We start from the raw sequence: 111,969 nt of genomic DNA, 5'->3' as shown, positions 1-111,969 counted from the left end.
AGCCGAGCTCGCGGGCGCGGTGCGTCGCGACGGAGACGACCCGGTCCTTGAAGGAGTGGGTCGGGTTCGCGGCGTCGTTCTTCACCCAGACCTCCTTGAGGCCGAGCTCGGCGGCGAGCCGGTCCGCGCGGATGAGCGGGGTGCAGCCGGCCGGGAGACCGGAGCGCGAGGCCCCGCGGGTCGACGCGCCGGGCGAGCCGCCCTGGAGCGGGAGGAAGTCCGAGTAGCGCCAGATGTTCTGCGGCCCGGCCTGGATGCGGCGCCGGGTCTGGGCGGGGTCGGCACCGAGGGCCGAGAAGTCGTAGGCGACCTCGAGGGGACCGAAGCAGTTGCTGCAGACGAAATGCGCCTCGAGCGGATACTCCGCTTTGCACTCTCGACACTTCAGGGCTGTGGCCGGCATGAAAAACCTCCGCGGATGATTCGTGGCGGAGGTTCGGTGCGGCAAGGCGTTGAACTCCGGCCACATCTGTCAGGAATTGGCACCTTTCCCGCTGCTCCGCGTCACTCGTGACGCTTCGCCTGCGGTTGGTTGCCGGGGTTTCATCGGGCCAGTCCCTCCACCCCTCTGGATGTGTCCAGCTATGTACGGCCAGTGTACACACTCGATCGACCACCCGGCGCGGGCCTTGACGGGTCGTTCACGCGGCGTTCACGCACGCCGGGATGCGGCGCGCGGCGCCCGAGCCGGTAGAATCCCGCCCGACGCGCGACGCCCAGCGACCCGTCACATCATGCCCCTGACCGACGAGCCCCGAAGTCCCCGTGCCGAGCCTTCCCAAGCCCCGCTTGCGGAGGACGACGCGCGGCCGTAGCGCCGTCGCGACCCGTCCACCCGAGGACGACACCCCCAGCGTCGAGATCGTCGAGTTCGACGGGCTCCGCTGGATCAACATCGAACGGCCCCGCCAGAGCGACCGCGGCTGGCTCGAGGAGCACTTCGACTTCCACCCCCTCGACTACGAGGACGTCTTCTCGCGCAACCAGCGCCCGAAGGTCGACGAGTACCCCGAGTACCTCTTCGTCGTGCTGCACTTCGCCGCCTTCGACAAGAACGTCGGCCGGCTGAACGCCGCGGAGCTCGACATCTTCGTCGGCCCCGACTACGTCATCACGCTGCCGAACGAGCCGCTCGCCCCGGTCGAGTACCTCTTCGAGCGCGCCCGCTCGCGCGAGGACTTCCGCGAGCAGCTCTTCTCCAAGGGCGCCGGCTACCTCCTCTACAAGATCGTCGACGACTGCGTCGACGCCTCGTTCCCGATGCTGCGGAAGATCGGCAACAAGCTCGAGCACCTCGAGGAGGACATCTTCGAGGGCCGCTCCAAGGAGGTCGTGAAGGACATCTCCAACACGAAGCAGGAGATCATCAACTTCCGCAAGATCGTGCGGCCGCAGCGCGCCGCCCTCGGTGACCTCGAGCGCACGAAGCGCTACATCCCCGAGGACCTCGACATCTACTTCGACGACATCAACGATGCGTCCGAGCGGATCTGGGACATGCTCGAGAACTTCAAGGAGGTCTCGGAGGGCCTCGAGTCCACCAACGAGTCGGTCCTCTCCCACCAGCTCAACGACATCCTGCGCGTGCTCACCGCGGTGAGCGTCGTGCTCCTCCCGCTGACCCTCGTCGCGAGCATCTTCGGCATGAACACCCGCGTGCCGGGCGAGCAGTCGATCGTCGGCTTCTGGGTCGTCATCGGCTCGATGGTCGTCCTGCTCGGCGGGATGATCTACGCCTTCCGCCGCCGCGGCTGGCTGTAGCGCCCGCGCGTCCCGGGCCACGCCGCGTCCTCGGCGCAAAAGCCCGTTGCGCCCGCCGTGCGGCGGGCGTAGCGTCTTCACCGGGGACGCCGGAACACCCACGAGGAGAGGACCGTAGATGTACGCCAGCCTCAGGACCTATCGGACCGATGCGAGCTCCGTGGACGCGGTCATGCACCGCGTGGACCGGGACCTCGCGGAGGCGCTCACCCGCGAGGACGGGTTCGTCGCCTACCAGTGCATCGACCTCGGCGGCGGCAAGGTCTGCGCGCTGAGCGTCTTCCAGCAGCGCGAGCAGGCCGAGGCCTCGAACGCGCTGGCCGCGGACTGGGTCGCCGACGAGCTCGCCGACTTCGGGATCGAGCGGATGGGCGTGATGGGCGGCGAGGTGATGGTCAGCCGCGCGATGGCCGAGATGACGGAGCCGGCGCACCACTAGCCGGCGTTTCGCGGCAGCGTGCGGTCCGGTAGGGGCATATCCCCCACGAGACCGCACGCCGCCCCGGTGGGGGCGCGGCTCAGAGGACGAGGGTGCGCGCCTGGATGCTGCCGCGCACCGTGTGGGCGACCGCCCACGCGTCGGCGACGGCGCGCAGCGCCGCGGTCTCGCGGCCCTCGCGCGTCCAGTCGGCCCGGGCCTGCGCCGCCCACGGGAGCGCGCCGAGGAGCACCGGCGCCCGCGTCCCGGTCACGAGCCCTGCGAGGACCCCGGCCGCGGCGGCGCACACCGCGGCGTCCCGCCGGTGGAGGAAGACCCGCCCCCACAGGAGCGTGTCGCGCAGCTCCGGCACCGCCCGCACGAGGTGCGCGAAGAGCGCGCGGCGCTCGAGCTCGGCGAGGTAGCCGCGGTGGTCGCGCGGGAAGACCCAGTGGCGCACGCGCGCCTCCGGGACGAACGCGGTGGCCAGGCCCTGCCGGCGCAGCGCCCAGCCGAGCAGCACGTCCTCGCCGAACGGGGCGTGCCCGGGCGCCTCGAGCCCGTCGCCGAAGCCGCCGGCCGCCTCGAACGGGCCGCGGGCGACGAAGAGGTTCGCGGTCTCGAAGAGGCCGAGCGCGGCGCCGACCCGGAGGGTGCGGTCCCACGGGCCGGGCGCGACGCCCTCCGGCGGGCCGGTCCAGCCCTGCGCGAGGACGGCGCCGCCGCGGATGGCCGCCGCGCCCGCGGCGAGCCACCCCGGCTCGGGCGCGCAGTCGGCGTCCGTGAAGGCGAGGACGTCGTGCCGGGCGGCGGCGACACCGGCCATCCGCGCGGGCCCGGGGCCGCGGCCGGGGCCGGGGACGACGCGTACGCCCTCCGCCGCCGCGGCGATCCGGCCCGTCCCGTCCGTCGAGCCGTTGTCCACGACGATGACCTCGAAGGGCTCGTCGCAGCGCTGCGCCGCGAGCGCGGCGAGGGTCGCGGGCAGGGTCAGGGCCGCGTCACGGGCGGGGACGATCACGCTCACGGCCATGCGCGGCGCAGGCTACCGGCGACGTGCCCGGCGCGCGGGTAACACGCCGCCGGATCGGGTGTAATCCGACGTGATGCCGCCGATCGACACGCTCGAACGCCTTGGCGAGACCTTCGCGCTCGACGCTCCCACCGATCGCAAGCGGATGCTCGTGATCGTCAACCCGTACGCGACGACGGTCTCCGACCGCCTGAAGAACCTCGTCGTCTACGCCCTCCAGGGCCGCTACGAGGTCGACGCGATCGACACGAAGGGCAAGAACGACGCCACCGCCCTCGCCCGCGAGGCGGCGCTCGAGGGCTACGACGTCGTCGTCGCCTTCGGCGGCGACGGGACGGTCAACGAGGCGGCCAACGGCCTGCACGGCTCGGACACGCCGCTCTCCTGCCTGCCCGGCGGCGCGACGAACGTGTACGCCCGCATGCTCGGCATCCCGAACGACATCGTCGACGCGACCGAGCACCTCCTCCGCGTCGCCGACGACTTCCGGCCGCGGAAGGTCGACCTCGTCCAGGTCAACGACCGCGTCTTCACCTTCTGCGCCGGCCTCGGCCTCGACGCCGCGGTCACCGAGCGCGTCGACCGCCACCCCCGCCTGAAGCGCCGCTTCGGCGCCTACTACTTCATGTACGCGGGCCTGGAGATCTTCACGACCCGCTACATCGCGCGGCCGCCCCACATGGAGGTCGAGCTGCCGGACGGCACGACCTTCGCGGGCGTCACGACGCTCGTCCAGAACGCGGACCCGTACTCGTACTTCAAGACGATCCCGCTGCACCTCGCCGAGGGCGCCGCCCTCGACAGCGGCAACGTCTCCGGTGTCGTCCTGCGCCGCTCGACCCCGACGATCATGCCGGGCGTCATCTTCCGGATGCTCGCCCCGAACGCGCGCCTCGCGAAGCACCGCGCGGTCGATCAGTTCGGCGGGATCGACGGCCTCGTCGTCCGCAGCACCGACGGCCGCGAGATCCCGCTGCAGGTCGACGGCGACCACATCGGGGACGTCACCGAGGCGCGGTTCTCGATCCTGCCCCAGGCGCTGACGGTCGTCAGCTGACGGGACCGTAGGGCTCCCCGAAGCCCGCGAGGTTCGCCCCCGGGGCGAACTCGCCAAGCTGATCGACGCAGTCGATCAGCCCGGTTCGGGCGCCGTCCGCGGCGGCAGGGACGGCTCGACGCGCAGGAGCTTCGCCGGGCCGGCGGGCAGCACCCAGTTCCACCGGCCGAAGAGCGACACGACCGCGGGCACGAGCAGCGCGCGGATGACGGTCGCGTCCAGGAGGATGCCGGCCGCGAGCCCGGTCGCCAGGACCTTGATGTCCGTCTCCGGCCCCGAGGCCATGGAGATGAAGGCCATGAAGAGGATGAGCGCGGCGCTCGTCACGAGGCGGCCGGTCCGGCCGATCCCGCGCACGACGGCGAGGTCGGTGTCCCCGGTCGCGTCGTACTCCTCCCGCATCCGGGCGAGGATGAAGACCTCGTAGTCCATCGACAGGCCGAAGAGGAACGCGAACACCATCAGCGGGATCCACGCGGTGATCGAGCCGGTCGCCGCGATCCCGAAGATCTCGTCCGAGCCGTGGCCGGACTGCCAGACGAGCTGCAGGACGCCCCAGGCGGCCGCCACCGAGATGACGTTCAGCAGGACGGCCTTCGCGGGCAGCAGGAGCGAGCGGAAGGCCCGCGCGAGGAGGATGAAGGTGATGATCGCGATGAGGGCGATCATGAGCGGGAAGGAGCCGTAGACCGCCTTGATGAAGTCGCGGTTCTGCGCGACCTCGCCGCCGAGCCGGGCCTGCGGGTCGGCGCTGCGGGCGGCCTCGCGGACCGGGACGACGAGGTCGCGGGCCGCCTTCCGCGAGCCGTCCTTCACGGGGAAGGCGATGGCGACGGCGGTGCCGCCGGCCCGCCAGGCGTCCGGGGCGACCGCGCCGTGGATGCCGCCGACCTTCGCGACCGCCGCCGCGACGGCCGCGGCCTTGCCCCGCGAGGTGAGGATCTCGTGCGGGAGCAGCGCGCCCGAGCCGATGCCGGAACGCTCGAGGGCGAGCAGCCCGGTCTTCGCGGCGCCGCCCTTCGCGAGCGTGTCGGGGTTCGAGACGCCCGGCTGCAGCTTCGACGCGGCGCCGACGAGCAGCCCGAGCACGACGAGCGCGAGGGCCGCCGCGGCCCAGCGGCGCTTGACGACGGCCTCGGCCCAGCGGGTCCAGCGGGTCGAGGCCTTGTCGTCCGTGCGGCGGTGCGGCCAGTCGAGCTTCGGCCCCCACGAGTGGAGGATGACCGGCAGCAGCGAGAGCGAGACCGCCACGGAGAGGAGCGGGATGACCATGCCGCCGATGCCGACGCTGCGCAGGAACGGCAGGGGCAGGACGATGAGCGCGAGCAGGCCGACGGCAACGGTCGTGCCCGAGAAGACGACGGCGCGGCCGGCGGTCGACATGGCGGTGATGATCGCCTCGTCGCCGCCGCGGCCGTGCGCGAGCTCCTCGCGCCAGCGGACGACGACGAGCAGCGAGTAGTCGATCGCCACCCCGAGCCCGATGAGCGCGATGAGGAACTGGACGATCGGGGAGACGCCGGTGATCGTCGTGAGCCCGTACACGGTGAGGAACGAGGTCATGATCGCCGGGACCGCCATGAGGATCGGCACGAAGGCGAGGAGCGAGCCGAAGACGAAGGCGAGGACGAGCAGCGCGCCGAGCCCGCCGACGAGCGCCTCGACGAGGACGCCGGGACCGTTGGAGGCGCTGCTCTGCGCGGTCAGGGCGTCCAGCCCGCTCAGGCGCACGGGGCTGCCCGCGACCGTCGCGCCGACGAGGGCGGCGTGGAGCTTCTTCTCCGCCTTCGGGTTGTCGCCGAAGGGCTGATCGGGGTCCGGCGTCGGGTAGGCGATGACGAACGTCGTGCGGCCGTCGGCGGAGACGAACGCCCTGTCGCCCGTCGAGGCGTAGCCGGCGACGCGGCTGCCCGGGAGCGCGGCGGTGACCTTCCGCTCGACGCCGGCGAGGTCCCGGCGGACGGCGGGGTCGGTCACCGTCGTCTCGGCGGGGAGGCTCACGACGGGGACGAGCGGCGCGGCGTTGCCGCCGGTCCCGTGGTAGAGGTGGGCGATCGCCTTGTTCGTCTCCCAGCCCTCCTTCCCCGGCACGGAGAACTTCTGGTCCATCGCCTTGGTCGCCGAGCTCGCCGTGGCGATGCCCGCCACCGTCAGGAGGATCCAGAACCCGGCGACGAGCCGCCGGTGGGCGAGGATCCAGCGGGTGAAGGTCTCCATAAGGTCGTTTGTAGCACAAACGATCGATGGTGCGTAAAGTTCGTGTGACGATGCTCTTCGGCGGCGCCACCCCTCCGGAGCCGATGGGTCACCTCACCGGATTCCTCCTCAACGTCGTGGCCGCGCGGTCGCGGGAGGCGTTCGCGAACGGGCTCGCCGACCTCGGGCTGCGTCCGCCCCAGTTCGCCCTCCTGACGATGATCGAGGCCTCCCCGGGCCTCGCGCAGCAGGACCTCGTCGCCGCGACCGGGATCGACCCCTCGTCGATGGTGGCGATGCTCGACGCCCTCGAGCACGCGGGCCTCGCCGAGCGCCGCCCGCATCCCGAGGACCGGCGCAAACGGGCGCTACACCTCACCGAGGCCGGTGCCGCGCGCCTGGCCGAGGCGCGCGAGGTCGTCGCGGCCATCCGCCCGTCGGTCTTCGGCGCCCTCGACGACACCGAGTTCGCCGAGCTTCACCGGCTCGTGCGCAAGCTCACCGGCTACGCCGACTGACCCTCGGAGCCGGCGAGCGGCCGGCGACGCCGATCAGCCGGCGCCCGGCGTCACGCGATAGGCGTCGAAGACGCCTTCGATGTTCCGCAGGCGGTTGACCGTCGCCTTGAGCGCGCGGGTGTCCCCCACCTCGACGACGAAGCGGTTCTGCACCATCGGCGAGTTCACGATGCAGCGCGCCTCGACGATGTTGATGCCGGCCTCCGAGAACGTCCGGCTGAGGTCCTCCAGGAGGCGGTGGCGGTCCCAGCCGTCGACCTGGAGCTCGACCTTGAAGGACGTGACGTGGTCGCCCTCCCAGTGGACGCGGACGAAGCGCTCGGGGTCCTTGCGCAGCGCAGCGGCGTTCGGGCAGTCGTCGCGGTGGATCGTGATGCCGCGGCCCAGCGAGACGTAGCCGACGATCGGGTCGCCGGGGACCGGGCGGCAGCACTTGGCCATCCGCAGCAGGACGTCCTCGACGCCCTCGACGACGATTCCGTACTGGTTCGAGGACCCCGTCGGCTGGCGGCGCTCGCGCTTGGTGGAGACGAGCGACTCGATCGTCGTCGTCTGCTCCTCGGCGGCCTCGCCCTGCTTGAGCCGCTGCAGGACCTTGTTGACGACGACCTTCGGGGAGATCTTCGCGCCGCCGAGCGCGATGTAGAAGTCGTCGGCCTTCTTGAAGCCCATCTCGCGGATGACGTCCGCGAGCAGGGGCGAGCCGGCGATCTTCTGCGGCGGCAGGCCGGCCTTGCCGAGGTGCTCCTGGAGCAGCGCCCGCCCGGTGTGCTCGGTGTCGTCGCGTGACTCGGCCTTGAACCACGCCTTGATCTTGTTGCGGGCGCGCGTCGTCTTCACGACGGCGATCCAGTCGCGGGACGGGCCACGCTCGCGGTTGGCCGTCAGGACCTCGACGATGTCGCCGCTCTTCAGCTCGTAGTGGAGCGGCACGATCTTGCCGTTCACGCGCGCGCCGACGCAGCGGTGGCCGATCTCGGTGTGGACCTCGTAGGCGAAGTCCAGCGGCGTGGCCCCGGCGGCGAGCGACTTCACCTCGCCCTTCGGGGTGAAGACGAAGACCTCCTCGTCGAACAGGTCGACCTTGAGGTTCTCCATGAACTCCTCGGGGTCGGAGAGCTCCTTCTGCCAGTCGAGCATCGACCGCAGCCACTTGAGCTTCGCCTCCCCGTCGAGCCCGGCCGCGCCGACCGCCTTGCCGCCCGACCCCTTCTTGTTCGGGTCCTGCTTGTAGATCCAGTGCGCGGCCACGCCGTACTCGGCCTGGTCGTGCATCTCGCGCGTGCGGATCTGGATCTCGAGCGGCTGGCCCTCGGGCCCGATGACCGTCGTGTGGAGCGACTGGTACATGTTGAACTTCGGCATGGCCACGAAGTCCTTGAAGCGTCCCGGGAGCGGCTTCCACAGCGAGTGGATGACGCCGACGGCGCCGTAGCAGTCCTTCACGGACTCGACGATCACGCGCATGGCCGTGAGGTCGTAGATCTCGTTGAACTCGCGACCCTTCTTGGTCATCTTCGAGTAGATCGAGTAGAAGTGCTTCGCCCGGCCGAGGATCTCCGCCTTGATGCCGAGCGCCTCGAGCTCGCGTGCGAGGTAATCGCCGGCGTGGTCGACGTAGACCTCGCGCTCCTCGCGCTGCTGGTTCACCAGGCCCTTGATCTCCTGGTACTTGCGCGGGTGCAGCGCCGCGAACGCGAGGTCCTCGAGCTCCCACTTGATCGCGTGGATGCCGAGCCGGTGCGCGATCGGCGCGTAGATCTCCAGCGTCTCCTTCGCCTTGTCGATCTGCTTCTGCTTCGGCATCGCGCCGATCGTCCGCATGTTGTGCAGGCGGTCGGCGAGCTTGATGAGGATGACCCGGATGTCCGAGGCCATCGCGACCATCATCTTGCGGTAGTTCTCGGCCTGTGCCTCGTCGCGCGACTGGAAGGTGATGCCGGTGAGCTTCGTGACGCCGTCGACGAGCGACGCGACCTCGTCGCCGAAGCGCTCGGTCACCTCGTCGAGCGACGCGGTCGTGTCCTCGACGGTGTCGTGCAGGAGCGCCGCGACGATCGTCTCGGTGTCCAGGCGCATCCCGGCGCAGATCTTCGCGACGCCCACCGGGTGGGTGATGAAGTCCTCGCCGGACTGGCGGCGCTGGTCGGCGTGGTGCTCGCAGGCGAAGAGGAAGGCGTCGCGGACGCGCTCGCGGTCGACCTGGAGCGCGGCGTCGTGCGCGTGCTCGGCGATGATCGCGAAGAGGTCGCCGAGGAGCGTCCGCTCGCTCGGGGTGAGGTCCTTGCCCGCGAGCAGGTCGGCGGCCGGCGGCTCGACGGTGGCGGCGACGCCGCTCGTGATGACGACGTCGATCGGGACCCGGTCGGCCGGGGAGCTGGCGGCCGTCAGGCCGCCCTCTGCCTCGCGCTGCTCAGCCATCGCTCCCCCTGACGGAGGCGATCGGTGCAGGCGCGGTACGTCGCCGAGCGCTCGAGGTCCACGCGGCCGTCGACGGGCAGGAGGACCGCGCCGAGCGTCGCGGCGTCGACCGTCGCGAGGCCCGCCTCGGCGAGGACACGGAGCAGGCGGCCGGCGAGGACGGGGTCACGCGGGCGCTCACGGTCCCCCCGGAGCGCCGCGGGCGCAGCGGTGCCGTCGCGCAGGGCGCGGTACACCGCGGCGAGCGGCTCGCGGAGGGTGTGACGGGCGGCGTGGACATGCAGGGAGAAGCCTAGCTCCTCAGCCCCCCACGCCAGATGGGCCATCGTGTCGGGGCAGGCCGCGGTGACGGCCGCCAGCAGGGCCGGGTGCGGCGGCGGGTCGAGGACGACGATGTGGCCGAAGGACCGGGCGAGGGCCGGGTCGGCCTCGAGGGCGTCCCATGCGACGACGTGCCCGGCGAGAGGAGCGAGCGCGGGAGCGCGGACGGCGGCGTCCGCGACCGCGACGAGGACGGTGTCGCCGGAGGCGCGCAGCGCGCCGAGCGTCCCGGCGACGCCGTGGTGGCGCCGGTCGGCGCCGGGGCGGCCGCCCGCGGCAGCGGCGGCGGGCCACGGGTCGGCGCCGGCCTGCACCGGCGGGAGGGTCGTCACCTCGGCCGCGGCGGCCGCGCGGACGAGCGCGTCCCACCCGGCGTCGACGGCACCGACGACCGTCGCGGCGGGCGCGGGCGGGGCGCCGGTGGCCTCCTCGGCGCCGGCGGGCGGCGTGAGGATCCGGCGCAGGACCAGGCGCGGCTCGACGCTGCCCTGCCACTCGTTGCGCTCCAGGCGGAAGGTCGCCTCGACCCCGGCCTCGCTGCCCGGCGGGAGGGCCGGCATCCCGAACGCGACCGCGCGGGCCTGGACGCCGCCCGCCTTCACGGTGAAGCGGACGTGCTTGCCCTCCCCCATCGGCCGTGCGTCGACGAGCTGCGCGCCGGGCACGAGGAGGTTCGGCGTCGGGTTGCCCATGCCGAACGGCGCGAGCGCCAGCAGCTCGTCCGCGAGCTCGAGGCCGAGCTCGTCCCCGCTGACGACGGCGTCGATCCGCTCGCGCGGGACGAGCATCTCCGGCGTGAGCGTCGCCTCGGCGTGCGCGACGAAGGCGGCCCGGAACGCGTCGACGTCGGTCGCGGCGAGCGTCGCCCCGGCCGCGGCCCGGTGCCCGCCGTGACGTTGCAGGTGCGCGGCCGAAGCGTCGAGCGCGGCGAGCAGGTCGAAGCCCGGGATCGAGCGGCCGGAGCCCGTCCCCTCCTCGCCGTCGAGCGCGACGACGACGACCGGCCGGTGATGGCGCTCGGCGATGCGGCTGGCGACGATGCCGATGACCCCGGGGTGCCACTCCTCGCCCGCGAGGACGAACGCGGCGGGCACGCCGTCCGCGCTCGCGGCGGCGACCTGGGCCTCGGCGGAGAAGAGGATGCGCGTCTCGGTGTGGCGGCGCTCGGCGTTCAGGCGGTCGAGCTCGTCGGCGACGTCGGTCGCGCGGGCGTCGTCCTCGGTGAGGAGCAGCTCGAGCGCGGCGTCGGCGCGGAGCATCCGGCCGGCGGCGTTCAGGCGCGGGGCGAGGCGGAAGCCGATCGCGGTCGCGTCGAGGGACCCGGGATCGGCCTTCGCCACCCGCATGAGGGCCCGCAGCCCGGGGCGCGTCGTCCGCTTCAGCGCGGCGAGGCCGGCCCGCACGAGGCGCCGGTTCTCCCCGACGAGCGGGACGAGGTCGGCGACGGTCGCGAGCGCGACGAGGTCGAGCTCGTCGTCGGCGCGGGCGGCGTCCTGCCCGGCGGCGGCGAAGAGCGCGCCGGCGAGCTTGTAGGAGACCGCGCCGGCGCAGAGCTCGGGGCACGGGTAGCCGCAGACCGCCGGGTGCACGATCGGCGCGTCGGGAAGCCGGCCGTCGGCCCGCGGGCTGTGATGGTCGGTGACGATGACCTCCATCCCCGCGGCGACGGCCTGGGCGACCTCCTCGACGGCGGTGATCCCGCAGTCGACGGTGACGAGCAGCCGCGTGCCGCGCGCGGCGAGCCGCTCGACCGTCGCGGGGCGTAGACCGTACCCGTCCTCGGCGCGGCCGGGCAGGTACCAGTCGACGTCGGCGCCGAGGCGGCGCAGGGTCCGCACGAGGATCGCCGTCGAGCAGACGCCGTCGACGTCGTAGTCGCCGTGGATCGTGATCCGCGTCCCGGCCCGGACGTGGCGCAGGACCGTCGCGACCGCGACGCCGATCCCGGCGAAGGCACTCGCGTCGGGGGCGACGTCGGCGGCGAGCCACGTGCGGGCCGCGGCGGCGTCGCCGAGGCCGCGGCGGGTGAGGATCTGGGCGACCGGGAAGCTCACCCCGAGCTCGCGCTGGAGGTCGAGGGCCGCCCGGACGTCGAACGGCGCGATGTCCGGGCGGACGTCCATGACGCCAGACGGTACGCGGGGGAGCGGACGGGACGGGCCCGCGATGCCGCAACCTGCGCGGTTTCCGCGCAGGGTCGTCGCAGGGGCCCGGCCCGCGCGGGTCAGGCCTACGCGACGAGCGTCTCCGGGGGCGCGTGCTTCTCGCGGCGGACGCCCTCGAAGTACACGGCGGCGATGCCGATGAGCGCGCCGGGGATGCCCTCCAGGGCGGTGAGCAGGTGGACGTCGTGGCGTCCGGGGATCGTGAACCCGCTGAGCAGGAGCGCGACGAGGAAGGAGCCGAACAGCGCCCCGCAGAACGCCCCGACGATCCCGCCCCAGAAGCGATCCGGCAGGAAGATCGTGAAGTGCCAGATGGCGAGACCCATCATGACCCAGGCCATGGCGCCCATCAGCGCTTCCTCCCGTGGTTGCGGTTCCGCGGCTTCGAGCCCTTGGGCTTCTTCGGCCGGTCCTTCATGACGAGGTCCTCCGGGCGCGCGTCGGCGGACGGATCGAGCTCCGGCTCCGCGGGGGCGGCCGGCGCATCGGCGTGCAGCTCCTCGACGAGCTGCTTGAACTCGCTCGGCGAGACGCCCTGCGCCGGGTCGTCCGGCGCCGTGATCCGGCGCTTGGCCGTCTTCTTCGGCTTGACCTCGACGAGCTGCCCGGCGGCGCCGGTCGCGTAGGCCGGGACGACGCCGCCGTTCTCGGTGCGGATGCGGGCGGCGCGGCGGGCGTAGACCGGCTCGCGCTCCTTCCAGTGCTGGAAGACGGGCGCGGCGATGAAGATCGACGAGTACGCGCCGGAGAGCGTGCCGATGAGCAGCGCGAACGCGAAGTCCTTCAGCGTATCCCCGCCGAAGATGAGCAGCGCGAAGATCGGCAGGGCGGTCGAGAACGAGGTCGCCAGCGACCGGGTCAGGACCTCGCCCATCGAGCGGTTGACGATCTGCGAGAACGCGGCCCGCGGCATGCGCGGGATGTTCTCCCGGATGCGGTCGAACACGATGATCGTGTCGTAGAGCGAGTAACCGAGGATGGTGAGGAGCGCCGCGACGGTCGACGTGGTCACCTCCCGGCCGGTCAGCGAGTACACGCCGGAGACGATGAGGATGTCGTGCATGAGCGCGATGAGCACGGGCACGGCGTACTTCCACTCGAATCTGATCGCGATGTACGCGCTGATGACGAGCAGCGAGACGACGATGGCGATGATCGCGCCCTTGGCGACGGTGTTGCCGAACGTCGGCCCGATCGAAGTCGTGTCGGGTGACCCCTTGATCGTGTAGGCCTTGTCCAAGGCGCTCGTGACCTTGTTCGCGTTGGCCGGCTTGAGCTGCGACGTGGAGATCTGGAACGCGTTCGGCCCGAGGTCCTTGTCGTTGACGCGCTGGATCTTCGAGCCGCTGTCCGCACCGGCGGCGACGATCGTGTCGCGGATCTGGTTCTCCGTCGTGGGCTTCACGAAGGCGGCCTTGATCCGGGTGCCGGAGTCGAAGTCGATGCCGAAGTGCAGGCCCTTCCCGCCGATCGCGAGCGCCCCGATGAGGAGGATGCAGCCCGAGGCGGAGAAGAACCACCTCGACGCGCCCATGAAGTCGAAGCCGCGCCACGGGAGGTGGTCCTTGTCGAGGTTGCGGTCGGCGGCGCCGAGGGCGCTCGCCGAGTTCACGAGGCTGCTCTTGGACAGCAGGGCGAGGATCGCCTGCGTCAGGAGGACGGCCGTGAAGAGCGAGACGAGCGTGCCGATGCCGAGCACGAGGGCGAAGCCCTTGACGCCCGCCGTCGCGAGAACGAAGAGGATGAACGCCGTCATGAACGTCACGACGTTCGCGTCGATGATCGCGGCGAGACCCTTCTTGTAGCCGGCCGCGACGCCCGCGGCGATCGATCTGCCGCCGCGGATCTCCTCCTTCACGCGTTCGAAGATGACGATGTTCGCGTCGGCGGCGACGCCGATCGTGAGGATGAGGCCGGCGATGCCCGGCAGCGTCAGCGTGATCGGGATGAGCTTGATCAGCGCGAAGAAGTAGATCGAGTAGACGACGAGCGCGACGACCGCGATGGCGCCGAGCACGCGGTAGAAGAAGAGGAGGAACAGCGCGACGATGAGGAAGCCCGCCGCGCCGGCCGCGAGGCCCTGGTTGAGGGCGGCCTTGCCGAGCGTCGCCGAGACCTGGGACTGCGAGATGAGGTCGAGCTTCACCGGCAGCGCGCCGTACTTCAGCTCGTTCGCGAGGCGCTGGGCCGAGTCGATCGTGAAGCCGCCCGAGATCTCCGACCCGTTGGAGCCGTCGATGCCGTCGCCGTTCTGCTGGTAGTCGATGTACGGCACCGACACGAGCTGGTTGTCGAGCACGATCGCGAAGTGCTGGAACTTCTGCTGCGGATCGGTCAGCGGCGTGCCGTCCGCCGTCGCGATGAGGCCCGCGCCGCGCTGGGCGATCTCGCGGGTGACCTTCTGCCACTTCTTCCGCCCCGAGCTCGTGAAGTCGAAGGTGACGTTCGGCGCCTGGGTGTTCTGGTCGAAGTTCTGCTCCGGGTTCTTGATGTCGGTGCCGCGGAGCGCGTAGGAGTCGTTGAGGACGTAGTAGCAGTCGGGGCCGTTGCCGCCGTTCTCCTTGGCCGTCGTGGCGGTCGTCTCCTGCTGGACGAGAAGCGTCCCCTCGTTGACGTGCTTCGGGGCGAGCGTCGCCTGCGGGTGCTTCTTCAGGTAGGTGAGGACGCCCTCGTTGGAGCGGAGGTCCTTGACGGTGTCGCCGGGGCCCGCAACGACCGTGCGGGTCTTGTTGTTGACGAGGTACCAGCGCCCGAGGGACGAGGCGGTCGTCGCGTTCTGGGGCGGGCGCCGGGCGGCGCGGGCGAGGGCGTCGTACTCCGGGAAGCAGCCGGTCGTGCCGGCCTGCGGGCCGCCGGTGACGTTGAAGTCGTTCGGGATCGGCCTGCCGTTGGGCCCGACGACGTTCTTCTCCCAGTCGTAGAAGAAGAGCTGGGCCGTCGTGCCGACCTGCTGCTCGGCGTCCTTCGCGTTCTTGACGTCCGGCAGGGAGACGGTGATCTGGTCCGAGCCCGAGCGCTGGATCTCCGGCTCGGAGACGCCGAGCGCGTCGACGCGCTTGCGCATGATGTCGATCGCGCGGTTGATCGCCTCGCCGTTCAGCGCGACGCCCTTGGTCGGCTTCGCCTGGTAGGTCAGCTCGACGCCGCCCTTCAGGTCGAGGCCGAGGCGGGTCTTCTTCGCGACGATGGCGCCGATCGACCCGAGGAGGAGGAGGACGACGAGTCCGAGGATGAGGGAATTGCGGCGACGGTCGGTCATGAGATGGCCTGCTCGGTGCTCGGGCGGAGACGCCTAGTTGATCGGGGTGAGGACGAGCAGGAGCCCGCCGTCGTCGTCGTAGGCCGGGAAGATGTCGGCGGTCGCACGGGCCGGGAGATCGCCCTCGGCGTTGACCTGCACCGCCTTGGACAGCTGACGCACGCCCCACTCCAGCGCGGTCTGGACGGGATCGTCGCCGGCGTCGAACCTCAGGCCCAGCACCGCCGACACGTGGCGACCGATGACCGCCTGGTCGTCCAGGCCGGTGAGCTGGAAGGACCCGCGGCCGCAGGCGATGACGTTCCCCTCCTGGTTGCAGGCGAAGAACGCGGCGTTCGGGGCCGGGTAGTAGTCGTCCAGCAGCTCGAAGAGGAAGCCGAAGCCGCACTTCGCGCAGCCCTTGGGCTGGGCTCGGAAGCCTGCGGTGCGATCGTTGGCGGCGGTGCGGTTGCCGCAGTTGGGACAGATGAAGAAGTGGGCCATCGGAGGTATCGAGCGGAGCGCAGACCCTAACGGCCCCTCCGTCGCTCCGGACAGGGTACGCGGTGGGCGGACGACGAGCGTCCCCACCGGCTGGTAGACCACCCGCAGCATGCCGGACTCCCCGCCGCCGCCCGTCTCCCTCGCCGACGCCGAGATCGCCCAGCGGATCGCCGCGAGCGCGCGCGACGGACGCCCCGTCGACCGCCGGCCGACGGCGGAGCAGCTGCTGGCGGCCTTCGGCGAGGGCCCGGAGGCCGGCCCGGCGGCACGGGCCCGCGTCCAGCGGGCGCTCCAGATCGCCGGGGTGACGGTCGACCCGGCGCTCACGGACGCCTCCCCCGGCGCCCGCGTGACCCTCGACCCGGGCCGCGGCCCGGCGGGCGGCCGCGGCCGGACCCTCGTCCTGGGCGTCGTCGCCCTCGCGGCCGTCATCGGCGGGGTCGCGGCGGCCGCCTCGCTCAGCGGCTCGGGCGGCGGGGACCGCGCGTCGTCGCTCCCGGCGGGGACGACGACCGCCGCGACCGCGAGCGTCCCCGCGACGACGGCGACCGCCCCCACGACGGCGAGCACCCCGACGACGGCGGGGACCGCCCCGGCCGCGACGACGACGACGCCGGCCACCACGACGACGCCGGCGACCACCCCGAAGACGGACGCGGCCGCCGTCGCCCGGGCCCGTCGCCGCCGGGCCGCGGAGCAGCGCCGCCGGCGGGCCGCGGCCGCCCGTGCCGCTGCCCGCCGGCGCGCCGCCCGTCGTCGGGTCGTCGTCTCGCTCACGGCGTCCGTCCCCAGCTACCTCTGCGTCGACGACGGCGCCGGCCACCGGCTGTTCGGGGGCACCCTGACCGGGACGCGCACCTTCCGCGGCCCGCGGATCCGGGTGAACGTCGGCCTGGACTCGGTCGTCATGCGGGTGAACGGCACGCGCGTCCCGCTGAACGGCAGCCCGACGGGCTACCTCCTGCAGGCCGGCAAGGCGCCGCAGTACCTGCCGCTCGGGCAGCGCCCCTCCTGCTGATTCAAGCTCGAGCTGCCCCGGGCCGATGCACAGGTCGTGCCCTCATGGCTCGATGCCCTTCCTGCGGAAGGGGACATGGTCAACCGCCTCCGCACCGCCGACTGGTCCCGCACCCCGCTCGGCGACGTGGAGCACTGGCCCGAGACCCTCCGGGTCGCCGTCACCATGGTTCACGGGTCGCGGTTCCCCATGCTCATCTGCTGGGGTCCCGAGCTCATCCAGATCTACAACGACGCGTTCATCCCGATCTACGGGGGCAAGCACCCGCAGCTCGGATGCCGGATGCAGGACACGTGGGCCGAGGTCTGGCCGATCCTCGAGCCGATGCTCGGCGGCGTCATGGCGACCGGGGTCGCGACGTGGTCGGAGAACGTCCTGCTGTGGGTCGAGCGTGGCGCGGCCCGCGACGACGTCACCGTCGAGGATGCGTACTTCAGCTGGTCCTACAGCCGGATCCAGGGGCCGGACGGCTCGGGCGCCGGGATCTACGTCGCCGCGACCGAGGCCACCCAGCAGGTCCTGGAGGACCGCCGCGGACGGGCCCTCGCCGCGATCACGACCGGGTACGCGGCCACGCGGGAGGAGGCGGCGCACCAGGTCGTGGCGGCGATGGCGCGGCATCCGGACGACGTGCCGTTCGCCCACGTCTACCTCCCCGGCGAGGACGGCCGCGGGTACGCGCCGGTGGCCGGGCCCGGCCTCGGCGGCCTGCCGGCTGCGCGGGATGCCGCGTGGCCGCCCGCGCCGGCCGGCGCGGACCCCGAGATCGTCGCGCTGCCCCCCGGCTTCCCGGCGGTGACCCACGCCCAGTCCGGCCTGCCCGTCACGCACGCCGGCGTCGTCGCCCTCGGCGGACACGGACTGCTCGTGTGCGGGCTGAGCCCGTCGCGCCCCCGCGACGAGGCCCACCTGCGGTTCCTCACGGCGCTCGGGACCCGCGTCGGGGCCGCGCTCGGCGCCGGCCAGGCGTTCGCCGACGAGCGGATGCGCTCCGAGCAGCGCCTGGCCCTCGCGCGGGCGACGATCGAGCGGGAGGAGGCCGAGCGCAGCCTCGCGATCGCCGAGCGCTTCCGCTTCGCCTGTCGCGCGGCGAACGTCGGCGCCTGGACCCTCGACCTCCGGACGGGCCGCACGGAACTCGACGAGAACGTGGAGCTCATGTTCGGGCTCAGCCCGGGCACGCTCGACGGCAGCCTCGACGACATCATGTGGCGCATCGACGACGAGGACCGCGACCGCGTCGCCGACGCGATCGCCGTCGTCACCCGTGACGGTGGCGAGTACGTCGTGGAGTACCGGATGACCCGCCCGGACGGCAGCCGGCGCGCCTTCCAGGCCCGCGGGATGGCGACGCCCGGCGCGGACGGGCGCCCCGCCCTGCTGCACGGCGTGCTGTGGGACGCGACCGAGCTCATCGCGGCGCAGACCGCGAGCCGCGAGTCCGAGGAACGCCTGCGGACCGCACTCGAGGCGGCCACCTGGGGCAGCGCGATCATCCACCCCGACGGGCGCATCGCCCAGGTCAACCAGGCCCTGTGCGACCTCGTCGGCTACGACCGCGACGCGATCGTCGGCATGTGCTGCCAGCAGCTCGTCCACCCGGACGAGGAGCGCGTCCCGAACCCGGGGGGGCGGCAGCACCGAGGCCCGCGAGCTGCGGCTCGCCACGGCCGACGGCCGCGAGATCTGGGTCACGCTGAGCTCGGCGCCGGTCCTGGCCGCCGACAGCACCGTGCTCCACCACGTCGTCCACGTCCACGACGCGACGGAGCGCAAGAGCTTCGAGGCCGAGCTGCAGCAGCTCGCCGACCACGACGCCCTCACGGGGCTGCTGAACCGCCGCCGCTTCGGCGAGGAGCTGCAGCGCGTCGTCGGGGGACGGCCGGACCCCCGGGGCGGCGGGCGCGGTCATCATGCTCGACCTCGACGGCCTGAAGGCCGTGAACGACACGCTCGGGCACGCGGTCGGCGACGCGCTCATCGTCACCGTCGCCGACATCCTGCGCGAGCGGCTGCGCGAGACCGACGTCGCGGCGCGGCTCGGTGGCGACGAGTTCGCGATCCTCGTCCCCGGCGCCGATGCCTCGGCGGCGCTCGCCGTCGCGACCGACCTCCTCCGCCGGCTCCGGGAGGGCGCCCCGCTCGCGTCGGCCCACGGCGCGCCCACGGCCAGCGCGTGCGTCGGGATCGCGCTCTACGGCCCGGGCCGCGCGCTGACCGACGAGGAGCTCATGACGCGCGCCGACCTCGCGCTCTACGACGCCAAGGACGCCGGGCGCGGCTGCGCACGGGTGTTCTCGTCGCCCGAGCGGGATCCCGTGTTCCGCCAGGCGGAACGGTGGAGCGACCGCATCCGGTCGGCGCTCGCCGAGGACCGCTTCGTCCTCCTCGGCCAGCCGATCCGCTCGCTGCACGGCGACCCGGTGGAGCGGCAGGAGCTGCTGCTGCGGATGATCGGCGAGAACGGCGAGCTGCTCCTCCCCTCCGCGTTCCTCCTCGCCGCCGAGCGCTCCTCGCTCATCCAGGCGATCGACCGCTGGGTCGTCCGGCGGGCGGCGACCGAGCTCGCGGCGCACCAGGCCGCCGGCAGCCCGGTGAGCTTCGCGGTGAACCTGTCGGCGAAGTCGATGACCGACCCGGCCATGGCGGCGTACGTCCGGGAGGCCATCGCCGACGCGGGCGCCGACGGCAGCGGCCTCGTCTTCGAGATCACCGAGACCGCCGCGGTCGTGAACGTCAGCCGGGCCCGGAGCTTCGCCCAGGCCCTCACCGCCAGCGGCTGCGAGCTCGCCCTCGACGACTTCGGCGCCGGCTTCACGTCCTTCCGCTACCTCAAGCACCTCGACTTCGACTACGTCAAGCTCGACGGCACGTTCGTGCGCGACCTCTCGACGAGCCATACGAGCCAGTGCCTCGTGCAGGCGCTCGCGGAGATGGCCGGCAACCTCGGCAAGCGGACGATCGCCGAGCACGTCTGCGACGAGGCGACGGAGGAGTGGCTGCGGGCCCACGGCATCGACTACGTGCAGGGCTTCCACGTCGGGGCGCCGGCGCCGCTCCGGACGCCGGTCCCTCAGAAGAGCGCGGGATCCGTCGCGGGCGGCTCCAGCCCGAGGTGGGCGTAGGCCCGGAAGGTCGCGACGCGCCCGCGCGGCGTGCGCTTGATGAGGCCGCACTGCAGGAGGTAGGGCTCGTAGACGTCCTCGAGCGTGTCGGTCTCCTCCTGGACGGCGACGGCGAGCGTCGAGAGGCCGACGGGCCCGCCCTCGAACTTCTCGCAGATCGCGCCGAGGATCTCGCGGTCGAGGCGGTCGAGGCCGAGGCGGTCGACCTCCATGAGGCCGAGCGCGGCGTCCGCGACCGGGGCCGTGACGACGCCGCCGGCCCGCACCTCCGCGTAGTCACGCACCCGCTTGAGCAGCCGGTTCGCGACGCGCGGCGTGCCGCGGGACCGGGCGGCGATCGCCTCCGCCCCGTCCGGGGCGAGCTCGATGCCGAGGATGCCCGCGCTGCGCTGCACGATGAGGCCGAGGTCCGCGACGCCGTAGGGCTCGAGGCGATGCTGGATGCCGAAGCGGTCCCGGAGCGGGGTCGTCAGGCGGCCCGCGCGCGTCGTCGCGCCGACGAGCGTGAACGGCGGCAGGTCGAGCGTCATGACCCGCGCGCCCGCCCCCTGCCCGACGGTGATCGGCAGCTTGCCGTCCTCCATGGCGGGGTAGAACGTCTCCTCCAGCGCGCGCGGCAGCCGGTGGATCTCGTCGACGAAGAAGACGCTGCGGGGCTCCAGCGCGGTGAGGAACGCGGCGACGTCGCCCTTGCGCTCGAGGGCGGGCGCGGCGGTGGAGACGCACGGGACGCCGAGCTCCTCGGCGAGGATCTGGGCGAGCGACGTCTTGCCGAGGCCGGGCGGGCCGGCGAAGAGGACGTGGTCGAGCGCCTCGCCGCGGGCGCGGGCGGCCTCGACGGACACCGCGAGCTGCTCACGGAGCCCCTCCTGGCCGACGAAGTCGCGCAGCCGGCGCGGGCGGAGCGTGACCGCGACGGCGTCGTCCTCGTCGAGGATGCCGGGCGTGTGGATCCGGGGGATGTCGCTCATCGCCGGGCCGCCTGCTTGAGCGCGTGGCCGATGAGCGCCTCCGCGGAGAGGCCGGGCTCGGCGCCGGCGAGCAGGCGGTCGGCCTCGACGAGGTCGTACCCGAGCTCCAGGAGGCCGTCGCGGGCGAGCAGGCGCGGGTCGTCCCCGCGCGACGCGGTGACGTCGCCGAGCGCGGGCACCATGTCGGCCGGCACGCCGACCTTCTCGCGCAGCTCGACGATGATCCGCTCGGCCGTCCGCTTGCCGATGCCCGGCACGGCCTGGAAGCGGGCGGCGTCGCCGGCGGCCAGGGCGGTCACGAGCTCCCGCGGGGAGCCGCCCGAGAGCACGGCCAGGGCCATCTTCGGCCCGACCGACTGGACGCCGAGCAGCATGGTGAAGAGGTCCTGCTCCTCCTCGGTCGCGAAGCCGTAGAGCGCCATGCTGTCCTCGCGGACGATGAGCTCCGTGTGGAGGCTGACGGCCCCGCCGACCGCGGGGACGTGCTCGAGCGTCGACGCCGAGACGGCGACGCGGTAGCCGACGCCGCCCGCGGTCTCGACGATGACGTGGTCGGCGCGGCGGGCGACGACCTCGCCGGCGATCCGGGCGATCACGCCGAGGCCCCCGCGAGGGCGGCCGCGCGCTGCAGCGGGGCGTGGTTCGCGTGGCAGAGCGCGACGGCGAGCGCGTCCGCGGCGTGGTCGGGACGCGGGGGCTCGGGCAGGCTCAGGAGCGTCTGGACCATGCGGGCGACCTGGTCCTTCGCGGCCCGGCCACTGCCGCAGACCGCCGACTTCACCTGCTGCGGGGTGTAGTCGTGGCAGCCGAGACCGCGCTGTCCGGCGGCGAGCAGGACGACGCCGCGCGCCTGCCCGACCGCCATGGCGCTGCCGACGTTCGCGCCGAAGTAGAGGTTCTCGAGGGCGACGGCGTCGGGCTCATGGGAGGCGATGAGCTCGGTGACGGCGTCGAAGATCCGCTTGAGCCGCAGCTCGCCCGCCATCGCGGAGGCCGTCGTGATGACCCCGCCGTCGAGCGCCACGAGGCGCCCGCGACGGCGCGCGACCACGCCGAAGCCGGTGTTCGCGAGGCCGGGGTCGATGCCGAGCACGATCATGTGTTCGTGATTCTGCGGGGCGGGCCGGATGCCTTCCGCCCCGGCGCCGCGCATTCCTGGCCGAATGGCCACTAAAGAAGCATGCGGCGCTGTCGATACGAACCCCGTGATGCGCCGCCGCGCCGCGACACCCGACCCCGAGCTCGCGTTCCTCCGGGAGCAGCTCGCCGCGGCCCAGGAGCGCGTGCGCTCGCTCGAACGCGAGCGGCTCGCCGCCGCCGGCCGCGACGCCCGCACGCAGCTCCTGACGCTCGAGGCCTTCCGCGAGGCCGCCGCCCGCGAGCTCGAGCGCACCCGGCGCAGCGGCAACTCGGTGAGCCTCGCGCTCATCGACATCGACGGCTTCCGCGAGCTCAACGCGACGCGCGGCGCCGCCGGCGGCGACATCGCCCTCGCCGTCCTCGCCGACCATCTCCGCGACGTCACCCGGACGACCGACATCTGCGGCCGCACCGGCGCCGACGAGCTCGCCGTCCTCCTCCCCGACACCGCGCTCGACGGCGCCGTGAGCTGCGCCCAGCGGATGGTCGAGCGGGTCGAGGACGCCGAGGTCGACGGCGTCGGCCCGCTCACGATCTCCGCCGGCGCCGCGCAGCACGTCCGCGGCGGCACGGTCGAGGCGCTGCTCGGCCGGGCGTCCTTCGGCCTGGACCGCGCCCGCCGCGCGGGCGGTGGCCGGGTCGACGCGGGGCTGCAGACCGCCGGCCCCGGGGACGACGGCGAGGCGCCGCTCCACAACCCCCACACCGACGTCATCGAGGCGCTCGCCGTCACCCTGCTCGAGCGCGACCGCTACACCGGCGAGCACTCCGAGTCCGTCGTGGACATGGCGCGCTCGGTCGGGCGCTCGCTCGGCCTCCACCTGCCTGACGTCGAGCGGCTCGGCACCGCGGCGCTGCTGCACGACATCGGCAAGGTCGCGATCCCCGACCACGTCCTCAACAAGCCGGCGCGCCTGGACCCCGAGGAGTGGGAGCTCATGCGCGAGCACCCCGTCATCGGCTGGCGGATCCTGCAGGCGATCCCGGGCCTGGGGACGGTCGCCCGGATCGTCCGCCACGAGCACGAGTCCTTCGACGGCTCGGGCTACCCGGACGGGCTGGCCGGGGAGGCGATCCCGCTCGGCAGCCGCATCATCCTCGCCTGCGACACGTACCACGCGATGACCTCCGACCGGCCCTACCGCGCCCGGATGCCGCACGCCGACGCCGTCCACGAGCTCGCGCGCTGCGCGGGCACCCAGTTCGACCCGCGGGTCACCGAGGCGCTCATCGGGCACCTCCATGCGCTGCGCCAGTCGGGCTCCCCCCTCGTCGCCTGAGCCGCGCGCCGCGGCTACGCTGGCGCCCGATGAGCGACGCCCCCCGTCCTGACGCCGGCCCGCCGACCGACGAGGAGCTCGTGGCGGCGGGGCTCCTCGACGGGCTCGAGGGCGACGCGCGCGAGGAGCGCCTGGAGCTGCTGCGCTGGCTCGCCACCGACGAGGGCCGGACGCTCACCGAGCTGCGGCGGGCGACCGACACGCAGACGCTCGTCCTCCTCCCCTCCGAGCGCGTCATCACCGGCACCGCCCGCTTCAGCGAGGAGGAGGTCGCCGAGCGGGCCGACGTCGGCCTCGCCTTCCTCCGCGCGCTGCAGAGCGCGAGCGGCGTGCAGGCCGACACCGACGAGGACGGGGGCGCGCTGTTCACCGACCTCGACGTCGACGCCGCCCGGATCGCCCGGACCTACGTCGACGCGGGCCTCAGCGAGGACCAGGTGCTGACCGTCTCGCGGATGCTCTCGCGGGCGTTCGCGCAGATCGCCGAGCTGCTGCGGCAGGTGACCTTCGAGGTCGTCCTGCGGCCGGGCGCGACCGAGCTCGAGCTCGCCCGCAACTACCAGGAGGCGTCGGCGCTGCTCGCGCCGTCCCTCGGCCCGCTGCTGGAGACCATCCTGCGGATCCACCTGCGGCAGGCGGTCGCGACGGAGATCGTGACGGCGCAGGAGCGGGCCGGCGGCGACCTGCCGGGCGCGCGCGAGGTCGTCGTCGCGTTCGCCGACCTCGTCGGTTTCACCCGGATGGGCGAGCAGGTCCCGCCCGAGGTGCTCGGGGCCGTCGCCGGGCGCCTGGAGGCCCTCGCGGAGGACGCGGTGCAGGCCCCCGTCCGCGTCGTGAAGACGATCGGCGACGCCGTGCTGCTCGTGAGCCCGGACGCGCCCGCGATGGTCGAGGCGGCGCTGCGGCTCGTCGAGGTCGCCGAGCAGGAGGGCGAGGACTTCCCCCAGCTCCGCGTCGGGATCGCGTCGGGGCCGGCCGTGAGCCGGGCGGGCGACTGGTTCGGCGCCCCCGTCAACCTCGCGAGCCGCATCACCGGCGTCGCCCGGGCGGGCTCGGTGCTCGCGACGAACGAGGTCGCCGACCAGGTCCCCGACGGCGTGCACTGGTCGCTCGCCGGGGCCAAGCGCCTGAAGAACGTCGGCGGTGAGATCAGGGTGCAGCGGGCACGGCGTCCAAAGCCCGCAGCGCCCGAACCGCCGGAAGCGCCATCAGGACGAGGGCGAAGGGGACGGCGATGAGCGTCATCGCGTGGAGCGTCGCGTGGAGCCCGAAGGCGGCCTCCGCCGGCCCCGCGAGCGCGAGCCCGACGGGCATCAGGCCGCCCGACGCGAGGTAGTCGTAGCTCGACACGCGGGAGATCGCGGCGGGCGGGATGTGCTGCTGGAGCGAGAGCTCCCAGAGCGTGAAGTACAGGGAGACGGCCACGCCGGTGACCCCGTCCAGGACGGCGATGACCGCGACGGGGAAGCCGCTGCCGACGATGAGCGCCTGGCAGGAGGCGACCGCGAGCCCGCAGCAGGAGACGAGCATCGGCCGGCTGAGGCGCAGCCGGATGACGACGAGGTCCCCGACGATCGCGCCGACGCCGAACCCGACGGTGATGACGGCCCAGCTCGAGGCTCCGTCGAGCTCGCGATCGGCGAGCACGGGGCCGAGCACGAAGATCGAGGGCAGGACGACGTGGTAGACGGCGATGCCGACGAGGCCCGCCCAGACCCAGGTCCGCGATCGGACCTCGGCGAAGCCGGCGCGGAGCTGGGCGAGGAAGCCCGGGTCGGTGCCGTCCGCGTCCTCCGGGTCGGGGACGCGGGGCCGCAGCCCGGCGAGCGCGGCTGCGCTCACGGCGTACGTCGCGGCGTCGACCGCGAGCGCATAGCCCGGGCCCGCCGTCGCGATGAGCACGCCGGCGACCGCCGGGCCCGTGACCATGCCGGTCGAGAGGACGAGCGAGCGCAGCCCGTTCGCGGCCTGCAGGTGCTCCGGGCCGACGGTGAGCGGGATGAGCCCGGTGATGGCCGGCCCGAAGAACGCCTCCGCCGTCCCGAAGACGACGAACAGGACCGCCAGGAGACCTCGGCGTGCCCGGAGATGAGCAGCGCCGCGGCGATCGTCTGCGTCACGAGCCGGACGAGGTCGGTGACCATCATCAGGCGGTGGCGCCGGACGCGGTCGGCGATGACGCCGCCGGCGAGGGTGAAGACGAGGAACGGGATCGTCGCGGCCGCGCTGACGAGACCGACGTCGGCCGCCCCGCCGCCGATCGACAGCACGGCGAACGGCAGCGCGACGAACGTCATGCGGTCGCCGAAGGCCGACAGCGACAGCCCGGTGAAGAGCCGCCGGAACTGCGGCTCCTCCCGCAGCACGGGTGGAACGAGGCGGGCCATGGCGTTCAGTGCCCACCGGCAGGCGTGTTGGGAGCCCCCTGGGCGAGCAACCGCCGGCGGCATCCGAGCCGCCAGGCGAGGATGTCGCGCTCAGCCCGCGAGCTTCTCCATCACGGCGTCGTCGACCTCGTAGTTGCCGTGGACCTCGCCGACGTCGTCGTTCTCGTCGAGCTTCTCGAGCAGGCGGAAGAGCTTGCCCGCGGTCTCCTCGTCGACCTCGGTGCGGACCTGCGGGCGCCACAGGACCTCGCTCGAGGCGATCGTGATACCGGCCTCGTCGATGGCCTTGCGGACGGCCTGGAAGTCGGACGGCTCGGCGATGACCTCGAAGTGGTCGCCGTTGTCGACGATGTCCTCCGCGCCGGCGTCGATCGCGACCATGAGGTCGTCCTCGGAGGCGTGCTCCGACTCGACGACGACGACGCCCTTCTTGTCGAAGAGGTAGGACACCGAGCCGGGCTCGCCGAGGGCGCAGCCGGCCTTCGTGAAGATGTTCCGCACGTCCGCGCCGGTGCGGTTGCGGTTGTCGGTCAGGGCCTCGATGAGGAGCGCGACGCCGCCGGGCCCGTACCCCTCGTACATGACCTCCTCGAAGGACTCCGCGTCCGCGCCGGCGCCGGTGCCCTTGTCGATCGCGCGCTGGATGTTGTCCTTCGGCATCGAGGCGTCCTTCGCCTTCTGCACGGCGAGCGCGAGCGACGGGTTGCCGTCGATGTCGCCGCCACCGGCCTTGGCCGCGACGGTGATCGCGCGGGTGAGCTTCGTGAAGGCCTGGCCGCGGCGCGAGTCCTTGATCGCCTTCTGGTGCTTGATCGACGCCCACTTCGAATGTCCCGACATGCGCTTCAGGGTACCGGCCCGTCCGCTCCCGCGGGCGGTCAGCGCCGCCAGGGGCGCCGGGGGGTGCGTGGCGTCCCCGGGGCCGGCGCCGGCCCGCCGTGCGCGGCGAGCAGGCCTCCGAGCCACGCGTCGAACTCGTCGGCGCCGACGAGGACCTGCTCGCGGGCCGGGAGCGTCCCGTCCCACCACAGGGCGACGACGCGGTCCGCGGGCGCGAGCCCCTCGGTCGTCCCCGCCGCGAGGTGGCGGCCGGGCGCGGCGAGGAGGTGCGGCTTGAAGGTGAAGCGCAGCCCGTCGACCCCGTCCGCGGTGCGCTCGGGCTCGGTGATCCAGTGGTGGTGCGTCCACCCGACCCACGGGCCGTGGACGCCCCAGGTGAGCTCCTCGACGGGCGCGGGCACCTCGACGTAGCCGGCCTTCGCTACGCGCGCGAGCTCGTGGCAGACCCACACCGGGTCCCGGACGTCCTCGAGGGTGTGCGAGCAGACGGCGACGTCGAAGGCGCCGTCGGCGAACGGCCACGGCTCGTGGTCGCAGATGTCGCGCTGCACCCAGGTGTCCGCGGTGAAGCGCTCGGGCGTGTCGTCCTCGGTCCCGTAGAGACCGCGCGTCGCGTAGGGCAGCAGGTCGAGGACGGCGTCGGCGCGCGGGAGTGGCCTGGCCCAGCCGCCGACGTCGAGGACCTTCGCGTCCTCCGGGGTCTGCGCGAGCAGGCGCTCGCGGGCGGCGTCGAGCATCGGCCGGCCGTCAGCCCGTCGCGCCGACGGCGCGGTAGAGGTCCAGGTGGGCGGCGACGCACGCCGCGCGGGAGAAGCGCTGCGCGCGGGCGGCGCAGCGGGCGGCGGTGCCCGGGTCCTGCGCGAGCGCGAGTGCCGCCAGCAGGGCCGCGCCGAGCTCCTCGGCGTCCTCGGCGCCGGCCGCGAACGCGACGCCGCAGCCGTCCTGGGGCCCACCCACGACCTCGGCCTGGGCGCCGACGACCGGCGTCCCGCAGGCGAGCGCCTCGGCGAGGACGAGCCCGAAGGCCTCCCCCACGCTCGGCAGCGCGTGGACCCACGCGGCGCGGTTGTGGTCGCGCAGCGCGGCACGGTCGTCGAGGTCGGCCTCGACGACGCCGGGCACGCCGGCCCACGGCGAGGGCGTAGCGCCGCGGGAGAGGACGAGCCGCGCCTCGGGGTGCTCGCGGCGGACGTGGGCGAGCGCGTCGACGAGCAGGCCGACCCGCTTGCGCGGCTGCGTGTGGTCGGCCGCGCAGAGGATCGTCGGCACGGCGGCGCGCGCGTCGGCGGCGGGCGTGAAGAACTCGACGTCGACCGGCGGGGCGATGACGTGCGGGTCGACGCCGAGCCAGGTGCGGAAGTGCTCGGCGGCGAGCTCGCTCAGCGCGACGACGGCGTCGGCGCCCTCGCAGGCGGCCACGACGAGCTCCTTGCGGCGGCGGCGGTTCGCGAGCGAGATCCGGTGCGGGACGCCCATGTAGCTGAAGATCACCGGGACGCCGGTCGCCCGCCGGTAGCGCAGCGCGGCGGCGGCGTCGGTCGCGTACAGGGCCTGCACGACGTCCGGCCGGGCGCCGCGCCGCAGCGCGAGGTAGCTGAACGGGACGTGCGCGAGGTGCTCCTCGTAGAGCCGGCGGCGCAGCCGGTGCTCGACGACGTCGGGCCGCCAGACGCGCTCGACGGTCAGCCCGTCCTCCACGGTCGTCGACGGTCGTGCGCGCGTGCTCGTGATGAGCCGCGGGCGGTGACCGGCGGCGAAAAGCCCGTCGGCGAGCTCGCGCACGACCCGCTCGGAGCCGCGGCGCACCTCCGGCCAGTAGACGGGGTTCAGGAGGGTGACGTCCACGCGCGGATCAGGTTCCCAGGTTCACAGGAGCAGCGACCGGTGGCGGACGGAGCCGCGGGCGAGCGCCGCGACCTCCACGACGTCGAGCACCGCGTGCGCGGGCAGCTCGGACACCGCGCGGGCGCGGCCGCGCAGGCCGGTCCCGTAGGACGGCAGCGACGGGACGGCCCACGGCAGGACGGCGGCGAGCGCGGCGAGCGGCCGCCCGCGAAGCAGCAGCGCGGCGCCGGCGAGCAGGAACGGGACCCGGACGTGCTGCGGCTTCCAGAAGTACCCGCCTCCCGCGTAGGAGCGGCGGATCTCCGGGTGCTTGCGCGTGAGGTACGGCAGGTGCTGCCAGCGCCACGACTCCCGCGCCCGGGCGAGCAGCGAGGCGGGCTCGACGCAGTGGTAGGTGAGCATCGCCGGCGCCGCGGCCACCGGGACACCGGCGTCACGGGCCCGCCAGGCGAGGTCCGTGTCCTCCCCCGCCGCGAGCGGCAGCGCCTCGTCGAACCCGCCGAGCGCCTCGAGCACCGCGCGCGGGTAGGCGATGTTGCACGTCTGGGCCCAGATCGACGGCTCCCCGCCGACGAGCTCGACGACCTGCGTGCGGGCGTGCGGCGCGTGGAGCTTCACGACGAGCTCGTCCGGGTCGACCTGCGTCGGGCCCTGGACGATCGCCCCGGGACTTGCCGCGCAGGCGTCGAGCGCCGCCGCGACCCACGTCGCCGGCGGGCGGCAGTCGTCGTCGGTGAAGAGGACCGTCGGCGCCGCCGCGGCCCGCCAGGCGGCGTTGCGCTTCTGCGCCGGGCCGGCCGTCCCGGGCGCGAACGGCAGGGTGCGCAGCGTCCCGGTCACCGCCAGCGGATGGCTGCGCAGCAGCGCGTCCGTCTCCGGGCCCGCCGAGTCGTGGGCGACGAGGACCTCGAAGCTGCCGGCGGGCGCCGACTGCTCGGCGAGCGCGTTCAGCAGCCAGCGCAGCCGCAGCGGGCGGTCGTGCGAGGGGACGACGACGCTGAGCGCCGGCGCCGGACGGGCGGCATCTGCGTCCTCCGCCGCGCTCATGGCCGCGCCGGCGACTCCGCGTGGCGCCGGTACCAGGCGACGGTCCGGCGCAGGCCCTCGTCGAGCGGGACGGTCGGGGCCCAGCCGGTGAGCTCGCGGAGCTTCGCCGAGTCGATGTCGAGGACGTCCACCGCGGCCGGCGGCACCGGCGCGCCGCGGAAGTCCGGGGTGAGCGCCGCGCCGGCGCCCGCGAGGGCCGTCTCGGCCACCTCGCGCACCGTGTAGAGGACGTCCCCGGCGACGTTGAACGCCTGCCCGCTCGCGGTCTCCGGCGCCGTCGCGAGGACGTCGGCCACGGCGAGGTACGCGGTCGCGGCGTCCCCGGCGTGCAGGTGCCGGCGGGCGGGGCTGCCGTCGGTGTGGATGACGGGCGGGCGGTCCTCGATGATCGCGGCGGCGAGCTCCGGGACGAGCCGCGAGCGGTTGCGGTCCCCGCCCCCGTAGAGGTTCGTCGTGCGCAGGGCGGCGACGGCGAGGCCGGGCGTGGCCCCGGCGGCGCGCGCGATGAGGTCGGCGGCGGCCTTGGAGACGTCGTAGGGCAGCCGCGCGTCGAGCGGCGCCTCCTCGGTCAGCGGGCCCCGCCCCGGCGCGACGCCGTACACCCGGTCGGAGGAGGCGACGAGGGCGCGGGCGACGCCGTGCGCGCGGCAGGCGTCGAGGACGAGCCACGTCCCCCGCACGTTCGTCTCGTAGGTCCCCGCCGGGTCGGCGATCGCCTGCCCCGTGATCGACTGGGCGGCGAGGTGGAAGACGGTGTCCACGCCGCGACCGGCGAGCGCCGCGTCGAGCGCCGCCGGATCGGTGACGTCGCCGGCGACCGTCGTCACGCCCTCTGGCAGGACGCCGGTGGACCCGTCGCGCTGCAGGACGACGACCGCGGTGCCGCGCGTGAGGAGGGCGGGCACGAGCCATGTCCCGAGCAGGCCGCCGGCTCCGGTGACGAGCGCGACGTCCATCAGCCCGGCTTGCGCGACCGGATGCCGACGTACCAGCCGGTCATCGGGTTCGAGGACGGCGGGCGCATGAACCCGATGCGCTCCACGTCGACGAGGCCCGCCGACCACGGCCACGCCTTCAGGAGGCTGAGGTTCGCGAGCATCCAGTTGAACTCGCTGCGCAGCGGCTGGAAGTCGCCGGTCGGCCGCCGCGGGGAGAGGAGCGTGTTGCGCACCGAGAAGTGCTCCATCTGGATGAGCGTGCCGCCGGGCTTCAGGCAGCCGAGCAGCGCCTCCAGGGCGCGGACCGGATCGCGCAGGTGCACCATGATCGCGCCGGCGAAGACGACGTCGACCTGCCCGCCGATCTTCTCGGGCGTCACGTCGTAGACGTCGGTGATGACGCGCTCGACGCTCGAGCCGAGCGCCTCGTGGGCGATCGCGAACCCGCGGCCGAGCTGCATGTTCCAGGCGTTCACCTGCTGCAGGAGCTTCGGGCGGTTCAGCGGCGGCCACTGCGCGTCGTCGAGCGCCTCGACGTCGATCGCGACGGTCTGCGCGCCGCGGCGCTCGAGCTCGAAGGCCCAGAAGCCGTCGAACGTCCCGACGTCGAGGGCGCGCTGCCCGTCGAGCTGGTCGGGGAGGAGCTTCGGCGCCGACGTGCGCAGGTCGACCTGGCCGGGCGTCAGCACCCCGCCCGGCAGCGCGATCGTGTGGTACCAGCCCTCGTTCTGCGCGACGCGGGCGCGGAGGTCGGCGGTGTCCGGGCTTGCGGTCATGCGTCCCACAGCTTCCACGGCGGGGCCCCGGCGGCCCACAGATCGTTGAGCGTCACGGCGTCCTTGTACGTGTCCATGCAGTCCCAGAAGCCGGTGTGGCGGAAGGCGCGCAGCTGCCCGTCCCCCGCGAGCCCCTCGAGCGGCTCGCGCTCGAGGACGCTCGACGCGCTCAGGTAGTCGAGCGCCCCGGGCTCGAAGACGAAGAAGCCGCCGTTGATCCAGTGCTCCGAGCGCGGCTTCTCGTGAAAGCCGGTGACGGTCCCGTCGTCGGCGATCTCGGTGACGCCGAACTGCAGCTCCGGCCGCACGACGGTCATCGTCGCGAGCGTGCCGTGCCCCTCGTGCGCGGAGGTGAGCCCGGCGAGGTCGACGTCGGCGACGCCGTCGGCGTAGGTGGCCCAGAACCGGCCGGCCCGCAGCCGGTCCGCAACGGCGTGGATCCGGCCGCCGGTCGGGGTGTCGAGGCCCGTGTCGACGGTCGTGACGGTGACGCCCGCCGGCCACGACGTCTCCTGCGCGAACGCGGCGATCTGCTCGCCCTTGTACCCGGTGAGCAGGAGGAAGTCGGTGAAGCCCTGCACCGCGTAGAGCTGGATGACGTGCCAGACGATCGGCCGGCCGCCGATCTCGACGAGCGGCTTGGGGATGTCGGCGGTCTTCTCCTGCAGGCGGGTGCCCCGGCCGCCGCAGAGGATGACGACAGGTCCACGGTGCATGTGCGCGGCAAGGGTATCCCGAACCCGTCCCGCGTAGGCTTGCGGGCGATGCAGATCGCCGAACGCGCCGCCGCCCTGGGCTGGTATCACGTCCTCGAGCTGGCTCCCGGGGTCGTGACGCCGGGGATGTTCGACCTCCGCGGATCCGAGGGCCACTACCACCTCCCGGACGACATGACGGGCATGCGCGCCCTCGAGGTCGGCACGTGGGACGGCTTCTGGGCGTTCGAGATGGAGCGCCGCGGCGCGACCGTCGTCGCCATCGACCTCGACGACGAGCGCGACCTGGACGTCCCTCCGCGCCGCCGGGCGACCGAATGGCCCGACAACGAGCGCGGCGCCGGCTTCCGGCTCGCCAAGGAGGCCTTCGGCTCGAGCGTCGAGCGCGTCGTCTGCTCGGTCTACGACGCGACCCCGGAGAAGCTCGGCGGCCAGTTCGACCTCGTCTTCTGCGGTTCGGTGCTCATCCACCTGCGCGACCAGCTGCTCGCGCTCGAGCGGATCGCGGGTCTCGTGAAGCCCGGCGGGACATTCGTCAGCGCCGAGGAGTACGACCCGTGGCTCTCGAAGCTGCCGATCGCGCTCTCGCGCTTCCGGGCCGACCGCGAGGCGGCCGTCGTCTTCTGGATGCCGTCGATCCGCACGTGGAAGCGGATGATCTGGACGGCCGGCTTCGACGAGGTCGTCGAGAAGGAGCGCTTCAGCATGAAGGCGACCGGCGACTTCTCCGTGCGGCACGTCGTCTTCCACGCGACGAAGCGGGCCTAGCCGGTGGCGCAGGACCTCCCCGACCCCGTCGTCCCCGCCGAGGCCTACGACGAGGCCTACTACCTCGAGTGGAACATGGGCTACGAGGAGTGGAAGGCGGACCCGGGGGCCCCGATCCACGGCACGTACTCCTACGCGCTGCTGCGGGCGCAGCTGCAGCCCGGCGAGGTGCTCGTCGACGTCGGGACCGGCCGCGGCGAGCTGCTCGCCCTGGCGATGCAGAAGGGCGCGGCCCGCGCCGTCGGGCTCGAGTACTCCGAGGCCGCCGTCGCGCTCGCGAACCGGACCGTCGCCGCCCACGGCGTGACGGCGGAGGTGCTGCTCGCCGACGCGCGCGCCGTCCCCCTGCCCGACGACGTCGCCGACCTCGTGACGCTCCTCGACGTCGTCGAGCACCTCTCCCCCGAGGAGCTCCACCGCGCGCTCTGCGAGGCGCGCCGCATCCTGAAGCCGGGCGGGCGGATCGTCGCGCACACGTTCCCCAACCGGCTCATCTACGACGTGACCTACCGCGTGCAGCGGCTGCTCGTCCCCGGCCGCGCCCGGCGCTGGCCCAAGCAGCCGCGCGGCGAGGTCGAGGCGATGATGCACGTCAACGAGCAGACGCGCCGCTCGCTGGCGCGGGCGCTGAGGCGGGCGGGGTTCGCGGACGTCCACGTCGTCCACGGCGAGTTCGTCCACGACGAGATGGTCCCGCTCGCGGACGCGAAGGCCCGCACGCTCGTGCACCGCCTGGCGGCGCACCGCCCCACGCGGGCCCTCGGCCGCGCGGACCTCTGGGCCCGCGGCCGCGCCTGAGCGGCGCACGCGCCGCCGCCGCCACCGGCAGCCGAGACGTTGTGCACGAGCACGCACAGGTACGGCGCGAATCGTCGTACCCGGGCCTAGAATCCGCGGCCGATGCGCGCCCCAGGCCCCCTGCTCCGCCGTCTGCTGCTCGTCCTCGCAGTGCTGGTGGCCGGCGCGGGCACGGCCGTCGCCGTCGCGCGCCCGGTTGCGGTGGCCGCGACGCCGCGGCTGCTCATCTTCCCGGACCCGGCGCCGCCGGCGACCGACCCGCCGGCGACGACGGGGCCCGCGCCCGCGACGACCGCGGACACGACGCCGGCCGGCCCGGCGCCCGCCCCAACGGCGGATCCGACGCTGCAGCCGTGCTTCGGTGCCGCCGCCGTGGACCCGCTCAAGCCGTGCGACAACCCCGGCCTCTCGCTCACGGTCTTCCCCGCGCCGGCGAACGCCCGCTCGGCGCAGAAGGCGCAGCGCTGCGAGCACCGCGAGTTCTCGGCCGACGGGCTGCTCGACGTCTGCTTCTTCGGGGCGAGGCCCGAGGTCGCGACGCGCACCGTCGCGCTGCTCGGCGACAGCCACGCCGCGCACTGGCGCGCCGCCCTCGACACGGTTCTCGAGGCGCACCACTGGCGCGCGATCTCGATCCAGCGGGCGGGCTGCCCGCTGACGCTCGCCCACCCGAACCTCCCCGGCCGGACCCGTCAGGCCCGCTGCATGCAGTGGAACCGCGCGGTGCTCCGGTGGATCGCGGCGCACCCGGAGGTCAGCGTCGTCTTCACCTCGCAGCACCGCGGCACCGCCCTGCCGGCCAGGCCGGGCCAGAGCCCGGGTGCCGCGCGCCTGGAGGGCTACGAGCTCGCGTGGACGAAGCTGCTGCTCCACGGCGTCCGGCACATCGTCGTCATCCGTGACACGCCGCGGAACTCGGGCCGGACGATCCCGTGCATCGAGCACGCGGTGGCCGCCGGTCAGGTCCCCGGGCAGGTCTGCGCGCTCACCCAGGCCTACGCGCTGCCGCCCGACCCCTCGGTCCTGGCCGCGAAGGCGCTCGGCTCGACCCAGGTCCAGGTCGCCGACCTCGCGACGTTCTTCTGCCGGCGGCGGATGTGCCCGCCGGTCACCGGAGGCGCGCTCATCCTCCGCGACGTCTCGCACATGACGACGACGTACAGCGCGTCGCTCGGCCCGTACCTCCTGCGTACGGTCGACGAGCTCATGCAGAGCTGGCCGGACGGTGCGGACGGCACCTTGGCCGCCGCCGCCGCGCGTCGGACCCGCTGAGCCGGCAGCACCCGACGCCGGCAGCACCCGACGCCGGCGCAGCGGGCGGCCGGGCTCAGCGGCTGCGGGCGCCGAGGCGCCGCACGACGCGGCTGCGCAGCGCCGCGACGGGGCCCGGCGCCGGCGTACGGGCGCCTCCGCCGCGGTAGAGCACGAGATGCGACCGGCCCGCGTGGAAGCGCCGGTAGCGGACGAGGCCGCGGCCGGTCGCATGGTCGAGCAGGTCGGAGACCGGCAGCTCGTGGTGGAGCGCCGTCTCCCCCGGCTCGGGCTCGAGGAGGTTCACGAGCACGAGGTCGGCGGCCGCCTCCATCGAGGCGAGCAGCGAGAAGGGCTCCTCGACGTGCTCGAGGACGTCGAAGGCGTAGGCGAGGTCGTGGCCGGGCGGGAGCGGCTCGCGGTCGAGGTCGACGATCCGGGCACGGGCGGCGCGCTCCCCACGGGCGGCCAGGCGCGTGCGCAGGTAGGCGACGCTCGGGTTGTCGAAGTCCGCGAACGTCACGGTGTGCCCGCCGCCGGCCATGAGCGCGAGGCCGTCCGCCCCGATGCCGCAGCCGACGTCGAGCAGGCGCCCCCCGGCCGGGAACGCCGCGTCGATCCACGCCCGGTAGGGATCCTTCGTCCCCGTCATCGCGAAGGCCGTGAGGTTGTAGAGGTACCCCTCGGACGTGCGGTAGAGCGCCTGCTCGTCCCCGATCTGCGCGAGCTCCTCCTCGAGCTGGTGCTCGTAGTGCATGAGCCTGCGGTGGTCGTAGGCGTCGCCGAGGTAGGCGCGCAGCTCGGCGGCCTCGGAGTCGGGGTCGATGACGGATCGCAGGACGGCCACGGGAAGTAGGGTGTCTGCCTTATGGCGCTCGCACTGGAAACGATCCGGGAGCGCGTCGGGCAGCGGAAGCAGTGGTACCACACCCTGGAGCTCGCGCCCGGCGTCATCACCCCCGGCTGGTTCGACCTGCGCACGGTCGCACCGCAGGTCCTGCCCGTCTCCCTCGCGGGGAAGCGGTGCCTGGACGTGGGCACCTTCGACGGCTTCTGGGCCTTCGAGATGGAGAAGCGGGGCGCCTCCGAGGTCGTCGCGGTCGACATCGTCGACCCGCGCGCCTGGGACTGGCCGATCACCGCGGGCGACGAGCTCGTGCAGATCCTCGAGGACCGCAAGCAGGGCGGCGCGGGCTTCCCGATCGCCGCGGAGGCCTTCGACTCCAAGGTCACCTACAAGGAGTGCTCGGTCTACGACCTCGACGAGGCCGAGGTCGGCCGCTTCGACTTCGTCTTCATGGGCAGCCTGCTCCTGCACCTGCGTGACCCGATCCGCGCCCTCGAGTGCCTGCGCGGCGTCTGCGCGAGCGACGGCATCGTCTGCACGATGGACGCGATCGACCCGACGATGTCGGTGCTCTTCCCGCGCCGGGCGATGGCGACCTTCGACGGCGACGGCCGTCCGTGGTGGTGGATGCCGAACATCGCCGCCTACGCCCGCATGGTGAAGGCCGCGGGCCTGGAGCCGATCGGCAGGCCGACCCCGGTCAGGCTGCCGCGCGGCGGCGGGCACCCGATCGTCAAGCCGTCGCGCAAGGTCCTCATGAACCGCGAGGGCCGGCGGCTCCTCGCTGCGACCCGCAAGGGCGATCCGCAGGCCTGGATCCACTCGCGCCCGGTGGCGATCTGATGGCGCCGAAGCTCGTCGACGCGCTCAGGCGGCGGCTCGGCGGGACCCCGGACGCCGGGTCCGCGGCGCCCGCCGAGGGGCCGTGGCGCCCGCCGCTCGTCCCCCTGAAGCTCCGCACGATCGACGCGGCCTTCGCGCTCGACGGCGTGGACTCGATCGCCGACCTCGGCGGGGTCTGGGCGGTCGAGGCCGGGTACAGCTTCCACGCGCTGGAGGAGCATCGCCCGGCGCGCGCCGTCCTCGTCGACGACGACATCACCCCCGGCGTCCGCGAGCGGGCCGCCGCCTTTCCCCAGTTCGAGTTGCTTGAGCAGAACTTCGGCCTCGAGCGCACGCCGGGTGACGTCGGCGAGGTCGGTGTCGTCCTGCTCTTCGACGTCCTCCTGCACCAGGTCGACCCCAACTGGGACGAGATCCTCCGTCGCTACGCGACGCACGCCCGCGCCTTCGCGATCGTCAACCCGATGTGGGACCCGCGGGATTCGCCCAAGGGGCTCATCCCGCCGGAGGATGGCCCAGGGGGCCATCCTCCCGAATCCGGCCGCACCGTCCGCCTGCTCGACCTCGGCGAGGAGCGCTACCGGCAGGCGGTCCCGCCGCAGGACAACATCGACGGGCTCTTCGACCGCCTCGACGAGGTCAACCCCAAGCGCGGGCGCCCGTGGCGCGACGTCCACGACGTGTGGCAGTGGGGCATCACCGACGCGGACCTGCGCGCGACGATGGCGTCGCTCGGCTACACCGTCGCCTTCGCCGAGCGGCACGGCCGCTGGCGCGGGCTCGCGGACTTCGAGGACTGCGCGTACGTCTTCCTCCGGAGCTGACGTGGCCGAGGGGCTCGCCCAGGAGGCTCGCCCTCGGCCGGCTGCCCTCGCGGTCTCGATCGTCATCCCGACCTACCGCCGGGCACCGGTCCTCCGGCGCTGCCTGGACCGCCTCGAGGGGCAGGCGGACGCGCTCACCGAGGTCATTGTCGTCGACGACGCGCAGGAGGACGACCCTGCGGCCGTCGCGCGGGCCGTCGACGCCGGCGCGCGCCCGTTCGCGGTGCGCATCGTGCATCGTCATGCCCCCGGGGTCGCCGCCGCGCGCAACGCGGGCTGGCGGGCCGCCGCCGCGCCGCTCGTGCTCTTCCTCGGGGACGACATCCTCGCGGACCCCGGTCTCGTCTCCGCGCACCTCGCCGCCCATGCCCGCCGGCCGGAGGAGCACGTCGGGATCCTCGGTCACGTCCGCTGGGCCCGCGAGCTGCGCGTCACGCCGTTCATGCGCTTCCTCGAGGAGGGGGCGCAGTTCGACTACGCCCACATGGAGGCGGGAGACGCCGGCTGGGGCCGCCTCTACACGTCGAACGTCTCGTTCAAGCGGGGGCTCCTCGAGGCGGTCGGCGGCTTCGACGAGGACTTCACCTTCGGCTACGAGGACCTCGAGATCGGGCGGCGGATGCACGACCGCGGGCTGCGCCTCATGTACGACCCGCAGATCCGCGCCGAGCACCTGCACCCGACGACGCTGGCGGACTGGGAGCGCCGGATGGCGGCGGCCGCGCCGGCGGAGCGGATGATGGTCGCCAAGCACCCCGACGTGAAGCCGTACTTCCACGACGCGCTGCGGGGGTGGCGCGGCCAGGCGTCGTCCGCGCGGATGGCGGCGCTCGCCGAGCGGATCCCGGCGGCGGTCCCGGTCGTCGGGCCGCGCGTGCACGCCGCCGCCCGGGCCCACTGGAAGGTGACGCTCGCCGACGCGTTCTTCGCCGGGTGGGAGCGGGGCGCATGAGCGGCCCCGACGAGGTCATCGACCTCACCGGCCCGCCCGAGCCCCTCGAGCCCCACGGCACGCTCGAGGTCCCCGAGGAGCTGCGCGAGACCGAGCCCGGCGCCGCGGCCGGTCCCGGCCTGCGCCGCCGCGCGGCCCGCGGGACGCTCGTCAACGGCGTCTTCCTCATCGCGCTCACCGGCCTGAGCCTCATCCGCGGCTTCGTCCTCGCCCGCTTCCTCACGAAGGACGACTACGGCATCTGGGCCGTGCTCGTCACGTCGTTCGGGACGCTCGTCTTCCTCAAGGAGGTCGGCGTCAGCGACAAGTACATCCAGCAGGAGGACCTCGACCAGGAGGCGGCCTTCCAGCGGGCCTTCACGATCGAGCTCGTCATGACCGCGGCCGTGACGCTCCTCATCGCCGTCGCGATCCCGCTCGTCGCCTGGGCCTACGGGCGCTGGGAGATCGTGCCGGTCGGGTTCGTCGGCCTGCTCGCGATCCCGGCCCTGGCCCTCCAGGCCCCGCTGTGGATCTGGTACCGCCGGATGGACTACGTCAAGCAGCGGATGATCAGCTCGGCCGACCCGATCGTCGGCTTCGTCGTCGCCGTCGGGCTCGCGGCGGCGGGCGCCGGCTACTGGGCGCTCGTCGGCGGCCTGCTCGCGGGCGCCTGGTCCACGTCGGTCCTCGCGATGGTGACGTCGCCCTACAGGCTGCGCCTGAACTTCGACGGGGCGGTCATCCGCGAGTACGTGTCCTTCTCCCTGCCGATCCTCGCCGCGTCGGTCGCCGGGCTCGTCGTCGCCCAGGGGTCGATCATCGCGACGTCCGCGACCCTCGGCGTCGCCGGCGCAGGGGTCGTCGCGCTCGCTTCGACGGTCATCCAGTTCGCCGACCGGGTGGACGCGATCGTCTCCGGCACCCTCTACCCGGCGATCTGCCGGGTCGCGGATCGCACCGACGTCCTCTTCGAGTCGTTCGTGAAGTCCAACCGCCTGGCGCTCATGTGGGCGATGCCGTTCGGCGTCGGCCTCGCGCTCTTCGCCGAGGACCTCGTCCGCTTCGGGATCGGCGAGCGCTGGCGCCCGGCGATCCCGCTGCTGCAGGCCTTCGGGCTCATCGCGGCGATCAACCACCTCGGCTTCAACTGGACGTCGTACTTCCGCGCGCGGGCCGACACGCGGCCGATCGCGGTGACCTCGGCGGTGACGACGGTCGCCTTCGTCGTCCTCACCCTCCCGCTGCTCATCTTCGGCGGCCTGCAGGGCTTCGCCTACGGGATGGCGGCGATGATGCTCGTCCAGCTCGTGTGCCGGACGTACTACCTGCGACGGCTGTTCACCGGCTTCCGCCTGCTCCCCCACGCGGTCCGCGCCGTCACCCCGATCCTGCCGGGCGTCGGGGCCGTCCTGCTCGTCCGCGCGCTGGACGGCGGGCAGCGCACCGCCACGATGGCGGCCGCCCAGCTCGCGCTGTTCGCCGTCCTCGTCCTCGTGAGCACCGTCGTCGCCGAGCGGGTGCTGCTGCGCGAGGCCCTCGGCTACCTGCGGCGCCGGGCGCCCGCCCCGGCCTGAGCGGCAGCGGTCAGGTCAGGGCCGCCGCGTCGCCTGCTCGAGGAAGGCGGCGAGGACGTCGAGCTGCCGCGGGGTCAGGCGGTCCGCGTAGGACGGCATGCCGTTCGCGCCCTCGACGAGCGCGTCGCGGAGCTGCGCGAGGTCCAGGCGCTCGCTCGTGTCCAGGTCGGGGCCAGGCCCGCCGCGGGTATGGGCCGCGGCGAGCGCGTGGCAGCTGCCGCACCGCTGCGTCAGGAAGAGGTGCCGTCCGGCGTCGAGCGGCGGTGGCCCCGATCGCGCCCCGCAGCCGGCGATCAGCGGGGCGGCGAGCCCGAGGAGGGCGGCGGCGCGGGACGCCCGCCGGTGGAGGACACCGGCGGGGGTGCTCAACGCGGGACGACGCCGTCGGCGGCGACGACGAGCCACGGCCGGCGCGGGTCGTCCGACAGCCGCAGGGTCCACTCCTGGCGCGTCGTGCCGCGGCGGCGCTTGCTCCCCGCGAGCACCTCGGTCGTGTCGCGGTCCTCGACGTACTGCACGCCGTCGACCTCGAGCCGCAGGCGGACCTCCGGCGGCGGGCCCGGCGCGACCGCGGTGATCGTGCTGGAGCGGACCTCGAGACCCCGGATGACGAGGCGGGCGCGCTCGGTGGGCGTCGGGTAGAGGAGCGTGCGCAGGGTGCCCGGGCTCGTGCGCTCGGCGAGCCCGTCGTCCGGGCCGTCGATCGCGGCGGCCCACGCCTCGACGACCTCGCCGACGGCGGTCGCGAGGACGTCGGGGGCGAAGCGCCCGTCGACGAGCGAGAGGTCGAGCGCCGCAGCGCGGGCCGGCCCCGAGAAGCCGGGTGAGAGGAACTGGCCGACCTCGTCGGCGCGCACCCCGTCGGCCGCGGCGACCTCCATGACCGCCTCGGCATGCAGGCGCCGGTCATCGCCCTCGGGCACCGCGACGAGCGGCGCGGTGAGGTGGTGGCGCCCCTCGCGCTCCTGCTCGATCGAGACGACGATCCACGCCCCGTCGCGCTTGCCGAGCGTCCAGAACTCGCTGATCCGCGGGGTGGCGCCGTCCTCGCTCGGGATCTCGCGGCCGTGGCGGTCGACCACGACGTCGCGCAGCCGGGCGGTGAGCTGGACGACGGTGCGGTCCTCGGCGTCCCCCGCGCGGTTCGTCAGGCCGACGTAGCGCGCGGTCGGGCCGTCGAGGACGTCGACGGTGTTGCGCCAGCCCTTGCGGCGGAAGTCGGCGAGGCGGGCGTCCCACTCGACCATGAGCTCCGGGCCGACGAGCCGGCGCAGGGTCGCGACGTCGTCGGCGCTCCAGGCCCGCTGGATCGTGAGGAAGAGCTCGCAGGCGCGGGCCTCGACGGCGTCCGGGGCGAAGAGCGCGTCGTCCTCCGACGCCTCGGCGGCGGCGAGCCGCACCCGCTCGGCGCGGTCCTCCGCCGCCTTGCCGCGGCCGCGCAGGAGGTCGCGGAGGCCCATCAGGAGCGGCGGCCGCGCTGGGACATGAGGAAGAAGATCACCACGACGACGATGATGAGGATGAGGAGGCCGCCGCCCCCGCCTCCCCCGCCGCCGAAGAAGAAGAAGTGGTGCCCGCCGCCGAAGCCGCGGGAGCGGCCGCTGCCGAACCCGCCGCCGCCGGAGGGGGCGCGGAAGCTGTGGGAGCCGCCGCCGGCGCGGGCCCAGCCGTCGGCCGGGAGGAGCGCCACGAGGGACAGGGTGAGGAACGTCAGACGGAGGCGCACGCCGTCCACGCTACCCGGCGCCGGGCGCCGCCACGCCGTCCGGGCGCGCGAGGGCGTCGATCCGCCCGAGGATCGCGGCGGTCCAGGCCGCCCGATCGGCGGGATCGTCGACGTGGACGCGGCCGGGGTCGAGGCCGCCGCCGGGGCCGCCGTCGAGGGCGGTGAGCACCTGCGCGCGGAGCGCGCCGGACCCGCACGACCAGGCGGCGACGCCGCCGGGATCCCAGCCGTCCTGGCGGGCCTTGAGGTCGACGGCCGGCCCGTAGACCGGCCACGGGTCGAGGACGAGCGCGAGCTCCGGCAGCCCGCTGGCCGCGGCGAGGGTGAGCGGGAGGCCGCCGAGCGCGGTCCACACGACGACGTGCGGCTTCAGCCGCTGGAGCGTCGTGCCGAGCTGCAGGAGCCCGTGGCGGGAGATCCGCGAGGCCTCCAGGCGCGCCGGGCGCCGCCAGCCCCCATCCGGGGCGCGGAACCAGTGCAGCGAGCGGTCGACGCCGTCGAGCTCCGGCCCGTCCTCGTCCGTCGTCAGCACGCGGACGGTGTCGCCGCGGGCCTGCAGCGCCGCGACGAGCGCGGCCCAGCCCGGGGCGTCATCCGCGCCGTCGGCGGAGCGGTAGCGGCTGCCGACGGTGAGGACGCGCAGGCTGCGGGGGGTCGTGTCCGCCATGTCGGCGGCGAGCATAGGATGAGCGCCCATGAGCGTGCCTCCCGAGATCTTCAAGGCCTACGACGTGCGCGGCCTCTACGGCGAGCAGATCGGCCCCGACACGGCGTACGCGATCGGCCGTGGCTTCGCCCGCGTCATCGCCGGGCTCGCGGGCAAGCCGGTCGGCGAGGCCGTCCTCGGCCTCGGCCGCGACATGCGGCTGACCGCTCCCGAGCTCGCGGGCGAGTACCGCCGGGGCATGATGGACGAGGGCGCCCACGTCATCGACGCCGGCCAGGTCGGGACGGAGATGCTCTACCACCTCGTCGGCTCGCGCGGCCTCGACGGCGGCCTCATGTGCACCGCCTCGCACAACCCGAAGGCGTACACCGGCGCGAAGCTCGTCAAGCAGGGCGCGATAGCCCTCAGCGGCGACGAGGGCATCCAGGACATCCGCGCGCTCATCGAGGGCGGCCTCGGGGACGCCCCCGGCGGGGGGACGAGCGAGGAGGTGGACCTCTACGAGGAGTTCCAGGCCGCCGCGCTGAAGTTCATCGACCCCGCGAAGGTCAGGCCGCTGAAGGTCGCCGTCGACGGCGGCAACGGCATGGCCGGGCCGATGGTCGGCCCGCTGCTGCGGCAGCTCGGCCTCGACCTCGAGGAGACCTACTGGGTCCCGGACGGCGACTTCCCCGGCCACGAGCCGAACCCGCTGCTCCCGGAGAACCGCCAGTTCATCATCGACCTCGTCCGCTCCAGCGGCGCCGACCTCGGCATCGCCTGGGACGGGGACGCCGACCGCTGCTTCTTCATCGACGACACCGGCGAGTTCGTCGACGGCGACTTCCTCACCGCGATCCTCGCGCAGCACCTGCTCGCGAAGTCCCCCGGGGAGACGATCCTCTACGACGCCCGCGCCTCCCGCGTCGTGGCCGACCTCGTCACCGCGGCCGGCGGCACCCCGGAGATCGGCCGCGTCGGCCACGCGTTCTTCAAGACGCGCATGAAGCGCGAGGGCTCGCTCTTCGGCGGCGAGGTCTCCGGCCACTACTACTTCCGCGACTTCCACTGCGCGGACTCGGGCACGATCCCGGCGCTCCTCATCCTCGAGAAGCTCTCCGAGGAAGGCGCGAAGCTGTCCGAGCTGCTCGGCCCGCTGCGCGACAGCTACTTCATCAGCGGCGAGATCAACTCGACCGTCGCCGACGGCCCCGCGAAGATGGCCGAGATCGAGGAGACGTACGGCTCTATGCCGGGCGCGACGGTCACCCACGTCGACGGCGTCTCGGTCGACTTCGAGGACTGGCACTTCAACGTGCGCATGTCGAACACGGAGCCGCTGCTCCGCCTCTGCCTGGAGTCGCTGCACTCGAAGGCCGACATGGAGGCCAGGCGCGACGAGGTGCTCGGCGTCATCCGCGCCTAGCGGGTCTCTGCGCCGCCACGCCATGCCGGATTCCATTCGCGAGCGGGACCTCGCCGCCGCCGCGGCGGCGGGGATCCACCGCCTCCCCGTCCCCACCCCGTTCGCCGTCGGGCGGGTGAACTGCTACCTCGTCGAGGACGATCCGCTGACGCTCGTCGACTGCGGGCCGAACTCCGGCACGGCGCTGACGGTGCTCGAAGCGGCGCTCGCGGCCCACGGACGCCGGGTCGAGGACCTCGAGCGGATCGTCCTCACCCACCAGCACATCGACCACACGGGCCTCGCGCAGATCCTCGCCGACCGCTCGGGGGCGGAGCTCTGCTGCTTCGACGCGCTCGTCCCGTGGCTCGCGGAGTACACGCGCCACGCCGCCGACGACGACGCGTACGCCGCGCGGCTCATGCACCGGCACGGGATCCCGGACGACATGGCGCTCGTCCTGCAGGCGGTGACCGGCGCCTACCGGGCGTGGGGCACGGCGGTGACCGTGGGGACGCCGCTGGCGCCGGGGTCGGAGCTCGGCTTCGCGGATCGGACGTGGCGCGTGCTGCTGCGGCCCGGACACTCGCCGTCGGACACGGTCTTCCACGACGAGGAGCGGCGGATCCTCGTCGCCGGGGACCATCTCATCGCCCACGTCTCCTCGAACCCGCTCGTCGCCCGCCCGCTGGACCGCGCGGACGACGGCGACGTCACCGCGCGGCCGCAGGCCCTCGTCACCTACCTCGAGTCGCTCGCGCAGACGGCGGAGCTCGACCTCGGCCTCGTCCTCCCCGGGCACGGCGACCCGATCACCGACCACGCCTCGCTCATCGCCTCGCGGGTGCGCTCGCACGAGCGGCGCAAGCGGAAGATCGCCGGCCTCATCGACCAGGGGCCGCGCACGGCGTACGAGCTCGCGACGGAGATGTGGGGCAACATCGCGGTGACGCAGGCGTTCCTGACGCTGTCGGAGGTCCTCGGCCACGTCGACCTCATGCTCAACGAGGGGTCCGCCGTCGAGGAGGCCGACGCGGACGGCGTCGTGCGGTTCGTCAGGGCCTGAGCGCGGCGTGGACCCCGGCGGCGGTCCGCTGCCACGAGAAGCCGGTCGCGCGGCGCAGCCCGCGCTCCTGCAGGTCGGCGTGGAGCCTGGAGTCGGTGACGAGCCGCTCGAGCGCGAGCGCGAGCCCGTCGGGGTCGTCCGCCCGGGCGTAGAGCGCGGCGTCACCGCAGGTCGCGGGCAGCCCGCCCGCCGTCGTCGTCACGACCGGCGTCCCGCAGGCCATCGCCTCCAGGCACGGCAGGCCGAAGCCCTCGTGACGGCTCGGCAGCACGAACGCCGCCGCGCCCGCATAGAGCCCGGGCAGGTGCTCGTCGGCGACGTGCCCGAGCGACCGCACGCCGTCGGGCAGGCCGGCGCCGTCGTCGTCGAACTGCGGCCGCCCGCCCCCGGCCGCGAAGAGGTCGATGCCGAGCTCGCGCAGCGTCGCGGCGGCGGGGCCGAGCGCGCGGAGGTTCTTGCGCGAGGTGCGGCTCGCGACGGTGAGCACGTAGGGGCGGTCGCCGAGCCCGTGGGCGGCGCGGGCGGCCTCCGCGTCCGCGCCCGGGTGCATCCGCACGTGGTCCACGCCGCCGGGGACGACGGTGATCTTCGCCTCGTCCGCGCCCGCGTAGTCGACGAGCTCGCCCCGCGAGAAGTCGGACACGGTGATGATGCGCGAGGCGTGGCTCACGATCCGCGGCAGGACGGTCCGCTGCCAGCGGACGTAGAGCGGCGAGTACCACTCGGGGTGGCGCAGCGCGGCGGTGTCGTGGACGACGACGGCGGTCGGAACCCCGCCGAGCGGCGCGAGGTTCGCCGGGCAGAGGACGAGGCGCGCGCGGCGTCGCTGGGCGAGGAGCGGCAGCAGCAGCTGCTCCCAGGCGTGGCCGGCGCGGTGCGAGAGCGCCTCCGGCGGCCGGGCGACGAGGTAGTGCCCGGGGTACTCCCGGGGGAGGCGGGTGGTGAGCTCGCGGGCCCAGCGCTCCACCCCACCGAGCTCCGGGCGTGCCGCCGCCCGCGCGTCGATGAGGATCACGTGGCGTCGAGCCGGCGGATGTTGGCGACGTCGTCCTCGTCGGTGCTCGGCTCGGCGGTGAACCAGGCGTCGAGGATCTCCGAGAGGACGGGCTCCGAGGTCGCGCGGAGGCTCAGGGCGAGGACGTTCGCGTCGTTCCAGCGCCGTGCGCCGGCGGCGGTCACGGCGTCCGCGCACAGCGCCGCGCGCACGCCGGGCACCTTGTTCGCGGCCATCGCCGCGCCGGTGCCCGTCCAGCAGCAGACGACGGCCTGCTCGGCCCGGGCCTCCGCGACCTCGCGGGCGGCGGCCGCCGAGCACCACGCCCAGTCCGCGCGATCGCCCGGGGCGAGCGCGCCGAACGGCACGACCTCGTGGCCGCGCTCCTGGAGCTGCGCGAGGACGGCGTCGGCGACGGGAGTGCGTTCGTCGGCGGCGACGGCGATGCGCATGCTCCGAGCCTACGCGGCGGGCGGCGGTGCGGCGGCGGTGCGGCCGAGGACGAACTGCGCGTTGCCCCGGTCGGTCAGCCGGGCGACCGGATAGGCGACGCGGTGGACGGCGTCGAACGCGGCGCGGAGGGCGCGCCGCCGGCGGCCGTGGCCGGTCCGCTGCGGGGAGAGCGACGTCTCGCGGTAGAAGTCGTAGGGCGTGGCGAAGGTGCGGACGGCCTCGACCGCGTAGCCGGTGCCCGTCAGCAGCCGCCGCGCGGTGGCGGGCGCGAAATCGTAGAAGTGGACCGGCAGCTCGGGGTACTCCCACACGCCGGTCCGCCGCGCGAAGAGGCGGTGGGTGAGGCGCGGGTAGAGGCCCTCGACGTTCGGGAAGGTCGCGGCGACGTGGCCGCCGGGCCGCAGCAGGGTGCGGGCGAGGCGGAGCTCGTGCCGCGGATCCGGGAGGTGCTCGAGGACGTCCCAGAAGGTCACGAGGTCGAACGGGGCCTCGTCCTGCAGCTGCGGCAGGACCTGCTCGAGCGTCCCGGTGCGTACGTCGAGCCCGCGGTCCCGCGCGGCGGCCGCGGTGCTCGCCCCGAGCTCGACCCCGACGACCGCGGCGGCGTCGGCGCCGCGCGCGACCTCGAGCCAGGCGCCCGAGGACGCGCCGACGTCGAGGATCCGCAGGCCGTGCGGGGTGAGGCCCGCGGCGCCGAGGTGGCCGAGCTTCTCGCGGGCACGGTCGAGCGTGATCGCCCGCAGGTCCCCGAGCAGCGCCTGGGAGAACGCCTCGTCGTGGTAGTACGCGCGGTCCAGGACGTCCGCGCCGGGCTGCGGGTCGAGGAAGACGAGCCGGCAGGACGGGCAGCGGACGAGGGTGAAGCCGTCCCGGGCGAAGAGCGGCGCGAAGGGCGGCCGCTGCCCGCAGACGATGCACTCGCGCTCGGCCATCGGCCCGGGAGCGTAGTGCAGGGGCGCTCGTTACAGTCCGCCGCGATGGCCGCGCGATGAGGATCCTCACGATCGGGAACATGTACCCGCCCCACCAGCTGGGCGGCGCGGAGATCGTCTGGCAGTCGTGGGTGGAGCACGCGCGGGCCGCCGGGCACGAGGTGCGGGTCCTCACGAGCGACGTCGTCATCCCGGGGGCCGTGGTCTCCGCCGCGAGCGAGACGGGCGTCGCCCGGACGCTGCGCTGGTACTGGGAGGACCACGCCTTCCCGAAGCGCTCCCTCCCCGCCCGCGTCCGGCTGGAGCGCGAGAACGCGCGGACGCTCGCCCGCGAGCTCGCCGCGGTCCGCCCCGACGTCGTCGTCTGGTGGGCGATGGCGGGCATGTCGTTCGGCCTCGTCGAGCGCGTGCGCCGCGCGGGCGTCCCGATGGTCGCGGTGCTCGGGGACTACTGGCTCACCTACGGGCCGGACGTCGACGGCTGGATGGCGCCGTTCCGGTCGCGGCCGCGCCTCGGGGCGGTGGCGGAGCGGCTGACCGGGCTGCCGACGAGCGTCGACCTCGGGACCGGCATGCACTACGTCTTCATCAGCGAGACGGTGCGCGGCCGGGCGCTGGAGGCGTTCCCGGGCCTCCCCGACCACGAGGTCGCGAACCACGGGCCGGACCTGTCCCTCTTCCGGCCCGCCCCGCGCCCGGACTGGTCGTGGAAGCTCCTCTACCTCGGCCGGATCGACGAGCGCAAGGGCGTCGCCGTCGCCGTGCGCGCGCTCCTGCGCCTCCCCGAGGAGGCGACGCTGACGATCACCGGGTCGGGGGACGAGGCGCACCTCGACGACCTACGGGCGCTCGCGGCGTCGCTCGGGCTCGGCGAGCGCGTGACCTTCGCGGGCAAGCGGCCGCGGGCCGAGCTGCCCGGCGTCCTCGCCGCGGCCGACGCGCTCGTCTTCCCCGTCACCTGGGCCGAGCCGTGGGGCCTCGTGCCGAGCGAGGCGATGGCCGTCGGCCTGCCCGTCGTCGGCAGCGGCCGCGGTGGCTCGGGCGAGTACATGCGCGACGGCGAGAACGCGCTCCTCTTCGACCCCGAGGCCGGCGGCCCCGAGGCCCTCGCCGCGCGGCTGCGCGAGCTCGCCGCCGACCCGGCTCTCCGCGAGCGCCTGCGGACGGCAGGCCGCGCGACCGTCGAGGCGATCTGCGCCGACGACTTCGACACGCGCGTGCAGGCGGCGGCCGCGCGGGCCGCATCCCGCACCCCCACCCCGCCGACTGACAGCTGACGCAGGACAGGTCTGCCTGAGCTGTCAGTCGGCGGGGGTGGGTCGGTGGGTGGCGGCTCAGCGGCGACGGTGGCGGACCGCCGCCAGGAAGCCCCGCCGGTGCCGCGCGGCGTACGCGAGCGCGCGGTCGCGCCGCCATCCGGCGGGCTCGCGGCGGGCCTGGAGCCGCGCGGCCGCCCACGCCGCCCCGGCGAGCAGCGCCGTCCGGCGGCGGCCGAGGCCCACCTGCATCCACGCGTACGTCGCCGCCTGCTTGCGGTCGTCGCGGGCGCCGTCGTCCGTCCACGCCTGGCTGGTCGCGGCGCTCACCGCGTGGGTGACGGCGGCGTGCGGGACGTAGCGCGTACGCCAGCCGGCCCGGCGCAGCCGCCAGCACAGGTCGACGTCCTCCGCGTAGAGCCACTGATCGGCGCGGAAGCCGCCGATCGCGTCGAACGGACCGCGGCGGACGAGCAGCAGCGCCCCGTGCGCCCAGTCGACGATCGCGGGCCGGTACGGGTCCCAGCGGCCCTCCACGACCCGTCCCGCGGGCAGGAGGTCCGCCGCCGACGGCAGATGGATCGCGGCGAGCGCGGCGAGCGACGGGAACGGGTGCACGTGGTGCTGGACCGCGCCGTCGGGGAGGACGAGGCGCGGGGCGAGGACCGCGGTCTGCGGGTCGCCGTCGCCGGCGGCGACGAGGTCACGCAGCGCCCCCGGGTGGACGGCGACGTCGGCGTTCGCGGCGACGAGCCAGCGCGGCGGCGGACCGGGGTGCGCGGCGGCGTCGCGGGCACAGCCGAGGTTGATCGCCGGCCCGTAGCCGAGGTTCGCCCCCGCCTCGACGAGCGTCACCCACGGATGGCGCTCGCGGACGCGCGCCGGCGAGCCGTCCGTCGAGCCGTTGTCGACGACGACGACCCGCGCGAGGCCGGAGTCGTGGTCGGCCCGCAGCGCCTCCAGGCACGTGTCGAGCAGCGCCGCGGTGTTCCACGAGACGACGACGACGAGCGCGGCGGGGTCGGACGGCACGCGGGGTAGGGTATGCGCGCCGCCGATGTCGCATCCCCCCGCCCCCGCCTCACGGCCCCGCCGCCCGCTGGAGCTGTGGTGCGACACCTTCCCGTCGGTCTCGGAGACGTTCGTCCTCGCGGAGGCCCGCGCCCTGGCCGGGCTCGGCCATCCGGTGCGGATCGGCGCCGGGGCGCCCGGTGACGGCCCGGGCGACCACGGCCTGCCGGTGAGCCACCTCTGGCGAGAGGGCACGGGCGAGCGGCTGCGCGCGATGGCGGCGGTCGCCGCGCGCCATCCGTGGCGCTGCCTGCAGGACCTCGCCGCGCGGCGCCGCTGGCGCCGGGAGGAGCCGGTGCCGCCGCTGCGGACCCTCGCCCCGGCGATCCGCCGGCTCGAGGCATCTGGCGCCCTCGTCCACGCGCACTTCGCGACCGGGCCCGCGCTGCGGGCCCTCCGCGCGAGCCGTGTCCTCGGCCGCCCGTGGTCCCTCACCGCCCACGCCTACGACATCTACCTCGCCCCCGCGAACCTTCCCGAGAAGCTCAGCGCCGCCGCCCTCGTCACGTCGGGCTGCGAGTACACGGTGCAGGAGCTGCGCCGGCGCGCGGGTCCGGGCGACGCCGGCCGCGTGCACGAGATCGTCATGGGCGTGGACCCCGAGCGGTTCCGCCGAACGGCGCCCGCCCCGGGCGGCCGGCGCATCCTCGCCGTCGGCCGCCTCGTCGAGAAGAAGGGCTTCGCGTTGCTGCTCGACGCTCTCGCGGACCCGCGGCTCGCCCGTGCGGACCTCGTCCTCGTCGGGGCGGGACCGCTCCTGGACGCACTCCGCGCGCAGGCGGCCGCACTGGGCGTCGAGCGGCGCGTGCGCTTCACCGGAGCCCTCGCGGAGGACGCCGTCCGGGGCGAGCTCGAGGCCGCCGACGTCCTCGCCATGCCGTGCGTCGTCGCCGCCGACGGGGACCGCGACTCGATGCCGGTCGTCGTCAAGGAGGCGATGGCGATGGAGGTCCCCGTCGTCGTCTCCGACGCGGTCGGGCTGCCGGAGGTCGTCGTCCCCGGCACCGGGGTCGTCGTCGCGACCGGTGACGCGTCGGCGCTCGCGGCCGGACTCGCGCAGGTCCTCGCGCTCGGCCCGGCGGAGCGGGCGGCGCTCGGACGGGCCGGGCGCGCCCGCGTCATCGAGCGCGCGGACCTCCGCACCGAGACGGCGCGGCTGAGCGCGCTGCTCGCGGAGCTCCCGGAGACGGCGCGCGGTCATGCGTCCGCCCGCCCGACCGACTAGATTTGATCCCTTCGATGGACGACCTTCCGCAGGCCGCCGTCACGCCTCAGGGTGTGCGCGACGGCGATCCGGCCGTGCTCACGGCGCTCGTCGCGCGCCGCGGCCCCGCCGTGCTCGCGTTCTGCGAGGCCGTCTGCGCCCCGGAGGACGTCCCGCCGGCGCTGGCCGAGGCGTTCGCGCGCTTCCGCGCCCTCGTCGTGGCGGTGGGTGACACGTCGGGCGTCGACCCCGAGTCCTACCTGCTCGGCGCGACCCGCCACGCGGCCGCGTCGATGGCCCGGCCCCCGAGCGACGGCCGTGGCGTCCTCCGCGTCCTCGGTCGCGGGGCGAGCCCGGAGACGTATGCCGCGGTGCCGTCGCTGCTCGCGGCGCGGGCCGACTCGATGCTCGGCGAGGACGACCTCGAGCGCCTGCACCGCCTGCTCGAGCGCTCGCCGGGGTGTCGTGAGGTCGAGGCCGCGTTCCGCCGGGCCGAGCGCGGCTACCGCAGCCCGCCCGACCGCCCGCTCGACGTGACGACGACCGCGCTCGCGGTCTCCGCCATGCAGGGCGCCGCCCCGCTCGCGGACGGCGTGCCGATCGCCGAGGCACCCGAGCCGCCGCTCGCCGTCGAGCTCACCCCCGTCCCCGCGCCCACCCCCGTCGTCGAGCCGGAGCCCGTCGCGGAGCCGCAGCCGATCGCCGAGGCGCCCGCGCCGGAGCTGGCCCCGGACCCGGAACCCGCGCCCGCTCCCGAGGAGCAGCCCACCGCCGTGCACGCGGTCCTGGCCCCGGACGAGCCCGCGGAGCACGCCGCGCCCGAGGAGGAGCCGGCCCCGTTCATCCTGGACACGCCCGAGCCGGTCGAGGAGCTCCCGCTCCCCGTCGCCGCGGTCGGCGTCGCCCTGCCCCACGGCCTCGATGCCGGCGCCGTCCCGGCCGGCGAGCCCGACCACCTCACCGAGCCCGACCCCGACATCGTCCCCGCCTTCGCCGCGACCGGCCGCACGCGCCGCCGTCTGCCGTCCCCGCGTCTCCCGCGGCCCCGACTGCCCGCCGGCGGCGGCCGCTCGCTCCCGCGCCACAGCGAGACCGCGGTCGCGACGGACGAGGACGCCGAGCTGCTCGACCCCGGCCCCGTCTACCGGCTCCTGCTCCCCGCCATCGCGGTCATCGTCGCCGTGCTCGTCATGCTCGCCATCGCGGGCGTCTTCGGCGGCGGCGACCCCACGCCCGCGGTCATCGTCGGCCCCGCCGCCGCCGTCACTGCGCCGGGGTTGACGACGAGCACCGCGGCGGTGGCCGCCGCTCCCTCACCCGCGCGCCGTCGCCCCACCCGGCGCGCTCCGAAGCGAGCCGTCGGTCCCGCGCCCCCCGCGACGGCCACCACCCCCACGGCCACCGCCGCCACGCCCACCGTCCCCACGCCGGTCCGGGCCGGCGCCACGACGCCCGTGCCCACGGCGCGGCCCGCCGGTGCGGCCGCCCCCGCCCGCGCGACCACCGCCCCGACCCCGCGCAAGGCGAAGGTCGAGAGCGTCACCCCGACGCAGCCGGCGGCCGCGCTCCCGGCCGGCGACGCCTCCACCCCGCCCGCCTCGACGACGAGCACCGGCGGCGGCGAGTCGGTCTACCAGCCCGCCACGCCGTAGCGCCCCACGCGGCTGCGCGCCTACGCGCCCCGGCGGGCCCGGACGCGGGCCAGGAACGCGGCGTGCAGCCGGTCGTCCCCGGTGATCTCGGGGTGGAACGACACCGCGAGGACTTCGCCCTGCCGGACGGCGACGATGTGCCCGTCGACGGCGGCCAGGACCTCGACGTCGGGCCCGTGCTCGGCCACCCACGGCGCGCGGATGAAGACCGCGCGCATGGGCGCCCCCGCGCCGGTGATCCCGTCGAGCTGCAGATCCTCCTCGAAGCTCCGGATCTGGCGGCCGAAGGCGTTGCGCTCGGCCGTGACGTCGAGGATCCCGAGGTGCGTGCGGTCGAGCATGATGAGCCCGGCGCAGGTGCCGAGCAGCGGGGCACCCGCGGCCGCGAAGGCCTGCAGCGGCTCGGCGAGCCCCTCGCGGGCGACGCCGAGCGTCATCGTCGTCGACTCGCCACCGGGGATGACAAGCCCCTCGAGCCCGTCGAGGTCGGCCGGCACGCGCACCTCGCGGACGCGCGCGCCGAGCGCGGTGAGCATGCGCGCGTGCGCGCCGTAGTCGCCCTGCAGGGCGAGGACGCCGACGAGCGGGCCGCCGTCCGGTGCGGACGCGTCCCCCACTACCAGCCGCGGCCGGCGAACGTGGCGCCGGACTCGAGCTTGCGCGCCTCGAGCGACTGCATCGCGGCGCCGAGGCCCTCGCTCGCCGCGGCGACGCGGTGCGGGTCCTGGAAGTGGGTCGTGGCCTCGACAACGGCGCGGGCCCGGGCCACGGGGTCGTCGCTCTTGAAGATGCCCGAGCCGACGAACACGGTCTGGGCGCCGAGCTGCATCATGAGCGCGGCGTCGGCCGGGGTCGCGATGCCGCCGGCGGAGAAGAGCGGGACGGGCAGCGCGCCGAGCTGGGCGGTGAGGCGGACGAGCTCGAGCGGCGCCTGGTGGAGCTTCGCGGCGGTCGCGAGCTCGGCGCCGTCCATGCCGGCGAGCGAGCGGATGTCGGCGTTGATCGAGCGCATGTGGCGGACGGCCTCGACGATGTCGCCGGTGCCGGCCTCGCCCTTGGAGCGGATGAGCGCCGCGCCCTCGCCGATGCGCCGCAGCGCCTCGCCGAGGTTCGTCGCGCCGCAGACGAAGGGGATCTCGAACGCCCACTTGTCGATGTGGTTCGCCTCGTCGGCGGGCGTGAGGACCTCCGACTCGTCGATGTAGTCGACCTCGAGGGCCTGCAGGACCTGCGCCTCGGCGAAGTGGCCGATGCGGGCCTTCGCCATGACCGGGATCGACACGGCGGCCTGGATGCCCTTGATCATCGCCGGGTCGCTCATGCGCGCGACCCCGCCGTCGCGGCGGATGTCGGACGGGACGCGCTCGAGCGCCATGACGGCGACCGCGCCGGCCTCCTCCGCGATCCGCGCCTGATCGGCGTCGACGACGTCCATGATGACGCCGCCCTTCAGCATCTCGGCGAGGCCGGTCTTGACCCGGGGCGTAGCTTCGTCGCGCATTGACAAAGTGTACCTCGGCGGTCGGGATTGACCGTGCCCGGTCCGTCCCATCCTCACGGCGCCCGTTGGCCGCGGCGGCGTGGCACCTCGCCACCCCGGGCGATGCCGCGGCGGCTGCCCGCGCCCGGGACCGGCGGCCGCTACTTCAGCCGGAACGCCTTGATGCGCTCCTGGTACTGCTGGGTGTCGCGGGCGTACACGCCGTAGGCGAGCGCCTGGATGATCGACAGCAGCGCCGTGTGCGACCGGACGTAGGCCGGGCTGTTCGACGAGTAGTACAGGCGGATCGAGGCGAGCTTCGCGACCTCGGAGAGCGTCGCGTCGGTGATCGCGACCGTCCGCGCCTTACGGTGGCGGGCGAGCTTCATGGCGCGGACGACGAGCGGGTGCGGGCGGCCGGCGCTCAGTCCGATGACGAGCGTGTTCTCGTCGATGCGGCCGAGGCGGCTCAGGGCCTCCTGCGACGGGCTGGCGACGATCTCGGCGCGCAGGTCGAGGAGCATGAGCAGGTGGCGCAGGTAGCTCGCGAAGAACGCCATCTGGTCCGTGCCCGCGATGAGGACGCGCTCGGCGGACGTGATCGCGTCGATCGTCGCCTGCACGTCGCTGCGGGAGACCTTGCGCGCGGTCTCCTCGACGTTCACGTGGTCGGAGGCGATCGCCGTCTCGAACTCGTTCTGGTCGAGGCTGAAGAGCGGCTCGACGGACGCGCCGCGCGGCCCCTCCGGCGCCGTGTACCGGCGGCGGTACTCCTGCCGCGCCGAGTCCTGCAGCTCGGGGAAGCCCTCGAAGCCGAGGGCCTGCGAGAACCGCACGACCGTCGAGCTCGAGGTGTTCGCGCGGCGCGCGAGCTCCTCCGCGGTCTGGAAGGCGACCTCGTCCAGGTGGTCGACGATGTACTGCGCCACGTCCTTCTGGGAGCGCGAGAACTCGTCGAAGCGGGCCTGGATGTAGGCCGACAGGGTCTGGTGGCCGTGCGCCTCGTGTGGCGCGGCCTGGGTGGTGGTTGCGGTCCTCTTCATGGGCGACCCCGATGTTCGACGTCGCATGCAGGCGTTCCTTCACGGCGATGACCGAAAGTGCGCTACGTCCCCGCTCGCCGGGACGTCATCGGGCGCCCGGAGCGGGCGCGGCCGGACCCGTCAGTCGAGGTCGGCGCGCGGCCGCAGGTGGCCGTCCGCCTCGCCGTAGAGCGCATCGTCGGGGATGCACTCCTCGGTGAAGTGCTCGGCGTGGCTCGTGATCCGGCCGGTGCCGGCGTCGTCCCCGTGACTCGCGTGCTCGATGAGCATCGCCTCGGCCATCTCGAAGCCCTCGGACTCGCCGCCCCCCGCCTCGAGCACCGGGAGCATGGCCGGATCCTTCGGGTCGTCGAATCGCATGGGACGAGCGTAACGGAGCCTGTCAACCGTGAACAGGCGTTCCGGAACGGCGCGGGGCCCCGATGATCGGGGCCCCGCGGTCCTGCGATTGCTCCGGTCCGGCCGTCAGCTCACGCGGACGATCTTGTTGTCCGCGAGCACGTACTGGATCTCGCAGTTCTTGATCGTCTTGCGCTCGCGCTGGTTCAGGCGGATCTTGTCCGTGCCCTTGCCGCAGTCGACGGTCGCGCTCGGCCCCTGGACCGAGATGTTCACGACGTCGTTGCCGGTGCCCGCGCTGATCGAGTCCGCGCCGAAGCCGCCGGACAGGATGTCCGCGCCCGTGCCGCCGATCAGGCGGTCCTTGCCCGACCCGCCGTTGACCTTGTCGGCTCCGGCTCCACCGTCCATGAAGTCCTTGCCGAGGTCGCCGGTCATCGTGTCGTTACCGGCCTTGCCGTACAGCCGGTCGTCGCCGATGCCGCCGTTGACCTTGTCGTTGCCGTTGTCGCCCTCGATGCAGTCGTTGCCGCGACCGCCGTCGAGCGAGTCGTTGCCGCCGAGGCCGATGATCCGGTCCTTGCCGTTCGTGCCGGTGATCCGGTCGGCCTTCCCGGTGCCGACGATCGCGTACTGCGAACCCTGGCCGCGGAGGCAGATGAGCTTGCCGTACTTCTTGATCGCCTTCGTGAGGCTCAGCACGGTGCCGCCGCTCGGGCCCTGGAAGGGCAGGCCGACGACGATGACCTTGCCGGTGCCCGACGCGGTGGCGGGGATGATGCAGTAGCCGCTCATGGCGTCGTAGACGGCGCCGGTCGGGCAGATCTTGCCGCTGAGGCCCGGGATCTGCTTGTTCGGATCACACGTCGTCGCGTCGCCGGTGACCTTCGCCTCGGCGATGACGATGTCCGCGAGCGGGGTCGTCGCGGTGCTCCCGAAGAGCTTGATGTGCGCGGCGCGGCGCACGAAGGAGCCGTTCTCGCGGACCTCCTCGTTGAACTTGATGTCGACGATGATCCCGAGCGGCTGGAGGGCCTTCTGCAGGCCACCGAGCAGCTCGTTCAGCGAGATCGGCGTGCCGCCGAGCGTCAGGTCGGCCATCGAGCTCGTGCCCTGCAGGACCGGCGAGCCGTTGGCGCAGGAGCCGGTCGCGGTGGAGTTCGCGGCGCCGACGCCGAGGACGACGGAGGTGCCGCCGAGCGGCAGCTGGAGCTTCTCGACGCGCGCGGTCGACGTGACCTTCTGGTCGATCGCGCTGCCGAGCTCGGGCGTGATCGTCGTCGTCGCGCTGGCGCTCTGGGCCTGGGCGACGCTCGTCGGGATGCCGAGCGGCGTCGCGAGGTTGTCGGCGCCGGCCTCCTCCGACGCGCACTGCGCGCGGTCCGCGCTCTTGTTGTTCGCGGTGCTCGGGTTGCCGTTGGCGACGATCGGCTCGACGCGGTTCTGGCCGCCGATGGAGGTCCAGAGGGCGCTCGCCCGGCAGTTCCAGACGGGTGACGCCGTGAAGGCCGAGGCACCCGCGGGCACGACGGCGAGGATCGACAGCGCGAGCAGCAGCCCGCAGAGCCCGCGGACGCGGGAGAGGTTGTGTACGACGGGCATGAGAGGAGTCCCCCTGTGTGTGGATTCAGGCCGCGCGGCCCCGGCGCGGTGCTCTGCGGGTGCGTCCGTCCTGCCAGGCCGGACGCGCGGAGCACGGTCAGCATACCGGTGCGAGAGCGGCGCGGTGCCGATTTGCGTGCAAGCGCGCAGTTCGCGGCGCGGCCGACATACGGCTGCCGCCGGTAGCATCGCGCCATGCCGAGCACCGCCGCCGCCCGCCGGACCGCGATCGGGGTCGGGGTGCTGACCACCGGGCTCGGCGGGGCGCTGGCGGTGGCCCCCGAGGCATGCGGGGCGGCCGTCGGCCTGACCGACACCGCGGGGCTCCGGACGATCGGCGTCGCCGACCTCGCGCTCGTCCCGGGTCTCGTCCGCGGGCCGCGGCGGTGGCCGTGGATGGTCGCTCGCGGGACCCTGAACGTCGGCATCGTCGCCTACCTCCTCGGCCGGCCGCCCGGCCCCGACACCACGCGCCGCCGCGTGCTCTGCGGCGTCCTCGCCGGCGTCACCGTGCAGGACCTGCGGGTCGCGGTCGCCCTCCGGCGCGCCGGCGCCTGACCGCGCGGGGGTCGGCGCCGCGGGCGTGGCCGCCCGGGGCCGCACGCGGGCCGCGCGGCAGATGACGCGGCGCCCGGGTGTCCGAGCCGGCGGGCACCGCCGGCCCCCGCTCCGCGATGATGGCCGCGTGCAGATCCGCGCCGTCACGCTCGACCTCGACGACACGCTGTGGCCGTTCGCGCCGGTCGCGGCGCAGATCCAGGAGGCGCTCACCGCCTGGCTGGCCGAGCACGCGCCGCGGACCCGCGTGCGGCATGACCCGCAGACGCTCGCCGCCGAGCTCGCGGCGATCCGCCGCGAGCACCCCGAGATCGCCCACGACCTCGGTGCCGTACGGCGCGAGGTGCTGCGGCGCGCGCTCGCCGCCGCGGACGAGGACCCCGCGCTCGCGGAGGAGGCGTTCGAGGTCATCTTCGCCGCGCGCCAGCGCGTGAGCCTCTACCCGGACGCCGCCGCCGCCCTCGACCGCCTCGCGGCGCGCGTCCCGCTGCTCGCCCTCACCGACGGCAACGCGGACCTCGAGCGCACCGGCGTCGCCCGCTGGTTCGTCGGCCTCGTGAACGCCGGCGACGTCGGCGTGACGAAGCCGGACCCGCGGATGTTCGCGGCGGCGAGCGAGCACCTCGGGCTCGAGCCCGCCGAGATCCTCCACGCGGGCGACAACCTCGAGCTCGACGTCGCCGGGGCGCTCGCCGCCGGCTTCCAGGCGGCCTGGGTCCGGCGCGACTTCGAGGGCACCGCGCCCGCGGGCGCCCACACGGTCGCCGACCTCACCGCGCTCGCGGAGCTCGTCGGGGCCTGAGGCCCGGGGCTGCCGCCCACACCCCGCTCACGTCACCGGCACCGGCGCGGCGCGGCGGTCGTCCGCGAACACGTGTCGTCGCGGCAGCAGCAGCGGGGTCGCGAGCAGGAGGACGCCCGCCGCCGCGATCGCCGCGCGCGGGCCCGCGACGGTGGCGAGGAGGCCCCAGATCGCGGTCAGCCCCGCGACGGTCAAGCCGCTCGTCACCGACCAGGCGGACAGCGTTCGCGCGACCCGGTCGGCCGGGGTCTGCTCCAGGCGATAGGCGGCGAACACCGGGTTGAAGACGCCGACGCAGGTGACGAGCCCGAACTGCAGCACGAGGACGAGCGCGAGGCCCGCCGGCCCCGCGGGGACGAAGGCCAGGCCGAGCGGCCAGCAGGCCCGGAGCGTGCCGGCCGCCCGCAGCACGCGGTCGCGGCCGAAGCGGGCCACGCACCGCCCGGCGAGGCGCGAGCCGACGAGCCCGCCGACGCACGGCGCGCCGAACGCCAGGCCGTACTCCCACGGGGCGAACCCGAGCCGGCCGAGCATGAGCACGGCGAGCAGCGGCGCACTGGCGAGAATGAGGCCGTTGACGAGGACGGTGTTGAGGAACAGCGATCGCAGCGCCGGGTGCCCGAGGATCACGCGCCACCCGGCGAGCAGGTCGCCGGCACGCATCCGCCGGGCGTCCGCGGGCCGGGCGGGGATCGCCTCGTCTCCGCCGATGGAGCGGACCCCGGCGGCCGAGAGGAGGAAGCTCACCCCGTTCGCGACGACCGTCGTCATCGGTCCCAGCACGCCGATCGCGGCGCCGCCGAGCGGCGGGCCGACCGCGGTGGCGGTCCACGCCGTCGACTCGAGGCGCGCGCTCGCGGCGAGGAGGTCCCCGGGGGCGACCAGCCCCTTCAGGCACGCGCCGCTCGCCGCCTTGAACGCGATGTCGGCGGTGCTGACGAGGACCGAGACGGCGACGAGCTGGCCGAACGTCAGCCGGCCGAGCGCATAGGCCGCCGGGACGCTCATGAGCGCGCAGAACCGCACGAGGTCCATCGCGACCATGACGCCCCGCTTGCTGCGGAACTCGATCCACGGGCCGAGCGGGAGCGCCGCGACGGCGCCCGCGGCGAGCCCGACCGCGGCCAGGGCGGCGACGGCGCCCGGGCCGGCGTGGAGGACGAGGATCGCGATGAGCGGGAAGGCGTCGAAGGCGACCCAGGTCCCGAAGGTGCTGACGGCGTAGGCCGCCCACAGGCGCCGGAACCGCCGCCGGGATGAGTCGCGATCGCCGTGGGCCACGAGGGGGCGTTGTACAGGGCGCGCCGGTCGGCGCGGACCCGCCGCCGCCGCGGGCCGCTGCGGCGCGCATCCGTGGTGTGACACGACGCTCACGCCGCAGGTCCGCGCCGGCCTGCTGCTCGCCGCGCTCACGCGGGAGGAGAAGGTCGCGCTGCTCGGCGGCGACGACATCGCCGGCGGCGAGCACACCCACACGGGGACGCAGCTCGGGGTCCCCCGGCTCGATCTGCCGACGGTGCTCTACAGCGACGGTCCGGTCGGGCCGCGGCAGGGGCGCTCCGCCGGGCTGCCGATCCCGCTCGCGCTCGCCGCGACGTTCGACCCGGCGCTGGCGGGCGAGCACGGCCGGGTCGCCGCGAGCGAGGCGCGCGACAAGGGCAACGACGTCATCTTCGGGCCGGCGGTGAACATCGCCCGCGTGCCGCTCGCCGGCCGGACCTACGAGAACTACGGCGAGGACCCGTTCCTGCAGAGCCGCATGGTCGTCCCGTGGATCGAGGCCGCCCAGCGCACCGGGGTGATCGCCGACGTGAAGCACTTCGCGGCGAACAACCAGGAGGGCGTGGACGCGAGCGCCGGCCTCGTGACGAGCCAGACGCCGGTCGGCGCCGGCCTCGAGGGCAACCGGATGCTCAGCAACGACATCGTCGACGAGCGGACGCTGCGCGAGATCTACCTCCCCCACTTCGAGGCCGCGGTCCGCGAGGCCAGGGTCGCACCGTCATGTGCTCCTACAACCGGATCAACGGCCAGTACGCCTGCGAGAACGACCACCTCCTGCAGCAGATCCTCCGCCGCGAATGGGGCTTCGACGGTTACGTCCTCGCCGACTACGGGGCGGCGCACAACACGATCGCGTCGCTGAACAACGGCCTCGACTTCGAGCCGTTCCCGCCCATCGCCTACCAGCCGCTGCTCGTCGACGCCGCGCTCGCCGGCGGGCTCGCGAGCACGGACACCCTCGACGAGCACGTCCGCGCGATGCTCGCGACGTGGTTCCGCTTCGGCCTCATCGACCGCCCCGCCTACCGCGACGACGACGCCCAGATCGACAAGACGGCCGACGAGCAGACCGCGCAGCGGATCGAGGAGCAGGCGATCACCCTGCTGCGCAACGAGGACCACGTCCTCCCGCTCGACGCGGCGAAGCTCCGGCGGATCGCCGTCGTCGGCGCGCCCGCCACGACGTTCACGACCGGCGGCGGGTCGGGGAACATCAAGCCGTTCTCGTTCACCAGCCCGCTCGCCGCCATCCGGGAGCGCGCCGGCTCGGCGGTGGCCGTGAGCTACGCGGACGGGTCGAGCGTCGCGGCGACGGTGGCGGCCGCCCGGCAGGCCGACGTGGCGATCGTCTTCGCCGGCGACTACTACACGGAGGGCGCCGACCGGACGTGCCTCACGCTCGAGTGCCCGCGGGTGCACGGCGACCAGGACACGCTCATCCGCCGCATAACGGCGGCGAACCCGCGGACGATCGTCGTCCTGGCGTCCGGCGGCCCGGACCTCACGCCGTGGCGGGGGGACACCGCCGCGCTCGTCGAGGCGTGGTTCGGCGGCTCGCGCAGCGGGCCGGCCCTCGCCCGCGTCCTCTTCGGTGACGTGGACCCGGGCGGGCGCCTGCCGATCACCTCCCCGACAGCGAGCGTCAGCTGCCGACGGCGGTGAGCCGCGACCGCTACCCGGGGACGCCGGCGCTCGACGTCCACTACGACGAGGGCGTCCTCATCGGCTACCGCTGGTACGACGCGAAGGGGCTGACGCCGGCCTACCCGTTCGGCTTCGGCCTCTCGTACACGACGAGCGCGCTCAGCGGCCTGCGCGTCCGGCCGACGGCCTCGGGCGCGACGGTGTCGGTCGTCGTCCGCAACACCGGCAGCCGCAAGGGGTACGCCGTCCCGCAGCTCTACCTCGGCCTCCCCGAGCCGCGGCCCGGTGTCGTCGAGCCGCCGTCGCAGCTGAAGGGCCTGCGGAAGGTGCTGCTCGCCCCCGGCGCCCGGCGGACCGTGACGTTCACGCTCGACGAGCGGGCGCTCTCGTACTGGGACACCCGCGCCGCCGCGTGGCAGGTGGCGCCCGGGTGCGTGCAGGTGAAGGTCGGGTTCTCCTCGCGCGACCTCCCGCTGCGCGCCGGGCTCCCGGCCGGCGGCGGGACCTGCCCGGCGGCCGCCGCGACCGTGTGCCGCAGCCGCCGGAGCGTCACGTACACGCTGCCGCGAGGGGCGACGCGGGTCCGGCTCACGGTCGGCGGGCGGCGCCGCCCCGCGACCGTCCGCGGGCATCGCCTCACCGTCGCGTTCCGCGGCCTGCCGCGCCGGGCGGTGCGGGTCGTCATCACGGCCCGCGTCGGCGGGCGGCGGTACGTGCGCCGGTCCACGATCCATCCCTGCGCGGGACGGAGCTGACCAGCCCGGTGCCGCGCCGCCTCAGCGCCGGATGATGCCGCCGAGCCCGCGCTGGGCGAGGCGGAGCGGCGCGGTGACGAGCCAGCTCGCCGAGGACTGCAGCGCGGCGAACTGGTCGCGCGTCTCCTCGTAGGCGTCGCGGAGCGCCTCGTGCTCGTCCTGCAGCGCGGCGTGCGCGACCTCGAGCTCGGCGTGCGAGGTCCCGAGCCGGACGAGCTCGGCGCTCTGGCGGCCCGCCCGGGCCTCGTCGCCGGCGCGCAGCCCGTCGGCCTCTGCCTGCGCCGCTTCGGCCTCGGCCCGGGCCGCCTCGGCCTCGGCGCGCGCGGCGGCGGCCTCGGCGTCGAGGCGGTCCCGCTCGGCGCGGAGCGACTCGGCCTCGGACCTGGCCGCCGCCGCGGCGGACGCCTCCCGGCGGGCCGCCGCCTCGGCCGCGGCCCGGGCGGTGTCCGTCGCCCGGCCGGCCTCGGCGGAGCGTGCCGCGCGGACGCCGCCGCGGTCGCCGATCCGGACGAGTTGCTGGACGAGCGCCATCTCGGAGAGGCCGCGCGCCGCCTCGTCGCCCCCGGCGATGGCGGCCGCGACGTGCTCGTAGATCTGCGCGTCGGCCGCGCAGCGCTCGGAGAGCAGCGCGAACGCCTCGGCGGTGAACGGCGGGAAGGGGACGCTGCCGTCGCGGACCTCCTCGCGCGGCTCGGGGCGGCGGACCTCGAGGCTCACCCCGAAGAACGCCCCGAGCCGGGCCGCCGCGTCGTCGCCCCGCTCGAGGACGGCGACGCAGCCGAAGGCGTCGAGCGCCGCGATCGCCTCGCGCGCGACGGCGTCCGCGTCCGCCTGCCGCATGAAGCCGTCCTCCGGCAGGCGCGGATCGCCGGCGAGCAGGAGCCGGGCCAGCGCGTTGTCGGTCAGGGCCGCGGCGCGCGGATCGGCGAGGAACGCGTCGAGCGGCGCGTCCGCGGCCTCGGCGGCGACAGCGATCGCATCCGCGGGCGCGGGCGCGGGATCGGTGCGGAGCTCGGCGTAGAGCGAGAGCAGGCGGCTGCCGGGCTCGCGCAGGAGCGTCGCGGCGTCGGCGGCCGGGGTGCCGGCGGGGAGCGGCGTGCGGAGGTGCTCCGGTGGCGCCCCGGGGCCGGCGCCGAGGGCGGCGTGGTACGTCTCGCCGCCGCTGCGCGGCAGGGAGACGAGGAGCTTGGGATCGGTCTGGGTGTCGGCCACGGTGCGCAGAACCATACGCAGCGCCCGCCGCGCCGGCCTCCGCGCGATGCTCGCCGCGCCACGCACGCCACGGGTGCTCCAGGAGGCACGCTTCGCCGGCCGCGCCGCATTCACATGCGGTTCTCACGAAGCGTGAGAAGTCCGTGAGGCGGGCATGTCCCCCGGCCGTGCCACGCGGTTGACTGCGGGCACGACGCGGCGCCGGATGCTCGGGCCGGGCGTGCCCCCGATCCCGACCGAAAGGTGTGCCGACGTGCGTCGCTCCGTCCTGACCGCCGGCCTCGCCACGCTCGCGACCGGCCTGGCCGCCGGGCCGGCCCAGGCCGCGTCCGACCTGCGCCTGCCGTTCGCCTGCGGCGCCGGCGTCGTCGGGAAGTACTACACGGGGCACCAGCCGCCGCTCGCGATCGACTTCAACGGGCCCGGCGGCGGCGACAGCGACCTCGGGATGAAGGTCGTCGCGGCCGGGCCGGGCGTCGTGACGAAGTCGCTCTACTACGACAAGGCCTCGAACGTCGGCTACGGCAACGCGATCGAGATCCGCCATCCGAGCGGGGTCTACACGTTCTACGCGCACCTCCGCGACCGGCTCGTGAAGGTCGGCGACCACGTGAGCCGCGGCCAGCTCATCGGCCACGTCGGCAAGACGAGCGCCAAGTACCACTTCAGCGCCCACCTGCACTACGAGCAGCGGACGGCGTCGGGCGCGGTCGCCCAGGCCCTCTTCCACGGCGTCGTGGCGCCCGAGTACAGCCACAAGGACTACGCCGTCGCGCACCGGAGCGACAACTGCCCCAAGCGGGCGACGGCGCCCGCCCCAGCGCCCGCGCCGGCGCCGAACCCCGCGTCCGCGGGCGTCGTCCTGCCTCCCATCCAGGCGCGCCGCGCCGCCACGGTCCGGACCGACCGCGGTGAGCCGGTCGCGGCCCGCATGGGCGCGAGGACAGGCGCCGCCCTCGTCCGCTCCTACCGCGGCGGGGACCGGGTGCGCATCGTCTGCCAGAAACGCGGCGAGCAGGTGACCGGGAAGTTCGGGACCTCCCGGCTGTGGGACCTCGTCGACCTCGGGAACGGGCGCGGCGCGTACGTCACCGACACGTACGTGTACACCGGCAGCGACGGCCGCGTCGCCCCGGACTGCCCCGCCTGAGGAATTCCGCGTGGAGGCATCCTCCGCTTTGTACCCTCCGAGGATGTCCTCCGCCTCGCCGCCCGCGGCCACCCCGAACCGCTGGGCCGTCCTCGCGCTCCTCGGGGTCGCCCAGCTCATGGTCGTCCTCGACTCGACCATCGTGAACATCGCGCTGCCCTCGGCGCAGCGCGACCTCGGCTTCTCGACCGACAACCGCCAGTGGATCGTCACCGCCTACGCGTTGGCGTTCGGCAGCCTGCTGCTCATCGGCGGCAAGATGGGCGATCTCTTCGGCCGCAAGTGGACGTTCATCGGCGGCCTCATCGGCTTCTCGGTCGTCTCGGGGATCGGCGGCCTCGCCCCGTCCTTCGGGGTGCTCGTCGTCGCGCGGGCGCTGCAGGGGGCCTTCGGCGCGCTGCTCGCCCCGTCGGCCCTCTCGCTCCTGACGGTCACGTTCGCCGGCTCGCCGGACCGCCCGAAGGCGTTCGGCATCTTCGCCGCGGTCGCGACGGCCGGCGCGTCGGTGGGCCTGCTCCTCGGCGGAGCGCTCACGGACGCCCTGTCGTGGCGGTGGTGCCTCTACGTCAACCTCGTCATCGCGGTCCCGGCGGCGCTGCTCGCGCTGCGCCTCATCGTGAACGAGCGTCCCGCGCAGCGCCCGCGCATCGACTGGGCCGGTGTCGTGCTCGCCTGCGCCGGGCTGTTCGCGATCGTCTACGGCTTCTCCGAGGCGGAGACGAACGCCTGGCAGGCGGCGACGACGATCATCTCCCTGAGCGCCGGCGTCGTGCTGCTCGTCGCCTTCGTGCTCACGCAGCGCCGCGTCCCCGCGCCGCTCCTGCCGCTGCACATCGTGTGGGACCGCGCCCGCGGCGGTGCGTACGCGTCGATCATGATCGCCGGCTCGAGCGTCTTCGGCGTCTTCCTGTTCCTCACGTTCTTCATGCAGCAGAACCTCGGCTACTCGCCGCTGCGGACCGGCGTCGGGTTCCTGCCGATGACGCTCATGATCTTCATCGTCGCCCCGACGATCCAGACGAAGGTCCTCCCCCGCGTCGGCGTGCGGCCGATCATCCTGACGGGGATGACGCTCGGCGCCCTGTCGATGCTCCTCTTCTTCTGCCGCCTGCAGCCCGACTCGTCCTACGCCGGCCACCTCCTCCCCGGGCTCCTGATGATCGGCATCGGCATGCCCTGCATCTTCGCCCCGGCCTTCGCGACGGCGACGCTCGGGGTCGCCACGAACGAGGCCGGCGTCGCCTCGGCGATGGTGAACACGTGCCAGCAGGTCGGCGGCGCCGTCGGCACCGCGGTGCTCTCGACGATCTTCGCGAACGCCGCCTCGAGCTACGCGTCGAGCCATGCGAAGACCCCTGGGCTCGCGGGCGCCGCCGAGGTCCACGGCTACACGACGGCCTTCACCTTCGCGGCGGTCCTGTTCGTCATCGGGCTCCTCGTCGCCGCGGTGGTGCTCCCGCGCCGCATCCGGCCCCAGCAGCAGCAGGCAGGGGCCGCCGCGCCGGCGCTCGAGACCGCGTAGGCGACCGCCCGCCCGGGGGCCGGGCTCACCCGGCGGGCCGACCGGCTCGCGTCGCGGAAGCGCCGGCTCATGACGTCGATGAGCGTGAGCGCCCCCGTCGGCGTCCGTTCGAGGTAGCCGCGGAACTCCGGAGCCGACGCTGCGCGTGCCGGCCCCGCGCCGCTGAGGGCCGCTGAGGGCCGTGGCCCCAAACGACGGCGCCGCTGTTCGTCCGCAGAGCCCATACACGCGCCTCCACTCCGCGCGTAGCCTGGAGGCGTGACGCGCCGGCGCAGCTTCCCGTGGGGTCCGTCCCTCTCCTCCGCCAGCGGCGCGGCCGTCCGTCCGGCACCCGTGAACGAGCACGACCTCGTCCCCAGGGCCCTCGTCCGCTTGCCACGGAACGTCGACGGCATCGTCCGCGTGGCGGTCGGGGGCGTGCCGCAGATCGAGGGCGTCGACTTCTTCCTCGTCGGACGGCTCCTCGTCTTCGAACGGGCGATCGAGCCGGAACGCCCGCTGCGCTACCTGCGGCGGCTGGTCGCGGCGACCGGCATGGGCACCACCCGCCGCACGGAGAAGGTCGACGTGTGGTTCGGATCGCGGGACGACCCGGACGTCGTCCGCGACCTGCCGGTCGAGCGCTACCCCTGACGCGCGGGCGGCGCTCGTGGTCCTGACGGAGTGGTCGAAGTCGGCGTCCGCGGGTCCGCGGGTGACGCCTACGCGACGCTCGCCGCCGGAGGCTCCGTCGGGTCCCGGAACATCCCGAAGTCGAACGACTGCAGGATCGGGACGACGCGGAGGAACTTGCGCACCGGTCCCTTGTACTGCACGGCCCCGCGAAGGATCGCGATCGGCAGCGCCTCCCGGCCCGTGAAGAGATCGAGGTAGGCCGCCGCGGGAGCCCAGAGCTGCACCTCGGCCGCCCCGACGGCGCCGAGTTCGGCTCCGATCGGGTCGCGGTCGAGGTACACGGTGGCCGCGGCGTCGCCGTCCAGGTCGGTGAAGTGGACGTGGACGACCGTGTCGGCGAAGCTCATCCGCTCGCTCAGCTCGGCGTCGGTCGCGGCGGCGGCGAAGAACGCGACCGTCATCTCCGGCAGGCGCCGCAGGCGAACGGACGCGGGCGCCGATGACGCGGCGGCGGCGTCAGCCATGTCGCGGTGTCGACAGGACGAGGGCGAAGGTTGCGAGCCCGAGGTCGGTCGTGTGGTCGACGTGCAGGTGCTTGGCCTCGGTGTACTCGTCGAGCGCGCCGAGACCGATCTCCCGGCCGAGGCCGCTCTGCTTGTAGCCGCCGAAGGGCAGGCGCGGGTCGACGGCGTGCCACGTGTTGACCCACGTCGTGCCGGCGCGCAGCCGCCTGCCGACCTCCGCCGCCCGGTCGGTGTCACGTGACCACACGCCGGCGCTGAGGCCGTACTCGGTGTCGTTGGCGATCGCGACGGCCTCGTCGAGCGACGAGTAGCTCAGCACGGAGAGCACGGGCCCGAAGACCTCCTCGCGGGCGATCGGCATGTCGTTCGTGATGTCAGTGATGATGGTCGGGGCGATCCAGTGGCCGCGCTGGAACTCCTCGCCCTCCGGGATGCCGCCGCCGCAGGCGATCGTCGCGCCCTCGGCGCGGGCACCGTCGATGTAGGCGAGGATGCGGTCGCGCTGGCGCCGCGAGATGACCGGCCCGAGGTCGGTGGCGAGCTCATTCGGGTCGCCGACGTTGAGGTCGGCCACGCGGGCGACGAGGCGGGCGACGATGTCGTCGTGCAGCTCGGCCGGGACGAGCAGGCGGGTGCCCGACTCGCACATCTGCCCGGAGAAGAGCATGCAGCCGAAGATGACGCCGTCCACGGCGAAGTCGAGGTCGGCGTCGTCGAGGATGATCGACGGGCCCTTGCCGCCGAGCTCGAGCGTGACCTTCTTCACGGTGCCGGAGGCCAGGCGCATGATCTCGCGGCCGACCGCCGTCGACCCGGTGAACGCGACCTTGTCGACGTCGGGGTGGGAGGCGAGTCGCGCGCCGACCTCCGGCCCGTCGCCGCTGACGAGGTTGAAGACGCCCGCGGGGACGCCCTCCTCGTGCGCCACGTGCGCGAGCTTCAGCAGCGACAGCGGCGTCTTCTCGTCGACCTTCACGACGACCGAGTTGCCGGCGGCCAGCGCCGGACCGATCTTCCAGGTGCCGAGGATGAGCGGGAAGTTCCATGGGACGATCGCGGCGCAGACGCCGACCGGCTCGCGCCGGATCGTGTTCGTCGACGCGGTCGGCACCGGGTCGGTCTCGATCGTGCGCTCGAACTCGTAGGAGCCGGCGAGCTGCGCGAAGTAGTCGAAGTGGACCCCCGCCATGCCGACGTGGAAGCCGGCCGCCTGGCGGACCGTCGCGCCGTTGCAGGAGATCTCGGCGGCGATGAACTCGTCCTGGTCGGTCCCGATGCGGGCGGCGATCCGCTGCATGATCTCCTGGCGCTCGGCCGGGCTCTTGCCCGACCACACGCCGGACTCGAACGCCTCGCGGGCCGACGCCACCGCGCGGTCCGCGTCGGCGACGGTGCCCTTCGCCATCGTGCAGACGAGCTCGTCGGTCGCCGGGTGGCGGATCTCGTAGGCGGAGCCGGAGTCGACGTCCTCGCCGCCGATGAACATGGTGTGGTGCCGGACGCTGGTCGATGCCATCGTGATCTCTCCTGGGTGGGTGCGGTGGCTGGGGTGGCCGGTCAGCCGAGGACGAGGACGGCCTTCGTCGCGGCCCCGGACTCGACGTCCTCGACGGCGCGGTTGATGTCCGCGAAGGGGTAGGTCGTGATGAGCCGGTCGTAGGGGAACTTCCCCTCCGCGTGCAGCGCGACGAGCTGCGGGATGAAGACGTCGGGGTCGCTGTCGCCCTCGACGACGCCGGTGATCGTGCGGCCCGGGATGAGCAGCTCGGTCATGTCGACGTTCACGCGCGTGCCTGCCGGGCCGAGCCCGAGCATCGCGGCGGTCCCGAGGAACGTCAGGCAGCTCACGGCCTGCTCGGCGACCCGCTCGACCGCGGTCGTCTCCACCGAGAAGTCGACGCCGACCTGGGTGATCCCCATGATCTCGGCGACGACGTCGTCGACCTGACCGGCGTTGACGACGTGGGTGGCCCCGAGCTCCTTGGCGAGGTCGAGGCGGGCGTCGACGAGGTCGACGGCGATGATCGTGCCGCAGCCGGCGACCTTCGCGCCCATGACGGCGGACAGGCCGACGGCGCCGACGCCGAAGATCGCGATCGTCTGGCCCGCGGCGGGCTTCAGGCGGTTCAGGACGGTGCCGGCGCCGGTCTGGATCCCGCAGCCGAGCGGGCCGACGAGCGTGAGGTCGGCGTCGTCCGGGAGCTTCACCGTGTTGCGCTCGGTCGCGATCGCGTGGGTGGCGAACGAGGACTGCGAGAAGAAGTTGCCGTTCACGTCGTGCAGTGCGTTCGTGCCGTCCGGGCGGCCGCCGCTGACGTTGCGCGCGGAGAACTCGAAGCAGTACGCCGGACGGCCGGCGCTGCAGGTCGGGCAGCCGCCACAGGAGCCGAAGCTCAGCGCGACCTTGTCGCCGGCCCTGACCTTCGTGACGCCGTCGCCGACGGCCTCGACGATCCCGGCGCCCTCGTGCCCGAGGACGAGTGGGAGCGGGACCGGCAGCCACTGCTTCTGGATCGCGATGTCGGTGTGGCAGACGCCGACGGCGCGGATGGCGACGAGCACCTCCCCCGCCTGGGGGGCGTCGAGCTCCAGCTCCTCGAGCTGGAACGGGGCGCCGGTTTCACGGACGACGGCAGCGGTGATCTTCACCGGCCGATCATGCGCAGATCCGGCGTGCGGACCCGATGCCGATTGGTCATCGGCGCTCAGCCGATGAGCGCGCCGCCGGGCAGCAGCCCGATGAGGTCCTCCGTCGCCCGCCCGGCGTGCCCGATGAAGGCGTCGACCTCCGGCCGCCGGTCGGTGCGCCGGCGCGCGACGCCGATCGTCGACGGCGGTGCGCCGCGCAGCTCGAGGCAGCGCACGAGCGGGTTCGGCGCCAGCCGCGCCATGGCGGCCGGCACGGTGATGACGGCGTTGCTGCTGGCGACGTTCAGCTGCATGTTCGCGATCGTCGTCGTCACCGGGAGGGTGGCGTGGGCGTTCGCGGCGCCGCGCTCGTCGTCGAGGTACCAGAAGGACGCCCACGAATCCGGGGCGCCGATCCGCAGCGTCGGCTGGTCGAGGACGTCCTCGACGTCGACGCCCGCCTCGCCCGCCAGCTCGTGGCCACCTCCCACGAGCAGCATCCGCGGCTCGCTGGCGAGCGGCACGACCTCGAGGTCGGGGTGGTCGAGCGGCCCGCGCACGAGCGCCGCATCGAGCCGGCCCGCCAGCAGCGGGCCGACCTGGTCGCAGAACGAGAGGTCCTCGAGCGCGAGGTCCACACCGGGCTCGTGGTCGCGGAAGCGCTGGATGATCGGCGCGGTGAGCTCACCGGCGCCGAGGATCCCAGCGACGACGCCGATGCGGATTCCGCGGCGCGTGCGGGCACGGTCGCGCATCGCGTCGGTCGCCGCGTCGGCGCTCGCGAGGATGCTGCGGGCGTGCGCGAGGAAGTCGAGGCCCGCCTCGGTGGGATCGACGCCCTGCGGGGTGCGGGTGAGCAGCCGCACGCCGAGCTCGACCTCGAGCTGCCGCAGCGCCCGCGACAGCGCGGGCTGGGTCACGTACAGCTCCCGCGACGCCGGGCGGACTCCGCGCATGTCCACCACCGTCACGAAGTAGCGCAGCTGACGCAGGTCCACACGTCGATTAGACCGGGTGCCCTCGGGATGCGCAAGCGATACCGGGCAGGCATCGGACGGTCCGTCGCCGCGCCGTAGGCTGCGTCGCAGCATGCGCTTCGACCTCGACGACGACGAACGCGCCCTGCGCGAGGCCGCGGCGGACGCGCTCTCGCGGACGCCGACCGTGGCGCTCGCGCGCGACGCGCTCGAGGACCCCGCCGCCCGGCCCGACCTCTGGCCGACCGCGGTGCAGGCGGGCTGGCCCGGGCTGCTCGTCGGCGAGGACGCGGGCGGCGCCGGCCTCGGCGTCCGCGCGAGCGCGCTCGTCCTGCGCGAGGCGGGCGCCCGGCTCGCGGGGACCGGCCTGCTCGGCCACCTCCCGTCGTCGGCGCTGCTCGCCGCCGCGGGTCACGCGCTCACCGCGCCGGTCGCCACCGGGACCGTCCGCGCCGCGCTGGCCGGCGCGCTGCCCCCGGGCGACCTCGAGCCCCGCTGGACGGTCGACCGTCCGGCCGGGTCCGCGCGCGCGGCCGTCCCGTCGCTGGCCGCCGACGGGACGCTCAGCGGGCTCGTCGCCTGGGTGCCGGACGCGCCTGGCGCCGACGTCCTCCTCGTCACCGCGACGGACCCGGACGGCGCGCCGTGCGCCGCGCTCGTCCACGCGGGCGCGCCCGGGGTCACGGTGGAGCCCGTCGCGGCCTACGACGCGTCGGCGTCCCTCGCCCACGTGCACCTCGACGGCGCCGAGGCCGAGCGCCTGGATGCGCTCGGCGCCCGCGAGCTCGCGCGGGCGTGGCAGACCGCTCAGGTCCTGCTCGCCGCCGAGGCCGTCGGCGCCGTGGGCAGCGCCCTCGACGCGTCCGTGGCCTACGCGCAGGAGCGCTGGACCTTCGGCCGCCCGATCGGCTCCTACCAGGCGGTGAAGCACGGCCTCGTCGAGGTCCTGCGGCTGCGTGAGAACGCCGACGGGCTGCTGACCTACGGCGCCTGGGCCCTCGACGAGGACTCGCCCGAAGCCCCGCTCGCCGCGGCGGCCGCGCGGGCCGCGGCCGGCCATGCACTCGACGTCGCGGCCCGCACGATGATCGCCGTCCACGGCGGGATCGGCGCGACGTGGGAGCACGACGCGCCGTTGTTCTTCCGCCGGGCGCAGACGCACCGGCGGCTGCTCGGCGGCGAGGCCGCGGCGGTCGACCGGGTCGCCGGCGAGCTGCTCGCCGGCGCCACGGTCTGACGGTCAGCCGGCGTCCGTCTGCAGCGCGCTGAGGATCTCCGGCGCGCTGGAGCGGTGGAAGCCGTTGAAGGCCTCGTTGTTGGAGACGGCCTCGAGCTTCCACCAGCCGCGCCGGGCGTTCGGCGCGCCGCCGTCGATCCGGATGCACGAGCCGGTCACGAAGCTCGCCGCGGGCGACAGCAGGAACGTCACCGCCGCCGACACCTCCGCCTCGGTGCCGAACCGCTGCAGCGGGATCTCGCAGGCGACCTCGTTCTGGATGAACTCGCGGTCCTTGTCGTCGTACGTGTCCAGGCCGCTGGAGGCGATGGCGCCGGGGGCGACGGTGTTGACGCGGACCCCGGAGCCCGACCACTCGGTCGCGGCGCACTCGGTGAGCGTGAACATCCCGCCGCGCGAGGCGGCCGAGTGCGAGAAGTGCGGCCAGCCGTGCCAGATGTCGGCGATCATGTTCACGATCGCGCCGCCGTGCTCGGCCATGTGGCGGTTGTAGACCTCGCGCATGACGATGAAGCCGCCGGTGAGGTTCGTGCGGACGACCGCCTCGAAGCCCTTCGTCGAGATGTCCTTCAGCGGCATCCGGTACTGGCCGCCGGCGTTGTTGACGAGCCCGTCGATCGCGCCGCACTCGGCGAGGATCGCGTCGACCGTCGCGATGATCCCGTCCTCGTCCCGGATGTCGGAGCTGTAGACGGAGGCGCGCCCGCCGTCCTCCGTGATCTCGGCGAGGACCGCGTCGAGCTTCTCCTGGCTGCGCCCGACGATCGCGACGTGCGCGCCGAGCGACGCGAGCTCGTGGGCGATGCAGCGGCCGATGCCGCTGCCTCCGCCGGTGACGACGACGACCTGGCCGTCGAAGAGGTTGGGCGCGAACGCCGACTGGTAGGGCATGGTTCTCCTCAGTGCTGCAGCTGGCTGAACGGGACGCCCTTGTCGCCCCGGGGTTCGGGCGGAAGGCCCAGCGCGCGCTCACCGACGGTGTTGCGCACGATCTCCTCCGTGCCGCCGGCCGACTTGAAGCCGGGCAGGTAGCTCACGACGGGGTACCACTCGGAGTCCGGTTCGAGCGCGGAGAGCCCGACGACGTCCACGACGAGGTCCGCGGCGAGGGTGGCGGCCTTGACCATCGAGAGCTTCGTCAGCCCGGCCTCGACCCCCGGCGCCTGCCCGCGCTGCAGGCCGGCGAGGGCACGCATCCCGGCGACGCGCACGGCGAGCAGCTCGACGCTCGCCGCGCCGAGGCGGCGGCGGACCTCGGGGTCCAGGCGCGCCTCCGGGTCCGCGGCGATCGCGGGCGGAAAGCGGTCGACGTCCATGCGGAAGCCGGTGAGGTCGCGGCCGATCGAGAGCCGCTCGTTCATGAGGACGGTCACCGCGGCCGCCCAGCCGCCGCCGACCTCGCCGACGACGTGCTCCGGACCGAGCCGCACGCCGTCGAGGAAGACCTCGTTGAACTCGGCGTCCCCTGAGATCTGCCGCAGCCCGCGCACGACGACGCCCTCGGCGTCCATCGGCACGACGAACATCGTCAGACCCTGGTGCTTGACGACGTCGGGGTCCGTCCGCGCGAGGCAGAGCCCGAAGGCGGAGAACTGCGCGTTCGTCGTCCACACCTTCTGCCCGTCGAGGACGAAGGTGCCGTCCGGCTGCTCCTTGGCCCGCGTCCGCAGCGCGGCGAGGTCAGAGCCGGCCGCAGGCTCGGAGAACATCTGGCACCAGATCTCGTCGCCGTGGAGCATCGGCGCGATGTACCGCTGCTTCTGCGCCTCGGTGCCGTGGGTCATGATGCACGGCCCGAGCATCCCGAGGCCGATGTAGTCGAGGATGTTCGGGACCCCGGCGGCGGCGAGCTCCTGATCGACGATGACCTGCTCGATCGGGCCGAGGCCCTGTCCCCCGTACTCGGCCGGCCAGGTGACGCCGGCGTAGCCCGCGTCGGCGAGCCGCCCCTGCCATGCGCGGCGCGCCTCGATCCACGCGCCGTCGGTCCACAGGCCGTGCAGGGGCGGGGCCTGCGCCCGGTGCTCGGCCACCCAGGCCCGCACGGCGTCCCGGTACTCGCGCTGCTCGGCGGACGTCTCCAGCTGCATCGCCGTCGAGCGTACGGGCGCGGGAACCGGCGAGCCGATGCCGATTGGTCATCGGCCTTGCGGGAGGCACGGCCCGGCTGGTCTTATCGAATCGTGGATCTTCGCCAGCTGCGGTACTTCGTGGCGGTCGCCGAAGAGCACGGGTTCCGACCGGCTTCTCGCGAGCTGTACGTCGCGCAGCCCGCGCTCTCCCGTGCGCTGCACCAGCTCGAGCTCGAGCTCGGCGTCGAGCTGCTCGAGCGCACCCCGCGCGGGGTCCAGACGACCGAGGCGGGCCACGAGTTCCTCGGCCACGCCCGCGCGATCATCGCCCAGGCCGAGGCCGCGCGGGCCGCGATGCGCGAGCGGGCCGAGCAGCGCCGCGGGCTGCGCATCGGGGTGGTCGCCGGCGTCCTCGGGGCCGGGGAGCTCACCGCACCGATCGTCCAGGACTTCCGCGAGCGCCACCCCGAGCTGCACGTCGAGCTCGCCGAGCTCTCGTTCGTGGACCAGGTCGGCCCGCTGCTGGCCGGAGCGCTCGACGTCGCGCTCGTCCGCGGACCGCTCGACGACCCCGAGCTCGAGCTCACGCCGCTGGCCGGCGAGGCCCGCGCGCTGCTCGTCGGCGCGACCCACCGGCTGGCGGGCGCGGACGCCGTCAGCGCCGACGAGGTCCTCGGCGAGCACACGCTCCCGCTCGGCTCACCCGACCCCTGGTCGGCGTTCTGGCAGCTCGACGACCTGCGCGGCCGTCCGAACCCCCTGCCCGACGCGCCGCCCGCCACGACGATCTCGGCCATGCAGCTCTCGGTGGCCGGCGGGAACATGGTCGTCTCGGTCCCCGGGTCGATGGCCCGGCTCGCGCCGAACCCGCTCGTCCACTACGTCGCCCTGCCCGACGCCCCGCCGTCGACGATCGCCGTGGCGCACCGCCGCAGCGACCGCCGGCCCGAGGTCCTCGCGTTCGCCGAGCAGGCCGCCCGTACGACCGACCGCCACATCGACCAGTTCCTCGGGGGGACCCGGCTCCAGTGACCACCGCCGACACGACCCGCATCGATCAGGCGCTGGCGCAGCCATCGCTGCCCGCCGCCTTCCTCGCCAAGGCCCGCTCCGCGCCCGACGAGACCGCCCTGCGGATGTTCGGCTCCGGCGAGGGCCTGACCTGGGGCGAGTGGGACCGCCGCGCCGCCGCCGTCGCCGGGGGCCTGCACACGCTCGGCGTCCGTCGCGGCGATCGCATCGCCCTGCTGCTCGGGACGCGGATGGAGTTCCACATCGCCGACATGGGCGCGCTCGTCCTCGGCGCCATCCCGTTCTCGATCTACGTCACCTCCGCCGTCGTCCAGATGGCCGAGATCTGCGCGAACGCCGAGCCGCGTGTCCTCGTCACCGAGCGCGCGCTCCTCGACAAGGCCCGCGCGCTCGCGGCCACCACGCCGTCGATCGAGCGCGTCGTCGTCGTCGAGGCCGACGCCGTGGGCCCCGGCGAGCTGAGCATCGCCGACCTCGAGGGCCTGTGCCCCGCGGACTTCGACGCGGAGACCGCGGCCGGCCTCGCCGAGCGCGACGACATCTGCACGCTCGTCTACACCTCGGGCACGACCGGGCCGCCGAAGGGCGTGCAGTTCCGGCACGGCGCGATGATGGACTGCCTGGACTCGATCCGCCGCCGGTTCGGCGCGACGCAGGCCGACCGCGCCCTCTCCTACCTGCCGATGGCGCACATCGCCGAGCGGATCTTCGGCCACTACGCCGCGTTCCTCTACGGGTACGAGGTGACGTCGCTCGACGATCCGGCCAGGCTCGGCGCCGCTCTGCACGAGGTGCGCCCGACCCGCTTCTTCGGCGTCCCGCGGATCTTCGAGAAGCTCCTCGCCGGCGTCCGCCGCCACGTCTCGGAGTCGCCCGACCGCGGCGCCCTCGAGGCCGCCTGGGCGCGGCGGCTCGCGGTCGTGCGGGCCGAGCAGGCGGGAGCGCCGCTCCCCGCCGGAGACGACGAGGCCGATCGCGCGCTGCTCGCGCCGCTCGCCGCGCTCACGGGCCTCGAGCAGGCGCACTTCCTCGCCGTCGCCGGGGCGCCGAGCGCGCTCGACATGCTCGAGGAGCTCACCGCGCTCGGCCTGCCGATCAACGAGTTCTACGGCTCCTCCGAGACGATCATCCTGACGTGCAGCCCGCCCGAGGACATCCGGCTGAGCACCGCCGGGCAGCCGTTCGACATCGTCGAGCTGAAGCTCGCCGAGGACGGCGAGATCCTCGTGAACGGGCCGACGGTCACGCCCGGGTACTTCCGCGACGAGGCCCGCACCGCCGAGGCGTTCACCCCCGACGGCTGGTTCTGCACCGGCGACATCGGCGTCATCGACGAAGACGGGTACCTGAAGATCGTCGACCGCAAGAAGGCCCTCATCATCAACAGCGGCGGCAAGAACATGTCCCCCGCGAACATCGAGCTCGCGATCAAGGCCGGGCAGCCGCTCATCTCCCAGGTCGTCGCGATCGGCGACCGCCGCCCCTACAACGTCGCGCTGCTCGTGCTCGACCGCGACGGCGTCGCCTCCTTCGCCCGTGACCACGGCCTCGACGAGGCGGACTTCGCGACGCTGACGCAGCACCCGGACATCCGGGCGGCGCTCGAGGCCGCGGTCGCCGCGGGCAACGAGAAGCTCTCGCGCATCGAGCAGATCAAGCGCTTTGCGGTCCTCGACCACGACTGGGTCCCGGGCGGCGACCAGCTCACCCCCACGCAGAAGCTCAAGCGGCGCGAGGTCAGCGAAGGCTACGCGGACGTCATCGAGGAGCTGTACCGGGCGTGAGGACGACGAGCCTCGCCGCCGCCGACGACCGCCGTCACCGCCCCGCTCCGGGGCAGGCCGGCCGCGACAGCCTGTTCTTCACGCTGCTCCTGCCGGAGGAGCGGCTGTGGGTCTTCCTCTACACCTGGGTCGACGGCGCCGGGCAGGCCGGCCGGCTCGTGCTCGTCACCGACGAGAGCGGTGGCCCGGTGGTGGAGGACGCCGTCGCGCGCGTCGACGTCGGCGAGCGCGACTTCGACGACTGGGAGGTCCGCGGGCTGCGGCTGCGGCACACCGATCCGCTGCAGACGGTGCACGTCGCCTACGAGGGTGACGGCGTCGCGATCGACTACACGTTCACCGGCAGCCACGAGGCCTTCGGCTACGCGCAGAACGCCATCGGCTGCCCGCAGTGGATGGCCGCCGACCGCCTCGAGCAGGCCGGCCGCGCGACGGGGTCGCTGACCCTCGCGGGCCGCCGCGTCGCGTTCGACGGCGTGCCGATGCACCGCGACCACTCGTGGGGCGCGCGGGACTGGCGCATGCCCCAGCACTGGAAGTGGGTCGTGGCCCACACCCCGTCGGGGCTCGCGGTGAACCTCTTCCAGTGGATCGCCCGCGGGCAGGTCGGCGTCAACGGCTACGTCGTCCGCGACGGCGAGCCCGTCGGCCTCGTCGACGCCCGCTGCGAGGCGACGTACGACGCCGACATGACGAACCGCGCGCTGCGCGCCACGCTCGTGGACGAGACCGGCGCGAGCACCGAGGTCACGCTCGAGCGCTTCGCCCACGCCCGGCTGCCGGTCGGGTCGGGCACGATCATCAACGAGGCCGGGTGCCACGCGACGATCGACGGCGAGGCCGGCGTCGGCCAGTTCGAGGCCCAGTGGCCGGCGAGCTACGTGCAGCACCTCACCGGCGGCGGGCTCGCATGACCGCCCGGCTCCCGTTCGACCCCGCGCAGCTCGACGCGCTCCTGCAGGCGCGCGGCGTGACGAGCGCCCCCGCGACCCTGCGGCGCATCGGCGACGGCCACTCGAACCTCACCTACCTCCTCGACGACGGCCATCGCCGCGCCGTCCTGCGGCGCCCGCCCCCGCCGCCCCTCCCGCGCGGCGCCCACGACGTCGTCCGCGAGGCGCGCATCCTCCAGGCGCTCGCGGCGACCGACGTCCCGGTGCCGGCGGTGCTGCTGCTCGAGCAGGACACCGGCCTCATGGGCGTCCCCTTCTACGTCATGGAGCACCTCGACGGCGCCGTCTGCACCGACGCGCTCCCGCCCGCGATCGACACCCCGGAGCAGCGCGCCGGCGTCGCCGAGGCGCTCGTCGACGCCCTCGCCGTCCTCCACGCCGTCGACTGGCAGGCCGGCCTGGCGGACCTCGGCCGCCCCGACGGCTTCCTCGAGCGCCAGCTCGACCGCCTGCCCCGCCTCATCGCCGCGCCCGACGGCACCCTGCCCGAGCCGTTCGCGGCCTACCGCGACGAGCTTGCCGCGACGGTCCCCGCGTCGTCCGGCGCGGCCCTCATCCACGGAGACCTACGGCTCGGCAACGTCATGCTCGCCTCCGACCCGCCCGCGCGGATCCTCGGTGTCCTGGACTGGGAGCTCGCCGCCATCGGCGACCCGCTCGCCGACGTCGCCTACACGCTCACGACGTACGCCGTCCCCGGCGTACCCCTCCACGCGGTCAGCGCGATGTCCCGCGCGACGCTCGCGGAGGGCTTCCCCGGCCGCGACGCGCTCGCCGCCCGCTACGCCGAGCGCACCGGGTGCGACGTCACCGCCCTCCCGTGGCACGAGGCCTTCCAGCTCTTCAAGCTCGCCGTCCTCTACGAGTACAGCCGCCGGCGCGGTGAGGACGCCTATTACGCCGACCCCGGGCACGTCGCCGGGCTGCTCGACGCAACCCGTCACGCCCTCTCCAGCCAAAGGACCCCCACATGAGCACCACCCCCGTCCTCACCGACGTCGAGACCTTCGCGTTCTGGGAGCGCTCACGGCAGGAGCGCATGGCCGCCTTCAAGTGGCTGCGCGAGAACGACCCCGTCTCCTGGCATCCGCCGGCGGACTCGCTGCTCATGGACCCCGAGGACAACGTCAACGGCTTCTGGGCGCTGACGAAGCACGCGCACATCCAGGAGGCGTCGCGCAGCCGCGCCTTCTGCTCCTCGCAGGGGATCTTCATGGAGGACATGCCCGAGGTCGTCCTCGCGGCGGCGATGTCGTTCCTCGCGATGGATCCGCCGGACCACGGCCAGATGCGCGGCATCGTCCAGACGGCCTTCGGCCCCAAGCAGATGCGCACGCTCGAGGGCTGGATCCGCGAGACCGCGAACGAGGTCGTCGCCGGGCTCAGGCCGCAGGGCCAGGCCGACCTCGTCGCCGACCTCGGCAAGGCGCTGCCCGGCCTCATCTACTCGCACTTCATCGGCGTCACCGACGCGGAGATGCGCGACAAGGTCGTCGCCGCCGCCGACCAGCTCGGCTCCTGGAACGACCCCAAGTACACCGAGCACATGGAGCCGATCATGGTCTTCGCGAACGCCGCGGAGATCCTCTCGGACATCGCGCTCGAGCTCGCCGAGCTGCGCCTGAAGGAGCCGGGCGACGACATGCTCACCTGGCTCGTCCAGGCCGAGTTCGAGGGTCGCAAGATGGACGACTGGGAGATCGCCTCGTTCTTCGTGATGCTCTCCGGCGCGTCGAACGACACGACCGGCCACGCGATCGTCGACTCGATCATGGCGCTCGAGTCGCATCCCGAGCAGAAGGCGTGGCTCTTCGAGGACTTCGAGGGCCGCATCGGCTCCGCCGTCGAGGAGCTGCTGCGCTGGCGCTGCCCGATCGTCCACTTCCGCCGCACCGCGGTGCAGGACTACGACATCGGCGGCAAGACGATCAAGGAAGGCGACAAGGTCGTCTTCTGGTACGTCTCGGGCAACTACGACGAGGACGTCTTCGAGAACCCCGAGGTCCTCGATCTCAGCCGCGAGCGCAACCCGCACCTCGCGTTCGGCGGCGGAGGCATCCACTTCTGCCTCGGCAACGCGCTCGGCCGCACGCTGCTGAAGGCCGCCCTGCGCGAGGTCTACACCCAGCTGCCCGACCTGCAGCTCGGCGAGGCGACCTACGGCTTCTCCAACCTCTTCGAGACGATGCGCACCCTTCCCGCGACGTGGACGGTCTGAGCATGTCGGTCGTCCTCTACGAGGTCCGGGACCAGATCGCGTACATCACGCTCAACCGCCCGGACAAGCACAACGCGATCAGCACGGAGGTCGACGACGCCCTCTTCGAGGCGTGGTCGGCGTTCGCCGCCGACGACGAGGCGCGCGTCGCGATCCTCAGCGGCAACGGCAGGAACTTCTGCGCCGGCGCCGACCTGCACGACCACGTCGACCAGTGGCTCGAGGCGGGGCCCGAGCTCGGGCGCAAGGTCCTCGACAAGGGCTTCGCCGGCCGCATCACCCGCGGCCTGCACCGGACGCCGAAGCCGATCATCGCCGCGCTCCACGGCTGGATCATCGGCGGCGGCATCGAGCTCTGCCTCGCGGCCGACATGCGCGTCTGCGCCGACGACGCGAACTTCGGGTTCTTCCACATGCGCCGCGGCATGCACTTCGGCGACGGCGGGATCGTCCGCCTCGTCAACACCTGCGGTGTCGGCATCGCGATGGAGCTCGAGCTCCTCGGCGAGCCGATCACCGCCGAGCGCGCCCTCCAGGTCCACCTCGTCAACCGCCTCGTCCCCGCCGACGAGGTCATGGCGACCGCCGAGGACATGGCGCGCAAGATCATCCGCAACCCGCGCAGCGCGGTCGAGTCCGCGAAGGACACCATCCTCGAGGTCATCGGCCGTCAGCTCGACGACCAGCTCCGCATCGAGGCGCTGTACAGCTACTCGGTCATGGGCGACCCCGAGATCCACGAGAAGAAGGACGAGTTCCTCGAGCGGCGGGACGCCGACCGGGCCACCACGAGGTAAGGGAGAAGGACCCATGGAGGAGAAGCGCATCTTCTGCGGTGTCTGCGAGGCCTCGTGCGGCCTCGTGGCGACGGTCGACCGGGGCGAGATCGTCCAGCTGCGGCCGGACCCGACCATCCGCAGTCGCGGGGGTTCGCCTGCCCGAAGGGCATCCTCTTCCCCGAGGTGCTCAAGGACCCGGACCGGCTCCTCGAGCCGCAGCGGCGCCGGCCCGACGGGACCTTCGAACCCGTCTCGTGGGACGCCGCGATGGCCGACATCGGCACCCGGCTGCGGAAGATCGTCGCCGAGTCCGGCCGCGAGTCGATCGGCATCGGGCTCGGCAACGCGAACGCGTGGAACTACGGCGCCTTCCTCACGCTCTTCGGCATGGCGACCGCGCTGAAGACGAAGCACTTCTACACCGCCAGCTCGATCGACATCAACGGGTACTGGGTCGTCGGCGAGCTGCTCTACGGCAACAACCTCGCGAACCCCTTCCCCGACTTCGCGCGGACGGACTTCGCGCTCATCCTCGGCGCGAACCCGGTCGTGTCCCACGGGTCGATGGTGACCGTCGGGAAGATCCGCGAGGTCCTGCTCGACATCCCGAAGCGCGGCGGCCGCGTCGTCGTCGTCGACCCGCGCCGCACCGAGACCGCGAGCCTCTTCGAGCACGTGCCGATCATTCCCGAGGGCGACCCCTGGCTGCTCGCCGCGATCCTGAAGGTCCTCGTCGACGAGCGGCTCGTGGACCGGGCGACCGCCGAGCGGCAGGCGACCGGCGTGCCGTTCGCGCTCGACCTCGTGCGCGACGTCGACCTCGACCGCGCCGCCGCCGAGTGCGGCATCCCCCGCGCGGACATCGAGCAGCTCGCCCGCGATCTCGCCGCGGCGCCCGCCGCCTGCGTCTACGGCCGCTGCGGCGCGTCCCTCGGCCGCTTCGCCACCCTCACGAAGTACCTCATCGACGTCATCAACATCGTGACGGGCAACCTCGACAAGGCCGGCGGCATCGTCTTCGGCCGGCCGATGATCGACCTCGAGTTCATGACCGGGATCCTCAAGGCCAACGGCTACGACCGCTGGCGCACCCGCGTCGACGGGATCCCGGAGGTCATCGGCACCTCGCCCTGGGCGACGTTCCCGCGCGAGGTCGCCACCCCGGGCCCCGGGCAGTGCCGCGCGATGATCTGCGCCGCGACGAACGCCGCCACGACGTCGGTCAACGCCAAGGCGATGGACGAGGCGTTCGCCGCCCTCGACCTCTTCGTCTCGCTGGACCCGTACGTCACCGACACGAACCGCCACGCCGACTACATCCTCCCGCCGAAGCTCCTCCTGGAGCGCGAGGCGATCCCGATCTTCACCCAGTCCCACAACGCCGTCCCCTACGCGCAGTGGACCGCCCCCGTCGTCGACCCGCCCCCCGGCGTCCGCGACGACTGGAAGATCCTCGACGACATCTGCAAGGAGATCGGCATGGTGCCCTCGGGCGCCCCCGGCGCCCAGCTCATGGGCAGGCTCGGGATCCGCCTCCCGCCGCACGTCGGCGTCGACGCCTTCATGCGCATCGGCCCCGACGGCGACCTCTTCGGCCTGCGCCGCAACGGCCTGAGCCGCAAGAAGCTCCTCAAGGCCGGTGCGCCGGTCAAGCTCGCCGACCACTCCCCCGTCGGCATCATCCGGGACCGCATCCGCCACAAGGACAGGATGGTCCACCTCGAGCACCGCCTCTTCGCCGACGAGCTCGAGCGCCTGCGCACCATCGAGGGCCTCGACGACGCGCACCCGCTGCGGCTCTTCACCATCCGCGAGCTGCGCTCCCAGAACTCGTGGCTGCACAACGTGCCCAAGCTCATGTCGGGCGGCCGCGCCTGCCGCCTGCGGATCCACCCCGAGGACGCCGAGACCCGCGGCCTGACGGACGGCGCGATGGCCGCGGTGGCCTCCAACTGGGGCCGGATCGAGGTCGAGGTCCAGGTCACCGACGAAGGTCATGCCGGGCTCGGTCGGCCTGAATCAGCACTGGGGCCACCGGGGCGGCTGGCGGGTCGCCGTCGCCGCGGGCGGCGCCCGCTACAACGACCTGACCCCCAACTCCGTCGACTCCCTCGACAAGGCCTCGGGGAACGCCTGGGTCAACGGGATCGGCGTGCAGGTCGCCGCGGTGCGCACGGACGCCGGCGTGCTGACGGCAGGAACGGTCGGCGCCTAGAGCGTCCTCGTCCTGTCGGCCGTCCCGACGCCGGCCCGTCGGCGATCAGGCGACCACGCGGCGCCCCGACCGTGAGGGCGCTCAGGTCGCGCCGAGCGCGCAGTCGCCGGCGAGCACCTCGGGCCCGAGCTGTGCGGCGAGGTGCAGGGCGACCTCGAGGGCGAGCCGGTCGCGTGTGAGCGGGCGCCCGAGCATCCGCTCGGCCCGGGCGAGGCGGTGGCGGACCGTGTTGTGGTGCAGGCCGAGCGCCTTGGCGGTGGGGCGGTACCCGCTTCCGGAGGCGAAGAACGCCGAGAGCGTCGCACGGAAGCGCTGCGCCTCGACGCCGTCGTCGGCGAGGGGGCCGAGCTGGGCGAGGACGAAGTCGCGGACCCAGCCCGGGTCATGCGAGCACAGCGCGGCGACGGCGACGTCGTCGTAGGCGGTCATCGTCGACGTCGGGCGACGGGCGAGCACGGCGACCCGCAGCGCCTCCTGTGCCTCGGCGTGGCTGCGGCGGAAGCCGCTCAGGCCGGGTGCGACACGGCCGTGCCCGCCCACGACGGCGCCGTGGGGAGCCGGCACGCCGGGGTCCTCGCCCTCGGGGACCGCGAGCCAGCACCACGCGGTGGCGACGTCCACGCGGACGACGAGCGGGCGGGCCGCCGTCACCGCGGCGGCGATCTCGCGCGCGACCGCGTCCGGCGGCGGGCCCTCGCCGGGGACCGCCTGACGGACGACGAGCGCAAGGTGCCGGCCGGCCAGGCTGTAGCCGAGGTGCATGCCGGCGGCGGCGAGGTCGACGTCGTCGGCACCGTCGAGGATGCGACGCACCTCCTCGACCTGGGCGAAGACGATCTCGCCGGCCAGCCGCTCGGCCTCGTCGCGCGCCTCCTCCCCCACGCGCTCGAGCACGTGGTCGAGCCACCGGAGCAGGTAGCCGGTCCCGGCGCTGCTCACCGCCAGGGCCACGGCGCGGTCCGGGCAGTGCTCGTCGACGGCCTGCGCCCAGCGCGTGCACCAGTAGGCGATCCCGAGCCGGTATCCGCGTTCGAGCGTCCCCGCCGTCACGCCGCGCTGGATGAAGCTCCGGGTGTCCCGCACGACCTCCTCGGCCGGCCCGAGGGCCTCCGCGGGGAGGTTGCGCAGCAGGCCGTCCAGCAGCGCCGTGCTGTTCGCGTTGCACGAGTTCCGCACCAGGTCCGCGGCGCCGTCGCGACCGAAGCGCGGTTCGCCGGCGAGCACGTGATCGCCGAGCGCCTCGCCGATCGCGGGAAGCTCGGGAAGCATCGCCCGGGCCACGGTGCGGACGCCGTCGCGGACCGGATCGGCTGGCGCGTTCGGCGTCACCCGCGCGAGCCTAGGTCGGCTGCGCCAAATGGTCAACGAGCACGGTGAGCGCCCACGCAACCGGGTCCGAATGACCGATGACTTCGCGCCCGGGCGGACGTACGGTCGGTCTCGTCCAGCCACGCGCCTCAGGAGAGAGACATGCAGACGGATCACGATGTCGTCGTCATCGGTGCCGGGTTCGCGGGGATCTACTCGGTGCACAAGCTCCGCGACGGGCTCGGGCTCCGGGTGCAGGCGTTCGACGCCGGCGAGGGCCCTGGCGGCACGTGGCACTGGAACCGCTACCCGGGGGCGCGCTGCGACTTCGACTCGGTCTTCTACTCCTATTCGTTCTCCGACGAGCTGCAGCGCGAGTGGCGCTGGAGCGAGCGCTTCGCCGCTCAGCCGGAGATCCTCGCCTACCTGGAGTGGTGCGCGGACAAGCTCGACGTGCGCAAGGAGTTCCGGTTCCGCACCCGCGTCACGTCGATCGTCTGGGACGACGCGAACGAGCTCTGGACGGTCGGCACCGACGACGGCCGCACGTGCACCACGCGCTTCGTCGTGGCCGGCGGCGGCAACGTCACCGTCCCCAAGAAGAACGAGTTCCCCGGCGAGGAGACGTTCAGGGGCGAGATCCACCGGACGAGCTCCTGGCCGCACGAGCCCGTCGACCTCACCGGGAAGCGCGTCGGCGTCATCGGCACGGGGTCGACCGGCCTGCAGGTCATCCCCGAGGTCGCCAGGGCGTGCGCGCACCTGACGGTCTTCCAGCGCACGGCGAACTTCGCCGCGCCCCTGGGCAACCGCCCGCTCACCGAGGAGGAGTCCCGCCACCAGGCCGAGAACCACGCCGAGGTCCGCGCCGGCTCGCGCGACAACTTCCTCGGCGCCCCCTACGGCATCGGCCGGCCGTCCGCGCTGCTGGACTCGCCCGAGGAGCGCAAGAAGCTCTACGACGAGTTCTACTACCCCGGCGGCGGCTTCCGGCTCGTCGTCGGCACCTACCAGGACCTGCTCGTCAACAAGGAGGCGAACGACACGATCGCCGACTACCTGCGTGACCGCATCCGCGAGCGCGTGAACGACCCGGCGACGGCCGAGCTGCTGTGCCCGACCGATCACCCCTACGGGACCAAGCGCGCGCCGTTCGAGACCGACTACTACGAGACGTTCAACCTCGACCACGTCGACCTCGTGGACGTGAGGACCGCGCCGATCGAGGCGATCACCGAGACCGGCCTGCGCACCGCCGCCGCCGAGTACGACCTCGACGTCATCATCCTCGCGACCGGCTTCGACGCGCTCACCGGCACGCTGCTGCGGATGGGCATCGTCGGCCGCGACGGGCTGACCCTCGAGCAGGCGTGGGAGGACGGCCCGAAGACCTACCTGGGCCTGCAGCTGGACGGGTTCCCCAACCTGTTCACGATCACCGGGCCGCAGAGCGCCGTCGCGCTCTACAACAACGCGATGGCGATCGAGGACCACGTCGAACTCGCCCACGACGCGATCAAGCACGTCCTCGACCACGACGCCCGCGTCATCGAGCCGACCGCCGACGCCGTCCAGGCCTGGGGCCGGCTGGCGGAGGGCATCCTGAACATGACGCTCATCCCCCAGTCCCCGAACTCGTGGTACATGGGCCGCAACATCCCCGGCAAGCCCCGCGGCACCTACATCTTCGCCGGCGGCGCGCCGCTCTACCGGGCGATCTGCCAGGAGATGATCGACAAGGGCTTCGCCGGATTCGCCCTCGACGGGTCCGCCCCGCCGGTGCCGCCGATGGTCCGCCTGGACCCGCCGGTCGCCGTCGTCATCGGCGCTCTGGCGATGCAGGGCGTCAAGCCGCTGGAGCAGTGCACCGTCGAGGAGACCCGTGAGCTGCTCGAGACGATGACGCTGCTGCAGGCCCCGCCGCGCGACACCCACGTGCAGGAGGTCACCTACCCCAGCCCGTCCGGGCAGCGGCTCTCGGCCCGCATCTACCGGCCCGACGTCGACGGGACGCTCCCGGTCGTCACCTTCTTCCACCCCGGCGGCTGGATCGCCGGCAGCCTCGACGTCGTCGACGAGCGCTGCCGGGCCCTGGCCCACGAGCTCCAGGCCGTCGTCGTCTCCGCGAGCTACCGGCTCGCGCCCGAGCACCCGTTCCCCGCCGCCACCGACGACAACCTCGCCGCGCTGCGGTGGGTCGCCGAGACGATCGGCGAGCACGGCGGTGACCCCGACCGGATCGTCGTCATGGGCGAGAGCGCCGGCGCTCACCTGGCCGCCGTCGCCGCGCAGCGCGCCCGCGACGAGGACGGACCGCAGCTCGCCGCCCAGGTGCTCATCTACCCGCCGATCGACCCGGACACCGACACCCCGTCGCGCGCGGAGTTCGCCGCCGGCCCGTTCCTCTCCGTCGCCGCCGCCGACGCGATGTGGGGCGCGTACCTCGGCGACCCGGCAAACCGGACGGCGCCCCACGCCAACCCCGGCAAGGCCGACCTCGCCGGCCTGGCCCCCGCCCTGGTGCTGACGGCCGAGCTCGACCCCACCCGCGACGAGGCCGAGGCCTACGGCGCGGCCCTGCAGGCCGCCGGCGTCGACGCCGAGGTCCGCCGCATCGACGGGATGATCCACGGCACGTTCCTCATGTCCGGGCTCGTGCCGCGATCGCTCGAGTTCACCGCGGCGATCACCGACTTCCTCGAGGCCCGGCTGGCCACCCCGGCCGAGGTCTGACGGGCGCCACGGGGCGTGCCGCTCAGGGGCCGGCCGCCTCTGACGGCATGCCGTCCTGACGGAGTTCGCGGGGGCTGAGGCCGAACTCGGCCCGGAAGCAGCGGGAGAAGTGCGCGGCGCTGGGAAAGCCCCAGCGCAGCGCGACCTTCGTGATCGCGACACCGGGGACGTCGAGCAGTTCGGCGCGGGCACGTTCGAGGCGACGCCGTTTGACGAACTCGCTGACGCTCTCGTCGGTCGCGGCGAACAGCGCGTGGAGGGTGCGCACGGAGATCGCGTGGGTCGCGGCGATCTCCCGCGGAGACAACCGCGGATCGTGCAGCCGAGCCTCGATCCAGCGCTTGATCTGCGGCAACACGATCGTGCGGAGGTCCCCGCCCGCGGAGGGCGCGACGACCGCGCGCATGAGCTCGAGGGCGGCGTTGGCCGCCGCGGCGCACGCGGGCCCGTCGAGATGATCGAGCTCCCGCGAGAGCATGTCCAGGTAGCCGGCCAGCAGACGGCTGTGCGCGGAGCCGGCCGCGATGTGGGCAGGGAACGAGCCCCCCAGGCCCATGACCCGCTCGCGCGGAAGGAGCAGCGTGCGTTTGCGCAGCGGCTCCAGCACCTCGAAGTCGACCGCCTGATCACCGTCCCAGACGACGCAGTCGCCCGGGCCGAGCACCATCTCGCGACCCGCCTGGGAGACACGCTCGCGACCGGAACCGATGACGAGGACGCCGGCCCAGCCCGGGTCGACGGCGAGTTCCTGGCGGCCACGGTGCCCGCTGCAGGGATCGACCGTGCAGTCGACGAGCGCCAGTTCCCCGAACCGGCGCCGCGTCAACTCGGCGTTGAACGTGGCCCGGACAGGCTGCGGCACGGCGACGTCGAACAACAGGTGCGTCTCTCCGAGCGCGTCGTGCCAGTGGTCGACGCGAGAGGTCGCGCTGAGCCCGTGGGTGGCCCAGGTCTCCGCTTCGTACGTGCTCATGCCGCAGCCTGCCCTGGTGCTAGGCGGTCTGCAGGTGCTCGGCGAACCAGTCGCGCGCGGCGGCCGACGAGATCTCGAAGCCCGTGCCGGTGTACGCGTCGAAGTGGCCGCCGGGGAGGAGGACGATCTTCTTCGGGTGGGCAGCGGTCTCGTATCCGGCCGTCGCCCATTCACCCGGCGCGAGCCGGTCGAGCGGCGCGACGACCATGAGCAGCGGGGTCGGGGAGATACGCTTGAGGTACTCGCCGGGCTCGTAGGCCTGGAACATCTCCAGCGACCGCAGCGTCACCTCGTTCTTGAACGAGGGCGCCCACTCGCCGCCTGCCCGGCTGAAGAACTCGTAGGAATCGGGCGTGGGCAGCGCGGACTGCTCGAGCGGGTTCTCGTGCACGACCGGAAGGGTGATCGGGGCGTCGCCGTTGGCGCGGCCCAGTCGGTCGGCGGCGAGCATCTGCCAGGTCGCCTCCCAGAAGTCGACCCGGACGAGCGTCTCGAAGTTCCGGCGGCCCGAGATCAGCGTGAGCCGTCCCGGGATCGACGGGGACTTCTGAAACAGGCATTCGGTCTGTTGAGAGGAAGTACGTGGTCATATGGCTCGTGGAAGGAAGTACCCGCCGGAGTTGCGTGAGCGGGCCGTCAAGACGGTGCTGGAGTCCGGGCGTCCGATCGCGCAGGTCGCCCGCGACCTGGACGTGCACAAGGAGTCGCTTCGGAACTGGGTGCGGCTCGCCGAGGCCGACGCCGGAACGCGCAGCGACGTGCTGAACACGGTCGAGCGCGACCGGATGCGTCTGCTCGAACGTGAGGTCAAGGAACTGCGGCGGCAGAACGAGATCCTCAAGGCCGCTTCGGTGTTTTTCGCCAAGGAGCTCGACGGGACCCCGCGGAGGTGAGCGCCTTCATCGAAAAGCAGCGGGCGGCCGGCTTCGCTGTCGAGCTCACCTGCCGCACCCTCGGGACCTCGCCCTCGGCGTTCTACCAGCGCGCGACCGGGGTGTTGTCGACCCGCGCGCAGGAAGACGCCGTGTTGCTCGAGCAAATCCGGGCGGTGTACCGCGCCAACTACGAGGCGTACGGATCGCTGCGCGTGTGGAAGGCGCTGCGCCGTCAGGGCGTGCAGGTCGGCCGCGGCCGCGTTGAGCGGCTCATGGCAGCGGACGGTCTGATCGGGGCCAAGCGCCGCGGCCGAGCGTGGAAGACCACGGTCGCTGACCCGGCCGGCTCAGGGCGACCGGACCTGGTCAACCGCCAGTTCACCGCGACCCGGCCGGACGCGCTGTGGATCGCCGACTTCACGTATCTAAAGTCGTGGGAGGGCGTGGGGTTCTTCAGCTTCGTCCTTGACGTCTACTCCCGCCGGGTCGTCGGCTGGCAGCTCGCCGGCCACATGCGCACCGACCTCGTGCTCGACGCGCTGAAGATGGCCTTGGGCACCCGCCGACACGGCGCCGATCTACAACTTATCCATCATTCGGACAGGGGATCGCAATACACGAGCTTCGACTTCACCCAAGCGCTCCTGGACAACGACGTGCTCGGCTCGCTCGGCTCGACCGGTGACGCGTACGACAACGCGATGGCCGAGAGCTTCGTGGACAGCTTCAAGACCGAGCTGATCCGCGACCGCGTCTGGCAAACCCGCACCCAACTGGAGCTCGCCGTTGTGGAGTGGGTCGGCTGGTACAACCACGACCGCCTGCACTCCGCGATCGGTCACATCCCGCCCGTCGAATTCGAGACCCTCTACGCGATACGGTCCGGCTCACCCCTCTCCCACTGACGAGAGAGGAAACCCAAACAACAAGTCTCCGTGAAACCGGGACGGCTCAAACCGCCCTGTCGCCACCAGCACCCGCTCATGGTTCGCCCGTACCACCGGGTCAGCCGACTGCGCCTTCCGAGCCACCGTCGACGCCCTCAGCGCCTCCCACGTCCCATTCCCCACGGTGTCGAACCGGTTTGCCTCCGCCCGCCGGAACTGGTCACCGATCGTCTCGAACGCCGGCCGCAAATCCAGCCCCCGCGCAGAGATCCGATCGAACTGCCGGCTGATCAGCTTGTCGCCATACATCTCGATCTCGAACTTCAGCGCCATAGGTCAACTCACCCCCAGGTGGCCGCGGCCGGGAAACATCGACACATCCGGCGCAAGGCCCGCCTCATGGGCGGCCCGCTCAGCGTGCGCCGTCAGCGACGGCGCACCCGGCATGAACCCCTCACCAGCATCAGCCAGCGACGGCATCGACGACGGGACGGTCCCGATCTTCGCCCACCCCGGCGTCACCGCATCTGCCGCCGACGCCGCCAGCGCCACCCGGAGTTCCGTCGCCGGGCCCCGGAGCCCGGCAGCCTCGATCTCGAGCTCGTCCGCCGACCCTGCGCCCGCCGGCAGGACCGCGAGTGCCTCCGCCGCGACCTGCCGGTCAGAGAGGTCCGGATGCAGCTGCCGGATCAGGCGCATCATGCTCGTCGCGCGGTACCGGGAGCTCATGCCACACGCCCCATCCGGCGCGCCTCATCCAGAGCCGCATGCGCCCGGCCCGCACGCTCCATCGCGCTCCCCAGCAGGTGATCCTCGTTCGAGAACTCCGGCATCGCCGGCATCGGCTTCCCCGTCTCATGCTCGGCACACGCCCGATGCCACTCCGTCATCCGCGCCTCCATCGGCCGCCGGATCTCGAGCACCACGGCGTCCGCGGCGGCGATCTCCGCCTCAAGCTCCTCGAGCGTCGCCCGGATGGGTCGCGGCGGCGGCCACGTCCACCGCGCCTCAAACCGCCGCAGCGCCTCCGCCCCATCAGCGTCCGGGTCAGCGACCGCCGCCTGCCACTCCTCCCCCGTCCGATGCTGCCCGACAGCGGCAGCCACCCGCCCGGTGTGCTCCACCAGCGCCGCCACAGCGGCCACATCCGCCTCCTGCGCCGCCACCAGCCGAGTGCGCGCGTACTCCGGGCTCAGCCGCGCCGGCAACACCGGCGGCTCACCCCCAGCCCGCGCCGCCGCCGCGAGCTCCGCCTCGTACGTCGACCTCAGCGTCGCGTGCTCCGCCTTCACCGCAGCGACCGCGGCGATCGCCTTCTGCCGAGCCTCGATCAGACCCGGATGCTCCAGACGCAGCGCCTCAAGCCACCCGAACTCGGACTCCGGGATGCTCCCCGCCGGCAACACCGGCGCAGACACCCGCTCCCGCTCCTTCACGGCCACGGACACGCGACCACCTCGCTTCCTCATGTCAGGGCGCACAACGGCGCCAGTAGAAGCCCCAACCGGGGCAAGACTCGTGTCTGGCGCGCTCATATCCGCGGCCCCCGCCATGCGGGCCCGCCGCGCACAGCACGCCGACCATCGACCGCCGCCCGCAGCGCGTCATCCCCCAATCGGAGCGGCGCAAGCGCACGCCCATCGACCGGCGACCGCACCAACGCCTCCGGAGCGGCCATCACCACCCGCACCGACGACGACGGCACGAACACGAAGCTCATCGCGACCGCATCCGCCGAATCCGGCGACTTCACCCCACGAGCCGCGAGCGCCCTCTTCGCCTCGATCACGATCCGACCCCTGTCGTCGTACCCGAACCGGAGCTCCCCGAGCTGCTCCACGAGCTCACGGTCCCCCTGGTCGAGGTCCACGCGGCCGTGCTCGAACGCCTCCCGCAGATCCCAGAAGTTCTCCGCCCGCAAGTTCACGAACCGCTGCGGCTGCCGAGCGGACGCCGCACCGATGAACGGACGCACCGACACCCCCGCCGCCTGCGCCTGGTCCGTCACACCACCACCGACACCCGTGTCATCCACGACGACCGACACCGGCTCCGGCGGCGACCCGAGGTCATCGCGCAGTGCCCCCACGAGCCGGCCGGTCGTCTGCGTCGTCGACCACCCATGCCCCACGAACAGGCGGCGCACCACCCCACCACGGTTCGAGTACGCCACCGTCCGGTCCCCACCGAACCGCGCCACGTCCAGACCCACCGTGCCGGCGCCCGTCGCACGCAGCCGCCGCTCGCACGCCGCATCGATCCACTCCCGCTCGATCAACCGCTGCCCACCGTCGAGATCAACGAACTCACCGTCGAGCTCCGCCTGCGCCCGCAGCGGCGACAGCCCCTCCCGCAGCGACGCCAACGTCTCCGCCGTCACCCACGGCGAATCCGCCAGCCGAAACCGGAACGTCGCCACATGCTCGGACCCGTTCACGCCGCGCATCGCGTGCTCGTAGAACGCACCGCGCGTCCCGAGCGGCGAGGATGCCAGGACGATCCGCGCGTCAGGCCGGGCCGCTGTCGTCGGGAACGCTGCACCGAGGATGAGGTCGTCGTCGACGATCGCCGCCTCATCGATCAGCAGCACGTCCGCCGACCAGCCGCGCACCTGATGCTCCGACGCCGGTACCGACCGGACCTCCGACCCGTTGCTCAGGGTCAGCAGCGACGACCGCTCGTCGAGCACCGACCCCGCAAGGATCGGTGAGCCGGCGGCGACGCGCCGGACCTCGGCGAGCAGGCGCTTCGCCGCCTCCTCACCGGCACTCACGATCAGCACCCGCGTCCGAGCGCGCCGGAACGCCCGATGCAGCGCAAGCACGGCAAGCGACCGCGACTTGCCCGTCTGCCGCGGCGCCACGATCACCGTCACCCGCCGCTGAAGCGCGAGAGCACCGGCCTGGGTCGCGGTCAGCGGGCAGTCCACGAGGGTGGCGAAGACCCCGACGTCGTCGCGGGCGGCGGCGACCTGGGCGCGGGTCATGCGGCGTCTCCGTCGATCACGTCGCCGTCCTGGTCGCCGCTCACATCGGTCTCGGCCCAGTGCTGCGCGAGGTCGAACGCCTGGGAGCGGGCGACATCGAGGCCGAGCTTCGCCCGCGACCGCGGGCTGCAGCCCAGCGCGTCGAGGTGATCGGCCGCCTCCCGGCGGAGCCGGCCCTCGAGCTCGAGCACGATCGTGCGCGGGTTGCCCTTCTCGTCCATCCAGCCCTTCGCGCCGAGGTACCCCGTCACATCGTCGAGGCGGCACATCACCTCGGCCGCCAGGCGGACCATCGCCCCGTCCGCTGCCGGCAGCCCACCGTCGCTCGCGCGTAGCGGGGCGTCCGCCGCCAGGGCATCGAAGACCTCGCGGACCTTCGCGTCGACACGCTCCGCGGCGATCACCGCGTACGCCCCGTGCTTCACCGCACGCTGGTTCCCCGCCGGCGCCGCCGGCACACCGCCACGACGGAGGTTCGACAGCTGCCGCGCCCGCCGACTCGGATCACCGCTCAGACCCGGCATCACGCGGCCCCCCGGTACTCGTCTCGGTACCCGCCCGCGTCCGGCCCAGTGTTCATCGGCACACCTGACGGAGTAACCATCCGATCGCACCCATCCTGCGCCGCCTCCCACGCCTCGATCGACGACACCCGGAACCGGTAGTACCGACCGATCGGCACCGTCGGGATCCGCCCTTCACGCGCCAGCCGGTACACGTGCGCCTTCGACACCTGCCACCGCTCAGCGAGCTCATCAGCCGTCAGCAGACGCGCCGCCACTCGGTGTGAATCCGACTCGGGAGCGTGAGGGGCCTGAAGGCCACGGGCGTGGCCGCTCACGAGATCCCCTCCTCAGCGTCGAAGGTGGCCGCGATCGTGTTCACGAGGGCGGTGTCCGAGGGGTGGTTTTCGTCCTCCACCCGTCCTTCCGTCCCGACCCCCCTAAAGGGGTCGGGACGGGACGGGTTTGCCGTCGCGGGATCGTCCCCGTGTCCGGACGGGTCGGTCCCCCTGTGTTCAAGGGGTTTGCGGCTTGCGTCGTCCCGTTCGTCCGCGTGCTCGGACGGGGGTGTCTCGTCCGCCCTGTGGGACGGGAAGTTCAGGTGGTCCGGTGAGAGCGTGTAGCGGCGGCCGTGTGGCGTGATCTGGCCGGTCTCGAGGAGGGCGTCGAAGACGCTGCGGATGGTTTCTGCGCGTCCGGTGACGAGCTCGTTGACCTCGGTCTTGCTGAGTCCGTCGCCGTGGTCGTGGTCGCGGAAGGCTTGGAGGATCCGGCCGCGGGCGGTGGCGATGGGGTCGACGGGCTTGCCGTCGATCGTCAGTTTCATGGAGTCCGAGGTGGAGTCGTAGTCCTTGGTGATGGTTGCCCACTGGCCGTCTTCGGCCTCGCGGTGGCGGCCGCGGACCTGCCACTTGCTGTCCTTGGTCTGGACTTCGACCTTGGAGGACCACCAGGCCTCGAGGTCGGAGCTGCCCCGCATGCGGCCCTTGTCCGCGTGGCCGGTGTGGTGGGCGAAGCCGACGGTGCAGCGGAACTTGGTGCGCAGGTCGGCCATCCACGCGGTGATGGCCTGGACCTCGGTCTGTTCGTTCTCGTCGGCGTCGCCTTTGACGCGGGCGAGGGGGTCGAAGGCGATGAGGACCGGCTTGATCGCTTCGGCGGCGGCCTCGATGCTGGCCCTCCACGTGGGGTCGCTGAGGCGGACGCCGGCGTTGCTCGCCACGTTGAGGTTGTGCAGGTCGTCGCCTGCCTGGGCGTGGCCTCGGATGAGCTTCGAGAGGCGGCGGGCGGTGTCGCGCTGAGGGGATTCCTCGAGGACGAGAATCACGGGACCGGGGGCGACGGCGTGGGCGCCGAAGGCAGGGCGGCCGGTGGCGACCGCGATGGCGATCTCAAGGAGGATCCACGTCTTACCCGTCTTGGCGTAGCCCTGGACGGCGAGGAGGCCGCCGGCGCCGACGAGGCCTTCGATGAGCCAGTCCGGTTCGGTGCTGTCGCCGGCGAGCAGCGCGGGCCCGCTGATGAGCCATTCGGCGGGTTGTCTGGCGGTGTCGGCGGGTTCGGTGTGTGCGACCTCGGCGGCGACGGCAGCGACTTGGTCGGGGTTGAGGTCGTGCCCGTGGATGTGGGCCATATGCGACGCGACGAGACCGGCGAGCATCTCTCGCGAGGGTGCGTGTCCCGTCTCGCTGATGAGGCTCAGGAGCGTGCCGGTCTGTCGGCGTAGCGTTGTCGTCGGGTCCTCGTCGTGGCCGTTGACGTGCTCGAGCGGCATCGTGGTAGGAGCGGTCACGCGGCCTCGCTTCGGACGAGCCTGAGGCGGGTGATGGCGGCGAGTCCGGCTTCGGTGGGGACGAGTTCGACGCAGCCGCGGTCGGCGTGGAGCTCGGCGAGGCCGGTGCGGACGAGGTTGTTGATGGCGCGGTCGACGGCGGTTCGGTCGAGGCCTCGGATGGCGAGGTGTGCCCGGTTGCTCTCGTCGAGGTCTTGCCGTCCGTCCCTGTCGTCGGCGATGTGTCGCAGCAGGACGTGTGCTTCGGCGGCGGCGAGCGGCGGTCGGATGCTGGCCTGCAGGAGGGGCAGGCCGGTGGTGGCGTTGGTCATGCGGGCACCTGCTGTGAGAGGCGGAGGCCGCTGGCAGCCTCGGTGAGGCGGCCGTCGCGGACGAGGTCGTCGACGGCGGCCGAGAAGATGTCGTCGCCCCATCGGTCGAAGTTGGAGAGGCCGCGGATGTCGTTCCGGGTGTGGACCTGTCCGGGGTGGCGGAGGATGGCCTCGAGCACGATCTGCGCTCGAGCTTCTCTCACGGTCAGCGAGGTGCTCACGTGGCCGCCTTGCGGTTGGGGTGCACGGTCGCGACGTCGAAGCCAGCGACGGCCTCGCGGGCGACAAGCTGCACAGCGCGTCGGCGGGCAGCGGGCCGGGAGTACTTGGCGGCGGGGCGGGCTCGGTGGCAGGCGGCGTGGTAGCGGCGGCTGCGGGGCCCGAGCGGGCGGCCGCAGAGGCGGCATTCTCCGCCGAGGGCGGTGTTACCCTCCGAGGAGTGGGGGCTGGTCGCGTATGAGGACACGATCGCCTTTCTCCGAGGTCCCGTTAGCCCGGGGCCTCGGTTCGTTCATGGACGCGTTCGGGTTGCGGGTCATGAGCCGGTCCTCGGCTGGGTCCGGTAGGTGCGGCTGCCCTCGAGTTGCGGGGCGTCGGCGTAGATGTCGCGGCGCATCGCGCGCTTGTCGGCGTGCATCGCCTGGAGCCGGGTCGATGTCGTCTCTCGTGGGCCGGCGTCGTGAGCCCGTAGCTCGGCGCTCGCCTCTTCGATGCGGCGGGCGAGCCGGCGTGCGTCAGCGGCGCGCGGCTTGCGCTTGCTGCGGTGCTTCGTGCGGGGCTCGACCGTCCGGGAGCCGCCTGCGTCGGGTGTCGGCCAGGCCATCGTTCAGGCGGTGGCCTTGCGGTCGGCGATGATCGGCCACAAGTCCCGGACGGGCGTCTCGACGGCGGCGGCGATCCGGAGTCCGGTGTCGACGCGCGGGAGGTGGCAGCCGCGTTCGATGCGGCTGATCGTCGCCGGCTGCACCTGGGCGCGGATGGCGAGCTCGAACTGCGTGAGGCCGCGATCCTTGCGGGCTGCGGCGAGAGGGTGAGGCGATGCGGGAGGGCTGAGCACGGCGACCTCGAGGACGTGGAGCTGGGGTCCCTGGCCGGTGCGTGCCGGTTGATCCAGGTATGTCCTCGGGGCTGGAGTGGAGCCGAAGCTCTTGCCGCCCGTCACGGCGCCGTGTTCACGGCGGCGATGTACGCAGTTGGGAAACTAGTGGGCGCGTCGGACGGTACTTTGGCTGGCCGTTCTTGCTCAGCCGAGCGCGGAAGTGGTTCGCGTCACGAGTCCCATGGCTTCCGCGTTTTCGGGCGAGTGCCATGGGCGCCAGCAAGATTTCGTCCTACAATGCGCCGGTGCTCGGGGCATTGACGGTGGGAAAGCTGGTGATCTACCTGTTCGTCGGCGGCTTCTTGGCGGTCGGTGCGATCGGTCTCGTGATCGTGATGTTCGGCGAGTTCTTCGGCGCCCTCGGAGGGCGAGGGCTCGTCATCGTGCTCGTCGTGACGATCCTCGGCCTTTTGCTCTTGGGACCGGTCGGCTCCATGAAGCTCTGATCGTCTCGCGGCATGCCTCCGCGCTCGATGTCGAGCGGCCGCCGTGCGCGCTGCTCACCAGGGGTCTGCGTCGGGAAGGTCGGGCTCGTCCTCGAACGGGTCGTGTGCGGCGTTGGGGACACGCTCGATCCACGTGAGGAGCACGGTCTCGGTGTCGTCGTCGACCTCGAAGCCAACGAACACCGTGAAGCCGTCCATGAACCGGCGGCTGCGCAGGACGCGCGACTCCTGATCCTGGAAGGCTGGGATCGAGAACTCGTACGGGTCGCGGGCGAGGATCGTGAGGATGCCGGAGAAGCAGTCGACGAAGCGCTTGTGGCTGGCGTCGAGTTGAAGGGCGTTCTTCTTGAACTCGGCCGTCTGGTTGATCGACCACACGGCGCGGGACTATCGGTCAGCGGGCGTGCTTCGCGGCCAGGTGGCCGGCGAGGGCGCGTTCGTCGGCCGAGAACGGAGCGGTGTCGACAAAGAGCGTCTCGGGCGGGATGGTCTCGCCGTCGTCGAGGACGGTCCAGCCCGCAATGATGCGGTGTGAAACCTCGCTGATCGACGTGGCGTTGTGCGGCCGGACTTGCCGGATGACGTCGTCGATGATCTCGAGCTCCTCATGCGAGAACACCGATGGGTCAGCCTCGCGGGTCGGCGTGGTGACCCGCCTTGAGTGCGTGTAGACCTTCTTCATCTCGACGGTGACGTCACCGGCGGCGATGAGCTCGTCGCGGATCCTCGGGAGCGGGCGCGCTAGAGGTCCCCTGGGCTGCCGGTGGTACTGGGCCCCGGTGATGGTGTGCCCGAGGGTCGCGAAGGCGGTGAAGTCGCAGAAGCACAGCGTCTTGTTGAGCTTCGTGTCCCCGAAACTCGGGTCGTCCTGCAGCTTCCCGGCGATGTAGATCACGAGTTCGGCGAACCGGTCCTCGTCGAGTTCTTCACGGGCGGAGCGGAGCGATGGTGTGCGGACTGGTTCGGTCATCGGCGGAGGTCTGCGGTCGAATCTACCCGGGGTGCCGCGTGAACGATACGCCCGACCTCGGGGGATTCCTGCCGCTGTCAGCTCAAGCCGTAAAGCCGAACTGGTACCCAACTGGTACCCGTGCAGATCAGCGACTGCCGCCGATCATGCGGGTTTGCAGGCAAAATTTAGTAGGGCGGCCTGGACTCGAACCAGGATCTGACGGATTATGAGTCCGCGGCTCTGACCATTGAGCTACCGCCCCGCGGCGCGGCGACAGGGCCGCGTCCGACGCGGGGAACGGTACTGCGGCGGGCGGCGCGGGCTACGTGCCCGCGACCTTAGCGACGGCGCGCTTCAGCTCCCCGACCGAGAGGGCCCCCTCGATCGCGGCCGACACGCGGCCGTGCCGGTCGATGACGAAGGTCCAGGGCTCGGTCGGCAGCCGGTACGCGCGGACCTGGGGCCGGAAGCCCTTCGAGGTGTCGTTCTCGTTGTAGATCTCGTTGTGGATGAAGGTGACCCGGCCGGAGAACTCGGAGGCGACCTGCTCGGCGACGTCGACGACCGGGCCGCAGACCCGGCTGACGCACAGCTGCGGCGTCGCGAAGGTCAGGACGACGGGGCGCTTGCCGAGGACGCTCGCCAGGTCGGTCTTCAGCAGCGGGAGGTCGGGCGGGTTGCGCGTCGTGATCTTCGCCGCGTCGCCGCCGACCGATGCGAGGGTCGGGGTGTGGACGCGAGGCGCGCGGTCCCCGGGACCGGGCGGCAGCGCCCCCTTGGCCCCCACGCTGAGCGTGAAGCCGGACGTGGCGAGCAGCCGGCCATCCACGCGCACGACGGCCAGCACCGCGTACCGGCCCTTCCGCGGGAACGGGACGTCGGCCACGTAGACGGCCTTCGCCGCGTCGGGATCCTGCGCCGTCGTCCGGCTCTCGAACGCCGGCTTGACCGCGAGCGACTCGGACCGGGCGATGTACGGGCCCCGCATCTTGGAGCCGTCGGCGTTCGCGACGTACAACGCGGCCGCGGCGCCGGCGATCTGCTTGTGCGCGACGTCGAAGAGCCCGAAGCCGACGCGGTCGGTCCCGGCCCGGAGGACGGAGACCGTCGGGGCGAAGACCGGGCCCGCGGGCAGGCGCGCCTGGAGCTCGGCAAGGGTGTGGCCCGCCGACTTCGGGAAGTCGGAGATGCCGCCCGACGGCTTCGGCTGCGCGGGCACCGACGCCGTGTCGCCGCCCGACGAGCTGCCGCAGCCCGTCGCGGTCGCGAGCACGGTGAGGGCGGCCGCGAGGACGACGGCGGGGCGACGGGCGTGGATCATCGGCGGGCATCCTGCCACGACTGGACGTCCTGCACGCCGGTCCCCGGCTGTCCGCCCGCTCTGCCGGAGGCGCGGGCGGCGGGGTCGGCGTCGTCTGGTTGGATAGGCCCCGACCCACGACCTTCAGGAGCGACAGGCATGGCAGAACGAGCAGCACTGGTGACGGGCGCATCGAGCGGGATCGGGCTGGCGATCGCCGACATGCTCGGTCAGGAGGGCTATGCGCTGACCGTCGCGGCCCGTCGCCCCGACAAGCTCGAGGCCGCCGCGGACGGCCTGCGGGCCAAGGGCTACACGGTCGAGCACGTCGCGGGCAACCTCGGCGACGAGGACGTCATCAACGGCGTGGTCGCCGCCCACGAGGCGACGTACGGCCGCCTCGACGTCCTCGTGAACAACGCCGGCATCGGCATGGGCGAACCCGTGGACGCGCTCACGACGAAGAAGGTCGACATCCAGCTGAACACGAACCTCCGCGCGATCTTCCTGTTCTACCGCGCGGCGATGCCGATGCTGCGTGCGGCGGGCGCCGAGCACAAGAACGCGCTCGTCGTGAACACGTCGTCGATCAGCGGCATCCGCGGCGAGGCCTGGCTCGGCGTCTACTCCGCCACGAAGCACGGCGTCGTGGGCTACACGCAGGCGATGAACAAGGAGCTCGCGACCGCGGGCATCAAGAGCACCGCGCTCTGCCCCGGCTTCGTCGACACGCCGATGACCGACTTCGTCAAGGAGCACGTCCCGGCCGAGACGATGATCACGCCCACGGACATCGCCGAGGGCGTGCGCTTCCTCCTGCGGACCTCGACGGGCTGCGTCGTCCCCGAGATCCGCTTCGAGCAGCCGGCGGGAGGGCTCGAGGCCCTCCCCGGCTGACCGGGCGGCGGCGCGCCGGAGCGCCCGCCCTACGCGTGGGTGAGGTCGCGATCGCGGTCGCGCGAGGGCGCGGCCGCGGTCTCTGTCTCGCGCTCCAGGCGCTCGAGCGCCCGCTGCGCGTCGCGGTCCTCGCGGCGCGTGCGCAGGAAGCCCCAGCTCCCGCTCTCGGCGGCCTCGCGGGCCCGGCGGTCGCGGGCCGCGGCCTGGTGCTCCTCGATGACCGAGGACAGCGGCGGCAGCTCGGTCGCCTCGACGTGACGGCGCTCGCGGGCGACCGTCTGGTGCTCGCGGATCGCGGCCCCGAGGTCGCTCGGCGGGCAGTCGAGCTCGGCGGCGAGACTCGCCTCCAGGTGCGTGCGGAGGATGCGGATCTCACGCTCGGTGGCGCGGCGGGCGCGCTTGACGCCGGTGAACGCGTCCCACGCCTTCGCGAAGGAGATGAAGTTCGTGCGGCCGCCGCAGCGGTGGGCGGCGAGCATCGGGCAGACGCCGCCGTCGCGGTCGGAGTACGCCCCCGCGATGATCTCGTTGCTGGCGATGCCGACGAGCATGGCCTCGCGGGTCACGGCCGGCAGGCAGTCGATCGCCAGGCGGAGATCGTCGTTGGGTGAGCGTCGGCTTCGCATAGGTAGGCTTGCGCGCCCTGGTCGGGAAGGGCGCCTCCTGCCGCGAACCCTACGCGCAGGTCGTCCGAATCCCAAGCATTTCCCCTCCCCATGAATGAGGTCTTGCATGAAGCTCGGTGTGCACATCGGTTATTGGGGCCTCGGCCTCACGCGTGAGGATCAGCTCGAGATCGTCCAGGAGGCCGAGCGCCTGGGGTACGACTCGGTGTGGACCGCCGAGGCCTACGGGTCCGACGCCGCGACGATCCTCGGCTGGATCGCGGGCCAGACGACGACGATCAAGATCGCCTCGGGCATCCTGCAGATGCCCGCGCGCTCGGCCGCGATGACGGCCATGACGGCCGCGACGCTCGACCAGCTCTCCGACGGACGCTTCATCCTCGGCATCGGCTCGTCCGGCCCGCAGGTCTCCGAGGGCTGGCACGGCGTCCGCTTCGCCAAGCAGCTGCAACGCACCCGGGAGTACGTCGCGGTCCTGCGCATGGCGCTCGCGCGTGAGCGCGTCGAGTTCCACGGCGAGTCGATCGACCTCCCGCTCCCCGACGGCCCCGGCAAGGCGCTGAAGCTCACGATCTCGACCGTCCAGGACCGGATCCCGATCTACATCGCCGCGATCGGCCCGAAGAACACGCAGCTCGCGGCCGAGGTGGCGGACGGCATCATCCCGACGCTCTTCTCCCCCGAGCACGTGAACGTCATCCGCGACGAGATCCAGGTCGGCGTCGACCGCGCCGGGAACGGCAAGACGCTCGACGACGTGGCGATCGCCCCGTCGGTCCAGGTCTTCGTCGGGGACGACATGAAGGAGGCGCGCGACCTCATGCGGCCCTTCCTCGGCCTGTACATCGGCGGCATGGGCTCGAAGAAGCAGAACTTCTACAACCAGCTCGTGCACCGCTACGGCTTCGAGGAGGCCGCCGAGGAGATCCAGGACCTCTACCTCGCGGGCAAGAAGGACGAGGCGGCCGCGGCGATCCCGGACGCGCTCATCGACACCGTCGCCATCTGCGGACCCGCCGACCACGTGCGCGAGCGCCTGGCGGCCTACAAGGACGCGGGCGTCCACACGCTCGGCGTCTCCCCGATGGCGTGGACGAAGGACGGGCGGCTCGAGCAGCTGCGCAAGGTCGCCGAGCTCATGTCGTGACGCCGGCTGCGTGAAGGTCCTCCTCGGGGCGTTCGGCGACCCCGGCCACACGTTCCCGATGATCGCGCTCGGCGTCGGCCTCCGCCGCGCCGGGCACGACGTCACGCTCGAGACGTGGCAGCGGTGGCGTGGCGAGGTCGAGGCCGAGGGGCTCGCGTTCGCGGCCGCGCCCGAGTACGACGTCTTCCCGACGGAGGGGCGCTACCTCAAGCCGTACGAGGCGGTCGCGCGGGCGACGGTCCACACGCGCGAGCTCGTCCGCGCGCTGCGTCCCGACGTCGTCGTGCAGGACATCCTCACGCTCGCCCCGGCCCTCGCCGCCGAGCTCGAGGGCATCCCGGTCGCGACGCTCATCCCCCACGTCGATCCCCGCCCCGCGCCGGGCTTCCCGCCCTACTCGGTCGGGGCGCGCCTCCCGCGGACACCGGCCGGGCGTGCGGCCTGGGGCCTGCTCGATCCGCTCCTCGAGCGGGGTCTACAGGCCGGGCGCGCCGAGCTGAACGGGACCCGCCGCCGGCTCGGTCTCCCCGCCCTCGACCACGTCCACGGCGGCCTCAGCCGGGGCCTCTGCCTCGTGGGGACGTTCCCGCAGCTCGAATACCCGCGCACCGCCGCCTCGGCGCCGAACGCCCACGTCGTCGGCCCGCTCCTCTGGGAGCCGTCGGCGGACGACGTCGACCTCGGCTTCGGCGACCCCGCGCTGCCGCTCGTGCTCGTCGCGCCGTCGACCGCGCAGGACCGCGAGGGGACGCTGCTGCGCGCGGCGCTCGAGGGGCTTGCGGACCTGCCCGTGCGCGTGCTCGCGACGACGAACCGCCACGCGGCCCCTGGCCCGGACCCCGTCGTCGGGGCGAACACGCGCCTCGTCGACTGGCTCTCCTACGCGCGGACGATGCCCCACTGCGCCGCCGTCGTCAGCCACGCCGGTCACGGCACGATGGTCCGCGCGCTCGCCAGCGGCTGCGTCGTCGTCGCCGTCCCGGCCGCCGGCGACATGAACGAGAACGCCGCCCGGGTCGCCTGGGCGGGGGCCGGTGTGCGGGTGCCCCGGCGGCACTGCTCGGCGGAGACCGTCCGGCTCGCCGTCGGCCTGGCGCTCGAGCGCCCGGAGCTCGCCTCGCGGGCCCGGGAGCTGCAGGCGTGGGCCGCCGCGAACGACGCGGCGGCCCGGGCGACAGCGCTCATCGAGGCGTACGCCGCGGCGCGCGGTGTGCCGGCGCACCGCAATCCCTGATTCAGCAACATATTCGTCGCAGTCGGCCGATAACGTTGGGCACGACGACCTTGGGGGGCACGCCAATGGATGACCGGGGGACCGTAGTGGCCGATATCGGGCTGGGGCATGCGACGTCGCGAGGGGCTGAGGCTCACGTCGACCCGATCGCGGACCCGGGACCGTTCGCGCAGACCCCGACGCTGCTCGTCCCGGCCGCCCCCTCGCCCCGCGACGGGATTATGCGCCGGGCGCTCCGCGGGTCGGACGTCGCAGGGCTCGCCGTCGCGATCGGCGGGACGGTGCTCGCGACCGCCGCGGGCGGCAACGCCGAGGCGCTCGCGCTCTTCTCGGTCCTCGCCCTCCTGCTGCTGCAGGTGTGCGGCCTCTACGCGCGGGACGGCGTCGTGATCCGCGCCAGCACGCTCGACGAGATCCCCAAGCTCCTCCAGGCCCTAGCGTTCGCGGCGGCGCTCACGATCGTGATCAGCGGCTTCGGCATCACCGGCGACACGGCACCGGTGACGTGGGCCTGGGCGCTCGCCTGCGTCCTCCTCCCCGGCTTCCGCAAGGTCACCCGCGCGATCGTGCGCTGCAACACCGCCGCCGAGCGGGTGCTCGTCCTCGGATCCGGCCACATCGCGGGCCTTGTCGCGACGAAGATCCAGAAGCACGACGAGTTCGGCCTCCAGGTGGTCGGATGCCTGGACGCCGGCGACGAAGGCCGCCCCATGATCGGCGGCGGGCCCCGCCTGCTCGGCACGCTCTCCGACGTGGAGGAGGTCGTCGAGGAGTACGACGTCGACCGCGTCGTGATCGCCTTCTCGTCCGTCCCCCACGACGAGATGCTCGACGCGATCCGTCGCTGCAAGCGCCTGCGGCTGAAGATCGACGTTGTCCCGCGCCTGTTTGAGGTGATCGGCAACCGCGTGGACATGCACGACATCGAGGGCCTGACGCTGCTCGGCCTCCGCGGACCGGTGCGCTCACGGGGGGCGAGGGCGGCCAAGCGCCTCACCGACCTCGCCGGCGCGACGACGCTGCTCGTGGTCCTCTCACCGGTCATGGGCCTCATCGCGCTCGCCGTCCGGCTGACGACCGGCGGGCCGGCGCTGTTCCGGCAGGAGCGGATCGGGCGCGGGCAGCAGCCGTTCCAGATGTACAAGTTCCGCACGATGGTCGAGGACGCTGAGCTGCTCAAGGCGACGCTCCGCCACCTCAACGAGGTCGGTGAAGGCCCGATGTTCAAGATCGCCATGGACCCGCGCGTCACGCCGATCGGGCGCTTCCTGCGGCGCACGAGCCTCGACGAGCTCCCCCAGTTCTTCAACGTCCTCCGGGGCGAGATGAGCATCGTCGGCCCCCGCCCGCTCATCCGCGAGGAGAGCGACGCCGTCCTCGGCTGGCACCGTGCGCGGCTCGACCTGACCCCGGGGCTCACCGGCCCGTGGCAGGTCATGGGCCGGCAGAACGTCCCGTTCGACGAGATGGTGAAACTCGACTACCTGTACGTGGCCGAGTGGTCGTTGTGGAACGATCTCAAGCTCGCCCTGCGCACGGTCGTCGTCATCCTGCGGCGTACGGGGGCGTGACGAGCATCCGATGAGCGACCTCTCCGAGACGACCGACCTTCCCGCCGCCGCGCGCTGGCTGCCCGCGGACAGGACCCCTGCCCTCCCGACGGGCGACGCGCTGTCGCCCGTCGCGGCGGCGTCCGAGGCGCCGCCCTCGGGTGGACCGTCGGCCTGGCTTCCCGCCGGACGCGCCGCGGACCCTCCGGGACTCGCGGGCGCCTCGGCCTACACGGCGCATGTTCCGAGCGCGGACGCGCCGGCCGCAGACGCCGCGGTGGCCGCCGCGCCGCGGCCCGGGCCCGGGCGCGCCGGCCAGGCGATCCGTCTCCGGCCCCGGGTATCCGCCGCCGTCGGCGTCGTCGTCACGGCCTTCGTCGTGGCCTTCGCCATCGCCGCTGCCGGCTCCGGCTCGTCGGGCTCGCACCCGGCGGCGAGCGCCGCCGCCTCCGCGCCGGCCTCGACCACGACCACCGCCGCGCCCGCCCCGTCGCCCGAGAGCGTCACCCGTCGCGCCGCGGCCGACCGGCGCGCTGCCCGGAAGGCGCGCGCCGCCCGGGCCCGCGCGAAGCGTCGTGCCGCCGCCCGACGCGCCGCCGCCCGACGCGCCGCCGCCCGTCGCGCTGCGGCCCGTCGCGCCGCCGCGCGGCCCGCGACGGGACGCGCGACCTCGCCCGCGGTCACGCCGGCGGTGGCCCCCGCCGCGGTCGTCACGCCGCCGCCGTCCCCGTCCCCCGCGGCGACGGCGCTTACCCCGACGCGCACCCAGGCCGTGAAGCCGACGACGACGAAGACCCCGACGAAGACGGCGCCCCCCGCGGTCACGCAGGCGGCACCCGCCCCCGCCGAGCCCGCCGGCACGGCCCCGGCGAGCGACCCCGGCCGCACCCCCTGATGCAGCCGCACACGAAGCTCGCCACGACGGCGCTCCTGGCCGTCGCCCTCCTCACCGCGCCGGCCGCCGCGGCCACCGTCCCGCACCGGACCGTCACGCTCAGCACCTCGATCTTCGGGGCACCGCTGACGCAGCCGGTCCTGGACGCGGTGCTGTCCGGCAACGGTGCGGCGATCGCCTACACGACGGCCGCCCCCGACGCCGCCCTCGGAGACCTCGACGGGGCCATCCCCGACGTCTTCCGGCAGGACACCAACGGCACCGGTCGCAGCATCGTGTCGGAGGCCTTCGACGGGACCGGGGCGAACGGCGCGTCGCTGTCGCCGTCGATCTCCGGCAACGGACTCACGATCGCCTTCACGTCGCTCGCGTCGAACCTCGTCTTGGGCGACACGGACGGCCAGCCCGACGTCTTCGTCCGTACCCGCGGCGGGGCGACTCAGCTCGTATCGGTCGCCGTCGACGGCGGCCCGGCGAACGGACCCTCGTTCGAGCCGGATGTCTCAGCCGACGGGCGGTTCGTCGCCTTCACGTCACTCGCGTCGAACCTCGTGGCCGGGGACACGAACGGCGTCGCCGACGTCTTCGTGCGCGACCTGGCCCTCCGCACGACCCGGCGCGTCAGCGTCTCGTCCACGGGGGAGCAGGGCACCCGCCCATCGTCCGGGCCGGCCATCGACGCCGACGGCGGGTCCGTCGCGTTCCAGTCCTCCGCGCGCAACCTCGTCCCGGACGACACGAACCACGCCGCGGACGTCTTCGTCCACGACGCGGGCGGCGTCACCGAGCGCGTGTCCGTCGCGACCTCCGGGAAGCAGCAGGACCGCGCGATCGCCGCCCCCTTCCGCTCCGCCCCGGACATCAGCGGCGACGGACGCTACGTCGTCTTCGACACGGACGCCCGGTCGCTGTCGGCGCAGGACACAAACGAGCGCACCGACGTCTACCTACGTGACCGACGGCGCAAGCGCACGACGCTCGTGAGCGCGAGCTCGCTGAACGTGCAGGGCAACAACGACTCCATCACGCCGCGGATCACGCCGAACGGCCGCTTCGTGACCTTCCAGTCGTTCGCGTCGAACCTCGTCCCGCAGGACGGCCCGCGTGAGGACCTCTTCGTCCGCGACGTGCGCGCGGGCACCACGTCCCTCATCAATGCGACCGATTCCGGCGCGCGCCGGCGGTCCGAGCCGGTGAAGCAGCTCCTCCAGACGGCACAGCTCTCCGACGACGCGCGTACCGCGATCTTCATCTCCGCCGCCCCGAACATCGTCTCCCCGCTCCCGGCGCCGCCGTCGCGCGAGCTCTACCTCCGGCGACTGCAGCCGCCCACCGTCAAGAGCGTCGGCAAGGCCACCCGGTCGGGCGGCCGCCTGCGCCTCCGGGTCAGCGCGGACGATCCACTCGCCACCCGATTCCTGTGCCGCGTGGACGACGCGGTGCCCTTCGCGTGCGGCCCCCGGGTCGCTGTCCGCCGGACGGCCGGCCGGAATCTGCGGATCCGCGCGGGCGGCCCGGGCATGCTCTGGTCGCGCGCGATCACGGTCCCACTCGGCTGACGCATCACGCGCGGCGGCCCCCGCGGGCCGCTGTGGCATATTGCCGCGCGATGGAGTTCCGCTATTGCCCTGCGTGCGCCGAGGAGCTGCGCCCGATCACCGACGGACACGACGCCGGCCTGCCGGCCTGCCCGGACGGGCACTACGTGCACTACGAGAACCCCGCGGTCACGGCGTTCGCCTTCTTGCGTGACGGTTCCGGTCGCTACCTCGCGCTGCGCCGCGCACACGCGCCGGCGTCCGGGGAATGGGACCTGCCCGGCGGCTTCGTCGACGCCGGCGAATATCCCGAGGAGACGATCCGCCGCGAGATCACCGAGGAGACCGGCCTGCACGCCTCGGACCTCGAGGTGTTCGGCGCCTGGACCGGACGGTACGGCCCCGGGGGCAAGTGGACGGTCGACATCGCCTACCACGGGCACTGCCCGGACGGTGAGATCGTCCTCTCGCCGGAGAAGTCCGAGTTCGCGTGGGTCGAACTCGAGGACTTCCCGACGCCGGCGTTCAACAGCGAGCGGCTGGCGCTCCGGAAACTCCTGACGAAACGCATGAAGACCTGATTTGTAGGTAATCGTGCAATACTTGGCTCAGCAGCCAAACCTGCATCGTGGCGCCGTCGCGTTGGTTATGCTGCCGTCGTTCATCACCGCCGGGAGCGGTGAAGTCGGCTTCAGGGAACTGACAGGGGGCTCATATGGGCAAGGCAATTCTCGTCGCCGGTGGCGGCGGCTTCATCGGCGGTGCGCTCGTCTCGAGCCTGCTGCAACAAGGTCATGAGGTCCGCGCGGTGGACCGCAAGCCGCTGAGCGAGTGGTACCAGGTGCATTCTCAGGCCGAGAACGTCGTCGCCGATCTCCAGCTGCTCGATCGCTGCCGTGAGGCGGTCGACGGCGTCGACGAGGTCTACAACCTCGCCTGCGACATGGGCGGCATGGGCTTCATCGAGAACAACAAGGCCCTGTGCATGCTGTCGGTGCTCATCAACACGCACCTGCTCGAGGCGTGCCGGCTCACCGGCTCCGGGCAGCGGTTCTTCTATGCCTCGTCGGCGTGCGTGTACGCAGCCGACAAGCAGCTCGTCGCCGACCTCGCCCCGCTGCGGGAGTGCGACGCCTACCCGGCCATGCCCGAAGACGGCTACGGCTGGGAGAAGCTCTTCTCCGAGCGGATGTGCCGCCACTTCCGCGAGGACTTCGGGATCGAGACGCGCATTGCCCGCTATCACAACGTCTACGGGCCCCGGGGCACCTGGACCGGAGGCCGCGAGAAGGCGCCGTCGGCCATCTGCCGCAAGGTGGCGGAGGCGAGCCTGTCCGGCGTCCACGAGATCGAGGTCTGGGGCGACGGCGAGCAGACGCGCAGCTTCACGTACATCGATGACTGCGTCCGGGGCAGCCAGATGATCATGGCGTCCGACATCCTCGACCCGATCAACCTCGGCTCGAGCGAGATGGTCACGATCAACCAGCTCATCGACATCGTCTCCGACATCGCCGGCATCACGGTCACGCGGCGGTACGACCTCAGCGCGCCCAAGGGCGTGCGCGGGCGCAACAGCGACAACACGATGATCCTCGACCGCCTCGACTGGGAGCCCTCGACGCGGCTTCGCGACGGGCTCGAGGAGACGTACCGCTGGGTCCACCGGCAGGTCGCGTCCGGCCGCCCGGCGACAATCGCCGCTGCAGCCTGAGCGTCGTCCCTCGCCACATCCGCCAGGACACCGCGCGTGACCGCGATGTCCTGCTGCGCGCCCGTCAACTCCAACGAATCAGATCGGCCTTTCCGTCATGCATGACCAGCGGGCCTCGAGCCCGGCGCGTCCGGGCGCCCTCGCCGAGACGAACGCCCCCGCGGCGATGACCGGCCCGGAAGCTGCCGTGCGACCCCGCCGGATCCAGCTGTGGAGCTACAACTACGACCCGGAGCCGACCGGGATCGGGCCCGTCAGCCGGACGTGGGCGCTGGCAATGCAGGCGCGCGGCCACGACGTGAGCGTCGTCGCCGCGCATCCGCACTACCCATCGCCCGACTGGGGCACGCGGGTCCTCCCCTACCGGGAGGAGCGCGAGGGCATCCGCGTCCTGCGGCTGCCGCTGTGGATCGGGCGCTCCACCGCGCGCGAGCGCGTCCGGCAGGAGGCGTCGTTCATGGCCGCCCAGTTTGCGGCGATCCCGGCGCTCGGCCGGCCCGACGTCGCCGTCGTCGTCTCCCCCTCGTTCCCCGCGCTGCTGCCGGCCATCGTCGGCAACCGTGCCCGGCGGACCCCGTGGATCCTATGGCTTCACGACATCCTGCCGGACGCGGCCGCGGTCACCGGGCTCCTCGACGAGCAGAGCAAGGTCATCCGCGCCTCCCGTCGGCTCGAGCGCGCGGCCTACCGCCACGCCGACCGGATCGTCGTCCTGTCGAGCGCGTTCACGGACAACCTCACCGCGAAGGGCGTGCCGGCGGACAAGCTGCGCCTCATCTACGACCCGGCCACCCGCGTGCCGGTGGACGCCGTGCGCGAGCGGTCGTCCCGCGCGCCGCGCATCCTGTGCATGGGCAACATCGGCTTCTCCCAGGGCCTCACCGCGCTGGTCGGCGCCTTCGAGGCCGACCCCGCCGTCGCCGGTCCGGACGTCCGGCTCGTCATCACGGGGAACGGGCTCGCAGCGGACGACGTCCGTGCCCAGATCACCACCGACCGTGTGGAGATGCTCGGCGTCGTGAGCTCCGACCGTCTCGAGCAGGAGCTGCAGCAGGCAGACATCGGGCTCGTGACCCAGCACCACGAGGGCGGGGAGTTCAACATCCCCTCCAAGCTCATGAACTTCATGGCCTACGGGCTCCCGGTGCTCGCTGCCGTGAACCCGGCCGGTGAGGTCGCGCGGATCGTCGAGGCGTCCGGCGCGGGCTGGGTCGTCGACAGCAGCGATCCGGGCGCCCTTCCCCGGGCCGTCGCCCGGATCGCGGCCGACCCGGAGGACCAGCGCCTGCGCTCGCAGCGCGCGCTGGCCTGGGCCCACGAGCACTACACCGCCGAAGGCTTCGCCCGGCGGTTCGATGCGGTCATCGGGGAGGTCTGCTGATGCGGGCCGTTAGGATGCGCGATCCTGCTTCTCCCTGCGGGCCGACACTCCGCGCCGTGCCTCCCGGCGCCGGCGCCCCGGCACGCGGTGGAGCGGCGCCTTCTGCCCGCCGGAACCGCGAGACATGACGACAGAGCCACAAGAGACGACCATCGGCGACTACGTCCGGGTTCTCCGTCAGCGGCGCCTGCTCATCGCGTTCGTCGCCATCGCCTGCGCCGCGGTGGCGTTCGGCGTCTCGGCCCTGCAGACCCCGAACTACAAGGCCACCGCCTCGCTCGAGGTGAAGGACGTCAACTCCGAGCTCTCGGTGCTCGGTGGCGGGTTCCTCAGCGGGCAGACCCCCCTGCAGCTCGCGTCCGCGCATGTCGCGCAGGTGACGCGGCCCGAGGTCGTCGCCCGCGTGAAGCGGCAGTTGAAGTCCCGGCTGACGCCGTCCGCGCTCGAGAACAAGGTCTCGGTGAGCATCGACCCGAACTCGTTTCTCGTGAAGGTCACGGCGACGACCCGCCACGCGCGGGACGCCGCCGAGGTCGCCAACGCGTTCGCGGAGGCCGACGCCCGCCTGAGCACGCGCGAGACGCGAGCGGGCTTTACCTCGGCGGCGGCGAAGCTCAACCGGAAGCTCAAGCAGCTGAACTCCGCGAAGGACGCGAACACGCGCGCGATCTACATCTCGCAGCTGTCGCGCCTGCAGTCGCTCAGCGCCGTCGCGGAGCCGATCGCCGTGAGCGACCAGGCGCAGATCCCCGGCTCGCCGTCCTCCCCCCGTCCGGTCCGAAACACGCTCGCGGCGCTCATCTTCGGCTTTCTTTTGGGCGTCGCGCTCGCGTTCGCGCGGGCCGCCTTCGACCGCCGGCTCCGGGCCGCGTCCGACGTGACCGCCGAGCTCGACTACCCCGTCGTCGGCCAGATCCGCTCGCAGGCGCTGGGGCATGCGGGCAGCGTCAACGTGCCGGGGCCGAAGCGCAAGACGCTCGGGCCGCTCACCGACGCCGACGAGGAGTCCTTCCGGATCCTGCGCCACAACGTGCGCTACCTCGCCGCGGACGAGGAGATGCGGACCATCCTCGTCACGAGCGCGATGGCCCAGGAGGGCAAGTCGACCGTCAGCAGCTGCCTCGCGATGGCGAGCGCCGCGGCGGGCAAGCGCACGCTGCTGGTCGAGTGCGACCTCCGGCGCCCCGTGCTCGCCGGGCGCTTCGGGCTCAGCGACGGCCCCGGGCTCTCGGACTACCTCACCGGTAACGCGGAGCCGAGCGAGATCATCCGCATCGTCCAAACCGATGAGGCGGACGGCGGCGCGCCCGTCGGACCGGGGGCGGAGCCGCTCGTGTGCATCACCGCCGGGTCCTCGCCTCCCCGGCCCGCCGACCTGCTCGGGTCCGAGCGCTTCCGCGCGTTCCTGCAGGAGGTCTCGTCAGTCTACGACACCGTCATCGTCGACACTGCGCCGCTGCTGACGGTCGCCGACACGTTGGAGATCGTGCCCCACGTGTCGTGCGTGCTGCTCTGCGTGCGCCTGCAGCAGTCCACGCGCGATCAGGCGAACGCCGCCCGCGAGGCACTGGGCCGGCTCCCCGCCCGGCCGACCGGGCTCGTCCTCACCGATGTCAAGGACACCGGCGAGGGGTACTACGGCTATTACGCCGCCGACACCTCGCGCGTGCAGGCCTGAGGCGAGCTGCGCGCGCGGCGGGGGCGTGCTCAGGCGGGGACCGGCACGCGCGCCGGGCCATCGTCGGCTGCGACCGTCGGCGCAGGACACTCGCCGAGATCCGCGGATGCGTCGACGCCGGCGCCCGTCGTGGTCGCGCGCCGCGCCACGCGGGCCATCGCGAACAGCAGCCCCGGCACGATGTAGAGGTACTTGTCGGCGAGCTGATTGTCGGCGGCACCGTTGGTGAGCCAGACGGCGACGCTGATGGTGCCTGCGGCCACCTCCGCGCGCTGGGCACCTGCAAGCCCCCGGCGGATGGCATCCGCCAGGCCGCCGAGGAACGTGAGGAAGGCGACGAGGGCGATGATACCGCCGGAAGCGAGGAGCTCGAGGTAGATGTTGTGTGCGTCTGCGATGACCGAGAAGCCGACACCGGCGACCGGGTGGGCCCGGAACTGCGCCAGGCCGACGTGCGCTGCCTGGTGTCGCTGGAAGTTGCTGCCCTGGATCGTGAGGTCGACGGCGCCGCTGCCGCCCAGCCGGACCTGGTGCAGGATGTGGTCGCCCGTGCTCGTGAACAAGAGGACCACGATCCCGAGCATCCCGAGGGCCGGGAGGACGAGCAACGTGCGGCGCCGCAGCCGCGGGATCGCGACGGCCGTGACGCCCACCGCTACGACGGCGGCGACCGCGCCGGCCCGCGAGCCCGACGCGTACACGCCGCCGAGCAGCGTGGCCAGCGCGGCGAGCCCGGCCAGGGTCCACCGCGGCGAACGGC

Annotated in this window: 109 protein-coding genes, 1 tRNA gene, 4 pseudogenes and 1 riboswitch (2 of these 115 cut by a window edge); of the genes and pseudogenes, 52 read left to right on the top strand and 62 right to left on the bottom strand. The window is 73.5% G+C overall.

The genetic code is table 11. From position 1 onward, the window contains the following. A protein-coding gene (thrC, locus tag NBH00_RS15300) for a threonine synthase (protein ID WP_254569458.1) crosses the window boundary here: on the bottom strand, positions 1-403 show its 5' end (the start). The gene continues 863 nt to the left of window position 1, outside the view; the window shows 403 of its 1,266 coding nt (coding positions 1-403); it begins with the start codon at positions 401-403; its stop codon lies off the left edge, out of view. A gap of 59 nt (positions 404-462) precedes the next feature. Next, a riboswitch (SAM riboswitch) is annotated at positions 463-579 on the bottom strand. Positions 580-765: 186 nt separating this feature from the next. On the opposite strand from thrC, the gene corA reads away from it, so the two are divergent. Continuing rightward, entirely contained in the window at positions 766-1,761 is a 996-nt protein-coding gene (gene corA / locus NBH00_RS15295; RefSeq protein WP_254569457.1) for a magnesium/cobalt transporter CorA, read from the top strand. Positions 1,762-1,879: 118 nt separating this feature from the next. Then, a complete protein-coding gene (locus NBH00_RS15290; protein ID WP_254569456.1) occupies positions 1,880-2,200 on the top strand; it encodes a hypothetical protein in 321 nt (106 codons plus the stop codon). Between the two features lie 79 nt (positions 2,201-2,279). Here the strand turns inward: NBH00_RS15290 and NBH00_RS15285 are convergent, their stop codons facing one another. After that, a complete protein-coding gene (locus NBH00_RS15285; RefSeq protein WP_254569455.1) occupies positions 2,280-3,212 on the bottom strand; it encodes a glycosyltransferase family 2 protein in 933 nt (310 codons plus the stop codon). A gap of 73 nt (positions 3,213-3,285) precedes the next feature. On the opposite strand from NBH00_RS15285, the gene NBH00_RS15280 reads away from it, so the two are divergent. After that, positions 3,286-4,269 carry a diacylglycerol/lipid kinase family protein gene (locus NBH00_RS15280; RefSeq protein ID WP_254569454.1) on the top strand — a complete coding sequence of 328 codons (984 nt, stop codon included), beginning with the start codon at positions 3,286-3,288 and terminating at the stop codon, positions 4,267-4,269. Between the two features lie 75 nt (positions 4,270-4,344). Here the strand turns inward: NBH00_RS15280 and NBH00_RS15275 are convergent, their stop codons facing one another. Beyond that, complete coding sequence (locus NBH00_RS15275; RefSeq protein ID WP_254569453.1) at positions 4,345-6,486, bottom strand: MMPL family transporter; 2,142 nt, start codon at positions 6,484-6,486, stop codon at positions 4,345-4,347. Positions 6,487-6,512: 26 nt separating this feature from the next. On the opposite strand from NBH00_RS15275, the gene NBH00_RS15270 reads away from it, so the two are divergent. Next, the gene (locus NBH00_RS15270; protein WP_254569452.1) at positions 6,513-6,983 is read left to right on the top strand and encodes a MarR family winged helix-turn-helix transcriptional regulator; all 471 of its coding nucleotides are present in this window, start codon (positions 6,513-6,515) and stop codon (positions 6,981-6,983) included. 33 nt (positions 6,984-7,016) lie between these two features. Here NBH00_RS15270 and NBH00_RS15265 read toward each other — a convergent pair whose 3' ends face one another. The 5 genes from NBH00_RS15265 to NBH00_RS15245 all read right to left on the bottom strand — a co-directional run bounded on the left by NBH00_RS15265 (position 7,017) and on the right by NBH00_RS15245 (position 15,632). After that, entirely contained in the window at positions 7,017-9,404 is a 2,388-nt protein-coding gene (locus NBH00_RS15265) for a RelA/SpoT family protein (protein ID WP_254569451.1), read from the bottom strand. Then, positions 9,371-11,848, bottom strand: coding sequence for a single-stranded-DNA-specific exonuclease RecJ (gene recJ, locus NBH00_RS15260; RefSeq protein ID WP_254569450.1), 2,478 nt, complete (start codon positions 11,846-11,848; stop codon positions 9,371-9,373). Before recJ ends, NBH00_RS15265 begins: the two co-directional genes overlap by 34 nt. A gap of 107 nt (positions 11,849-11,955) precedes the next feature. Then, positions 11,956-12,240, bottom strand: a complete 285-nt coding sequence (locus NBH00_RS15255) for a hypothetical protein (protein ID WP_254569449.1) — start codon at positions 12,238-12,240, stop codon at positions 11,956-11,958. After that, complete coding sequence (secD, locus tag NBH00_RS15250; RefSeq protein ID WP_254569448.1) at positions 12,240-15,149, bottom strand: protein translocase subunit SecD; 2,910 nt, start codon at positions 15,147-15,149, stop codon at positions 12,240-12,242. Before secD ends, NBH00_RS15255 begins: the two co-directional genes overlap by 1 nt. A 33-nt stretch (positions 15,150-15,182) precedes the next feature. Then, positions 15,183-15,632 (bottom strand): hypothetical protein, encoded by a 450-nt coding sequence (locus tag NBH00_RS15245; RefSeq protein ID WP_254569447.1) that lies wholly within the window; start codon positions 15,630-15,632, stop codon positions 15,183-15,185. Positions 15,633-15,741: 109 nt separating this feature from the next. Between NBH00_RS15245 and NBH00_RS15240 the strand changes: the two genes are divergently transcribed. From NBH00_RS15240 to NBH00_RS15230, 4 genes and pseudogenes are all read left to right on the top strand, one after another. Next, positions 15,742-16,650 (top strand): hypothetical protein, encoded by a 909-nt coding sequence (locus tag NBH00_RS15240; protein WP_254569446.1) that lies wholly within the window; start codon positions 15,742-15,744, stop codon positions 16,648-16,650. 75 nt (positions 16,651-16,725) lie between these two features. Continuing rightward, positions 16,726-18,252, top strand: a pseudogene (locus NBH00_RS15235) (PAS domain-containing protein); the annotation flags it as partial. Positions 18,253-18,304: 52 nt separating this feature from the next. Beyond that, positions 18,305-18,385 (top strand): annotated as a pseudogene (locus NBH00_RS25545) (hypothetical protein); the annotation flags it as partial. Between the two features lie 178 nt (positions 18,386-18,563). Continuing rightward, entirely contained in the window at positions 18,564-19,775 is a 1,212-nt protein-coding gene (locus NBH00_RS15230) for a putative bifunctional diguanylate cyclase/phosphodiesterase (protein WP_254569444.1), read from the top strand. Here the strand turns inward: NBH00_RS15230 and ruvB are convergent. The 3 genes from ruvB to ruvC are packed head-to-tail and all read right to left on the bottom strand — an operon-like array spanning position 19,724 to position 21,845. Continuing rightward, entirely contained in the window at positions 19,724-20,746 is a 1,023-nt protein-coding gene (gene ruvB / locus NBH00_RS15225) for a Holliday junction branch migration DNA helicase RuvB (protein WP_254569443.1), read from the bottom strand. The genes NBH00_RS15230 and ruvB overlap by 52 nt on opposite strands. After that, the gene (ruvA, locus tag NBH00_RS15220) at positions 20,743-21,342 is read right to left on the bottom strand and encodes a Holliday junction branch migration protein RuvA (RefSeq protein ID WP_254569442.1); all 600 of its coding nucleotides are present in this window, start codon (positions 21,340-21,342) and stop codon (positions 20,743-20,745) included. Before ruvA ends, ruvB begins: the two co-directional genes overlap by 4 nt. Next, positions 21,339-21,845 carry a crossover junction endodeoxyribonuclease RuvC gene (gene ruvC, locus NBH00_RS15215; RefSeq protein ID WP_254569441.1) on the bottom strand — a complete coding sequence of 169 codons (507 nt, stop codon included), beginning with the start codon at positions 21,843-21,845 and terminating at the stop codon, positions 21,339-21,341. The genes ruvA and ruvC overlap by 4 nt, the downstream gene beginning before the upstream one ends. Positions 21,846-21,954: 109 nt before the next feature. Between ruvC and NBH00_RS15210 the strand changes: the two genes are divergently transcribed. Both NBH00_RS15210 and NBH00_RS15205 read left to right on the top strand, forming a co-directional pair. Beyond that, positions 21,955-23,166: a bifunctional diguanylate cyclase/phosphohydrolase gene (locus NBH00_RS15210; RefSeq protein WP_254569440.1), complete on the top strand. Its 1,212-nt coding sequence runs from the start codon at positions 21,955-21,957 to the stop codon at positions 23,164-23,166. A 29-nt stretch (positions 23,167-23,195) separates the two neighbouring features. Beyond that, complete coding sequence (locus NBH00_RS15205; protein ID WP_254569439.1) at positions 23,196-24,404, top strand: adenylate/guanylate cyclase domain-containing protein; 1,209 nt, start codon at positions 23,196-23,198, stop codon at positions 24,402-24,404. Here the strand turns inward: NBH00_RS15205 and NBH00_RS15200 are convergent. From NBH00_RS15200 to NBH00_RS15160, 9 genes and pseudogenes are all read right to left on the bottom strand, one after another. Further along, positions 24,316-25,179 carry an MFS transporter gene (locus NBH00_RS15200; RefSeq protein WP_254573734.1) on the bottom strand — a complete coding sequence of 288 codons (864 nt, stop codon included), beginning with the start codon at positions 25,177-25,179 and terminating at the stop codon, positions 24,316-24,318. The two genes, NBH00_RS15205 and NBH00_RS15200, sit on opposite strands and share 89 nt — an antisense overlap. 122 nt (positions 25,180-25,301) lie before the next feature. Further along, positions 25,302-25,463 (bottom strand): annotated as a pseudogene (locus tag NBH00_RS25540) (MFS transporter); the annotation flags it as partial. Between the two features lie 180 nt (positions 25,464-25,643). Beyond that, positions 25,644-26,393, bottom strand: coding sequence for a YebC/PmpR family DNA-binding transcriptional regulator (locus NBH00_RS15190; RefSeq protein WP_254569438.1), 750 nt, complete (start codon positions 26,391-26,393; stop codon positions 25,644-25,646). Positions 26,394-26,431: 38 nt separating this feature from the next. Then, positions 26,432-27,130 (bottom strand): class I SAM-dependent methyltransferase, encoded by a 699-nt coding sequence (locus NBH00_RS15185; RefSeq protein WP_254569437.1) that lies wholly within the window; start codon positions 27,128-27,130, stop codon positions 26,432-26,434. Between the two features lie 10 nt (positions 27,131-27,140). Then, positions 27,141-28,238 carry a glycosyltransferase family 4 protein gene (locus NBH00_RS15180; RefSeq protein WP_254569436.1) on the bottom strand — a complete coding sequence of 366 codons (1,098 nt, stop codon included), beginning with the start codon at positions 28,236-28,238 and terminating at the stop codon, positions 27,141-27,143. Positions 28,239-28,259: 21 nt separating this feature from the next. Then, positions 28,260-29,285, bottom strand: coding sequence for a glycosyltransferase family 2 protein (locus tag NBH00_RS15175; RefSeq protein WP_254569435.1), 1,026 nt, complete (start codon positions 29,283-29,285; stop codon positions 28,260-28,262). Beyond that, positions 29,282-30,241 (bottom strand): NAD-dependent epimerase/dehydratase family protein, encoded by a 960-nt coding sequence (locus NBH00_RS15170; protein WP_254569434.1) that lies wholly within the window; start codon positions 30,239-30,241, stop codon positions 29,282-29,284. Before NBH00_RS15170 ends, NBH00_RS15175 begins: the two co-directional genes overlap by 4 nt. After that, positions 30,241-30,999: a class I SAM-dependent methyltransferase gene (locus NBH00_RS15165; protein WP_254569433.1), complete on the bottom strand. Its 759-nt coding sequence runs from the start codon at positions 30,997-30,999 to the stop codon at positions 30,241-30,243. The genes NBH00_RS15170 and NBH00_RS15165 overlap by 1 nt, the downstream gene beginning before the upstream one ends. Further along, positions 30,996-31,715: a sugar phosphate nucleotidyltransferase gene (locus NBH00_RS15160; protein ID WP_254569432.1), complete on the bottom strand. Its 720-nt coding sequence runs from the start codon at positions 31,713-31,715 to the stop codon at positions 30,996-30,998. Before NBH00_RS15160 ends, NBH00_RS15165 begins: the two co-directional genes overlap by 4 nt. A gap of 48 nt (positions 31,716-31,763) precedes the next feature. Here NBH00_RS15160 and NBH00_RS15155 point away from each other — a divergent pair, with 48 nt between their 5' ends. From NBH00_RS15155 to NBH00_RS15145, 3 genes are all read left to right on the top strand, one after another. Further along, positions 31,764-32,483 carry a class I SAM-dependent methyltransferase gene (locus tag NBH00_RS15155; protein ID WP_254569431.1) on the top strand — a complete coding sequence of 240 codons (720 nt, stop codon included), beginning with the start codon at positions 31,764-31,766 and terminating at the stop codon, positions 32,481-32,483. 3 nt (positions 32,484-32,486) lie between these two features. Continuing rightward, positions 32,487-33,281: a class I SAM-dependent methyltransferase gene (locus NBH00_RS15150; RefSeq protein WP_254569430.1), complete on the top strand. Its 795-nt coding sequence runs from the start codon at positions 32,487-32,489 to the stop codon at positions 33,279-33,281. A gap of 102 nt (positions 33,282-33,383) precedes the next feature. Beyond that, entirely contained in the window at positions 33,384-34,553 is a 1,170-nt protein-coding gene (locus tag NBH00_RS15145) for an SGNH hydrolase domain-containing protein (RefSeq protein ID WP_254569429.1), read from the top strand. A 55-nt stretch (positions 34,554-34,608) separates the two neighbouring features. On the opposite strand, the gene NBH00_RS15140 is transcribed toward NBH00_RS15145, so the two are convergent. Continuing rightward, positions 34,609-35,379 (bottom strand): class I SAM-dependent methyltransferase, encoded by a 771-nt coding sequence (locus NBH00_RS15140; protein ID WP_254569428.1) that lies wholly within the window; start codon positions 35,377-35,379, stop codon positions 34,609-34,611. A gap of 21 nt (positions 35,380-35,400) precedes the next feature. Here NBH00_RS15140 and NBH00_RS15135 point away from each other — a divergent pair, with 21 nt between their 5' ends. The 4 genes from NBH00_RS15135 to NBH00_RS15120 are packed head-to-tail and all read left to right on the top strand — an operon-like array spanning position 35,401 to position 39,554. Then, entirely contained in the window at positions 35,401-36,222 is an 822-nt protein-coding gene (locus NBH00_RS15135; RefSeq protein WP_254569427.1) for a class I SAM-dependent methyltransferase, read from the top strand. After that, positions 36,222-37,046, top strand: a complete 825-nt coding sequence (locus NBH00_RS15130; protein WP_254569426.1) for a hypothetical protein — start codon at positions 36,222-36,224, stop codon at positions 37,044-37,046. The genes NBH00_RS15135 and NBH00_RS15130 overlap by 1 nt, the downstream gene beginning before the upstream one ends. Before the next feature lies 1 nt (position 37,047). Then, positions 37,048-37,998: a glycosyltransferase family 2 protein gene (locus NBH00_RS15125; protein WP_254569425.1), complete on the top strand. Its 951-nt coding sequence runs from the start codon at positions 37,048-37,050 to the stop codon at positions 37,996-37,998. Further along, positions 37,995-39,554 carry an oligosaccharide flippase family protein gene (locus NBH00_RS15120; RefSeq protein WP_254569424.1) on the top strand — a complete coding sequence of 520 codons (1,560 nt, stop codon included), beginning with the start codon at positions 37,995-37,997 and terminating at the stop codon, positions 39,552-39,554. The genes NBH00_RS15125 and NBH00_RS15120 overlap by 4 nt, the downstream gene beginning before the upstream one ends. A 15-nt stretch (positions 39,555-39,569) precedes the next feature. On the opposite strand, the gene NBH00_RS15115 is transcribed toward NBH00_RS15120, so the two are convergent. The 4 genes from NBH00_RS15115 to NBH00_RS15100 are packed head-to-tail and all read right to left on the bottom strand — an operon-like array spanning position 39,570 to position 41,977. Then, entirely contained in the window at positions 39,570-39,923 is a 354-nt protein-coding gene (locus tag NBH00_RS15115; protein WP_254569423.1) for a c-type cytochrome, read from the bottom strand. Then, positions 39,920-41,014 carry a TIM44-like domain-containing protein gene (locus NBH00_RS15110; RefSeq protein ID WP_254569422.1) on the bottom strand — a complete coding sequence of 365 codons (1,095 nt, stop codon included), beginning with the start codon at positions 41,012-41,014 and terminating at the stop codon, positions 39,920-39,922. The genes NBH00_RS15115 and NBH00_RS15110 overlap by 4 nt, the downstream gene beginning before the upstream one ends. Next, positions 41,014-41,280 (bottom strand): hypothetical protein, encoded by a 267-nt coding sequence (locus NBH00_RS15105; protein WP_254569421.1) that lies wholly within the window; start codon positions 41,278-41,280, stop codon positions 41,014-41,016. Before NBH00_RS15105 ends, NBH00_RS15110 begins: the two co-directional genes overlap by 1 nt. A gap of 10 nt (positions 41,281-41,290) precedes the next feature. Then, positions 41,291-41,977, bottom strand: coding sequence for a hypothetical protein (locus tag NBH00_RS15100; RefSeq protein WP_254569420.1), 687 nt, complete (start codon positions 41,975-41,977; stop codon positions 41,291-41,293). Between NBH00_RS15100 and NBH00_RS15095 the strand changes: the two genes are divergently transcribed. Further along, entirely contained in the window at positions 41,976-43,352 is a 1,377-nt protein-coding gene (locus NBH00_RS15095; protein ID WP_254569419.1) for a phosphomannomutase/phosphoglucomutase, read from the top strand. The two genes, NBH00_RS15100 and NBH00_RS15095, sit on opposite strands and share 2 nt — an antisense overlap. Positions 43,353-43,374: 22 nt before the next feature. Then, on the top strand, positions 43,375-44,397 hold the full coding sequence (locus tag NBH00_RS15090; RefSeq protein ID WP_254569418.1) for an MBL fold metallo-hydrolase: 1,023 nt from the start codon (positions 43,375-43,377) through the stop codon (positions 44,395-44,397). Here NBH00_RS15090 and NBH00_RS15085 read toward each other — a convergent pair. From NBH00_RS15085 to NBH00_RS15075, 3 genes are read right to left on the bottom strand one after another with little or no spacing between them, the layout of a single operon-like run. After that, positions 44,387-45,412 carry a glycosyltransferase family 4 protein gene (locus NBH00_RS15085; RefSeq protein WP_254569417.1) on the bottom strand — a complete coding sequence of 342 codons (1,026 nt, stop codon included), beginning with the start codon at positions 45,410-45,412 and terminating at the stop codon, positions 44,387-44,389. The two genes, NBH00_RS15090 and NBH00_RS15085, sit on opposite strands and share 11 nt — an antisense overlap. Next, positions 45,409-45,843, bottom strand: coding sequence for an RpiB/LacA/LacB family sugar-phosphate isomerase (locus NBH00_RS15080; protein ID WP_254569416.1), 435 nt, complete (start codon positions 45,841-45,843; stop codon positions 45,409-45,411). The genes NBH00_RS15085 and NBH00_RS15080 overlap by 4 nt, the downstream gene beginning before the upstream one ends. 9 nt (positions 45,844-45,852) lie before the next feature. Further along, entirely contained in the window at positions 45,853-46,776 is a 924-nt protein-coding gene (locus NBH00_RS15075; RefSeq protein WP_254569415.1) for a class I SAM-dependent methyltransferase, read from the bottom strand. 56 nt (positions 46,777-46,832) lie between these two features. Here NBH00_RS15075 and NBH00_RS15070 point away from each other — a divergent pair, with 56 nt between their 5' ends. Next, complete coding sequence (locus tag NBH00_RS15070) at positions 46,833-48,053, top strand: glycosyltransferase (protein ID WP_254569414.1); 1,221 nt, start codon at positions 46,833-46,835, stop codon at positions 48,051-48,053. Between the two features lie 57 nt (positions 48,054-48,110). On the opposite strand, the gene NBH00_RS15065 is transcribed toward NBH00_RS15070, so the two are convergent. Next, complete coding sequence (locus NBH00_RS15065; protein WP_254569413.1) at positions 48,111-49,064, bottom strand: glycosyltransferase family 2 protein; 954 nt, start codon at positions 49,062-49,064, stop codon at positions 48,111-48,113. A gap of 25 nt (positions 49,065-49,089) precedes the next feature. Between NBH00_RS15065 and NBH00_RS15060 the strand changes: the two genes are divergently transcribed. Together NBH00_RS15060 and NBH00_RS15055 are read left to right on the top strand one after the other, a co-directional pair. Further along, positions 49,090-50,328: a glycosyltransferase gene (locus NBH00_RS15060; protein WP_254569412.1), complete on the top strand. Its 1,239-nt coding sequence runs from the start codon at positions 49,090-49,092 to the stop codon at positions 50,326-50,328. Between the two features lie 14 nt (positions 50,329-50,342). Continuing rightward, complete coding sequence (locus tag NBH00_RS15055) at positions 50,343-51,959, top strand: hypothetical protein (RefSeq protein WP_254569411.1); 1,617 nt, start codon at positions 50,343-50,345, stop codon at positions 51,957-51,959. Between the two features lie 20 nt (positions 51,960-51,979). Here NBH00_RS15055 and pdxT read toward each other — a convergent pair whose 3' ends face one another. The 5 genes from pdxT to NBH00_RS15030 form a co-directional block, all read right to left on the bottom strand. Continuing rightward, entirely contained in the window at positions 51,980-52,576 is a 597-nt protein-coding gene (gene pdxT / locus NBH00_RS15050; protein ID WP_254569410.1) for a pyridoxal 5'-phosphate synthase glutaminase subunit PdxT, read from the bottom strand. Beyond that, a complete protein-coding gene (gene pdxS / locus NBH00_RS15045; protein WP_254569409.1) occupies positions 52,576-53,460 on the bottom strand; it encodes a pyridoxal 5'-phosphate synthase lyase subunit PdxS in 885 nt (294 codons plus the stop codon). The genes pdxT and pdxS overlap by 1 nt, the downstream gene beginning before the upstream one ends. A 140-nt stretch (positions 53,461-53,600) precedes the next feature. Beyond that, positions 53,601-54,482: a MurR/RpiR family transcriptional regulator gene (locus NBH00_RS15040; RefSeq protein ID WP_254569408.1), complete on the bottom strand. Its 882-nt coding sequence runs from the start codon at positions 54,480-54,482 to the stop codon at positions 53,601-53,603. Positions 54,483-54,602: 120 nt separating this feature from the next. Continuing rightward, positions 54,603-54,842, bottom strand: a complete 240-nt coding sequence (locus NBH00_RS15035) for a hypothetical protein (RefSeq protein WP_254569407.1) — start codon at positions 54,840-54,842, stop codon at positions 54,603-54,605. A 105-nt stretch (positions 54,843-54,947) separates the two neighbouring features. Further along, positions 54,948-56,423, bottom strand: coding sequence for a calcium-binding protein (locus NBH00_RS15030; protein WP_254569406.1), 1,476 nt, complete (start codon positions 56,421-56,423; stop codon positions 54,948-54,950). A gap of 195 nt (positions 56,424-56,618) precedes the next feature. Between NBH00_RS15030 and NBH00_RS15025 the strand changes: the two genes are divergently transcribed. Further along, positions 56,619-56,981 (top strand): hypothetical protein, encoded by a 363-nt coding sequence (locus tag NBH00_RS15025; RefSeq protein ID WP_254569405.1) that lies wholly within the window; start codon positions 56,619-56,621, stop codon positions 56,979-56,981. 127 nt (positions 56,982-57,108) lie between these two features. Continuing rightward, positions 57,109-57,783: an HAD family hydrolase gene (locus tag NBH00_RS15020; RefSeq protein ID WP_254569404.1), complete on the top strand. Its 675-nt coding sequence runs from the start codon at positions 57,109-57,111 to the stop codon at positions 57,781-57,783. A gap of 27 nt (positions 57,784-57,810) precedes the next feature. Here NBH00_RS15020 and NBH00_RS15015 read toward each other — a convergent pair whose 3' ends face one another. Continuing rightward, on the bottom strand, positions 57,811-59,064 hold the full coding sequence (locus tag NBH00_RS15015) for an MFS transporter (protein ID WP_254569403.1): 1,254 nt from the start codon (positions 59,062-59,064) through the stop codon (positions 57,811-57,813). A gap of 112 nt (positions 59,065-59,176) precedes the next feature. Between NBH00_RS15015 and NBH00_RS25280 the strand changes: the two are divergent. From NBH00_RS25280 to NBH00_RS15000, 3 genes and pseudogenes are all read left to right on the top strand, one after another. Beyond that, positions 59,177-59,653: pseudogene (locus NBH00_RS25280) on the top strand (glycoside hydrolase family 3 N-terminal domain-containing protein); the annotation flags it as partial. A 134-nt stretch (positions 59,654-59,787) separates the two neighbouring features. Continuing rightward, positions 59,788-60,729 carry a glycoside hydrolase family 3 protein gene (locus NBH00_RS15005; RefSeq protein ID WP_302182638.1) on the top strand — a complete coding sequence of 314 codons (942 nt, stop codon included), beginning with the start codon at positions 59,788-59,790 and terminating at the stop codon, positions 60,727-60,729. After that, positions 60,726-61,466: a fibronectin type III-like domain-contianing protein gene (locus NBH00_RS15000; protein ID WP_254569401.1), complete on the top strand. Its 741-nt coding sequence runs from the start codon at positions 60,726-60,728 to the stop codon at positions 61,464-61,466. Before NBH00_RS15005 ends, NBH00_RS15000 begins: the two co-directional genes overlap by 4 nt. Positions 61,467-61,487: 21 nt before the next feature. Here the strand turns inward: NBH00_RS15000 and NBH00_RS14995 are convergent, their stop codons facing one another. Beyond that, entirely contained in the window at positions 61,488-62,678 is a 1,191-nt protein-coding gene (locus tag NBH00_RS14995; protein WP_254569400.1) for a hypothetical protein, read from the bottom strand. 154 nt (positions 62,679-62,832) lie between these two features. Between NBH00_RS14995 and NBH00_RS14990 the strand changes: the two genes are divergently transcribed. The 3 genes from NBH00_RS14990 (at position 62,833) to NBH00_RS14980 (ending at position 65,983) form a co-directional block, all read left to right on the top strand. Further along, positions 62,833-63,828 carry a peptidoglycan DD-metalloendopeptidase family protein gene (locus tag NBH00_RS14990; RefSeq protein WP_254569399.1) on the top strand — a complete coding sequence of 332 codons (996 nt, stop codon included), beginning with the start codon at positions 62,833-62,835 and terminating at the stop codon, positions 63,826-63,828. 43 nt (positions 63,829-63,871) lie between these two features. Continuing rightward, positions 63,872-65,350 (top strand): MFS transporter, encoded by a 1,479-nt coding sequence (locus NBH00_RS14985; RefSeq protein ID WP_254569398.1) that lies wholly within the window; start codon positions 63,872-63,874, stop codon positions 65,348-65,350. Between the two features lie 258 nt (positions 65,351-65,608). Next, entirely contained in the window at positions 65,609-65,983 is a 375-nt protein-coding gene (locus NBH00_RS14980) for a hypothetical protein (RefSeq protein ID WP_254569397.1), read from the top strand. Between the two features lie 68 nt (positions 65,984-66,051). On the opposite strand, the gene NBH00_RS14975 is transcribed toward NBH00_RS14980, so the two are convergent. From NBH00_RS14975 to NBH00_RS14960, 4 genes are read right to left on the bottom strand one after another with little or no spacing between them, the layout of a single operon-like run. After that, entirely contained in the window at positions 66,052-66,489 is a 438-nt protein-coding gene (locus tag NBH00_RS14975) for a hypothetical protein (RefSeq protein ID WP_254569396.1), read from the bottom strand. After that, positions 66,482-68,005, bottom strand: coding sequence for an aldehyde dehydrogenase family protein (locus NBH00_RS14970; protein ID WP_254569395.1), 1,524 nt, complete (start codon positions 68,003-68,005; stop codon positions 66,482-66,484). Before NBH00_RS14970 ends, NBH00_RS14975 begins: the two co-directional genes overlap by 8 nt. Positions 68,006-68,046: 41 nt before the next feature. Further along, a complete protein-coding gene (locus NBH00_RS14965; protein ID WP_254569394.1) occupies positions 68,047-69,138 on the bottom strand; it encodes an NAD(P)-dependent alcohol dehydrogenase in 1,092 nt (363 codons plus the stop codon). A 56-nt stretch (positions 69,139-69,194) separates the two neighbouring features. Then, positions 69,195-70,115 carry a LysR family transcriptional regulator gene (locus NBH00_RS14960; RefSeq protein ID WP_254569393.1) on the bottom strand — a complete coding sequence of 307 codons (921 nt, stop codon included), beginning with the start codon at positions 70,113-70,115 and terminating at the stop codon, positions 69,195-69,197. 91 nt (positions 70,116-70,206) lie between these two features. On the opposite strand from NBH00_RS14960, the gene NBH00_RS14955 reads away from it, so the two are divergent. After that, entirely contained in the window at positions 70,207-71,331 is a 1,125-nt protein-coding gene (locus NBH00_RS14955) for an acyl-CoA dehydrogenase family protein (RefSeq protein WP_254569392.1), read from the top strand. A gap of 3 nt (positions 71,332-71,334) precedes the next feature. Here the strand turns inward: NBH00_RS14955 and NBH00_RS14950 are convergent, their stop codons facing one another. Further along, positions 71,335-72,222 carry an SDR family oxidoreductase gene (locus NBH00_RS14950; RefSeq protein WP_254569391.1) on the bottom strand — a complete coding sequence of 296 codons (888 nt, stop codon included), beginning with the start codon at positions 72,220-72,222 and terminating at the stop codon, positions 71,335-71,337. 8 nt (positions 72,223-72,230) lie between these two features. Continuing rightward, complete coding sequence (locus NBH00_RS14945; RefSeq protein WP_254569390.1) at positions 72,231-73,421, bottom strand: acyl-CoA dehydrogenase family protein; 1,191 nt, start codon at positions 73,419-73,421, stop codon at positions 72,231-72,233. Positions 73,422-73,514: 93 nt separating this feature from the next. Here NBH00_RS14945 and NBH00_RS14940 point away from each other — a divergent pair, with 93 nt between their 5' ends. From NBH00_RS14940 to NBH00_RS14910, 7 genes are all read left to right on the top strand, one after another. Beyond that, positions 73,515-74,435 (top strand): LysR family transcriptional regulator, encoded by a 921-nt coding sequence (locus NBH00_RS14940; protein ID WP_254569389.1) that lies wholly within the window; start codon positions 73,515-73,517, stop codon positions 74,433-74,435. Further along, positions 74,432-76,219, top strand: coding sequence for an AMP-dependent synthetase/ligase (locus NBH00_RS14935; RefSeq protein WP_254569388.1), 1,788 nt, complete (start codon positions 74,432-74,434; stop codon positions 76,217-76,219). Before NBH00_RS14940 ends, NBH00_RS14935 begins: the two co-directional genes overlap by 4 nt. Beyond that, the gene (locus NBH00_RS14930) at positions 76,216-77,133 is read left to right on the top strand and encodes a DUF7064 domain-containing protein (protein ID WP_254569387.1); all 918 of its coding nucleotides are present in this window, start codon (positions 76,216-76,218) and stop codon (positions 77,131-77,133) included. Before NBH00_RS14935 ends, NBH00_RS14930 begins: the two co-directional genes overlap by 4 nt. Continuing rightward, positions 77,130-78,146 carry a phosphotransferase family protein gene (locus NBH00_RS14925; protein ID WP_254569386.1) on the top strand — a complete coding sequence of 339 codons (1,017 nt, stop codon included), beginning with the start codon at positions 77,130-77,132 and terminating at the stop codon, positions 78,144-78,146. Before NBH00_RS14930 ends, NBH00_RS14925 begins: the two co-directional genes overlap by 4 nt. Then, positions 78,143-79,390: a cytochrome P450 gene (locus NBH00_RS14920; protein ID WP_254569385.1), complete on the top strand. Its 1,248-nt coding sequence runs from the start codon at positions 78,143-78,145 to the stop codon at positions 79,388-79,390. The genes NBH00_RS14925 and NBH00_RS14920 overlap by 4 nt, the downstream gene beginning before the upstream one ends. A gap of 2 nt (positions 79,391-79,392) precedes the next feature. Next, positions 79,393-80,187: an enoyl-CoA hydratase/isomerase family protein gene (locus NBH00_RS14915; RefSeq protein WP_254569384.1), complete on the top strand. Its 795-nt coding sequence runs from the start codon at positions 79,393-79,395 to the stop codon at positions 80,185-80,187. 165 nt (positions 80,188-80,352) lie between these two features. Then, a complete protein-coding gene (locus tag NBH00_RS14910) occupies positions 80,353-82,563 on the top strand; it encodes a molybdopterin-dependent oxidoreductase (RefSeq protein ID WP_254569383.1) in 2,211 nt (736 codons plus the stop codon). Here the strand turns inward: NBH00_RS14910 and NBH00_RS14905 are convergent. After that, positions 82,466-83,713, bottom strand: a complete 1,248-nt coding sequence (locus NBH00_RS14905) for a PucR family transcriptional regulator (RefSeq protein ID WP_254569382.1) — start codon at positions 83,711-83,713, stop codon at positions 82,466-82,468. The two genes, NBH00_RS14910 and NBH00_RS14905, sit on opposite strands and share 98 nt — an antisense overlap. Before the next feature lie 141 nt (positions 83,714-83,854). On the opposite strand from NBH00_RS14905, the gene NBH00_RS14900 reads away from it, so the two are divergent. Then, positions 83,855-86,425: an alpha/beta hydrolase fold domain-containing protein gene (locus NBH00_RS14900; RefSeq protein WP_254569381.1), complete on the top strand. Its 2,571-nt coding sequence runs from the start codon at positions 83,855-83,857 to the stop codon at positions 86,423-86,425. A 22-nt stretch (positions 86,426-86,447) separates the two neighbouring features. On the opposite strand, the gene NBH00_RS14895 is transcribed toward NBH00_RS14900, so the two are convergent. Further along, positions 86,448-87,398: a helix-turn-helix domain-containing protein gene (locus tag NBH00_RS14895; RefSeq protein WP_254569380.1), complete on the bottom strand. Its 951-nt coding sequence runs from the start codon at positions 87,396-87,398 to the stop codon at positions 86,448-86,450. A 19-nt stretch (positions 87,399-87,417) separates the two neighbouring features. After that, positions 87,418-87,849, bottom strand: coding sequence for an alpha/beta hydrolase family protein (locus tag NBH00_RS14890; protein WP_254569379.1), 432 nt, complete (start codon positions 87,847-87,849; stop codon positions 87,418-87,420). A gap of 139 nt (positions 87,850-87,988) precedes the next feature. Between NBH00_RS14890 and NBH00_RS14885 the strand changes: the two genes are divergently transcribed. Next, complete coding sequence (locus tag NBH00_RS14885) at positions 87,989-88,291, top strand: transposase (protein ID WP_254569053.1); 303 nt, start codon at positions 87,989-87,991, stop codon at positions 88,289-88,291. Then, positions 88,288-89,178: an IS3 family transposase gene (locus NBH00_RS14880; RefSeq protein ID WP_254569052.1), complete on the top strand. Its 891-nt coding sequence runs from the start codon at positions 88,288-88,290 to the stop codon at positions 89,176-89,178. Before NBH00_RS14885 ends, NBH00_RS14880 begins: the two co-directional genes overlap by 4 nt. Here NBH00_RS14880 and NBH00_RS14875 read toward each other — a convergent pair. The 11 genes from NBH00_RS14875 to NBH00_RS14830 all read right to left on the bottom strand — a co-directional run bounded on the left by NBH00_RS14875 (position 89,161) and on the right by NBH00_RS14830 (position 95,914). After that, on the bottom strand, positions 89,161-89,493 hold the full coding sequence (locus tag NBH00_RS14875) for a hypothetical protein (protein ID WP_254569378.1): 333 nt from the start codon (positions 89,491-89,493) through the stop codon (positions 89,161-89,163). The genes NBH00_RS14880 and NBH00_RS14875 overlap by 18 nt on opposite strands. 3 nt (positions 89,494-89,496) lie before the next feature. Continuing rightward, entirely contained in the window at positions 89,497-89,862 is a 366-nt protein-coding gene (locus tag NBH00_RS14870) for a hypothetical protein (RefSeq protein WP_254569377.1), read from the bottom strand. A gap of 23 nt (positions 89,863-89,885) precedes the next feature. Further along, positions 89,886-90,608 (bottom strand): hypothetical protein, encoded by a 723-nt coding sequence (locus NBH00_RS14865; protein ID WP_254569376.1) that lies wholly within the window; start codon positions 90,606-90,608, stop codon positions 89,886-89,888. Positions 90,609-90,691: 83 nt separating this feature from the next. Further along, positions 90,692-92,146, bottom strand: coding sequence for a terminase large subunit domain-containing protein (locus NBH00_RS14860; protein WP_254569375.1), 1,455 nt, complete (start codon positions 92,144-92,146; stop codon positions 90,692-90,694). Next, entirely contained in the window at positions 92,143-92,571 is a 429-nt protein-coding gene (locus tag NBH00_RS14855; protein WP_254569374.1) for a hypothetical protein, read from the bottom strand. The genes NBH00_RS14860 and NBH00_RS14855 overlap by 4 nt, the downstream gene beginning before the upstream one ends. 98 nt (positions 92,572-92,669) lie before the next feature. After that, positions 92,670-92,927 (bottom strand): helix-turn-helix domain-containing protein, encoded by a 258-nt coding sequence (locus tag NBH00_RS25535; RefSeq protein WP_367401256.1) that lies wholly within the window; start codon positions 92,925-92,927, stop codon positions 92,670-92,672. 56 nt (positions 92,928-92,983) lie between these two features. After that, entirely contained in the window at positions 92,984-94,441 is a 1,458-nt protein-coding gene (locus tag NBH00_RS14850) for an AAA family ATPase (RefSeq protein WP_254569373.1), read from the bottom strand. Then, the gene (locus NBH00_RS14845; RefSeq protein WP_254569372.1) at positions 94,438-94,752 is read right to left on the bottom strand and encodes a hypothetical protein; all 315 of its coding nucleotides are present in this window, start codon (positions 94,750-94,752) and stop codon (positions 94,438-94,440) included. The genes NBH00_RS14850 and NBH00_RS14845 overlap by 4 nt, the downstream gene beginning before the upstream one ends. Further along, positions 94,749-94,973, bottom strand: a complete 225-nt coding sequence (locus tag NBH00_RS14840; RefSeq protein WP_254569371.1) for a hypothetical protein — start codon at positions 94,971-94,973, stop codon at positions 94,749-94,751. The genes NBH00_RS14845 and NBH00_RS14840 overlap by 4 nt, the downstream gene beginning before the upstream one ends. A 314-nt stretch (positions 94,974-95,287) precedes the next feature. Next, positions 95,288-95,575: a hypothetical protein gene (locus tag NBH00_RS14835; protein WP_254569370.1), complete on the bottom strand. Its 288-nt coding sequence runs from the start codon at positions 95,573-95,575 to the stop codon at positions 95,288-95,290. A 3-nt stretch (positions 95,576-95,578) separates the two neighbouring features. After that, positions 95,579-95,914, bottom strand: coding sequence for a helix-turn-helix transcriptional regulator (locus tag NBH00_RS14830; protein WP_254569369.1), 336 nt, complete (start codon positions 95,912-95,914; stop codon positions 95,579-95,581). A 146-nt stretch (positions 95,915-96,060) separates the two neighbouring features. Here NBH00_RS14830 and NBH00_RS14825 point away from each other — a divergent pair, with 146 nt between their 5' ends. Continuing rightward, the gene (locus NBH00_RS14825; protein WP_254569368.1) at positions 96,061-96,297 is read left to right on the top strand and encodes a hypothetical protein; all 237 of its coding nucleotides are present in this window, start codon (positions 96,061-96,063) and stop codon (positions 96,295-96,297) included. A 54-nt stretch (positions 96,298-96,351) separates the two neighbouring features. On the opposite strand, the gene NBH00_RS14820 is transcribed toward NBH00_RS14825, so the two are convergent. From NBH00_RS14820 to NBH00_RS14805, 4 genes are all read right to left on the bottom strand, one after another. Further along, positions 96,352-96,675 carry a hypothetical protein gene (locus NBH00_RS14820; RefSeq protein WP_254569367.1) on the bottom strand — a complete coding sequence of 108 codons (324 nt, stop codon included), beginning with the start codon at positions 96,673-96,675 and terminating at the stop codon, positions 96,352-96,354. A gap of 16 nt (positions 96,676-96,691) precedes the next feature. Then, positions 96,692-97,267 carry a Panacea domain-containing protein gene (locus NBH00_RS14815; RefSeq protein ID WP_254569366.1) on the bottom strand — a complete coding sequence of 192 codons (576 nt, stop codon included), beginning with the start codon at positions 97,265-97,267 and terminating at the stop codon, positions 96,692-96,694. 171 nt (positions 97,268-97,438) lie between these two features. Continuing rightward, positions 97,439-97,511, bottom strand: a tRNA-Ile gene (locus NBH00_RS14810). Between the two features lie 60 nt (positions 97,512-97,571). After that, a complete protein-coding gene (locus NBH00_RS14805) occupies positions 97,572-98,570 on the bottom strand; it encodes a hypothetical protein (RefSeq protein ID WP_254569365.1) in 999 nt (332 codons plus the stop codon). 159 nt (positions 98,571-98,729) lie between these two features. On the opposite strand from NBH00_RS14805, the gene NBH00_RS14800 reads away from it, so the two are divergent. Beyond that, complete coding sequence (locus NBH00_RS14800; RefSeq protein WP_254569364.1) at positions 98,730-99,446, top strand: SDR family NAD(P)-dependent oxidoreductase; 717 nt, start codon at positions 98,730-98,732, stop codon at positions 99,444-99,446. A 29-nt stretch (positions 99,447-99,475) separates the two neighbouring features. Here NBH00_RS14800 and NBH00_RS14795 read toward each other — a convergent pair whose 3' ends face one another. Further along, positions 99,476-100,012 carry a hypothetical protein gene (locus tag NBH00_RS14795; protein WP_254569363.1) on the bottom strand — a complete coding sequence of 179 codons (537 nt, stop codon included), beginning with the start codon at positions 100,010-100,012 and terminating at the stop codon, positions 99,476-99,478. Positions 100,013-100,178: 166 nt separating this feature from the next. Here NBH00_RS14795 and NBH00_RS14790 point away from each other — a divergent pair, with 166 nt between their 5' ends. The 9 genes from NBH00_RS14790 to NBH00_RS14750 all read left to right on the top strand — a co-directional run bounded on the left by NBH00_RS14790 (position 100,179) and on the right by NBH00_RS14750 (position 111,209). Next, positions 100,179-101,219 (top strand): LLM class F420-dependent oxidoreductase, encoded by a 1,041-nt coding sequence (locus NBH00_RS14790; RefSeq protein WP_254569362.1) that lies wholly within the window; start codon positions 100,179-100,181, stop codon positions 101,217-101,219. 10 nt (positions 101,220-101,229) lie between these two features. After that, positions 101,230-102,453, top strand: a complete 1,224-nt coding sequence (locus NBH00_RS14785; protein WP_254569361.1) for a glycosyltransferase — start codon at positions 101,230-101,232, stop codon at positions 102,451-102,453. A gap of 86 nt (positions 102,454-102,539) precedes the next feature. Beyond that, complete coding sequence (locus NBH00_RS14780) at positions 102,540-104,024, top strand: sugar transferase (RefSeq protein ID WP_254569360.1); 1,485 nt, start codon at positions 102,540-102,542, stop codon at positions 104,022-104,024. Positions 104,025-104,034: 10 nt separating this feature from the next. Beyond that, positions 104,035-104,898, top strand: a complete 864-nt coding sequence (locus tag NBH00_RS14775) for a hypothetical protein (protein ID WP_254569359.1) — start codon at positions 104,035-104,037, stop codon at positions 104,896-104,898. Then, entirely contained in the window at positions 104,898-106,457 is a 1,560-nt protein-coding gene (locus NBH00_RS14770) for a TolB family protein (protein WP_254569358.1), read from the top strand. Before NBH00_RS14775 ends, NBH00_RS14770 begins: the two co-directional genes overlap by 1 nt. Positions 106,458-106,507: 50 nt before the next feature. Further along, complete coding sequence (locus NBH00_RS14765; protein WP_254569357.1) at positions 106,508-107,017, top strand: NUDIX hydrolase; 510 nt, start codon at positions 106,508-106,510, stop codon at positions 107,015-107,017. Between the two features lie 134 nt (positions 107,018-107,151). Beyond that, the gene (locus NBH00_RS14760) at positions 107,152-108,150 is read left to right on the top strand and encodes an NAD-dependent epimerase/dehydratase family protein (RefSeq protein WP_254569356.1); all 999 of its coding nucleotides are present in this window, start codon (positions 107,152-107,154) and stop codon (positions 108,148-108,150) included. A 97-nt stretch (positions 108,151-108,247) separates the two neighbouring features. Beyond that, positions 108,248-109,531, top strand: coding sequence for a glycosyltransferase family 4 protein (locus tag NBH00_RS14755; protein ID WP_254569355.1), 1,284 nt, complete (start codon positions 108,248-108,250; stop codon positions 109,529-109,531). A 124-nt stretch (positions 109,532-109,655) separates the two neighbouring features. Continuing rightward, positions 109,656-111,209: a tyrosine-protein kinase domain-containing protein gene (locus NBH00_RS14750; RefSeq protein WP_254569354.1), complete on the top strand. Its 1,554-nt coding sequence runs from the start codon at positions 109,656-109,658 to the stop codon at positions 111,207-111,209. A gap of 29 nt (positions 111,210-111,238) precedes the next feature. On the opposite strand, the gene NBH00_RS14745 is transcribed toward NBH00_RS14750, so the two are convergent. Next, positions 111,239-111,969: the 3' portion of an O-antigen ligase family protein gene (locus NBH00_RS14745; protein ID WP_254569353.1), read on the bottom strand. 730 nt of this gene lie beyond the right edge of the window; 731 of the gene's 1,461 nt are visible here — the last part of the coding sequence; its start codon lies beyond the right edge, outside the window; it ends in the stop codon at positions 111,239-111,241.

This window comes from Paraconexibacter antarcticus (assembly GCF_024220175.1).
In the GTDB taxonomy this organism is placed as follows: Bacteria; Actinomycetota; Thermoleophilia; order Solirubrobacterales; family Solirubrobacteraceae; genus Paraconexibacter; species Paraconexibacter antarcticus.
The sequence above is the reverse complement of the archived record's forward strand: the minus strand, read 5'-3'. Positions and strand labels throughout refer to the sequence as shown.

Bases quoted from the DNA above. Each gene is read 5' to 3' on its own strand.
- NBH00_RS15290 (WP_254569456.1), top strand. From the start codon at position 1,880: ATGTACGCCAGCCTCAGGACCTATCGGACCGATGCGAGCTCCGTGGAC.
- NBH00_RS15285 (WP_254569455.1), bottom strand. From the start codon at position 3,212: ATGGCCGTGAGCGTGATCGTCCCCGCCCGTGACGCGGCCCTGACCCTG.
- NBH00_RS15280 (WP_254569454.1), top strand. From the start codon at position 3,286: ATGCCGCCGATCGACACGCTCGAACGCCTTGGCGAGACCTTCGCGCTC.
- NBH00_RS15275 (WP_254569453.1), bottom strand. From the start codon at position 6,486: ATGGAGACCTTCACCCGCTGGATCCTCGCCCACCGGCGGCTCGTCGCC.
- NBH00_RS15270 (WP_254569452.1), top strand. From the start codon at position 6,513: ATGGTGCGTAAAGTTCGTGTGACGATGCTCTTCGGCGGCGCCACCCCT.
- NBH00_RS15265 (WP_254569451.1), bottom strand. From the start codon at position 9,404: ATGGCTGAGCAGCGCGAGGCAGAGGGCGGCCTGACGGCCGCCAGCTCC.
- recJ (WP_254569450.1), bottom strand. From the start codon at position 11,848: ATGGACGTCCGCCCGGACATCGCGCCGTTCGACGTCCGGGCGGCCCTC.
- NBH00_RS15255 (WP_254569449.1), bottom strand. From the start codon at position 12,240: ATGGGCGCCATGGCCTGGGTCATGATGGGTCTCGCCATCTGGCACTTC.
- secD (WP_254569448.1), bottom strand. From the start codon at position 15,149: ATGACCGACCGTCGCCGCAATTCCCTCATCCTCGGACTCGTCGTCCTC.
- NBH00_RS15245 (WP_254569447.1), bottom strand. From the start codon at position 15,632: ATGGCCCACTTCTTCATCTGTCCCAACTGCGGCAACCGCACCGCCGCC.
- NBH00_RS15240 (WP_254569446.1), top strand. From the start codon at position 15,742: ATGCCGGACTCCCCGCCGCCGCCCGTCTCCCTCGCCGACGCCGAGATC.
- NBH00_RS15230 (WP_254569444.1), top strand. From the start codon at position 18,564: ATGCTCGACCTCGACGGCCTGAAGGCCGTGAACGACACGCTCGGGCAC.
- ruvB (WP_254569443.1), bottom strand. From the start codon at position 20,746: ATGAGCGACATCCCCCGGATCCACACGCCCGGCATCCTCGACGAGGAC.
- ruvC (WP_254569441.1), bottom strand. From the start codon at position 21,845: ATGATCGTGCTCGGCATCGACCCCGGCCTCGCGAACACCGGCTTCGGC.
- NBH00_RS15210 (WP_254569440.1), top strand. From the start codon at position 21,955: ATGCGCCGCCGCGCCGCGACACCCGACCCCGAGCTCGCGTTCCTCCGG.
- NBH00_RS15205 (WP_254569439.1), top strand. From the start codon at position 23,196: ATGAGCGACGCCCCCCGTCCTGACGCCGGCCCGCCGACCGACGAGGAG.
- NBH00_RS15190 (WP_254569438.1), bottom strand. From the start codon at position 26,393: ATGTCGGGACATTCGAAGTGGGCGTCGATCAAGCACCAGAAGGCGATC.
- NBH00_RS15185 (WP_254569437.1), bottom strand. From the start codon at position 27,130: ATGCTCGACGCCGCCCGCGAGCGCCTGCTCGCGCAGACCCCGGAGGAC.
- NBH00_RS15175 (WP_254569435.1), bottom strand. From the start codon at position 29,285: ATGAGCGCGGCGGAGGACGCAGATGCCGCCCGTCCGGCGCCGGCGCTC.
- NBH00_RS15170 (WP_254569434.1), bottom strand. From the start codon at position 30,241: ATGGACGTCGCGCTCGTCACCGGAGCCGGCGGCCTGCTCGGGACATGG.
- NBH00_RS15165 (WP_254569433.1), bottom strand. From the start codon at position 30,999: ATGACCGCAAGCCCGGACACCGCCGACCTCCGCGCCCGCGTCGCGCAG.
- NBH00_RS15160 (WP_254569432.1), bottom strand. From the start codon at position 31,715: ATGCACCGTGGACCTGTCGTCATCCTCTGCGGCGGCCGGGGCACCCGC.
- NBH00_RS15155 (WP_254569431.1), top strand. From the start codon at position 31,764: ATGCAGATCGCCGAACGCGCCGCCGCCCTGGGCTGGTATCACGTCCTC.
- NBH00_RS15145 (WP_254569429.1), top strand. From the start codon at position 33,384: ATGCGCGCCCCAGGCCCCCTGCTCCGCCGTCTGCTGCTCGTCCTCGCA.
- NBH00_RS15135 (WP_254569427.1), top strand. From the start codon at position 35,401: ATGGCGCTCGCACTGGAAACGATCCGGGAGCGCGTCGGGCAGCGGAAG.
- NBH00_RS15130 (WP_254569426.1), top strand. From the start codon at position 36,222: ATGGCGCCGAAGCTCGTCGACGCGCTCAGGCGGCGGCTCGGCGGGACC.
- NBH00_RS15120 (WP_254569424.1), top strand. From the start codon at position 37,995: ATGAGCGGCCCCGACGAGGTCATCGACCTCACCGGCCCGCCCGAGCCC.
- NBH00_RS15110 (WP_254569422.1), bottom strand. From the start codon at position 41,014: ATGGGCCTCCGCGACCTCCTGCGCGGCCGCGGCAAGGCGGCGGAGGAC.
- NBH00_RS15095 (WP_254569419.1), top strand. From the start codon at position 41,976: ATGAGCGTGCCTCCCGAGATCTTCAAGGCCTACGACGTGCGCGGCCTC.
- NBH00_RS15100 (WP_254569420.1), bottom strand. From the start codon at position 41,977: ATGGGCGCTCATCCTATGCTCGCCGCCGACATGGCGGACACGACCCCC.
- NBH00_RS15090 (WP_254569418.1), top strand. From the start codon at position 43,375: ATGCCGGATTCCATTCGCGAGCGGGACCTCGCCGCCGCCGCGGCGGCG.
- NBH00_RS15080 (WP_254569416.1), bottom strand. From the start codon at position 45,843: ATGCGCATCGCCGTCGCCGCCGACGAACGCACTCCCGTCGCCGACGCC.
- NBH00_RS15075 (WP_254569415.1), bottom strand. From the start codon at position 46,776: ATGGCCGAGCGCGAGTGCATCGTCTGCGGGCAGCGGCCGCCCTTCGCG.
- NBH00_RS15070 (WP_254569414.1), top strand. From the start codon at position 46,833: ATGAGGATCCTCACGATCGGGAACATGTACCCGCCCCACCAGCTGGGC.
- NBH00_RS15060 (WP_254569412.1), top strand. From the start codon at position 49,090: ATGTCGCATCCCCCCGCCCCCGCCTCACGGCCCCGCCGCCCGCTGGAG.
- NBH00_RS15055 (WP_254569411.1), top strand. From the start codon at position 50,343: ATGGACGACCTTCCGCAGGCCGCCGTCACGCCTCAGGGTGTGCGCGAC.
- pdxS (WP_254569409.1), bottom strand. From the start codon at position 53,460: ATGCGCGACGAAGCTACGCCCCGGGTCAAGACCGGCCTCGCCGAGATG.
- NBH00_RS15040 (WP_254569408.1), bottom strand. From the start codon at position 54,482: ATGAAGAGGACCGCAACCACCACCCAGGCCGCGCCACACGAGGCGCAC.
- NBH00_RS15035 (WP_254569407.1), bottom strand. From the start codon at position 54,842: ATGCGATTCGACGACCCGAAGGATCCGGCCATGCTCCCGGTGCTCGAG.
- NBH00_RS15030 (WP_254569406.1), bottom strand. From the start codon at position 56,423: ATGCCCGTCGTACACAACCTCTCCCGCGTCCGCGGGCTCTGCGGGCTG.
- NBH00_RS15025 (WP_254569405.1), top strand. From the start codon at position 56,619: ATGCCGAGCACCGCCGCCGCCCGCCGGACCGCGATCGGGGTCGGGGTG.
- NBH00_RS15005 (WP_302182638.1), top strand. From the start codon at position 59,788: ATGTGCTCCTACAACCGGATCAACGGCCAGTACGCCTGCGAGAACGAC.
- NBH00_RS14990 (WP_254569399.1), top strand. From the start codon at position 62,833: ATGTCCCCCGGCCGTGCCACGCGGTTGACTGCGGGCACGACGCGGCGC.
- NBH00_RS14985 (WP_254569398.1), top strand. From the start codon at position 63,872: ATGTCCTCCGCCTCGCCGCCCGCGGCCACCCCGAACCGCTGGGCCGTC.
- NBH00_RS14975 (WP_254569396.1), bottom strand. From the start codon at position 66,489: ATGGCTGACGCCGCCGCCGCGTCATCGGCGCCCGCGTCCGTTCGCCTG.
- NBH00_RS14970 (WP_254569395.1), bottom strand. From the start codon at position 68,005: ATGGCATCGACCAGCGTCCGGCACCACACCATGTTCATCGGCGGCGAG.
- NBH00_RS14955 (WP_254569392.1), top strand. From the start codon at position 70,207: ATGCGCTTCGACCTCGACGACGACGAACGCGCCCTGCGCGAGGCCGCG.
- NBH00_RS14950 (WP_254569391.1), bottom strand. From the start codon at position 72,222: ATGCCCTACCAGTCGGCGTTCGCGCCCAACCTCTTCGACGGCCAGGTC.
- NBH00_RS14945 (WP_254569390.1), bottom strand. From the start codon at position 73,421: ATGCAGCTGGAGACGTCCGCCGAGCAGCGCGAGTACCGGGACGCCGTG.
- NBH00_RS14925 (WP_254569386.1), top strand. From the start codon at position 77,130: ATGACCGCCCGGCTCCCGTTCGACCCCGCGCAGCTCGACGCGCTCCTG.
- NBH00_RS14920 (WP_254569385.1), top strand. From the start codon at position 78,143: ATGAGCACCACCCCCGTCCTCACCGACGTCGAGACCTTCGCGTTCTGG.
- NBH00_RS14915 (WP_254569384.1), top strand. From the start codon at position 79,393: ATGTCGGTCGTCCTCTACGAGGTCCGGGACCAGATCGCGTACATCACG.
- NBH00_RS14900 (WP_254569381.1), top strand. From the start codon at position 83,855: ATGCAGACGGATCACGATGTCGTCGTCATCGGTGCCGGGTTCGCGGGG.
- NBH00_RS14895 (WP_254569380.1), bottom strand. From the start codon at position 87,398: ATGAGCACGTACGAAGCGGAGACCTGGGCCACCCACGGGCTCAGCGCG.
- NBH00_RS14890 (WP_254569379.1), bottom strand. From the start codon at position 87,849: ATGCTCGCCGCCGACCGACTGGGCCGCGCCAACGGCGACGCCCCGATC.
- NBH00_RS14885 (WP_254569053.1), top strand. From the start codon at position 87,989: ATGGCTCGTGGAAGGAAGTACCCGCCGGAGTTGCGTGAGCGGGCCGTC.
- NBH00_RS14875 (WP_254569378.1), bottom strand. From the start codon at position 89,493: ATGGCGCTGAAGTTCGAGATCGAGATGTATGGCGACAAGCTGATCAGC.
- NBH00_RS14870 (WP_254569377.1), bottom strand. From the start codon at position 89,862: ATGATGCGCCTGATCCGGCAGCTGCATCCGGACCTCTCTGACCGGCAG.
- NBH00_RS14860 (WP_254569375.1), bottom strand. From the start codon at position 92,146: ATGACCCGCGCCCAGGTCGCCGCCGCCCGCGACGACGTCGGGGTCTTC.
- NBH00_RS14845 (WP_254569372.1), bottom strand. From the start codon at position 94,752: ATGACCAACGCCACCACCGGCCTGCCCCTCCTGCAGGCCAGCATCCGA.
- NBH00_RS14835 (WP_254569370.1), bottom strand. From the start codon at position 95,575: ATGGCCTGGCCGACACCCGACGCAGGCGGCTCCCGGACGGTCGAGCCC.
- NBH00_RS14825 (WP_254569368.1), top strand. From the start codon at position 96,061: ATGGGCGCCAGCAAGATTTCGTCCTACAATGCGCCGGTGCTCGGGGCA.
- NBH00_RS14815 (WP_254569366.1), bottom strand. From the start codon at position 97,267: ATGACCGAACCAGTCCGCACACCATCGCTCCGCTCCGCCCGTGAAGAA.
- NBH00_RS14805 (WP_254569365.1), bottom strand. From the start codon at position 98,570: ATGATCCACGCCCGTCGCCCCGCCGTCGTCCTCGCGGCCGCCCTCACC.
- NBH00_RS14790 (WP_254569362.1), top strand. From the start codon at position 100,179: ATGAAGCTCGGTGTGCACATCGGTTATTGGGGCCTCGGCCTCACGCGT.
- NBH00_RS14775 (WP_254569359.1), top strand. From the start codon at position 104,035: ATGAGCGACCTCTCCGAGACGACCGACCTTCCCGCCGCCGCGCGCTGG.
- NBH00_RS14770 (WP_254569358.1), top strand. From the start codon at position 104,898: ATGCAGCCGCACACGAAGCTCGCCACGACGGCGCTCCTGGCCGTCGCC.
- NBH00_RS14765 (WP_254569357.1), top strand. From the start codon at position 106,508: ATGGAGTTCCGCTATTGCCCTGCGTGCGCCGAGGAGCTGCGCCCGATC.
- NBH00_RS14760 (WP_254569356.1), top strand. From the start codon at position 107,152: ATGGGCAAGGCAATTCTCGTCGCCGGTGGCGGCGGCTTCATCGGCGGT.
- NBH00_RS14755 (WP_254569355.1), top strand. From the start codon at position 108,248: ATGCATGACCAGCGGGCCTCGAGCCCGGCGCGTCCGGGCGCCCTCGCC.
- NBH00_RS14750 (WP_254569354.1), top strand. From the start codon at position 109,656: ATGACGACAGAGCCACAAGAGACGACCATCGGCGACTACGTCCGGGTT.